The following is a 112,066-nucleotide window of genomic DNA, read 5'->3' as shown; positions in this document are numbered from 1 at the left end:
CCCGATACCGATCTCGAGGGCGCCCTGGAGGTGGCCGAGAATATTCACCGGGAGATCCGTGCCCTGGATATCCCGCATGCCCGTTCAACCCGCAGCGGCCGCGTGACGGCCAGCCTTGGCGTTGCCAGTGCCGTTCCCGTCCAGGATAAGGCCAGCTGCGAGGAGCTGCTGGCCCAGGCCGACAGGCAGCTCTATCGCGCCAAGGATCAGGGCCGGGACCAGGTGGCCTCGCAAGCTTGAAACGCCGTATCGGGAACCGGACAGCGATCGGAGAATCGATAGATAGGGTAGGCCCAGCCAGAGGCGGAGAAGCCGCATGAACAGACGTGACGAATTCATCCAACGGATGAAGGCCCAGCTCGACGAATGGAATGCCGAAATCGACGCCTTGGCCGCCCGCGCGCGCCAGGCAAGCACCGAGGCACAGGCCCGGTATCAGGACGACATCGAACGGCTCAGAAGGCGACGGGACGAGACACGACGGCGGCTGGAAGAGTTGCAGTACGCCAGCGAGGCCGCCTGGGACGCCTTGCAGCAGGGCCTCGACGACGCCTGGGAGCTGATGCGCAAGGCCCTGCGCGACGCCCAGCGGCGAGAACCGCCGCCCAGGGATGTCGACGAGCCGGAAGACGATACTCCCCGATCGTCGGGCGGCTCGCCTTAACGCAGGGACGCGGCTAGGAAGGACGCTCTCTGCGCGCCTGCTCGGACGATGACGCTTCATCAGCCGGGGCGGGCGGCTGGACCTCGCTACCACGCTGAAGCCTGTCGATCGCCTCGCCGCCATGACGTGCCAGTTGGGCCAGGCGGTCGATCTGGGCGTCGAGCTTGGGCAGGGCCTCCTGGCGGTAGTGCGACAGGTCGTCGATGGCACCCAGCACATCGTCGAAGGCCTGCTCCAGCGCCTGCATGTCGAGCTGGGCCGAGGCGGCCCGAGTCTGTATCTCCACCCCCTGCTGGCGCAGCGCCCTGGCCGTGCCGGCGATCATCTCCGAGGTCGTGGTGTTGAGCGACTCGACCCGGTCGAGCACCAGCCGCTGGTTGGCCAGCGCCAGCGCCACGGCGACGGCCACGGTCAGTGCCGACACCGTCACGTGGATCGCCCGGTCGACGCCGCGGATGAGCTCGCGGTTGTTGCGGATGATGACTTCCAGCGCCAGCACCCCCTGCTGGCTGACCGCCTGCTGCTGCTGCAGATCGACGATGCGCTGGCGCAGCGGAAACAGCAGTTCCTCCTCGATGAAGGCGCGCTGCGGGTGTTCGTCACCGAGCGTGTCCAGTGCCTGCACCAGGCGGCGATCGATCAACCGGCCCAGGTCGACCTGACGCTGGAGTCGGTCCAGCAACTGGCGCAGGCTCTCCTGATCGTCGCTAAGGGTGATGTTGTCGCGCCGCAGCATGTCACGGCCGGCCTCCAGGTCGGCAATGATGGCATCCAGCGCCTGCTGGGCATTCTCGAACTTGCGAAAGTAGCGCTGCACGCGGCCGCCTGCGCCGGGAAGCCGGGAGAGCAGGCGGTCGAGCGGCCCCGAGGCCAGGCGATGCTGGTGCGGGTCGAGCTCCTGCATATGGCCGCGCAGGTCGATCAGCGCCTTGGCCACCGGGCCGCCTTCGTCGCCCTGATGCGCCAGCTTGCGCAGCGGCGCCTGCAGCATCTCGCTGTGATGCGCCGCCTGCTGCTGCAGCTCTAGCCCCATCTCGTCCACGGCGCGACGCTGGCGGTCAAGGGCGGCACCATCGCTGGTCAATACCTCGTCGACGAACGATTCCGCCAGCTGCTCGAGCTCGGGGTCGTCGATATCGATCGCTTCGCTGGCCCTCGGCTCCGGAGTCACCTCTTCGAGCTCGCTGGCGATCTGTTCCACCGGCGGCAGCGATAGCGGCGAGCCGCGTTCGGACGACTGGTTCATAAGCTTCTTCCCCTTCAGGCTCTTGCCCCTACCTTAGCAGCGCTGACCGGCGCTGGACTCAACGTCGCTCGCTGCGACTGTAACGATCCGCCCCCTCGATGAAGCGCCGCAGCTCCTCCAGAGCCCGATCGGTGGCAAGCGTGGCCTGCGGGCGACCCGTTTCCACACGCGCCAGCGCCACCGCCGTGTCATCGAGCAGGGTCAACGCCGACTCGTTGCGTGCCACCAGGCGCCGAATGCGCCGGTCGGTCTCTTCGATCAGCTCCAGGCGGCGCTTGAGCGCGATGCGCTCTTCGACGGAGAGCCGCTGGTTCTCCTGCTCCAGGCGCCGGCGCACGTAGCTATCGTCCAGACCGATGACGCCGCGCGCCTGGGCGGCCATGGAAGTGAAGGTGTCCACCGCACCGAGACAGACCTCGGTGATCAGGCTACGAGAGCGTTCGAAAGCCAGCTCGCTGCGATCGAAGCGCGCCGTCAGGAGCGCCATCACGTGGGCGTAGCGGGTGTAGAAGCGGTCGACCTGGCCCGCCAGGTCGTCACGCTTGACGTCGAGCAACTGCTGCTTGGCCCGGCACAGCGACAGGACGAGATCGTCGGCACCCACCGGCGGCCGGGCCGGGTCGAGCTCGGCCACGCCTGACTCCCGCGCGGTACGCTCCTGTTCGGCACGACGTCGCTTGGCCTCGGCTTCGAGGCGCTCCTGCAGCCGGCGCTGATGGCGCCGGCTGCGCCAGCGACGCCAGCCCCGCTCCAGCGGCAGCGACACCCCGATGGCCACCAGGCCGGCGAGCCAGCCGCCCAGGCTGGGTCCGAAGCCGCCCCACAGCGACGTCAGCCACAGCACCGTGCTGATGAAGGGCACCAACAGGCAGTAGCGAAACAGAACCTGCAGGCGGCCCGGGGTCTCGGTCGGTACCGCCAGGCGCGGGTTGACCAACCCGACCAGGCACCATGGCAAGCAGGTTACGAACAACCCGTATGAGAATCCCTGCAGAAATTCCAGCATAAGCCTCGTGCGCCCGCGGGTAATTGCCTCTGAGTGTACGGATGCCGGCGATGCGGCGCGAGCCTGTCGGCTCAGCGACACAGCCGGAAGCCACGCATCCCGAAGTGGAAATGATCAGCGTGCGCCTGGTTGTACTCCGGGCCCAGCACGTTGCCGAACAGATCGCAGGCGCCATCGCGCGCATCGTGCAGGAAGGCCCCCCGCTTCCCCGGGTCATGCCAGTGCTCCCGCAGCGAGATGCGACTGCCGTCCTGCAACCGGAAGGCCGCTATGTCGAGCGCCTCGGCCGTGGCATGTTCGCTGCGCCGTCCGCTCTCGCGACCGTAAACGTTTCGACAGGCGAAGCTGCCAAAGTGTTCGATATGTGCCACCCGTTGACCGTAATGCGCCTCGGCCACGGGCTGCAGTCGATGGCGCTCGTACATGATCCAGGCCAGCGCCAGGGGGCAGCTCGCGACGAAGCTGGCATTGAACGCGACGTCGCTGCCGTGCACACGCACCACGTTGGTCAGCGGACAGCCGGGCGCCGGCTCGTGATCGGGCAGCGGCGTCATGCGCAGCGCCCCCTCCGGGGCGGAATCAAGCGCCGACAGACAGCCATCCCGATCCTCCGCCAGACGATGCAGCTTCCAGCGGGTGACCGGCGTGAGCGGGTCATCGACCTTCAGGGGCTGCCATGGGTGCCAATGGCGTGGCAGGCGCTGCTCCAGCTGCCACCCCGCCATGGCGGCGCCGGCCAGCAGGATCAGGACCCACAGCAGGCGCATCTCGTTCCGCGGCTATAGCAGCAGCTGCAGGGCCAGGGCGATACCTCCCACCACCAGCGCCGTGACCACGGCGATATCCACCGCACGGTCGAGCCAACGGTCGAAGCCGCCCGGACGGCGGCGACTCGGCTGCCGCCGACGGGTGGCACCGCGCTGCAACGCGCGGTGGCGTGAGCCGATGAGAGACATGGCAAGATCCGGTTCCCCATTTTTCCTGAGCTTACGGCCTGCGCGGCGAACTGGCTACGACAATCGGCGCACTCCGATGCCGAACGAAAGACCGGTGGCACGCCCCCTAACCTCCCTCGCGTCGGTTGATGCGCCGGTTGATCACGTTGGGAGCCCGCCGCAACCGTTCCTGCTCCCCCAGCGCTTCGGCCTCGAAGGCGTCGGCGCCTACCGGCGTCTCGCCATGACGCCGGTAGAGCTGGGTGAGCATGGCCTGGCGGTCGGCGCGCAATTCGCGAATCAGCACCAGAATCATGCCGTAGAGAATGAAGGTGAAGGGCAGCGCCGAAAGCACCGCAGCCGACTGCAGCCCGGTCAATCCGCCAGCGGCGATCAGCGTGAGGCAGATGGCAGCGATCAGCACGCCCCAGATCACCCGCTTGAACAGCGGCGGATTGATCGAGCCGTTGTCGGTCATCTGCGCCACGATGTAGGACGCCGAGTCGGCGGAGGTCACCAGAAAGATGAAGATCAGCAGCATGGCGATCACCGACAGCACACCGGTGAAAGGCATGCGGTCGAACATTTCGAACAGTGCCACGGTGATGTTGGCCTCGGTGACTGCCGCCAACCCGGCATCGGCATTCAGCTCCATGTGCAGTGCAGCACCGCCGAACACGCCGATCCACAGGCAGGCCAGCAGCGGCGGCACGACCAGCACGCCGAACACGTACTCCTTGATCGTGCGACCGCGCGATACCCGCGCCACGAAGGTACCGACGAAAGGCGACCAGGCGATCACCCAGGCCCAGTAGAAAATCGTCCAGCTGGCCGCCCAGGTATTGTCGGTGAAGGGCGAAATACGCAGGCTCATGCCGACGAAGTTCTGCAGGTAGTCGCCAATCCCCAGGGTGATGGTTTCCAGGATCATCACGGTGGGACCGGTCACCAGCACATAGAGCATGAGGCCGATGCACAGGATCATGTTGAGGTTGGAGAGTCGGCGAATGCCCTTGTCCAGCCCCGACCAGGTCGAGGCCATGTAGGCCAGGAACATCACGAACAGGATGACGAACTGCCACAGCACCCCCTCCGGCAGGCCGAACACGGCATTCAAGCCCCCGTTGAGTTGCAGCACGCCGAGCCCCAGCGAGGTGGCGACACCCATCACCGTGGCCACCACGGCGAATACGTCCAGGGTCGGTGCGTAGGGGCGCACGCGGGGATACTTGGCCGCAATCGACGACAACACCGAGGAGACCAGGCCGGCCTGTCCCTTGCGGAACTGGAAATAGGCAATGATCAGACCGACCACGGAGAAGGCCGCCCACTGGTGGATGCCCCAGTTGAAGTAGCTGTACTGGATGGCGTAGCGCGCCGCCTCCGTGGATTCAGCCGCTACGTCGCCATAGGGTGGCTCGACATAGTGCAGCATCGGCTCGGCCATGCCGTAGAACACCAGCCCCACGCCGAAGCCCGCCGCCAGCAGCATGCTGATCCAGGAAAAGAAGCTGAAGCTGGGCGTACTGTCCTGCGGGCCCAGGCGTATCTTGCCGTACTTGCTGAAGGCCAGGACCAGCAGAAAGACGACGAAGCCGAATACCGAGAAAAGATAGAACCAGCCGAACAGGCGGGTAACGCCGGCGAGCGCGGCATCGGCGGCATCGCCGAACGCCTCGGGAAACCCTGCACCGACCGCCACCAGCGCCAGGATGATCAGGGCCGACACGGCGAAGACCCGCTGCCCTCCATGATTGGCCATAATGGATATTCCTTGTTCCTTCCTTGGGCGCCTTACATGCTAGCAGCCCAGGCCCGGTGGCACACGATCGCCTGCCAGACGCACCGTGAATGGCAACAAGCCATTGCAACCAGAGGCGGACGAGAGGATTCTAGGAAAACCAAGCAGGCTAATCTTCTTTTACGAGTGTGCACATGTCCCGACTCTCCCGGACACCTCTCTCCGTGCTCGACCTGGCACCGATTCGTCAGGACGGCACCATCGCCGACAGCTTCGCCGAGAGCGTGGCACTGGCCCAGTTGACCGAACGCCTGGGCTTCACCCGCTATTGGCTGGCCGAGCACCACAGCCTCGACGGCATCGCCAGTGCCGCCACTGCCGTGCTGATCGGCCATATCGCCGGCGCCACCTCGCGCCTCCGCATAGGCAGCGGCGGCATCATGCTGCCCAACCATGCACCGCTGGTCATCGCCGAGCAGTTCGGCACCCTGGAGACCCTCTACCCCGGTCGCATCGACCTGGGGCTGGGCCGAGCGCCAGGCTCGGATGCCGCCACCATGGCCGCGCTGCGCCGCGACCCCTATGCTGGCGCAGAGAACTTCTCAGAACTGTTGGCCGAGCTGCAAGGCTTCCTCGATGACGAGCGTTCCGGCCAGCGCGTGCGCGCCGTGCCCGGCCAGGGCACCCGGGTCCCCATCTGGTTGCTAGGCTCCAGCGGCTACAGCGCTCAGCTTGCTGCCCGCGAGGGGTTGCCGTTTGCCTTCGCCGCCCAGTTCGCCCCGGCTACCTGCACGAGGCGCTCCGGCTCTACCGCGACAACTTTCGCCCCTCCGCCGTACTCGACAGATCCCACGCCATGGTGGGGCTGCCGGTGATCGCCGCCGAGAACGACGAGCGGGCCCAGTTCCTCGCCTCCACCACCCGCCAGAAATTCCTCGGCATGGTCCGTGGACGCCGCACGCGCTCGCTGCCGCCGGTCGAAACCCTCGACTGGACGCCGATGGAGCGGGTACAGGTGGAACAGTTCCTCGGCGCCGCGGTGATCGGCGGCCCCGAGACCGTGCGCGATGGACTGGAACGCTTCCTCGAGCAGACCGGTGCCGACGAGCTGATGCTCAACACCGATACCTATGCCAGCGAGGACAGGCAGAGGAGCTACGAGATCGTCGCCGAGGTGTGGCGATCGTGAGTTCCGCCACACCCGGCGCCCGGCTGGACCTGGCCGGCACGCTTTCTGGCATGCGCCGCATGGCGCCGCTGTCGCTGTTCGTGGTGGTATTCGGCCTGGCCTTCGGCGTGGCCGCACTGTCGCGCGGGCTGTCGGGCCTCGAGGCGCTGTTGATGAGTGCCCTGGTGTTTGCCGGCGCCTCGCAGTTTGCCGCCCTGGAGCTGTGGGGTCCGGAAATTCCACTACTGCCCTTGATCGCCACCACTTTCGCCATCAATGCCCGCCATCTGCTGATGGGCGCCGCCATCCAGCCGTGGCTGGCCCACCTGCCCCCCGGTCAGCGCTACGCCAGCCTGGTGCTGATGAGCGACTCCAACTGGGCCATGGCCGCCGCCGACCGCCAACGCGGCGAGACCAATGTGGGCATGCTGGTGGGTGGCGGCATCGCCCTCTGGTTCACCTGGCTCATGGGCACGCTGCTGGGCGTGATCTTCGGCAGCGGTATCGAAGAGCCCCAGCGCTTCGGGCTCGACGTGATCATGGGCTGTTTCCTGCTGGCGATGCTGGTGGGCGGGCGTCGCGACCTCGCGATGCTGCTGCCGTGGAGTGCCGCTGCACTTGCCGCCCTGGCGGCGATGGCCTGGCTGCCGCCGCACTCCCACGTGATCGTCGGTGCCCTGGCCGGGGGGCTGGCCGGCATGCTGATGCCGTCGCGGCAAACGGAGACCGGGCCGTGACGCTGCCCACGGGCGCCTGGGGGGCGCTGGCGGCGATCGTCGTCATGGCGCTGGTCACCTACCTGACCCGAGCCGGCGGCGTCTTCGTGATGTCCCGCGTGCCCATCGGCCCCGGGGTGGAGCGCTTCATCAACGCCATGGCCGGCTCGGTGCTGGTGGCGGTAATCACGCCCATGGTCGTAGAGGGGGATTGGGGCGCGCGCATGGCGCTCGTGGCCACGCTGGCGGTGATGCTGGCCACGCAAAAGGCCCTCGCCGCGATCAGCGCCGGTATCCTTGCCGCCGCCCTGTGGCGTCTGGTCGTCTAGCCGCCTGTTCGACGGCCGGACCCACCAGGCTCGAGGGAACGAACGCCGCACGGCGACCTCAAAGGAACAGTCATTCCGTACGCCGCTCGTCGGCGTCACCATCGGAGATGCCCATGTTCGATCGCAACGACCCGCGCCGTAACGCCGCCTGGCAGGCGGCCCAGCAGTGGCGCGCCCGCACCCGCCAGGCCCCGGGCGGACCGCTCGGCGGGCTGAAGCTGATCTTCACCTGGCTGCTCTTCGGCCTGCTGCTGATCGTCGGCACCGTCCTCGGCCTGTTCTTCCTGCTGCTCGGCTGGGCCCTGCTGCCACTCGTGCGCTACCGCATGAAGAAACGCCTCGAACAGATCCGCGCCGAGCAGGCCAAGGATGCCGGCGGCGGCTACTACTATCGCGAAACCTACTATCGGGAGCGCGGTGACTCGGGCGAACGCGAACTGCTGGAAGGCGATTACGAGGTCCGCGCCGACGAGCAGAAACGCTAGAAGGGAGCTATGCCAGGAGAGAAAAGGACCCGCCGAGGCGGGTCAAAGCGTGTCATGCAGGGGATGCAGACAGTTGGGCTGTGCCAACCGCGACACGTTACCGTCACGTTTCAGCCTGGGCCAATAGGCTTTGGCCATCGGGGCGATAAAGCCGCCTGTGCGGTGGCGTTATCCCTCGTTCTGCCATAACTTTAAGCCATACGCCCCTGACGTTTCCGGAGACAACAACAATGCCTCGACTTCGGACGAAAGCCGCCGGCGCATGGCACCAGATGGCACTCGCCTGCCTGCTGTTCCCTCTCGCCGCACCGAGCCTGGCCAACGATTACCCCACCGAAGCGCGTGTCGATTACGTGCTGGGTTGCATGGCTTCCAATGGCGAAAGCTACCTGACCATGCAGAAGTGCGCCTGCAGCATCGACGTGATCGCCGAGCATCTGCCCTACGAGACCTACGAGCAGGTCGAGACGGTATTGGGCATGCAGGACCAACGCGGCGAGCTGGGCGTGCTTTTCCGTACGGAGCGCAGCATGGAGGACCAGGTCCAGGCGCTGCGTCAGGCGCAGGCCGACGCCAACCTGCGCTGTTTCTGAGCCGTGTCTCGTCATGGCGGGCTTGCCCTCCCCCGGCTGGCATTTGCCGTGCTGCTGGCGGCCTCACTCGTGCCGCTCGCGTCAGCCGCTGCCGAACATGCCCGGGGCGAGCGCCTGTTTCGTTCGCAGTGCATCGGCTGCCACAGTCTCGAACCCGGCAGGCACCTGGCCGGCCCCAGCCTGCACGCACTGATCGGCCGCCAGGCCGGCAGCCTTGACGACTACGATTATTCGCCGGCGCTGCGCGAGGCCGAGCTGACCTGGAACCGCGAGAACCTCGACGCCTTCCTTGCCGGCCCCGACAGCTTCCTGCCCGGCACCCGCATGCTGCTGTGGGGCCTCGACGAGCGCACGCGGGGAGGCATCATCGACTATCTGGAGCGTATTGCCGAGCCGTGAAGAATCAGTCCCCACCACCGCCCTTGCGCGCCATCATGCCGCGCGACGGGTTGTAGCCGAGGATCGCCAGCGCCAACAGTAGCGCCGTCACGACCACGCTGATCGTTACCGCCTCGAGGTTGAAACGCTCGTACATGGCAAAGCGGATCATTTCCACGGCATGGGTGAAGGGGTTGAACGCGGCGATCTGGTAGACCACCAGGCTGCCTTCGCGGAGACGCCACAGGGGATACAGCGCCGAGGAGAGGAAGAACATGGGGAAGATGACGAAATTCATCACCCCGGCAAAGTTCTCCAGTTGACGGATGAAAGAAGAGAGCAAAAGCCCCAGGGCGCCGACCATGAACCCGGTTACCAGCAGCGTCGGCAGCACGAAGAGATAGCCCAGCGGCGGCGCCTGGATGCCGTAGACCCAGGCGATGGCCAGGAACACGTAGACCTGCACCACCGAGACCAGGGTACTGGCGAGCAGCTTGCACACCAGCAGGTACCAGCGCGGGAAGGGACTCACCAGCAGCACACGCATGCTGCCCATCTCCCGGTCGTAGACCATCGACAGCGAGCTCTGCATGCCATTGAACAGCTGGATCATGCCCACCAGCCCCGGCACGATATACACCTCATAAAGGATATAGGTCTGGTAGGGCTCGGTCATGGCCACGCCCAGCGCCATGCGAAAGCCGGTGGCGAAGACGAACAGCCATACCAGCGGGCGCACCAGGGCGGCGAGAAAGCGGCTGCGCTGGTGAAGAAAGCGCAGCAGCTCGCGTCCCACCACGCCGCGCAGGCAGTGTAACCAGGGCATCAGCGACATGCCCCCTCCTCGTTCACCAGGCAGTCATAGGCCTCGCCCAGCGTATCGACCCCGAGCCGCGTCGCCAGCTCCCCGGCCCGCGCATCGGCCAACAGCCGACCGCGATGCAGCACGAGCACCCGGTCACCGGGGCGTACCTCGTCGATCAGGTGGGTGGCCCACAACACCGCCACGCCCTCCTCGGCGCACAGCCGGTGGGCGTGTTCGACCAGCTCGCGGCGCGAGGCGATATCCAGCCCCACGGTCGGCTCGTCGAGCAGCAGCAGGCGCGGTGTATGCATCAGGCCACGGGCGATCTCCACCCGCCGCCGCTGGCCGCCGGAGAGCCGTCTCACCCGTGTGTGGCGCTGGCCCGCGAGCCCCACTCGCTCGAGCTGGGCCTCGGCGCGCCGGCGGGCTTCGCCGAGCCCCATGCCGTGCAAGGCGCCGTGATAGGCGAGGTTCTGGGCCACGCTGAGGTCGAGGTCCAGGGTCGGCTGCTGGAATACCACCCCGATGCGGGCATGCGCCTGGACCGCCTGGCGGCGCACGTCGAAGCCACCGATGCGGATCTCGCCGCGGCGGCGATCGTAGAGTCGGGTGACCAGCGCGAACAGGGTGCTCTTGCCGGCCCCATTGGGGCCCAGCAGCACCACGAACTCCCCTGCCGCCACGCTCAGCGAGACGTCATCGAGTGCCGCCCTGCCGCCATAGGCAAAGCTCAGCCGGCTGACCGCCAGGGCAGGTGCGGCATCCCCGCGAGAGAGGTTCGCTTCGCTCACGGTTCGACGATCACGCCCCAGGGGAAGCGCCCTACCGGTATCGACTTGACCGCCCGCAGGTCGTCGACCTCGATCACGGTGACGTCGCCGCTGACCCCGTTGGTGGTGTAGAGCCGGCTCTCGTCGCCGTTGAGCGCCAGGTGCCAGACCCGCTGGCCCACCAGGATGTAGTCGAGCACCTCGTAGCTCTGCTGGTCGATGACCGCCACACGATTGGAAGGACCCAGGGCGACGAAGGCGTGACGACCGTCGGAGGTCAGCGCGACGCCCACCGCCTGCACGGTCTCCCGCGGCACGCCGGGCACGTCGAAGCGGATGACGTGCTTGACGTCGAAGGTGTCCTCCATGTCGAGGATCGACACGGTACCGGCGATCTCGGACGAAACCCAGGCCTCGCGGCCGTCGTGGGTGAACTCGGCATGCCGCGGCCGGGCACCGATCAGGCGGTGATGGACCGCTTCCATGGCCTCGAGGTCGATGATGTGCGCCATGTTCGAGGTCTCGGTGGTCGAGATCAGCCAGCGCCCGTCGGGGCTGATACCGAGCCCTTCCGGCTCGACCCCCACCGGGATCTCGGTCACCAGGGTGCGTCGTTCGTAATCGAGCACCGAGACGATGTTGTCGTCCTCGTTGGAGACGTAGAGGTAGGGCCGGTTGGGATCGACGCGAATCACCTCCGGGTCGTCGCCCGAGGATTGGCTGCGTATCACCTGCAGCGTTTCCAGGTCGATCATGTCGACGGCCTCGTCGTCACCCACCGCCACGAACAGCTCACTGCCGTCGCTGCTGAAAGCCATCGCACGGGGCCGGCGGCCGACGCGGATCGTCTCCATCACTTCAAGACTCTCGCCATCGATCACGGACACGGTATTGTCTTTCTCGTTGGAGACAAAGATGCGCTCTGCCTGGGCGCTGTACGGGAACAGTACCAGCGCCGCTCCGAGGGCCAGCCCGAGCAGGCCTTGCCTGCGCCTGAGAGTCGTTCTCCCGCTGTTCAGAAACGGCATGTCGATTCCCCTTCGTCGGCACCCAGCGAATCGAGCGGTGTGCGTGGATGCAGGTACCCCTCCTGCGGCGATACCGAGGCCACCATGCGCGGCCCGGTGACCAGGATGGGTTGGCGCAGTTGGTGGTTCCAGGTGCGGTAACTGACCGGCAGGCCCAGGTAAGCGGCGAGTTCGAACTCATCGCCAAGCATGTAGTCGAGGACCGCCTCGCGCTCGACGGAGCCGGTCCGCGCCGTCGCCTCCCCCAACGAGCGCACCGCCAGCCAGGCAGCGAAGTCGCGCGGCGTCATCCTACGCTCGGCGAGTTCTTCGAAGCGCCGCTGCAGCTGTACCGCTCCCCACGATTCGTGGGCGCGGTGCCAAGGCGTGGCAACCAACCCCTGAGTGCCGACCACGGGGCGTGGCAGCCGGGTCTGGTAGGGAAAGTACTCGCCGAAGTAGTCGGTCTCGTCGGCGATCACCAGCACGTCGTGCTCGGGCAGGTCCTGCACGAAAACCGGAATCTCGCGCTGAATCGCATGGAAGCCACCCTCGGCGCGGCGCGACAGGGGATCGTGCGGCCACATCTCGTCGCCCACGATGCGATGACCGTAGCGCTCGGCCGCGTCGCGCAGCACATCGGCCAGAATCCGATCCTCCTCGGTATTGCCGTAGACCAGCGCCCAGCGATCCCACTGCTTGTAGCCGAGGAACTGCGCCAAGGCGTCGGCCAGCATGCGACGGCTCGGCGTCGTGTGGTAGAGCTCGGGATGGCACGCCTCGCCACGCAGCTCGTCGTCCGGCGCGCTGGCATTGAAGACCACGCGGCTGCCGCGGGCTGGGTGTGCCATCAGCTCGCCCAGCGCCTCGGCGGGCAGGCCGCTGACGATCCACTCCGCGCCCTGTTCGACCATATGCGCCAGCGCTTCGCCGACGTCGCCTCCCTGGGCCACCTCCATCTCGTGCAGAATGAACTCCTGCCCGAGAAACTGGGCCGTGGCGTTGTTGTCGGCGATGCCCAGGCGAGCGCCTTGCAGCCCTTCGTCGTCGAGCACGGGGTCGAGCACCGAGAGCGGCTCCCGGTCGTCGGGTCGCTCCATGCCCAGGTAACCCACGACGATGGGCTCGGGGGTATCTGCCGGAAGCAGGCTCGGCCACCCCAGGCCGACGGCGAACCCACCCATCGCCAGCCAGCGAAGGGAAAGGGGCAAGGGTCTCATGCGTACTCCTCAGGCAGCCTGCGCTGCCGCTATTGTCGTTATGCTACTTCAACCGCGACTCATGGCATGCCCGTCATGATCTCCCTGACCATACGCGCCAGCCGCTCCTCCAGCAGGTAGGGTTGGTCGCACATCGCCGGCAGCGCCTGCTGGCGATGCTGGAAGGTGCGCTGTTCCCAGAACAGCGCTTCGGAGAGCCGTTCGATCTCGGCTTCATCCGCTTCGTCGTCGGCGCGGCGCTCTTCCAGTTCGTCGACCATGTCGGCAATGGTTTCCAGGCGTGCCAGCTGGGCGCGGGAAGCCCGCCGAATGCCCTCGATGGTACGCCGCCGCTCGCGATCAGTTAGCTCGAACAGCCCCGCGAAGAGCAGGGTCAGGCGTCGTTCGGCTTCGCTCTCCTCCACCGAGGCGACGAATTCACGTACCCGCTCCAGTGCCTGCGCTTCGGGGGTGGAGCGCGAGGTGGCGAAGCGTGCCGTGCGGCCCACCTCCTCGTCCTCCCACCACGCCTGCTCCAGTTCGTCCGGCGAGGGCCCGGTCCACATCGTGCCCCAGGCCAACTCGGGGATCAGGCGCTGCACACAAGGCCAGTCGGGCGGCCCCGCCGCAGCGCGCTGGGCTTCGACCTGGGCCATGCCGGTCAGCGCCAGGCCCATGGCGAGACCCAGCGACAGCAGGCAACCAAAGGGTCGGCTCGTTCGGTTCATGCGTCGCCTCCCTCGCTCGTTTCCCGCAGCTGGCCGTGCCGGTCGAGCAGGGGAACGCCGTACTCGGTCAGGATGGCATCGATATCTTCCTGGCGTCGGTCGATGAAGTCGTTGATCCAGTCCTTCCAGTGGGACTCGCCGTGCCGCACCCCCATGGTGATGCGGTAATCGAGCTGGGCACCGGTGTCGTCATCGACCAGCGGCAACACCTTTAACGGCGGGTCCTGGCGCGCCGCGTAGTAGCCGGCCAGCGGCCCCCACAGCACGGCGCCCTCCGTATTGCCGGCGGCGACGTCTTCGATGGCGTCGCGCACCGGCGCACGCACCCGGGTATCGACCATCAGCGGATACCCCTGGATGCTCGCCCCCGTGCGCCGAAGCGGTGCGATCGGTGGCGTCTCCGCCACCGCGCCGATACGGCGACCGGAAAATGCCGGGTCGCTCAGGCGGGTAGCGTCGAGGTCGGAGTCGGCAGGAACCACCAGCGAGTAGACCGAACGGTAGTAGGCATTGGTGTTCTGCACGAACTCGTAGCCGGCCACGGCGCCGATCATCACGTCGCAGACACGCAGTTCCAGCGTATTGCGCACGAAGCCCATGACCTGGGGGGCCCAGACGTAGGTCAACGGCACTCCCAGGTCTTCGGCCATCAGCTCGGCGATGCGGTTCTCGAAGCCCTCACCGTCCCGGTTGCTGAAGGGAAGATTGTTGCCATCGGCACACACCCGCAGGGCGTCGCGCGCCTCGCGCTCCGGTGGGTTGGCGAAGGCGAGAGCGGCCGCGCCCAGCGCCATGGCCAGGGCGACTGCGTTCAAGGTCAGACGAAAGGCGGCTTTCATGACTCCTCCGCGCCGGAAATGGGCTTCGCAGACGCGCCGCTCAAGCATCGCCCCCGGCTTCGGCCGCTTCAGAAGCGGCCTCGTCCTGCTCTTCGATCGCTTCCGCGTCCGCTTGCATCGACTCGATGACCTTGGGCCGACCGCGACCCAGGCCACCCTCGCCGCGCGCGAGCAGGTAGCTGTAGAGATTGGGAATATTGCCCATCACATAGGGATCGTCGGCAAAGGAGGGCATCACCTGGCCGGGCTGGACCTCGCGGCCCGTGGCAATGGTACCGGCAAAGTCGGCCCAGCCGAGACGTTCGGCACCCTTGACGAGATTGGGAGCGAAGGAGGAACCCAGCCCATCGGGGCCATGGCAGGCCATGCAGACCCGGGTATAGACCAGATACCCCTGGTAGGTCGCCGGATCGACCTTCCCGTCTTCGACGATGTAAGCGCCGGGCTCATCGCTGGCAGCGCCATGTTCGTCAGCCGAAACGAGCGCTGACAGGAGCAGACCCAACAGGCCGGCCAACAGGATACGGCAAGGGAAACGCAGGTATACCGTCATGCAGTACTTCCTTCTCGCAACTCCGGCCACCGTCGCCAGCAGGGGTGTGAAACCGGAGACAGAATGGGGCGGGTGCGGCATGCCGCACCCGCCTGCAAGCACCCGACTCAATCCGGCAGGGCGAACACCGTCAGCACGCCGCCGAGCTTGGTGTAGTCCTCCAGTGCTGAAAAAGCACTCACCGCACCCAGCCCATCCTCGGGGTTCTCGAGGCCGGCCGCCAGGCCGATGCCGGCCCAGCCGCCGACGCCGGAGAGCACGCCCAGGTACTGCTTGCCCTCGTGCATGAAGGTATTGATGTTGCCGATGATCCCGGAGGGCGTCTTGAAGCGCCACAGCTCCTCGCCGGTCTCGATATCGACCGCCTTCACATGGCCTTCGAGGGTGCCGTAGAACGCCAGGTCACCGGCCGTGGCCAGCGCTCCGCTCCAGACCGCGAAGCGCTCGTCCACTTCCCAGACGGTTTCGCCGGCCACCGGGTCCCAGGCGATGAAGCTGCCCATGCGCCCTTCCATGCTGCCGTTCTGGGACGGCGCCGGCATCATGGTCAACGTTGCGCCGACGTAGGGCTGGCCGGCCACGTACTCGGCCTCGAAGGGTTCGTAGTTCATGCAGATCCGGTTGATACCGGCGTAGATCAACCCGGTGCGCGGCGAATAGGCGCTCGGCTGCATGTTCTTGGCCCCCATGGCGGTGGGGCAGATGTCGGTGGTGTTGACGTCGACTCCCTGGCGGTAGGTGCTGTACTGCTCGTTGACGTTGGGCCGGCCGGTCTCCATGTCGTAGTCATCGGCCCAGTTGGTTTCGGGAGCGAATTTCTCCGCCACCAGCAGCTCGCCGGTCTCGCGATCGAGCAGGAAACCGAAGCCGGTGCGGTCGATGATGGCCAGCCCCTTGCGCTGCTCGCCCTCGTACTCGATGTCGATCAACTGGTTCTCGTTGACCCCGTCGTAGTCCCACTCGTCGAAGGGCACCTTCTGGTAAACCCACTTGACCGCTCCGTCATCGGGGTCGCGGGCGAATACCGTGATGGCCCACTTGTTGTCAGCCGGCTCGCCATCCTTGGTGCGCTGCTCGGGGTTCCAGGTACCGGGGTTGCCGGTGCCGTAGTAGATCAGGTCGAGTTCGGGATCGTACGTGACCCAACCCCAGGGGGCGCCGCCGCCGCGCTCCCATTCGCCCTCGGGCCAGGTGGACACGCCGAGATCGGATTCACCGATCGGCTCTCCCAGCATGGTGGTGGTCTCGGGATCGATCAGCACTTCGTCGTCGGGACCGGTGGAGTAGCCGCGCCACACCTGTTCGCCGGTCTCGACATCGTAGGCGGTCATGTGGCCACGAATGCCGTACTCGCCGCCGCTGATGCCCATCAACACCTTGTCACCCACCACCAGCGGCGACATGGTGTTGGTCTCGCCCACGGTATGGTCACCGTTGCTGACGTCCCACAGCAGCTCGCCGGTCTCGGCATCCAGGGCAATCAGGGTGTTGTCGGCCTGACCGAGGAACAGGCGCCCATCGGCATAGGCCAGTCCGCGATTGACCGTGTCGCAGCACATCACCGGAATGACGCGGGAGTCCTGGTCGGGTTCGTAGCTCCAGACCACACGCCCTTCGTCCTCGAGGTCGAGGGCGAACACCTTGTTGGGGAAGGGAGTATGGATGTACAGCCGGCCGTCGCCGACATAGAGAGGGCCGCCCTCATGGCCGCGCAATACGCCGGTCGAGAACTGCCAGACCGAGCGAAGCTCGTCCACGTTGTCGCGATTGATCTGATCCAGTTCGCTGAAGCGGTTGCCCTGGTAATTGCCCAGCTGGGTCGCCCAGAATTCGGGGTTCTGCTGGAGTTCAAGCTGGTTCTGGTTGGCATGAGCCACGGATGCGGCCAGCAATCCTGTGGCCACTACCGTATAACCGATCTCCCTTAGCATGGCGCTGTCTCCGTCTCACTGAAGGTGTGCCTGGGGGAAAACGGCACATCTTGTGTAGTTGTGTTTCAGGTATTGACACTGAAGGTCTAGCACAACTTTCCGGAGCGACAGGGCGTAAGAAAGGAATTAAGCGCTCTTGGCGGGTCAAAAGACTATTGCCCCTTGGCAACAATCGAGGCGAATCATCAGCGAACCGCACCACAGCAGCATTTCAATCCCGTTACGTCTCGATTACCGGCACCGCATAAGACTTTTGTCGAAAGGTAGCGACGTCATTAACTGCTTTACTGAGAGTGCACGACACCCATCCACCCATCGTGGAGGACCACCTATGTGGACCAAGCCCACTTATACCGACCTTCGCCTCGGCTTCGAAGTGACGTTGTATATCTCCAACCGCTGAACCGTTTCCCTGTCATGGCAATAACGACCGGCTGACGTTCCTACGGGCGTCAGCCGTCGTCTATCTCGGTTCGGCACGGAGCCCTGCATGCACGTATTGGTTCTGGGAGCCGCCGCCGGCGGCGGCTATCCCCAATGGAACTGCAATTGTTCGCTTTGCCTCGGCCTGCGCGACGGCAACCTCGAGGCCACCCCACGCACCCAGTCGTCGATCGCCATCAGCAGCGATGCGGAACGCTGGTTCCTGTGCAACGCCTCGCCCGATATCCGTGCCCAGCTGGCCGCCAACCGCGAGCTTCATCCACGCCAGGTACCCCGCGACAGCGGCATCAGCGGGGTCGTGTTGATGGACGCGCAAATCGACCACACCACCGGCCTGCTGTCGCTGCGCGAAGGCTGCCCCTTCGACGTGTGGTGCACGCCCAATGTCCACCAGGATCTGACCCGCGGCTTTCCGCTGTTCACCATGCTGGAGCATTGGGGCGGCTTGAACTGGCACCCCATCGGCATCGACGAAAAGCATCTCGAGGCCAATCTCGAGGTCCCGGCCTGCCCTGGCCTGACCTTCACCGCCGTGGCCCTGAGCAGCAACGCGCCCCCCTATTCGCCTCGCCGCGGGGCGACCACCCCTGGCGACAACATCGGCCTGCTGATCGAGGATCGCGAGCGCGGCACCCGGCTGTTCTACGCCCCGGGGCTCGGCCGGCTCGACGACCGAGTGCGTGGTTTTCTTCGCCAGGCGGACTGCGTGCTCCTCGACGGTACCCTGTGGCACGACGACGAACTGATTCGCGCCGGCGTGGGTCAGGCCACCGGTGCCGACATGGGTCACCTGGCGCTGGCGGGAGCGGACGGGCTGCTGGAAGAGCTCGACGCCCTGCCTCGCACCACTCGCCGGGTACTGATCCACATCAACAACACCAACCCGATCCTCGACGAACGCTCGGCCGAACGGGCCACGCTGGTCGAGGCCGGCATCGAGGTCGCCTTCGACGGCATGCGCCTGGAGATATGAACCGGCGACCCCGAACGACGTCACAACAATAACGAGCACGCACGCCATGCAACGGGAAGGAATCGCCTTATGACCTCGATCGCATCCCCTTTCGCCGACCCGTCGGCCGAGCCCGGCACCGCGGCGCTCTCACCCGAGGCGTTCCGCGAAGCGCTGCTGGCCAAGGGCGCCTACTACCATATCCATCACCCTTACCAGGTCGATATGGCTGAGGGGCGCGCCACGCCGGAGCAGATTCGCGGTTGGGTCGCCAACCGCTTCTACTATCAGGTCAACATTCCGCAGAAGGACGCCGCGCTGCTGGCCAACTGCCCCGACGCCGCCACGCGCCGACGCTGGATCCAGCGCCTGCTCGACCACGACGGCCAAGCGGCGGACGGTGGGGGTATCGAGGCCTGGTTGACCCTGGGCGAGGCGGTGGGGCTGACTCGCGACGAACTATGGGCGCAGGAACACGTACTCCCGGGCGTGCGCTTCGCGGTGGACGCCTATGTCAACTTCGTGCGACGTGCCGACTGGCGCGAGGCGGCGATCTCGTCGCTCACCGAACTGTTCGCTCCTCAGGCGCACCGCAGCCGACTCGACACCTGGCCGATCCACTACCCCTGGATCGACGAGGCCGGCTACGGCTACTTCCGCAAGCGCTTGAAGGAAGCCCGCCGCGACGTCGACCATGGCCTGGAGGTGGCACTGGCGGTATGCACCACTGCCGTCGCCCAGCAGCGCGCCCTGGACATCCTGCAGTTCAAGCTCGACGTGCTGTGGTCGATGCTCGACGCCATGACGCTGGCCTACCAGCTCGGCCGGCCGCCCTACCACACGGTCACCGACCGGCGCGTCTACCACCGGGGGCTGTCATGAGCACAATCGCATCGGCCACCGTCTACCGCCTGCGCCCCGGTTGGCGACTGCAGTGGGAAGCGGCCCAGGGCCGTCACGTACTGCTCTATCCCGAGGGCATGGTACAGCTCAACGACAGCGCTGGCGCCATCCTCGCCGAGCTCGACGGCAGTCGCGACGTGGCTGACGTGGTGGCGAACCTGCAGGCCCGCTTCCCCGAGGCCCCCGCCGCGGAAATCGAACGTGACACCCACGAGTTCCTGCTCGACGCCATACGACAAGGGTGGATTCAACATGACTGACCGCTCCCATACCGCCGCCGTCAACGGCGCCACCGGCGCACCGCTTTGGCTGCTCGCCGAGCTCACCTACCGCTGCCCGCTGCAGTGCGCCTACTGCTCCAATCCGCTCGACTTTGCCTCGGTGAAGGAGGAGCTCACCACTGACGAATGGGTCGAGGTGCTGACCCAGGCGCGTGCCATGGGGGCGGTGCAGATGGGCTTCTCCGGCGGCGAGCCGCTGGTGCGGCGCGACCTCGAGACGCTGGTGGGCGAGGCACGCCGGCTGGGCTTCTACACCAACCTGATTACCTCGGGCCTGGGGCTCGACGAGGCGCGCATCGCGGCGCTACGCGAAGCCGGGCTCGACCATATCCAGATCAGTCTGCAGGCCTCCGATCCCGACGTGGCAGCGGCGGTGGCCGGCTCGCCCAAGGCCCACGCCAAGAAGCTCGCCATGGCACGCTCGGTCAAGGCGGCCGGCTACCCCATGGTGCTCAACGTGGTACTGCACCGGCACAACATTGATCGCATCGACGAGATCATCGCCCTATGCGACGAGCTGGGCGCCGATGCGGTGGAACTGGCCAACTGCCAGCTTTACGGCTGGGCGCATCTCAACCGCGAGGGTCTGCTGCCGAGCCGCGCCCAGCTCGAGGCCGCCGAGGCCACCACTGCACGCTGGCGCGAACGCCTGGCCGAACGCGGCCGCGACATGCGCCTGCTGTTCGTGGTGCCCGACTACTATGGCGAGCGCCCCAAGGCGTGCATGGGCGGATGGGGTGCGATCTTCATGACCGTGGCGCCCGACGGCGCGGTGCTGCCCTGCCACAGCGCCCGAATGCTGCCGATGAGCTTCCCCAACGTTCGCGAGCACCCGCTCAGGGAGATCTGGTACGACAGCGAGCCGTTCAACCGCTATCGCGGCGATGCCTGGATGCGCGAGCCGTGCCGTAGCTGCGACGAACGCCACAGGGACGTCGGTGGCTGCCGCTGCCAGGCCTACCTGCTCACCGGCGACGCCGCGGCCACCGATCCGGTCTGTTCGCTCTCGCCGGACCATCACCTGATCGAGGCCGCTCGCCGCGAGGCCAGTACCGCTGCCCCGCCGCTGGAAGCCCTGACCCTGCGTAACGTGCACGAATCGCGGGTGTTCTGTCGCGCATGACCGCCTCGCTCACCGCCCCCGGTGACGAGGCCGCTCGACGCGCAGGGTTGCCGCCGGGCAGCCGGCTGCACGAGACCCGGCTGGAAAGCGGCCTGACGATCGTAGCGGCGGAGGTATCAAGCGCTCAGCTGCAGCGCCTGGTCGGTGCGGTGGACGTGGGCTACCTGGACGAGCCCGACGACTGCCGCGGGCTGGCCCACCTGCTCGAGCATGCGCTGTTCCTGGGCTCGGCGGGCTTTCCCGGCGCCAGCGAGCTGGCCGGCTGGCTCGGCGAGCGTGGCGGACGCTATAACGCACGCACCGATGAGCACATGACCGACTTTCACCTGCACCTGCCACCGGCCGAGACCGACGAGGGCCTGGCCCGGCTGGTGGATTTGCTCGCCCGGCCCCGTTTCGAGGTCGAGAGTATCGACCGGGAAGTGGGCATACTCGATGCGGAATTCCAGGCCCGGCTGGCCGATCCCGCCCTGCACCGGCTGATGGCCTTGGGCAGGCTCTGCCGCGAGGGGCATCCCGCCCGACACTGCCATGCCGGCAACCGCACCACGCTCGGCGACGACCCGGCCCGACTGACGACCCGACTCGGCGATTTTCATGCCTGCCACTACCGCGCCGGGCGCATGGTGCTGGTCATGCTGGGGCCGCTGCCGCTGGAGCGGCAACTGGACCTGCTCGCCGGCCACGGCGCTGCACTGAAGCCGGGCGGAGCGGCATCACCGCAGCGGGCCTGGCGCTGGAGCGAGCCGGGCGGCATGGCCTGGCACCTGCCCGAGGCCAAGGCAGGCGCCACAGCGTTGGAACTCTTCTGGCCCCTGCCCGAGGCCATCGCCGCGGCGCATGGCGATTGGCTGGCTGGCGTGGCGGCCCGGCTGGTCGATGGCCGCCTGGCCGCCACCCTGCAGGCCGCCGTCGAGCTCGACCGGCTCGAGGCGACCCTGGCCCCGGAGGGGATGGGCCCTGCACTGGCCCTGCGCCTGACGCCGGCCCCCGACGAGGAGACGATTCAGGCGATGCTGGCTACCTGCTGCACGGCACTTGAGCAGGCCATGGCCTCACCGCTGCCCACTCTACCCGTCCCCTCCCTGGATCTCGACGCCTGGCCGCGGCAACGGGTCGCCAGGCCGAGCTTACTGAAAGAAGACGACAGGGCATCGATCGAATCGCCAATATCCTGGCTCACCCCCGAGCGCTGCCGGCTCCTGTGGCAAACCCCCGCTGCCGCCGGGCGATGGAAGACACTGGCCGAGACCGGTACCTGCTGGCGGCCCCAGCCGCTGCCCCGCATGGGCGAGCCGCTGCCTTCACGGGCCCCTCCCGCACTGCCCGCCCGAGCACCGTCGCCGCACACCGGCCAGTCGAAGCCGCACCCGCTGCGACACGACGAACGGCTCAGCCTGTGGTGCGGCACACCGATACACCTGGCGGACGCGCCGCCGGCCAGCCTCTGCCTGGGCTGGCCCGCCCCGGCGTCGCAGCAGCCGGCACGCCTGGCCCGCTGGCAGCAGAACACCTTGCCGCTGCGCCAGTCCGCTGCCGTGCATGGCATGCACCTGGCCTGCGCGGGCGATGCCCGCGGCGACTGGCTGGTTGCCACGGGTGCGGCCGAGCGTCTTGGCTCCCTGGCGGCGCTGGCCGTGGCCTGCTGGCCGCAGACGGCACCGTCGGCGTACGGCATACCAGCCAAGGGGCTGCTGGCCCAGCGCATGCTGGCACGGCTCGAAACCTTGCCGCCACCCACCGGCCAGGGGCCTGTCCCTGCCCGACTGTTGGGGTGGGCAAGCGACGCCGCCGGCGCCCAGGTGGCCGAGGCGAGTCTCATGCGCCTGGAAGAGCGGCTTGCGGCGAACCCGCCTGTCGATGAGCCTTGCCCACCGGTACATCTCGATACCCTCCGGCTCCCCCCCCAAGGCGCCGACCATGCCGTGATGCTGGAAATCTCCGCCCCTGACGACACGCCCCGTAGCCGCTGGCTGCTGAGGCTGCTGGCCCAGTGCCATGACGCCGCCTTTAACCGCGAGATGCGTCAGCGTCGCGCCCTGGGCTACGCCGCAGCGGTGCGCTACCGCGAATCGTCGGGCTTCCCGCGGCTGGGCTATGTGGTGCAATCGCCGGGCACTGCAACAGACGCGTTGCAACTGGCCATCCTCGACTTTCTGACTGACCAGGGAGAAGCCCTGGCGCATCTTGCCTCGGCGGAGATGGCACAGCGTAAGCATGGCCTGCTCGTCAATGCCGGCCATCCGGAAACCCATGCCGAGGCCCTCGTCCGCCTGTGGCAGGCGCTGCGCCGCCACCCCCCCGAGGAGGGCGCGCGCTCTCCCTGGCAACCCCTTCCCTGGGAAGCCGAGAAACAGGCGCTGCTGACCCTGCAGCCCGACCACCTCTCCGATCTGGCAGCTAACCTCGTCGCTGGCCGCCTGGTACGGCGCTGGTGGCTGCACACCCCGGGCGGAGCCGACGCGTAACGGGCTGATCGCAAATGTTGCCAGCCGACAACTCAGTTGTGTCGCCAGGTCACAATCGGCTCGCCACGACTCTCCTAGACTGAAGCCAGCGTCGTCCCACCGAGACGCGCATCGGTCCCGGGCGGGATCAAGGAGCAACCATGAGCCTGATGGATACCATCCAGCGCTGGTTCGGCGGCAAGCCCGCCACGAGCGCGACACGCACGACGGCGCCCCGTACGCCGCCCCCCCGTGAAAAGCCCACAACAACGACAACACAAGGGAAGCCATCCCCCATGAGCCACCACAACGTTCATATCCACCCCGCCGTCGATGATGGCGTCAAGCGCGGCAGCGACAGCTTCACTGGCGGCAAGCTCTACTGCCACTGCCGCAGCGACCAGGTCGAGGTGACAATCGACGCCCAGTGCGCTCATAACCACGTCTGCGGCTGCACCAAATGCTGGAAGCCCGAAGGGGCGCTGTTTTCGATGGTGGCCGTGGTGCCCCGCGACAAGCTCCGCGTCACCGCTCACGAGGAGAAGCTCGACGTCGTCGATCCCTCCGCGGCCATCCAGCGCCATGCCTGCCGGGAGTGCGGCGTCCACATGTACGGGCGCATCGAGAATACCGACCACCCCTTCCATGGGCTGGATTTCATTCACACCGAGCTGTCGCGCGACGACGGCTGGGCCGGCCCCGAGTTCGCCGCCTTCGTCTCGTCGATCATCGAGTCCGGCGCCGACCCGGAGAACATGGACGCGGTTCGCTCGCGGCTCCAGGAGCTGGGCCTGCCGCCCTACGACTGCCTCTCGCCGCCGTTGATGGATGCCATCGCCACGCATTCCGCCAAGGCCAAAGGGGTGGCCTAGCCCCCTTGGCGGACGCGACGGGCCAAACCCTTGGCCCGTCGATGCGATGGGCTGGAGTTCAGCGGCGCATGGCCGCCGCGGGCTGCCGCCGCCCCTCACTCCGCCATGGGTGATGCAGAATCACGTAGGCCACGCAGCCAATCGCCACCCCCCAGAAGGCCGATCCGAGCCCCAGCAAGCTCATGCCGGAGGCGGTGGCCAGGAAGGTGATGATCGACGCCTCGAGATGCGTCTTCTCCCCCGCCGCTGCGCTGAGATTGCTGGCAATGGCCCCGATCAGCGCCAGCCCCGCCAGCAACGCGATGAAGGTCACCGGCAGCGAGGTGAACAGCAGCACGATGCTGCCGGAGAACAGCGCCCCGAGCAGATAGAAGACCCCATTGGCCACGCCGGCCACGTAGCGCCTGGCGGGATCGGGGTGGGCCGCCTTGCCGGTGCACAGTGCCGCGGTGATGGCCGCCACCACCGTGGTGATGCCCCCGAACAGCGCCATCGGCATCGACACCAGGCTGGTGACAGTGAGGATCGGGCGGGCCTGGGTGGCGTAGTCGGCGCCACGCAGAATGGCCATGCCCGGCAGGAACTGGCCGGTCAGGCTGACGAGCGCCAGGGGCAGCGCCAGGCTCAGTGTGGCATGCAGCGTCCATTCGGGGCGGATCGGCTCGGGCGTGGCCAGCTGCCAGGAAACCCCGGCCAGGCTGGCCCCTTCCAGCAGCACCGCCAGCCCCACCCCCACCACCAGCAGCAGCACCAGGAAGTAGCGCGGGAAGAGTCGCTTGAATACCAGGTAGGCGGCCAGCATGCCCAGCGCCAACATCGGCGCTCCCTCCAGCGAGGTAAACACGCCGACGCCGAACTGGAACAGGATGCCGGCCATCATCGCCGCGGCGATACCAGGCGGGATCAGCGCAATGATGCGGTCGAATGAGCCGCTCACGCCGACAGCGAAGATGATGAGCGCTGCCGTGAGATAGGCGCCCACCGCCTCGTTCAGCGATAGCTCGGGAAAGAGCGTGACCAGCAGCGCCGTACCCGGCGCCGACCAGGCCGTCACTATCGGCGTCTTGAGCCACAGGCTCAGGCCGATGCCCGACACCGCGGCGCCGAGGGAGATCGCCCACACCCAGGAGCTCATCATCTGGGTGGAGATGTCCGCGCTCTGCGCAGCCTGGAAGAAGATCGCCAGCGGCCCGGCATAGGAGATCAACACCGCCACGAAGCCGGCGGTCACGGCCGATAGCGACACGTCCTGACGTAATGACATGGTTCACCTCGCGTGAGAGGGGGTGGAAAGTCGAAACGGGAAAAAAGGCCCGCGACGAAGCATCGACCGCGGACCAATGGAGGAAGGTAAGGTCGTCCCGCTAGCGCGCCGTGGCGGTCGCCTCGTGCGAACTGGCGGTCTCGCGGGAGAAATCGAAGTCCCTGAATTCCACCAGCATGGAAAGGCCCGCCCCCAGCACTAGCGCCCAGAAGGAAGAGCCGATGCCGAGAATCTGGATCCCCGAGACGGCAATCAGGAAGGAGAACATGGCGCCCACCTCATGCTTACCGGAGAAGGTCATGTGCATGGCCGAACTGATCACCCTCAGCAATGCCAGCCCCGCGATAATGGCGATGAAGTAGCTCGGCATCGCCTCGATCAGGCTGAACACGAAGCCGTAGAAAGGCGCCGCCGTGACGAAGATGATGCCGACGATCACCGCCGCCACCCAGCGCTTGTCATGGCTGCCGGCCTCCGGCCCCGAACAGATCCCGGTCATCGGCGCGGCGATGCAGGTGCTGTGCAGGTTGAAGAAGGCCGAGACCATGGTGCCGAAGCCCCCCAGCGCGGTGATGGCGTTGGCCGGCGCGGACTTGTACCCCATGCCCTTGACCAGCCCCACTCCAGCCGGGGTTTCCATGCCGACGAGAATCAGTGCCAGCGGCAGGCCGTAAGCCAGGAAGGCCTCCAGGGTGAAGACCGGCATGATGAACTCAGGCAACTTGAATGAGAATGTCACGTCGGAGAAGTCGGCGCCGGACAACGCCATGTAGCCGACGCCCACCAGCAGCGTGACCACCAGCGGTGGTATCCGACGCAAGAAACGCGCGGCGAAGAAGAAGGAAAGGATCATGATGGTCGCCGGCACCAGGGCGTTCTGCAGCGGCATCACCATATTGGTGCCGAACTTGAGCAATATACCCGCCACCATGCCCATGACGATTGGCATCGGAATTAGCCGCATGACCAGGCGCATCCAGCCTGCCAGGCCCACCAACAGCGCGATGGCCCCCGCCATCAACGTGGCGCCCAACGCCTCGTTGAGTCCCACCAAGGGAATGACGGCGGCGAACAGCAGCGCGCCGGGGATGGAGTTTGCCATCGGCAGCGGCAGCCGGTAGTAAGCCGGCAGGAAGAGCCCGAACAAGCCGTTGATCATCAGGTAGCTGATCACCCACAGCAGGGTGAACTCCTGGGGGAGCCCCGCCGCAGTGCCGGCGCTGATGTGAATGACCCCGGCGCTAAGGCCGAAGATGCCGGCCACCACGCCAGCGCTGAGGTTGTCGGCATTGAGGTCGCGAATGAAGTCGCGTGGCGCCGAGGCGAGGCCGGCACCTTTCTCGATATGTTTCACGGTATGCTCCAGGGGACTGTTGTTATCGTTGCGTGTGTAGGGCGTACAGGTGAACGTGGCGCGAGGTGACGCTCAGCCGCTATCACCTCCCGCCACCGGCACGACGGTACCGGTGATATAGCTGGCCTCTTCCGAGGCCAGGAACAGGATCGGTGCCGCCATTTCGTCCAGGGTGCCGTAGCGCCCCATCAGGCAGCTGCGCTTGGTCTGATCGATATGGGCCTGGAACCAGGCCTGTTCCTGCTCGTTGCGTGGCTCGGGAGTGCCGCGCGAGATACGTCGTGGTGGTGCCTCGGTACCACCGGGCGCGGTGGCCACCACGCGTATGCCATGCTCGGCGTATTCGAAGGCCAGGGAGGCAGTCATGGCATTGACGCCGCCCTTGGCCGCCGAGTAGGGAATCCGGTGGATGCCGCGAGTCGCTGCCGACGACACGTTGACGATAACGCCGCCACCCTGCTCCACCATGGTGGGCAAGGCCGCACGACAGCACCACAGGGTCGGCATCAGCGAACGGGTGATCTCCGCCGAGATCTGGGTTTCGGTGAACTCGGTGAAGGGTTTGAAGTTGATCGCTCCCCCCACGTTGTTGATCAGGATGTCGAGACGACCGTAGTGCGCGACGGTCCTGCGCATCACCTCCTCGGCCCCTTGCCAGGTCTCCAGGTCGGCCTGCAGCGCCATGGCCTCGACGCCCTGGTCGCATAGCCCGTCCACCACTTCATGGATGAGGTCGGCACGATCCACCAGCGCCAGGCGGGCGCCCTCGGCACCGGCGCGCTCGGCGACGCGCCGGCCAATGCCTTGGGCGGCGCCGGTGACAAGCATCACCTGCTCGGCAAAACGCGCGCTCATGCCACTTCCTCCTTGGCCGCTTCCGGCGCCAGGCTCGGGGCGAACTTCTCGTAGTGAAAGCTGGCCGGCGAAATGCCCTGTTCGCGGAAGTGGGTGAGCACTGCATCCACCATGGGCGGCGGTCCGCACAGGTAGACGTCGACGTCGCCGCCGTGCAGTAGCTCGGGCGCCATGTGGTGAGTCACGTAGCCCTTGCGCGGATGATCGCTGCCCGCGTCGGCCACCACCGTGGTGTAGGCAAAGTCGGGCAGTGCCTCGGCGAAGGCGTCGAGCTCGTCGAGCTTGACCAGGTGGTCGTCGACGTTCACGCCGTAGAGCAGGCGCACCGGCTGATCGCAGGCCCTCTCCTGCAGCTGACGCAGCATGGAGAGGAACGGCGCCAGGCCGGTCCCCCCGGCCAGCATCAACACGGGCCGCTTCACTTCGCGCAGGTAGAAGCTGCCCATCGGCCCGGTCAGGGTCAGCGCATCCTCAGGCCTGGCCGCATCGCTGAGATAGCCGCTCATCAATCCATTCGGCACATTGCGGATCAGGAAGGAGGAGCGCCGCTCGCCGGGCCGCGAGCTGAACGAGTAGGAGCGGGTCTCGTCGCTGCCCGGCACCTGGATGTTGACGTACTGCCCCGGCAGGAAGGCGAGACCTTCGCCTTCGTCGAGATCCACGACCAGTTCGAAGCTGTCCTCGGAGAGGCGCTCGACTTCGGCGACCCGGGCCGGGAATTCGCCCACCGCGGTCTTGCACAGGGTCGAGGCCACCGGCACCTGTACCACGCAGTCCGACGACGGCACCATCTGGCAAGTCAGCACCTTGCCTTCGGCGAGTTCCTCATCGGAGAGTGCTTCGTCGAGGTATTCGTCGCCCAGGTCGAACTCCCCCTGTTCGCAGCTCCCCTTGCAGGTGCCGCAGACGCCGTCGGAGCAGTCCATGGGCAGGTTGACCTTGTGGCGATAGGCGGCGTCGAGCACCGTCTCGCCGTCCTTGCAGGAAATGAAACGTGTCACGCCGTCTTCGAAGTTGAGGGCTATCGTGTAGCTCATGCTCGTCTCCTTCCCACCGGGTTCGCGATCGTTCAGATGTGGTACACGTCGATGACCTGGTGGATGTAGTCGTTGTTGAGTACCACCTTCTTGGCGGTGATCAGCGGCGCGTCGCCGCTCACGTCGAGGGTGTAGAAGGACGTGCCGAAGTAGCTGCTCGTCTGCTGGTAGCGATGGCTCAGGGTGTGCCAGTTGAAGCGCAGCTCGACCGTGTCGCCCTCCTGGGAGAGCACTTCCAGGTTGGAAACCTGGTGCGTGGTGCGCGGCTCGGGGATGCTGGTGGCCCCGGAGCGCTCGGTCTTGATGCGGTAGACGCGATCCTCGAGTCCCTCGCGATTGGGGTAGTAGATCAGCGAGATCTCGCTCTGCGGATCCTCGGTCAGCCGGTCGTCGTCATCCCAGGCCGGCATCCAGAACACCACGTCCTTGTGGTAGCAGGTCAGCCATTCGTCCCACTCACGGTCGTCGAGCAGACGGGCTTCACGATGAACGAAGGCCTGGATGGTCAGAAAATCGATGCTCATGGTGCCCTCCTCAGGATGCGCTCGCTGCTGCCGGTGCGGTGGCGATGAACTGGCTGCGCTCTTTCTCGATGGCGCGCAGCATCTCCTCGACCCAGTGCTTGTGGTGCAGCACGTAGAGCCCTTCGTCCTCGGGCGAGGCGCCGCTGAGCAGCGGCTTCATGTCGATGGCCTTGGCATTGTCGTCGGGCCCTTCGATCCACTGCCTGGCACCGCGGGAAAGGTCGTTCCATCCGGCGTCGAGCCCGGCGTAGCCGTTCTGGCAGGCGCGGAACTCCTCCAGGTCGTCGGGCGTGCCCATGCCGCTGACATTGAAGAAGTCCTCGTACTGGCGGATGCGCAGGGCGCGGCTCTCGGCGGATTCTCCCTTGGGCGCGAAGCAGTAGATGGTGACCTCGCTCTTGTCCACGGCGATCGGCCGGATCACGCGGATCTGGGTGGAGAACTGGTCCATCAGATAGACGTTGGGATAGAGGCAGAGATTGCGGGTCTGGTTGACGATGGAATCGGCGCGCGCCTCGCCGAGCTCCTGCTCGATGCGCTCGCGCTGGGAGTAGACCGGGCGCACCTCGGGATTGAGCAGGCGCGTCCACAGCATCATGTGGCCGTTGTCGTAGGAGTAGAAACCACCCATGCTCTTCGACCAGCCGTTGGCGTCCACCGCCTTGGTGCCGCCGGCGTCGTAGTTGCGCCGCTCCATGGTCGAGGCGTAGTTCCAGTGCACGGTGCTGACGTGGTAGCCGTCGGCGCCGTTCTCGGCCCCCAGCTTCCAGTTGCCGTTGAAGGTATAGGAGGAGGTGCCGCGCAGGATCTCGATACCCTCCGGCGCCTGGTCGACGATATTGTCGATGATCTTGGTGGTCTCGCCCAGGTACTCGGTGAGCGGGGCAACGTCCGCGCTCAGGCTGCCGAACAGGAAGCCGCGGTAGTTCTCGAAGCGCGCCATGCGCTTGAGGTCGTGGGAGCCCTCCTGCTTGAAGCTTTCCGGATAGGCGCCGGTCTTCTCGTTCTTGGCCTTGAGCAACTTGCCGTCGTTCTTGAACGACCAGCCGTGGAACGGGCAGGTGAAGGTTCCCTTGTTGCCGCGCTTCTTGCGGCACAGGGTCGCGCCGCGGTGGGCGCAGGCATTGATCAGCGCATGCAGCTCGCCCTGCTTGTCGCGGGTAATGATGACCGGCTGGCGCCCCATGGTGACGGTCATGTAGTCGCCCGGCTCGCTGATCTGACTCTCATGGGCGAGAAACAGCCAGTTGCCTTCGAAGATGTGCTTCATCTCCAGCTCGAAGAAGGCCGGGTCGGTGAACATGCTGCGGTGGCAGCGGAAGACGCCGTTCTCGGGGTCGTCAACGACGGCACCGCGTACGCGTTTCTCGAGACGATCAAGCTGTGCGGTCATGGCTCCAACTCCTCGTGGCTCTTGTCAGGTCGTGAGGCTCCCCTACCCGCCGGCCAGGCCGGCGGGGGAGCGTTTCGTGTCGTCTGTCAGGTGTCTGGCGAAAGCGCCTGGCGCTCAGGCCTCGGCGGGTTCCTGCCGGGCCGGCGCCGCCTCATCCTCGAGGGCCCGTGGGCGCTTGTGGCGGCTCTGCCGCTCGGGGTCGGCGGTGGGGGTGAGCTCGACGTCGAACACCACCTCGGTGAAGGGCGCCTCGAGCCCACGCTTGGCGGCCTCGTCGGCGGACTCGATGCGGGTGGCGTCGACCACCAGCTCCTCGCGGGTCGCGAAGGCGAAGTCGTCCCACGTGTACTCGTCGCCGGCCAGGTTGATCTGGGTGGTCAGGTGGCGATGTCCGTCGGCGGAGACAAAGAAGTGGATGTGCGCCGGGCGCTGGCCGTGGCGGCCGAGTAGCTTGAGCACCTGGTCGGTGGGGCTGCCGGCCGGCACGCCGTAGCCGGAGGGGATGATGCTGCGCGCACGGTAGCGCCCCTCGGCATCGGCGAGAATGGTCCGGCGCAGGTTGTACTGCGACTGCGAGGGGTCGAAGAAGGAGTAGTTACCCTTGGAGTCGGCGTGCCAGATCTCGACCTGGGCACCGGGGATCGGCTTGCCCTGGGTATCGCGCACCTGGCCGGTCAACCACATCACCTCGGCGCCCTCGTCGCTGCCATCATCCATGCGCGCCTCGCCTTTGCTGACCGGCGCGCCAGCCACGTAGAGCGGCCCCTCGATGGTGCGCGGCGTACCGCCGGCAAGACCGGCCTGTTCGTCGGCGGCGTCCATGCGCATGTCGAGGTAGTGGTCGAAGCCGAGCCCCGGGGCCAGCAGGCCGAACTGCGATTCCTTCCCTAGCTCGTTGAGCAGGCTGACAGCCGACCAGAACTCCTCGGGGCTGACATCGAAATCATCGATCAGGCGGTACACGTCGGCGAGCAGGCGATGCAGGATCTGCTTGGTGCGGTGGCTGCCGCCCTGCTCGTCGAAGCCGGCCACGGCCTTCAGGAAGTTCTGCACGTCGGGGGTATCGGAGATTTTCACGGTCATGGGTCATTCCTCGTTGTCGTTGGTGGCCCCGTGGGGCTGGCGTGATGCGTCGTCTATCAGCTGTCGTCGTCGCGAATGGACGAGGGATGGCGGCACAGCGGCTTGACGCCGATCTCCATCCACGGGAAGAGCGGCAGGCCCGCGACGATCTCCTGCAGCTCGGCGTTGTCGCGTACGTCGAAGATGCTGACGTTGGCGTAGCTGCCAGCGACCCGCCACAGGTGACGCCACTTGCCGGCGCGCTGAAGTTCCTGGGCGTACGCCTTCTCGCGTGCCTTGATCGCGGCGGCCTCTTCGGCCGGCATCGACGGCGGCAGCTTGACGGTCATTTCCACTTGGAAAAGCATGAGTTCCTCCTCAACGGCGGACGTAGTGCGCCAGTTTGTCTTCATCCAGGGCGATACCCAGCCCCGGTCCCTTGGGCAGCGCGACGCCGAAATCGCCATAGGCGAGCGGCTCGGCGACGATGTCCTCCTTGAGCAGCAGGGGGCCGAACATCTCGCTGCCCCAGGCGAGCTCGGGTAGCGTGGCCCAGGCGTGCAGCGAGGCGGCGGTGCCGATGGTGCCCTCGAGCAGAGTGCCGCCGTAGAGGCCGATGCCAGCCGCCTGGGCCACCTGCGCCAGCGCCAGGGCACCGCGCGGGCCACCGGCCTTGGCGATCTTGAGCGCATAGGCGCCGCTGAAGCCGGCCGCCGCCAGTTCGAAACCGTCACGGGCATCGGCTACCGCCTCGTCGGCCAGCATCGGTACCTCGAAACGGTTGGCCAGGCGCACCAAGCCCGCATGCTCGCGGGCGGGAATCGGCTGTTCGATCAGGTCGATGCCGGCCGCCTGCAGCGCGGCGATACCGCGCACGGCCGTGGACTCGCTCCAGGCCTGGTTGACGTCGACGCGCACGCTGGCGCGCTCGCCCAGCGCCTCCTTGATGGCGGCGACGTGACGCACGTCGTCGTTTACGGCGTTGGCACCGATCTTGAGCTTGAAGTCGCAGTGGCGGCGCTGTTCCAGTCGCTGGAAGGCCTCGTCGATGTCGCGGCCGGTGTCGCCGCTGGCCAGGGTCCACAGCACCGGCAGGTGGTCATGGCGTGCACCGCCGAGCAGCTCGGCCACGGACAGTCCCAGGCGCTTGCCCTGGGCATCGAGCAGTGCGGTTTCCAAGGCCGACTTGGCGATGGCGTTGCCACGGGCGTGTCGGTCGAGTCGAGCCCGTAGCGCCGCGACGGCGGCCGCCGGCTGACCGATCAGCAGGGGCGCCAGGTAGGTGTCGATGTTGCGCTTGATGCTCTCCGGGCTCTCGGGGCCGTAGGCGAGCCCGCCGATGGTGGTGCCCTCACCCAGCCCCTCGACGCCATCGGAGTCGCGCAGACGCACGATGACCAGCGTCTGGCACGCCATGGTGGTCATGGAGAGCTTGTGGGGGCGGATGGTCGGCAGGTCGACCAGCAGCGTTTCGATGGACTCGATGACAGATGACATGCGCGCTCCGGCGGTTCGGTGTTTCGATACCGTGGCAGTTTGATTGCCCCCGTGAGGCCGAACCAATATCGTTTAGGTCCCAAGCCATACCCTGGAGGTATCATGGAGCTGCGACATCTACGCTACTTCTGCGTCGTGGCGGAGGAGCTTAACCTGACCCGGGCGGCCGCCAAGCTGCATATGGCCCAGCCCCCTTTATCTCGTCAAATCAAGCAACTAGAAAGCGAAGTCGGTGCAGAGCTGTTCGAGAGAAGCGCACGCGGATTGCGCCTGACACCGGCGGGCCAATTCTTCCATGAGCATACCCTGCAGATACTGGAGAAGGTCGACACCACCGTTGCCGCCACCCAGCGCCTGGCCCGAAGCAAGCGCGTGATGTTCGGCATCGGCTTCGTGCCGTCGGTGTTCTACGGACAGTTGCCCCTGCTGGTACGGGAATTACGACAAAAGGATAACGTTGAGCTGATGCTGGCCGAGCTGACCACGGTGCAGCAGATGAAAGCCTTGAAGAGCGGACGCATCGACATGGGCTTCGGCCGCATGCGCATCGACGATCCCGACGTGGAACAGGAGAACCTGTTCGACGAGCCGCTGATGGCGGCGCTGCCCGAGGGCCACCCGCTGGCCGACACGACACCGACCCTGGCCCAGCTCGCCGAGTATCCGCTTGTGCTGTTCCCGGCCCAGCCCCGCCCCAGCCTGGCCGACATGACGCTGGGCCTGTTTCGCCGCCGCGGCCTCAAGGTCACCGTGGCGCAAGAGGCCAACGAACTGCAGACGGCACTCGCGCTGGTTGCCTCGGAGATCGGTATCACCCTGGTGCCGGAACAGGTCAAACGGGTCCGGCGCGATGGCATCGTCTATGTCTACCTGGCCGATCCGGGCCTGACCTCACCCGTGATCTGCAGCCGGCGCAAGGGCGAAGCGCCCTCGCCGATCATGCGCGAGGCCAACGCCATCCTCGAGGTGCTGGTGGAGAATCGACGCAGCGGTCGATACCCATGACCTGCCGTGGCGAAATTCAGCCGTGTGGCGAGGCCACGGCCAGGCACGATGACCGGCTGCCGTGGCGCGACAGCGCGATGAACTCCTCCAGCACCAGCCCGACGGCGTCGAGCTGCGCCCTGAAATCCTCCTCGTAGGTCACGCGGCCGAAGTCGATGCTGGTGAGCCGCTTCAGCATCGGCTTGAGGGCTTCCATCCCGCGGGAGGGCCGTCGTTGGATGGTCTGGGTAAAATAGAGCCGGCCGCCCTGCTTGAGCAGCGTGCGGCAGTGACGCAGCGCCCGTTCGGGCTCGGGCAGCAGCATGAAGCTGGCGGAGAAGTAGACGGCGTCGTAGGGCCCGCCGTGATGATCGTAGACGGACTCGAGGCGCACTTCGGCACGCTCGGCCAGGGAGGAATCGTGCAGCCTTTGGCGGGCCCGCTCGATATAGTCGCGGTCGATATCGATGCCGGTCACGTGCAGGCGCTTCTGCTCCACCCGCTCAGCGTTGGCCAGGAGCGCCCCGGCCGTGCCGATGCCCACATCGAGAAGCGCCGCCCCCTCGGGAAGGCGGGCAAGCACCTCGGCATACCAGCGTGAGGTAAGCCGCAGGATCAGGGTGTCGTAAAGCAGGCTTCGGATCATGTCGCGCATCACAACAGATGAAGAGTCGCCAGATCAAGACGCCTTCGATGCCGAACGCCGCCGGCGTCCGCCACGCCGGGCTGCCAGCCGAGCTTCGGCCTTCTCCCTCAGTTGTGGCAGTGCCAGGCACTCCAAGTGCAGCGCCCATTCGCGCCGCATCCCCTCGTCGAAGGATTCGAAGGCCGCGGCATGCAAGGCCGCGAACATTCTGAAGCAGGCCGGGCTGTCACGCTCCACGCGGGGTAATACCTGGCGCTGGCGCTCGAGCCAGCCCGCCACGTCGGCCACCGGCACCTTGATGCGCCGGTGCCGCGTGCGGCGCACGCCCTGCGTTGCCAGTTGCCACGCCTCGGCCTGTTGCTGCCCCTCGCCGTGCAGGCGCGGTGCAATGCGGTCGATCAGCCCGAGCCGCAGTGCTTCGCTGGCGCCGATCGTCGTGCCAGCGAGCAGCAGGCGCAGCGCCGCCGCCAGCCCCACCAACCGTGGCAAGCGTTGGGTACCGCCGGCACAGGGGATCAACCCCAGGGCGATCTGCGGCAAGCCCAGGCGCAGCTCGGGCGGCCCAATCCGGTAATGGCAGGCCATGGCAAGCTCCAGCCCGCCGCCGAGCACGGCCCCGTGCAGCCAGGCTACGCAAGGCTTGTCGCAGTTTTCGATGGCCCAGGTCAGCTCGGGTAGTGACGGCACCTCGTGCAGCCGATCGAGCTCGCTCATGTCGGCACCTGCCGAGAAGCAACGGCCACCGGCCCGCAGCAGGATCCATTCCACTTCGGCACTGCTCTCGGCCTCGGCCAAGGCTTGCTGCAGCTCAAAGCGCAGCCGCTGGGTCAACGCGTTGACCGGCGGGTTGAACAGGGTGATCCGTGCGCAGTTGCCCTCACGGATCAAGGTCACGGCTCGGCTCATGAATCGTCTCGCTGTGTAAGGGTTGTGCACACCAAGGCCGCGGCACATGACAAGAGCTTGACATAGTTTGGCGCCTGCCACACGCCCAGCCTCAAGCCGGGACTAGCCTGCCTCAAACAAAGGACAATGTATTGACATAAATTTTAGGCTCGCCTAGTTTAATTTCAAGACGCGCGGGCACCAAGCAATCAGACCCTACGCCAACCACAACAATGAACAACGCCATATCAGGAGCTTGTATGTCCATTGAGACAAACCTGACTGCCGGACGCAGGCACGCCATGGTCGCCAGCGGCGCCTGGAATGACATGCTGTTGACAGATTATCTAGATGACGCGCTGGCCAGTGCTGCCAACCGTACCGCCATCGTCACCTACCGCCTGGCCGGCGGTACTCGCGATTCACTGACCTACCAGGAGCTGAGCGAGAAGGTCACGCGCCTGGCCGTGGCACTGACCGGACTCGGCGTGGCGAAAGGCGACGTAGTCTCCTGCCAGCTCCCCAACTGGTGGGAAATGACCGCCCTGCACCTGGCTTGCATCCGCATCGGTGCGGTACTCAACCCGCTGATGCCGATTTTTCGCGAGCATGAGCTGCGCTACATGCTGGCCCAGGCCGAGAGCAAGATACTCGTCGTGCCCGGCCTATTTCGCGGCTTCGACCACGCCGCGATGGCGCGACGCCTGAAATCTGAGCTGGCCTCGCTCGATCATGTCCTGGTGATCGGCGGACAGGGCGAGGACAGCTTCGAAAGGGTACTGCTCGAACGCGCCTGGGAACTGGAAGTCGATACTGCCGCGCTGTTTCGCGAGCGCCGCCCCGGCGGCGACGACGTAGTGCAGCTGCTCTACACCTCGGGCACCACCGGCAAGCCCAAGGGCGTAATGCATACCTCCAATACCCTGATGAGCCATATCCGCCCCTTCGCCACCCGCCTGGGGCTAGGCAATGACGATACCGTCTTCATGCCATCGCCACTGGCCCATCAGCTCGGCTTCCTCTACGGCCTGATGCTGCCGATCTACCTCAAGGCCACCGTGGTGCTGCAGGACACCTGGCAGCCGGCCAGCGCCGTCGAGATCATGCGTGCCGAAAGACCCAGCCTGATGCTCGGCTCCACCCCCTTCCTTGCCGACATCGCCGAGCAGGCCGTGGCCCACGGACCCGACTTGCAGTCGCTCAAGCTATTCATGTGCGCCGGCGCGCCGATCCCCAGCCCGGTGGTGGAGAAGGCGGCACGCAACCTGCCAACGCGGATCATTTCCGCCTGGGGCATGACCGAGAACGGTGCGGTGACCACCACCCGCCCCGGCGACGACCCTTCCCGCGCCGTACACACCGACGGCCTGCCGCTCCCCTTCATGGAACTCAAGGTGACCGACATGGAGGGCAATACCCTGCCCCCCGGCGAGGAAGGGCCGCTCTACGTGCGCGGCGCCAGCCTGTTCGTCGGCTACTTCAAGCAGCCCGAGCTCTACGGCGTCGATGCGGAAGGCTGGTTCCCCACCGGCGATCTGGCCCGGCTCGATGAGCACGGCTACGTGCGTATCACCGGCCGTTCCAAGGATGTGGTGATCCGCGGCGGCGAGAACATTCCCATCGTCGACATCGAGAACGCGCTCTACCAGCACCCGGCGATCCAGGCCGTGGCGCTAGTGGGCAGGCCCGACGAACGCCTGGGCGAGCGGCTGTGCGCCTACGTCACCCTCAAGGAGGGCCATGAATCGCTGACACTCGAAGCCATCACCGCCTTCCTCACCGAACGCCAGGTGACGCGCCAGTACCAGCCGGAGTTCCTGGAAGTGCTCGACGAGCTGCCACGTACACCGTCGGGGAAGATCCAGAAGTTCAAGCTGCGTGACAAGGCCAGCCAGGCCACACCGCCCGAATCGGCCTGATGTCCGCTGCTGCTTTCCGTTTGTCGATCACAGAAGAGAGAACCGAATGAGAGGACTCAAGCACAAGACCGTCATCGTCACCGGCGGCGGTGGTGGCATCGGCCGTGCCGTATCTCGGCGCTTCGCTGCAGAAGGCAGCAAGGTGGCGGTACTCGACCGTGACCTCGACGCCGCCCGCACCACGGTGGAACTGATCGCCGAAGCCGATGGCCAGGCCCGCGCCTATGGCGCCGACATTACCGACTATGGCGCCATCGTCGCGACTGTCGAGCGCATCGAGGCCGAGCTCGGCGTGCCCCGTGTGCTGGTCAACAATGCCGGCTTCGACCGCTTCATGCCGTTTCTCAAGACCGAGCCGGCGCTGTGGGAATCGCTGATCGCGGTGAACCTCACCGGCGCGCTCAACATGCATCACGTGGTATTGCCGAAGATGATCGAGGCCGGCGGCGGCAAGGTGATCAATATCGCCTCCGATGCCGCCCGGGTCGGCTCCTCCGGCGAGGCGGTCTATGCCGCGTGCAAGGCCGGGCTGCTGGGACTGAGCAAGACCCTGGCCCGCGAGCTCGCCACCAAGGGCGTAACCCTCAACGTGGTCTGCCCCGGCCCCACCGACACCGCCCTGCTGCAGGGTTTCGCCGAGACTTCCCGCGACCCCGAGAAGCTGCTCGAGGCGTTCCGCAACGCCGTGCCCATGCGCCGCATCGGCCAGCCCGAGGACTATCCCGGGATCATTGCCCTGCTCGCCAGCGACGACGCCGACTTCATTACCGGGCAGGTCATCAGTGTTTCCGGCGGGCTCACCATGGCGGGCTAGCCAGCGCTGATTCATAGCTGCGTTCGCGCCCTTGGTGAAGAGATAGCCGACGGCGGTGCGCGAAATACCGTTTCAGGAGATCGAGATGAACTACGAAGACATTCTCTTTGACGTCGACGACGGTGTGGCGACCATCACGATCAACCGTCCGGAGCGCTACAACGCCTTCCGCGGCCAGACCTGCATGGAGCTGCTCGACGCCTTCAACCGCGCCGGCTGGGACAAGTCGATCGGTGTGATCGTGCTGACCGGTGCGGGCGACCGGGCATTCTGCACCGGGGGCGACCAGGGGGCACACGCGGGACAGTACGACGGCCGAGGCATCATCGGCCTGCCGGTGGAAGAGCTGCAGACATTGATCCGTCAGGTCCCCAAGCCGGTGATCGCCCGCGTCAACGGTTTCGCCATCGGTGGTGGGCATGTGCTGCATGTGGTATGCGATCTGTCCATCGCTGCCGACACGGCCATCTTCGGCCAGGTCGGCCCCAAGGTGGGCTCGGTGGACCCGGGTTTCGGCACCGCCTATCTGGCCCGAGTGATCGGCGAAAAGCGCGCCCGCGAGATCTGGTACCTGTGCCGCAAGTACAGCGCCGCCCAGGCGCTGGAGTGGGGGCTGGTCAACGCCGTGGTGCCGCCCGAGCAGCTCGACGAGGAGGTACGCCGTTGGTGCGACGAGATCCTCGAGAAGAGCCCCACCGCACTCTCCATCGCCAAGCGCTCGTTCAATGCCGACAGCGAGAACATCGCCGGGATCGGCGCCCTGGGCATGCAGGCGCTGAGCCTCTATTACGAGACCGACGAGTCGCGCGAAGGGGTGGCCGCGTTCAAGGAGAAGCGCACGCCAGAGTTCCGGAAATATTACAAGTGACGGCCCCTGCCACGAGGACGACAGCATGAACTTTGCCTTTACCGAACAGCAGCAGGCCATTCGCGAGAGCGTGGCGCGGCTGGCCGCCGATGTCCTGGCACCGCGCTACCGCCTCCGCGAGCAGGAGGCGCGCATCGAGCGTGAGCTCATCGCCCAGCTGGGCGAGATGGGTTGCCTCGGCGGAGAGCTGCCTGATGCTTATGGTGGCAGCGGCCTTGACTGCGTGACCAGCGGCATCATCGTCGAGGAAATCGCCCGCGGCGATTTCAACGTTGCCTATCTGCCGCTGCTGGCCTCGCTCAACGGTCAGATCATCGCTCGCTACGCTCGCCCCGAACTGGCCCGGGAGTGGCTGACCGCAATCACCGCCGGGCGCAAGGTATGCTGCATCGCTCTGACCGAGCCCCACGGCGGTTCTGACGCCGCCAACCTCAAGCTCAAGGCCACCCGCGATGGCGAGCGCTTCCTCCTCAACGGCGAGAAGACATCGATCTCCATGGCTGACCAGTCCGACGTGGCAGTGGTGTTCGCCCGCACCGGCGCCCCGGAGCAGCGCGCCGGCGGCATCAGCGCCTTCCTGGTGCCGATGGATCTGCCGGGCATTTCTACCAGCCGTTTCGAGGACTCGGGTCAGCGCGCCATTGGCCGGGGCTCGATTTTCTTCGACAATGTCGCGGTACCGGCCGATCACATGCTCGGCGACGAGAGCCAGGGCTTCAAGCAGGTGATGCAGGGCTTCGACTACAGCCGCGCGCTGATCGGTCTGCAGTGCCTGGCGGTGGCCCAGCAATCGCTGGACGAAACCTGGCAGTGGCTCACCGAGCGCGAGGCCTTCGGCCAGAAACTGGCAGCGTTCCAGGGGCTGACGCATCCGCTGGCGGAGTACCAGACCTACGTGCAGGCCGCCCGCCTGCAGTGCTACTACGCGCTATGGCTGAAGGACAGCGAACGGCCTCACACCAGCGAGGCGGCCATGAACAAATGGTGGGGGCCCAAGCTCGCCTTCGATGCGATAAAGCAGTGCATGCTGGCCCACGGCCATACCGGCTGGGGCGAAGACATGCCCTTCTCCCAGCGCATGCGCGACGTGCTGGGGCTGCTGATCGGCGACGGTACCGCGCAGATCATGAAAAACATCATCGCCCGCCAGGCGCTGCCCAGATGAGCAGCCTCATCGCGACCGGATGCCCTGACCTTCGCCTGGCGGCCCTGCTCGACAAAGGAGTGCCATCAATGGCGATTCAGGACGACAAGAGCGTGGCCAACCGGCTGTTCTTCCGTCTCTTCCAGGCCAGCAACATCCTGCAGAAGCAGACGGTCGGCCAGGTCGGCCTCACCACGGTGCAGTGGGCCGTGTTGGGCGCCCTGTCGCGCAAGGGGTACGAGAAGGGTGTTTCCTTCAACCAGCTAACCGAGTACCTGATCGTCAGCCGCCAGAGCCTCGACGGCGTACTCAAGCGGCTCGAGCGGGACGATCACGTGCAGCGCATACCGCATCCGGAAGACAAGCGGGCACGCCTGATTCTGCTCACCGACAAGGGCCGCGCCTTCTGGGAGAGCCTGCAGCCGAGAATCCATGAATTTTACGCCCAGGGGCTCGCCAACTTCACCTTCGACGAGACGGTAAGCCTGCTGCACTACCTCAACAAGTTCCAGAAGGACCTGGAGTCCATCGCCATGCAGGAAGTCCCGACCGTCGAGCACGAGGAGACCTGACCACCCACCACGCCAAACCCGACCCCGAGCGACACCCTTTCGAACCACAACAACAATGGCTTCGTCATGCGACGAGGCAGGAGAGTTCGTATGTCCGCAAAACGTCAATTCGCTCTGAAAACCGGCCTGCTGGGCCTGGCCGTTGCGCTTGCTGCCGGCAGTGCCCAGGCCGAGATCAGCGACAACGAGATTCGCATCGGCTACCTCGCCGACATGTCCGGCCCCTACCGAGACCTGGCCGGTCCCGGCGGGCTGGAGGCGCTGCGCATGGCCGTGGAGGACCACGGTGGCAGCATTCACGGCGCGCCCATCGACGTATTCAGCGCAGACGATCGCAACAGCGCCGACGTGGGCGCCAATACCGTGCGCGAGTGGATCGACCAGCGTAACGTCGACATGGTCGGCGGGTTGGTCGCCTCCTCCGTCACCATCGCCGCCACCCAACTGCTCGCCGAGCACGACAAGATCGGCATGGTGGCCGGTGCGGCAGCGCTCAGTGTGACCAACGAGCACTGCACACCCAACCACATTCAATGGGTCTACGATACCCATGCCATGTCCAACGGCACGGCCCGCGCCATCGTCGATGAGGGCGGCGATACCTGGTATATCATCGCCGCCGACTACGCCTTCGGCCACTCGCTGGAAGCCGACGTGGAAAAGGTGGTGGAAGCGAGGGGCGGCCAGGTGCTGGGCAAGGTGCGACACCCCCTCAATACCGCCGACTTTTCGTCCTACATGCTGCAAGCCCAGGGCTCCGGGGCGAAGATCGTCGGCCTGGCCAACGCCGGTGCCGACACCGTCAACGCGATCAGTACCGCCGGGCAGTTCGGTCTGGCGGAATCAGGCCAGGCCTTGGCGGGACTGATGGTGTTCCTCAACGACATCCATGCGCTGGGCCTGGAAACCACCCAGGGCATGCAGCTCACCACCGGCTGGTACTGGGACATGAACGACGCCTCACGCGCCTGGGCGCAGCGCTACTTCGCGCGTGTCGGCCGCATGCCGACCATGGTCCAGGCCGGGGTCTACTCCAGCGTGATGCACTACCTCAACGCCATCGAAGCTACCGGCACGGACGATGCCGCCACGCTACGTGCCTGGATGGGCGAGACGCCGATCAACGACATGTTCGCCTCCAACGGCGTGATTTGCGAGGACGGCCGCATGGTCCACGACATGTACCTGGTTGAGGTGAAGTCGCCGGAGGAGTCCGAAGGCGAATGGGACCTCTACCGCATCCTGCGTACCATCCCGGGCGACGAGGCCTTCCTGCCACTGGAGCGGAGCGGTTGCAGTCTGGTCAATTCCTGAGCGCCTGCCGGACCGCTCCGCCAGCGGTCCGGCAGCTTCATTGAGGAGTGATTCATGCATGTCGACGATGCCATCCAGAGCCGTAAGTCCGTTCGCCGCTTTCTGCCCGATCCGGTGAGCTGCGAAACAGTCGCGCACATCATCGAGGTAGCCAGCCGCGCACCCAGCGGCAACAACATCCAACCGTGGAAAGTGCACGTAGTGACGGGCGTCGCGCGGGAGCGCCTGAGCAATTCCATTCTCGCTGCCTACGATGCGGGCGAGGATCACCATCCGGAGTATGACTACTACCCTACCGCGTGGTTCGAGCCCTACCGTGAGCGACGCCAGCGCTGCGGCTACGGACTCTACGAAACACTCGGCATCAAGCGCGAAGACAAGGTACGCCGCCACGCGCAGATGCGTCGCAATTTCCATTTTTTTGACGCTCCGGTAGCCATGATCGTGACGCTGGACCGGCGGCTCGAGGCCGGCAGCTACATGGACGCCGGCATGTTGATCCAGAGCCTGATGCTGGCCGCCCGTGGCCAGGGGCTGCACACCTGCGCCCAGGCTGCACTGGCCTGGTACCACGCGATCATTCGGGAGCAGTTGGGGCTCGAAACCAACGAGCTTGTGCTGTGCGCCATCGCCCTGGGCCATGAAGCCCCCGAGGCACCGGAGAACCACTTCATCACCGAGCGCGAGCCGTTAGCGTCTATCGCCACCTTTCCACGGCTTCTGCACGACATGACGCCAAACCCTGTTCGCACCGAGGCTTGCGCGCCTAGCCCAGACCAAGGTCGTGTTGCGACGTGCCAGCGGGGGCGCAACCATGTGAGCGAACGTACGTACGCTATACGTACACCAGCATTTACTTAACAAGGCCCGAACATGTGTGAACCCTGCGCTATCGTCACCGGCGGTGCCCGCAATATCGGCCAGGCGATCGCTCTGCGCCTGCAGCAGGACGGCTATCGCACCATCGTGCTGGATATCGTCGCTCCCGAGGCCGAATCGCTGAGGGACGATGCGCGCCTGGTCGACCTCAGCGAAGTGGAGGCCACCCGGGCGACACTCGCCGAGATCGCCGAAAACCATGCGGTGGCTTGCCTGGTCAACAACGTCGGGATCGTCGCGCCGGCACTGCTCGACGAGACGCGGGTGGAAGACTTCGATCGTTTGATGCACCTCAACGTGCGCTCGGCGCTGGTCTGCATCCAGGCATTGCTGCCGGGCATGCGCCAGCGCCGCCATGGTCGTATCGTCATGAACGCCAGCCGTGTGGTGCTGGGCAAGGAGGCGCGCAGCCTCTACAGCGCGACCAAAGGCGCGCTGCAGTCCATGGCCCGCACCTGGGCACTGGAGTTGGCCGGCGACGGCATCACGGTCAACTGCGTTGCCCCCGGCCCCATCGCCACCACTGCCTTCTGGGAGAACAATCCACCGGACTCGGAGCGCGCACGGCGCATCATCGACAACATCCCCGCGCAGCGCATGGGTCAGGCCGAAGACGTGGCCCAGGCGGTGAGCTTCTTCTGCGACAAGCGCAGCGGCTTCGTGACTGGCCAGACCCTGTTTGTCTGCGGCGGCGTCAGTGTTGGCTGACCCTTCGCGCTAGACGACACGGCGCTGGCGCAGCGCGTCGATCTCCTCCGGTGTCTTGCCGAGCAGCTGCGCCAGTACGGCCTCGGTATCCTCACCCAGCGCCGGCGGCGCCTTGCGGTACTCGATCCGGGTGCGCGAGTACTTGATCGGGTTGGCCACGCCGGGAATCGGCCCATAGTCAGACTCGAGTTCGATCTTCATCTCTCGCGCCTGGACCTGGGGGTCTTCGAACACCTGGGCAATATTCTGGATCGGCCCGCAGGGCACCGCGATCTCACCCAGCAGCGTCATCCATTCAGCCGCGGTACGTGAGCGAGTGATCTCGACCATCAGCGGCACCAGCTCGAGGCGATGGCGCACCCGCTCGGGATTGGTGGCGAAGCGCGGGTCCTCGGCCAGGTCGCGGCGCCCCACCGCCCGGCAAAAACGCTGGAACTGACCGTCATTGCCAATGGCGATGATCACCTTCTCTCCGTCGGCGGTGGGGAACGGCTGGTAGGGCACCAGGTTGGGGTGGTATTCGCCGGTGCGGGTGGGCGGCGTGCCGCTGCAGAAGTAGTTTTGCGCCTGGTTGGCCAACCAGCTCACCTGAACGTCGAGCAGCGCCATGTCGATGTACTGCCCCTCACCGGTCATGTGCCGGTGGTGCAGCGCACCGAGAATGGCGATGGCGGCATTCATGCCGGTGGTCAGATCCGCCACCGCCATGCCCACCCGCTGGGGGCCGGCACCCGGCTCGCCGTCAGCCGCGCCAGTGATGCTCATCAGCCCGCCCTGGGCCTGGATCAGGTAGTCGTAGCCCGCCATGGCGGCCATCGGCCCGGTCTGGCCAAAGCCGGTGATCGAGCAGTAGATCAGCCCCGGGTTGATGGCTTCCAGAGTGGCATGATCGAGCCCCTTGCGCGCCAGGCCGCCGCTCTTGAAGTTCTCCACCAGGATGTCACTCTCGGCGGCGAGCTCGCGAATCAGCGCCTGGCCCTCGGGTTTGCTCATGTCCACGGTGATGGAATGCTTGCCGCGGTTGGCCGACAGATAATAAGCCGACTCGCGGGTCTCGTTGCCGTTGCGATCCTTGAGCCAGGGCGGCCCCCAGTGACGCGTGTCGTCGCCACTTACTGGGCGCTCGACCTTGATCACTTCTGCCCCCATGTCGGCGAGTATCTGGGTGCACCAGGGCCCGGCCATCACGCGGCTCAGGTCGAGCACCCTCAGGCCGGTCAGCGGTCCCGCCATGTCATTGCCTCCGAATCTATTTATTCCGCACGTGTCCTGACACCTACGGAGCCTCCCGGGTCGTATCGATCTGAGACGGCAGGCGCCGCGCGGTCATGTAGCGATAGAGCGCCAACAGGATGGAGCCCAGCGTCAGGGCAATGAAGAACCAGGTAATCGGACCGCGCACGAAGATCGACAGGTCATTACCGCCAATCAATAGCGAGCGGCGTAAGTTGTCTTCGAACATCGGCCCCAGGATGAAACCGATCAGGAACGGCGCTGCCGGTATGGCTGCCCGGTTGAAGATGTAGCCCAACACCCCGAACGCCAGCATCAGCCATACGTCGAAGGTATCGTTGTTCACGGCGTAGGCCCCGTAGACGCAGAACATCAACACGATGGGGAAAAGGATTTCCTTGGGGATGTCGGCAATCAGCGAGAAGTACTTGATGGCACCGTTACCCACTACCAGCAGCACCAGCGAGCTGAACATGATCCCCATGAATAACGCATAGATAAGGGTAAGGTTTTCCTGGAACATGACCGGTCCGGGAGTCAGTCCGTGGACCATGAAGGCGCCGAGAATGATCGCGGTGATCACGTCGCCAGGGATGCCCAGCGACAACAGCGGGATCATGGTCGCCCCCGCCACGCCATTGTTGCCGGCTTCCGAAGCGGCCACGCCTTCCACCTCGCCTTTCCCGAAATTTTCCTTGCGGGGGGAACGGCGGCGGGCATCGCTGTAGGAAATAAAGGCGGCCGCCGTCGCCCCGGTACCGGGAATGGCCCCGATGATGACACCGATCAGGCTGCCACGAATGATGGTTTTCAGGCTCCGCTTCATCTCGGAAAGGGTCACGCTGGCACCGCTGGCCTTGGCCTTGAGGTGCGGCAGTGCCTTCTTGCGGTAAAACTCGATGATCTCGGGGATGGCGAACAGCCCGATGAGTAACGGAATGAAGGAAATCGAGTCCATCAGATTGTAATTGCCGAAGGTAAGTCGTGGAGAGCCATAGACTTCGTCCAACCCCACCAGCGAGAGCAGGATGCCCATCAACGCCGCCAGCAGGCCCTTGATCATCGAGCCGCTGGCCAGCGAGATGATGATGGTCAACGAGAAGCAGATCAGCCAGAAGAACTCGGGGGCGCCGAAGTTCAGGGCAATCTTGGCCAGGTAGGCGGCAAAGAAGATCAAGGCAATATTGGAGATGAAATCGGCGATGACCGAAGAATACAGCGCCATCTTGAGGGCTTTCTTGGCGTGCCCCTGCTGGGCCATCGGATAACCGTCGAGCAGCGTGCATGCCGACGCGGGCGAACCGGGCGTACGGATCAGGATGGCGGTGATGGAACCGCCGTACATGCCGCCCTTGTAGATGCCGACCAGCAGCAGGATGGCGGCAACCGGTTCCATTGAGAAGGTGAAGGGCAAGGCCAGCGCTACCGCCATGGTAGCGGTGAGGCCGGGAATGGAGCCCACTACCACACCGATGACGACTCCCAGCGCAATGGCTAGGAAGTTCTCCGGCTGGAGGAAGAGTTGCAGAACTTCCGAAACGATATCCATGCGTCATCCAGTACCCGATTGAGCAGTCAGAAAGGCATCACCGGTAGCGGCACGTTCATGACCTTGACGAAGACGAAGGTGACGGCAGCCGGGAAAATGATGGCCAGGCCATAGACCCACCAGGTGCGTACCGGATGGGCAGCGAAGAGGATCAGCGTCGCCAGGATCCCGCTGATCACCGCGCCCAGCGCCTCGAAAAGCGCGACGTAGACCACCAAGCCCACCATCATCAGGGCGAAACGCCACCACGGCCCCTTATCGATACGGCGCCCATCCTCCTTGTCGGTGTTGTCAACCAGCAGCCCCTGCACGATCAGCAGGAGGGAAAAGCCGAGCAACAGCCAACCCACGATACGCGGCAGCCAACGCGGTGACATCATGGGACTTTCCAGTATCGGAGGCTCGCCGATGTAGTTGGGCACCAGGTAAAACAACAGAATGGCGGAAGCGATCAGTGACACGACACCGGCCAGGACGTCTCCCGGGTCCCGGATCGGCCCACCGCGCTTGTGAACGGGTGTCGACATAACCACCTCATCTCGAAAAACAGGTGAGGCGAGGACACTGCCCTCGCCTCATCGGTCGCTGGGTGGAACCGGACGTTACTGGCTGATGCCCGCCTGCTCGGCGACTTCTTGCCAGCGCTCCACCTCCTCGGCGATGAACTGCTTGAACTCCTCCCCCGCCACCTGGCCGGGCTCGGCGCCAAGCTGTTCGGCAAAGTCGAGGAACTCCTCGCGCTGCATCACCGCCTCGAGGGCCTCGCGCATGGCGTCCTGCGCCTCCTCGGGGAAGGACTCATGGGCGATCAGGCCGAACCAGGCGGTAGTGACGAACTGGTCAAGATTATAGTCGCCGACTTCGCTCAGGGTCGGCACGTCCGGCAGGTGCTCGGAGCGCTCGGCGGAGGTCACGGCCAAGGCCTTCAGATCACCGGATTTTATGTGCGAAAGCACGGTTGGCATATTCTCGAACGACACGTCGACGTCGCCGCCCAGCAGAGCCGGCAGCGCCGCCCCGCTACCGGCGAACGGTACCGCCGTCATGTTGGTTTCGGTCAGTGTCTTGAACAGCTCGCCCGACATGTGGATTGAGCTGCCCACACCGCTGTGGCTGAACGTCATGTTCTCCTGCTTGGCGGCCTCGACAAATTCCTCAACGCTGTCGTAGGGACTGTCGGCCGGCACCACCATGACATTGGGGATGTCGATCAGGTTCTGCAGGAAGACAAAGTCCTCGACCGGATCGTAGGCCAGATCGGGATAGATCGCCGCACCGATGGAGTGGCCCGGTGAGGCCATGAGGATGGTGTGGTCGACGTCGCGGCCACCGCGTGCCAGGCGCCCGGTCGCCACGGTAGAGCCCGCCCCGGGACGGTTCTCGACCACCACGTTGGTATCCAGCTCCTCCTGGAGCAGGTCGGCAACGCGGCGAGACAGCACGTCGGTGGTACCGCCCGGGGCATAGGGAACGACGAGGCGAACGTCGTCGCTCGGCCACTCATCAGCTTGAGCCGCCGAAAGGGACATTGCCATGGCCAGGCCGCCACCACACACCGCAAGGCAGACTTTCTTCAACACATTCTTTTTCACAGCAGTCATCACATTACCCTCTCGTCGCCGATTGGAATTGTTCGCAAAGCGCACATTTATTCGTTATGAATCGAGAGTACTGGGTTACTACCAAGGCCCAAACCCGACCTTAGTCTTAGCGAAGACGCCAACAAACACAAAAAACCCGGGCCAAACCACCACAGCCCGGGCAAGGAGGAAGCGGGGAAGCGCGCTACTCGAGCGACTCGTAGGGCAACCCGACGTAGTTCTCGGCAATGGTCTTGAGGCCAGCCTCGGATGAGGTGAGGTAGTCGAGTTCGGCCTGCTGCATTCGGGTCTCGAAGCCCTCTTCTTCGGAGAACTTGTGCAGCAACGAGGTCATCCACCAGGAGAAGCGCTCGGCCTTCCAGATCCGCTTGAGGCAGGTGCGCGAGTAGTTGGGGATCAGGTCGGTGCGGCCCTCATGATAGACCTTGACCATCAAGCGGTAGAGCGTATTGACGTCGCTGGCCGCCAGGTTGAGCCCCTTGGCGCCGGTGGGCGGCACGATGTGCGCGGCATCGCCCACCAGGAACAACCGGCCGTACTGCATCGGCTCGACGACGAAGCTGCGCAGCGGCGCGATGCTCTTCTCCAACGACGGGCCGGTCACCAGCTTGGCAGCCACCTCCTCGGGCAGGCGGCGCTTGAGTTCTTCCCAGAAGCGCTCATCGGACCACGCCTCGACCTTTTCGTCGAGCGGCACCTGGACGTAGTAGCGGCTGCGCGTCGGCGAGCGCATGCTGCACAGGGCAAAGCCGCGTTCGTGGCGGGCGTAGATCAGCTCGTCCGACACCGGTGGCGTGTCCGCCAGCAACCCCAGCCAGCCGAACGGGTAAACCTTCTCGAATTCCTTGATGCTTTCCTTGGGGATCGACCGGCGGGACACCCCGTGGAAGCCGTCGCAGCCGGCCACGTAGTCGCAGTCGAGGCGCAGCGTCTCGCCATCCTTCTCAAACGTCACGTAGGGAGCATTGCTATCGAGATCGTGAGGCTGAACGTTATCCGCCTCGTAGATCGTCATGCCGCCGGTCGCCTCGCGAGCGGCCATCAGGTCGCGGGTCACTTCGGTCTGGCCGTAGACCATCACCGTCTTGCCGCCGGTGAGCCCGGCCAGATCAACGCGCACGCGGCGGTTGTCGAAGGCCAGCTCGACGCCGTCGTGGGGCAAGCCCTCCGCATCCATGCGCTCGTCGACGCCCGCCTCGCGCAGCAGGTCGACCATGCCCTGCTCCAGCACGCCGGCACGGATGCGGCTGAGCACATACCCACCGCTCTTGCGTTCGAGGATGACATTGTCTATGCCCTGGCGGCTGAGTAGCTGGCCGAGCAGCAACCCGGAAGGTCCGGCACCGATGATGGCGACCTGTGTCTTCATGAGGAGAGCTCCGTTGTTATGACCTTGCGACGTGTGTTCGCCATGAATTGCATTTTTCAATGAAAGAGGCGCGTGGATAAGGCATGATTGACTTCATTCATTGGACATTTCGCTGACAGACCGTCGACTTTGGTCGTACCCTCGGAGGCAAGAACATGTCGGCAACTCCAGCCGCCTCGGTGCCCGTCTTCAAGCTCTATGGCGAGACCCGCCACTGGCCTACGCCGGACCTGCTGCACTGCGAATCGATACCCGAGCGCAGCCGGCTGCATGATTGGTACATCCGCCCCCATCGGCACGCAGATCTCGTCCATGTACTGCATGTCGCCGGGGGACGCGTGGAGCTCGAACTGGAAGGCAGCCGACGAGCCCTGCAGGGGCCGCTGGCGATCGTGGTGCCGGCCATGGCGATACACGGGTTTCGTTTCTCCGAGAACGTGAAAGGCCATATCGTCACCCTGGCCCAACCGCTGGCCGAGCGCCTGACACACGACTTGGCCGAGCAGGGCAAGGCACTCGCTCGTGCGGGCTACCATCCCCTCGACCGGACGCAGGCGGCGAGGCGAATCGCCACCCTGGTAGCGCAGATAGACGAAGAGTACCGCCAGCCGTCGCCGGGTCGCACCAACCTGCTCGAAGCCCTGGCCCAGGCTCTGGTCGTGGAGCTGTCGCGGCTTGCCGTGAGCCGCGATGAGCGCTCGCCACCTACCGGTCCACGCCAGCGCCACAAGGGTTATGAGCACCTGGCCAGCTACCAGGCGCTGATCGAGGCCCAATACCGGCAGCAACCCGGCATCGAGCGCTTCGCCGAGCAGCTCGGCATGAGCAGCGCACACCTCAACGCCCTGTGCCGCCGACTGGCCGATCGCAGCGCACTGCAGCTGCTTCATGAACGCCTGTTGCTGGAAGCCAAACGACAGCTCACCTACACCAACATGACCATCAGCCAGGTCGCCGACAGCCTCGGCTTTTCCGAGCCGGCCTATTTCACCCGTTTCTTCAAGCGCAATACCGGCCTCTCGCCCAAGGCGTTTCGCCTGCGCCAGGATGCCGGAGTGGGCTATAAAAACGACGCCCCCGGCCAGACGAACTGAGCGGGGGCGCAGCTTAGACCAAAGGCAGCTTAGATCGGATAGTGGCGCGGGCCAAGCTGCACCGTCATCCAGCGCAGCTCGGTGAACTCCTCGATGCCGGCACGACCGCCGAAGCGCCCGTAACCGCTCGACTTGACCCCGCCGAAGGGCATCTGGGGCTCGTCGTGCACCGTGGGGGCGTTGATGTGGCAAATGCCCGATTCGATGCGCGCCGCCACCTTCATGGCCCGAGCCGTGTCGCGGCTGAATACCGCGGCGGAAAGACCGTAGTCGCTGTCGTTGGCGATCCGAATGGCTTCTTCTTCGCCGTCGACGCGCATCATCGCGACCACCGGGCCGAAGGACTCCTCGCGATAAAGCCGCATCTCCTCCGTTACTCCATCGACCACGGTAGCCGGCATGACGACCCCCTCCGCCTTGCCGCCGCTGGCAAGTCGCGCCCCCTTGGCCACGGCGTCGTCGAGCAGCCCATTGAGCTTCTCGCCCGACTCGGCATTGATCAGGGTCCCCAGGGCATTACCTTCTTCACGCGGGTCGCCCGCCTTGAGCGCCTTGGCGCGTGCAGCAAGCTTTTCGACGAAGGCGTCGGCCACCGAACGATCGACGATCAGGCGCTCGGTGGACATGCAGATCTGGCCCTGGTTGAAGAAGGCACCGAAGATCGCCGCATCCACGGCGGCGTCCAGGTCCGCGTCGTCCAGCACCAGGAAGGGCGCCTTGCCGCCCAGTTCAAGCAGCACCGGCTTGAGGTGCTTGGCGGCCTTCTCGGCGATGATACGACCCACCGGGGTGGAGCCGGTGAAGTTGATGCGGCGCACGGCAGGGTGAGTGATCAGTGCCTCGACCACTTCCGGTGCTTCGTGAGGGGCGTTGGCAATCACATTGACCACGCCATCGCCAAGGCCCGCTGCTACCAGTACCTCTCCGATCAAATGATGGGTGGCCGGACACTGTTCCGAGGCCTTGAGGATCACCGTGTTGCCGCACGCCAACGGCGTAGCGACGGCTCGCGTGCCCAGGATGATCGGCGCGTTCCACGGGGCGATGCCCACCACCACGCCACAGGGCACCCGCACCCCCATGGCCAGGTTGTCGGGCACGTTGGAGGGAATCACGTCGCCCTGGATCTGCGTGGTCAGTACTGCCGCCTCGCGCAGCATGCCGGCGGCAATCATCACATTGAATCCCGCCCAACCCGGCGTGGCACCGGTCTCATCCACCATGCGCTCGATAAATTCAGCCTGGCGCGCTTCCATGAGCTCGGCTGCCTTGAGCAGCTTGCCGCGTCGCTCGCCGGGCCCGGCCTGCGACCAAGCCGCGAAGGCCTCGCCCGCCGCCTCGGCTGCGGCCCGGGCATCCTCGACCGATGCCGCCGCCGCTCGGGTCACTGTCTTGCCGCTCAACGGATTGGCGCGCTCGAAGCTGGCACCGTTCCTGGCGCTACGGGGAGCGCCACCAATCAAAAGCTCCAGTTCGTTCATGTTCCGTTCTCCTTGTTTCAGTCAGTTCAACCGAGCCATGCCGTCAGGTCATAGACGGGATTGGGCCACGCCAGCTTCAGCAAGTGTTCGAAAAGCACATAGGCCACGGCCCAGAACCCCAGAGTCACCGGCAGCGCAATCTTGAGCTTCTCGCCCATGGCCCGCATATAAATGAGCAAAAAGACCGGCAATGCCCACATCAGGCCGATGGCCCATGACACCACACCCAGCATGCCGAACAGCAGCAGGAAACGCGCACCGCGCCAGAGGATCTGGGCCGGCGTCAGTTCGCCGAAATCGGTCACCAAGTCGTAGTGCGCTTCTTCTTGTTGCACGGTGCCTTCCGCATAGGTCGGCCGGATCCAGAGCGAGAGCAACGCCACCAGGCTGCTGACCAAACACAGCAATGAGGCGGCAACCGGCATGGCTGCCGCCGACGGATGCCACTCCATGGCCAGCCAAGTGGCATAAGCCGCTACTACCAACACGACCAGAGTAAACACAACCTCTAGGTTAAAGTGCATCCGCCACGCGAAGCGGGAAATCGTCCGCCGTTTACGCCACAAACCGGCCATGCGCTTGAAGAACACCCCGAGCAGGAACAAGCCGGTAATTACCAGCAGCAGCGCGACGACCGGGCGCGTAGTCCAAGTCCAGCCGTGAATGTTCATCGAGATGAAGTAGTACTTCTCGACCAGCGGGGCGAGGATGAATGCGAGGAATAGCGGCGCCCTGGGCCACTGCACGCGCTTCATCAGCCAGCCGACCAGCCCGATCAGCACCAGAAAGAGCACATCCTCCCACTGCCGCGAGGATTGCAACGCACCGACGAACACTACCGAGGCAATTAGGGGCACCAGTATCGCCGAGCGTACGAATACAACTTGCGACAGCGGCTTGGCCAGACCGAAAGCAAAGATGCCGCCAATGACGTTAGCAATGACGATTGTCCACACCATCATGTAGGTGACGTCGAGATGGCGGCTGAGCATATCCGGCCCGGGCGCGATGCCGTGCAGCAGAAAAGCTCCAAGCAATAGCGCCATGGGCGCAGAACCGGGTACGCCCAGCACCACGGTGGGTAGCAGTGAGCCGCCTACGGTAGCGTTGTTCGACGATTCAGCAGCGATTACGCCACGCACGTCACCCTGACCGAACTTCTTCTCCCCGCGTGTTGTCATGCTGGTGAATGAATAGACCAGCCACGGAATGACGGCAGGCCCGATGGCAGGTATCACGCCCAGTGCCGAGCTGGCCGCAGAGTTGCGCGTCACCGGCAGGATGTTCTTTAGGGTGTCTTTCAGGCCCAGTCCGGCCCCGTCCAGGGTGGATTTTCGTCCATCGCGTGCGATTGCTTTGGACTGGATGGCAAGATCGGCCAGCTCAGGAATGGCATAAATGCCCAGAGCCACGACCAGGATGTGCAGGCCATCCCAAAGATAGATCGAATCGAAGGTCCAACGCAGCTCGGCGGTGTTGGGGTCTTGGCCGATGAAGGCCAGCATGATGCCGATGGCCGCCGCCGCCAGCCCCCGGGCCATCGAGCCACCGGAGAGTGCCGCCACCATGGCGAGCCCGAGAAGACAGAAGGCCAACAGCTCAGCCGAAGTGGCCCCCATCAGTACCGGCATGATGACCGGGATCACCAGCAGCAGGATCAGCGCGCCGATCACGCCGCCGATGACCGATGACGTGAATGCCGCTCCCAGGGCACGGCCGGCCTCGCCATTCTTTGCCATGGGATAACCGTCTAGCACCGTAACCATGGAAGTCGGCGTGCCCGGCACGCCGAACAGGATGGCCGGAATGGTATCGGCGGTCGACATCACCGCCATGGCGCCGAGAAGGAAGGCCATAGCTTCCATCGGGCTCATACTGAAGGTGAAGGGCAACAGCAGTGCAATTCCCATCAGGCCCCCGACACCCGGGATGACCGACATGAGCGTGCCGATCACGACGCCAATAAACATGTAAAACAGCATTTCGGGCTGGCTCAACATGGCGAAGGCACTCGCCATCTGGCCTATGAAATCGACTTCCATACAGACCTCGTGAGGTGTGTCGGTTCACACCTGGCCCCGGATAATTCCGGGGCATCGTGTGCTTTATTAGGACTGACAGGTCAGTTGGAAAGCTCGAAGAACCACTGCTCGACTTCCTCGGATACTTTTGATGATTCAGCAATCAAGTCGTCCAGCCATTCCCCCGAGGCATAGTTCACCGGAATGTCGCGCTCTTCTGCCTCGGCGATGAACTCGGGATCGTTGACGGTCTTTTCTAAAACATCACGCAGGTATTCGATGCGTTCTTCGGGTACGCCGGGCGGCGCAAGCAGTGAAAGACCCAGCGCCGCAGATTGAGCCACCGCCTCGGCCATGCCGTAGTAGGGGTTGTCTTCGTCGATCAAGTCGAGAATGTTTTCCGCATCCTCAAGGCCCTCAAGCGGCTCCAGCCCCAAGATACCCAGCACATTGATTTCGCCGCTCTCGACCAGATGCCACTTGTTCGACAGAAGGTTGGCCGGCTCGGCGGTGGTGCTGTCGACCTCGCCCTGCTCCATGGCCAGGAAGGTCGGGCCGCCGCCGGAGTAGCCCGGGATACGGCGGAAGTTAGTCCCTAATGCATCGTTAGCGACGGTCATGTACTGATCCAGCGAGGTGCCCACGGTCATGATCGCGTGCGTGATCGGTTCCTCGGCGTCGATGGCATCCTGGAAGCTGGCAATGCCGCTATCCGCCCGAGCCACGAACACTCGAGGCAGGTCCACCAAACGACCTATGGCGAGGAATTCATCGGCTTCGTAGCGTACCTGATTGGGGTTGGAGAACTTCGACGAGACCAGGGCTGGAACCGGCATGCCGATATAGGTGCCATCCTTAGGCGCGGCCTGGAACAGGTAGTTGGCGCCCACGGCACCGCCGCCGCCGGTACGATGCTCCAACACGATGTCGGTACTTTCGGGGAGATACTTCTCCATGTGCTTCATGGTCAGCAGCAGATAGAGATCCATCGTGCCGCCGGCTCCAGTGGTGCTGACCATCCGAATGGTCTTGTCCTCGTAGAAGTCTTCCGTAGCCTGAGAAACCAATGGCGTGATACAGGCAGCCGCCAGCAGTGAGACAGCGAAGCGCTTGTGAAAAGACATCAGGTTTCCTCCGTTGCGAACTGTCGTAACGGCAGTTTCGCCTCGTTATTTTTGGTGTGGCCCTATGGCCAACTGACAGACAAAATAAGTTCGCATTGCGAACGTTAATTTGTCATACGCACAGGGTTGCAATAAACGTGGGAAACGTCAATTGGTGCAGCGCACCATGAAAGGGCTATACAAATGCGCAGCAAACCCTATAAAAACCAATAAAATTCAGAGGCTTGGAAAAACGCCCAGCACAAGCATTCGGAATGGGCGTCAGCCGCATACGACCAAAGGGGGAGAAAATAGAACAGAAAGAAGGTGATACCGCTTCTTATGAGACAGCCTCGAAACCGGGACTTTAACGGTCCCGGTATGTGTAGACGCACAGATGCAACGAAACGCGCTGACTGAGGAGCGTCGATGACTACTGAAGCCTCTCCTCCCTTGTTTCGAATGCTGGCGCATTAGGGCAAAACGCTCGACAGCGCTCTTGGTCGGCTCCCGCGCGCAGCGCTCGCCAACAACGGCCCACCACAGGGCAACGGTCGCATTCCCGCTGCAACTCGGCCAGGGCCTGCCGATCATCAGGATCAAAATCCTTCGTGGTAAGGCCGAAGCGGGCCATCATGGGAGGCAACAAAGTTAGGCTGGGAATCAGGTCGACTTCACCACCACGGTTGAGGCTGCGAGCGACTTCCCGTTCGAAGGCCGGCGACATGGGAGTCGCGAAATCCCGCACCATCGCCTGGTACGTCGGGGCGGCCTCGCGGCGCATTTCATATACCAGACGCGGCATGGAGGCATCGAAGAGAAAGCCCCCCAGCCGCTGGAACCAGGTGCGGGGACGATGGGTGGAATTCAGGGCTTCATCATGCATGGTTCACCTCTAAGGTTCACGTCTCCTTTCCAGGCCAAGGGCCATGCAGCCAGCATGATGCAGCCCTACCCGCAAACCAATTGAGAGTTCCATGCACTGCCATAACCAATTCGATATGACGCAGCACCCTGATTGTCCGGGCGCTGCGTCCACTGATGCACTCAGAGCAGAAACAGCGTCGTCAGCACCGGGAACGCCAGCAGCAGGGCCAGGCGCAGGAAGTCCGAGACAATGAATGGCGCCACGCCGCGGAAGATCTCGCCCAACCCCACATGGGGCGCCATGGCCTTGATCACGAACACGTTCATGCCCACCGGCGGCGTGATCAGGCCCAGCTCCACGGTCAGCACGGTGATGATGCCGAACCACACCGGGTCGATACCCAGCATCTGGATGATCGGGAACACCACCGGCACGGTGATCACCAGCATGGCGATCGAGTCCATGAACATGCCGAGCACGAAGTAGAGCAGCAGGATGCACAGCACCACGACGAACGGCGCCAGGTCCATGGTGAGCAGCATGTCGCTGATCGAGAACGAGATGCGCGACACCGAGATGAAGTAACCCAGCATCTCGGCACCGACCAGCATGAAGAACACGACGGCGGAGAGCGCCAGCGTCTCCTGCACGCTGCGCCACAGGTCGGCGCCACGGATCCCCTTGGCCAGCGCATAGAGCAACGTGGCGAAGGCGCCGACGCTTGCCCCCTCGGTGGGCGTGAAGGCACCGAAGTAGATACCCAAGATCATCACCAGGAACACGCCGAAGAAAGGTACCAGCCCCCCCAGTGAGGCCAGCTTCTCCTTCAGGCCGGTGGGTTCGCCGGCCACGGCCAGCGAAGGACGCAGGCGCATCACCACGCTGACGGTCAGCGCATACATGACCAGGCCCATCAGGCCGGGCACCAGGCCGGCCATGAACATGTCGCCCACCGACTGCTCGGTGAGGATGGCGTAAATCAGCAGGGCGATACTCGGCGGGATCATGATGCCCAACGTGCCGCCGGCGGCCAGCGCACCGGTGGCCAGGCCGCGGTTGTAACCGTAGCGCTCCATCTCGGGCAGCGCCACGCGGGTCATGGTGCTGGCGGTGGCCAGCGACGAACCGGAGATCGCCGAGAACACCCCGCAAGAGCCCACCGCGGCGATCGCCAAGCCGCCCTTCCAGCCGCCGCAGATGACCCGGGTCGAATGGAAAAGCTTGCCGGCCATGCCCGAATGAGCCGCCAGCACACCCATGAGGATGAACATCGGCACGGCGCTGAAGCTGTAGTTCGACAGCACCTCCACCGGCACGGTCTTGAGCTGGGAGATGGCCGCGCCCCAGCTGATCACCTGGGCGAAACCCACTACGCCGACGACCAGCATGGTCAGCGCCACCGGGACGCGCAGCACCATCAAAAGCAGCAGCAGGCCAAGGCCCAGGGCGCCGATCGCTTCACTCCCCATGGCTCACCTCCCCTTCGGCACCGAAGACGGCACTGAGCAGGGCATGCAGCAGGCTGCGCAGGCCCAACAGCAGGCTCAAGCCGGCGGCAACCGTGTAGATCGGCCCCATCGGCAATCGCAGGTCCTGCGTTACCTCACCGTGGCGGGCGGCAGCCGCCGCCGAGTCGAGCAGGCCGAGGAAGAGCACCAGCCCCAGGGCGGCGAAGCCCAGCAGGTAAAAACCATGCAGGCGATTCTTGATGCCTTGTGAAAGGCCATGGGAAAAGGCTTCGACCACGACCTGGCTCTTCTCGACGTTGGCCGCCATGGCCGCCAACAATGCGAACAGCATCAGGTAGCTGACCAGTTCGACACTTCCACTCACACGCAGCGCCACGGCACCTTCGGTGATGCGTGCAAGGTAGCGCGTGCCGACATCGGCAATCGTCACCGCCAGCAGCGCCACCAGCGCTACGCCGGCCACGAGGCGGCAAACGAGGGCCAGCCAATGGCTGACCCGTTCCAGATGAACCTGCATGGCTTAGCCCTGATCCTGCGCGCAGCTGGAATTCCGTGCCTCGAGAGCGGCCTCATAGATGTCGCGCGCCTGGCTCAGGCCACGTTCTTCGAGCTCAGCCAGATAATTGTCGATACCATCCTGCAGCGGCTGCTGCCAGTCGGGATCCTCCAGCGGATTCTCGATCACGCGAATGGTGTGGCCAGCTTCCTCGGCCTCCTGCTTGCCTGCCACGTCGAGCGCTGCGAACACCTCACCGGCTTTCTCCGCCCACTTCATGCCGGAGTTCGCGTCGATCGCCTCCTGCTGCTCGGGCGAGAGGCTGTCGTAGGTGCGCTGGTTCATGGTGGCAACGAAGATCAAGGTATAGAATGGAACCTCGGTGTGGTACTCGACCAGCTCGTTGATGCGAAAGCCCTTCAGCCCCTCCCAGGGGAAGCTCAAGCCGTCGACCACGCCGCGCTGCATGGCGGTGTAGATGTCTGGCGCCGGCATGCCGACCGGGTTGGCGCCCATGTTTTCGAGGATGTCCCCCGCCACGGCAGTGGGACGGCGAATGCGCAGCCCCTCGAGATCGGACGGTTTCTGAACGTCCGTGTCGACGGTATGGATCCCACCGGGGCCGGTGGTGAAGAAGAACAGCGGGCGCGAGTCGTCATACTCCTCGTCTAGGTGTCCTTCCTCATACAGGCTCTGCAGGATGCAGGCACCCTGCGGCGCACTGTCGGCCACACCGGGCAACTCTACGATCTGCGACAGCGGGAAGCGCCCCGCCGTGTAGCCTTGGGCGGTAATGCCGATATCCGAGATGCCGTTGACGGCCGCCTCGTAGATGGCATCCGGCTTGGCGAGGGTGCCGGAGGGGAAGATCTCGACACTCAACTCACCGCCGGCGTCTTCTTCCACGGCATCGGCCCAGGCTTCGAAGATATCCTGGTTGATGCCAGAGGCGCCCGGCCAGAAATGCGCCACGCGAAGGGTGGTGGCGGCTTGCGCCGAGGCAACGGTAACACTGGCGATGGAAGCCGCCAGCAGGCAACGGGACAGGGTGCGCTTCATGGGGTGCCTCCGGAAGACTCGTTGTAATGGACATATCGTTTGTTCGCTATCCGAATTTACGTTCGGAATAAATGCTAAAGTACCCCACTCCCTGAGGTCCCGATAATCGACATTAGTCTATGGTGCCGGGAATTTCTCCCGTTTCGAACGGTTGTCGTAGCGAATCCGTCCTACCCAGCACTATCGACACGCTTTCTTGGACTTTTCGCATGTGCCTGTCGTCTCGGGCGTACTTGAACTACCCATCCAGACCCAACAGCTCTCCGTAGCGCAACCCGATGAAGGCATGCTCGCGCATCAGCATCTCGGCTCTCGCCCCCTCGCCGTGACGCAGCGCCTGAACCACCAGTTCGTGCTGTACCTGGGCCAGTTGCAGCTTGCGATATTCCCGATCCAGGGCCTCGCTATCGATAATGATGGAATCGGCGGCAGCGAAAGGCAGGTGGTTGTTGCGGGCAATGGCATCGCCGATGACCGGGCTGCCGGCCGAGCCGACGATGGCTTCATGGAAACGACGATTCAGCTCACTCCAGAGATCGACATCACGCTCCTCCAGATAGCCCTTGGCCAGCAGGTCCCGCCCCTTTTGGATCCAAACGTGCAGCTCGGCCTCCAGCTCTTCGGATAGACCGTGCTCAGCCAGGCGTCTGGCCGCCAGTCCTTCCAGCACGCCCCGCACCTCCACGGCACAGCGCACATCGGCCTCGGTGAATTCACGCACCATGAAGCCTCGCTTGCCCGCCCGCTGTAACAGCCCCTCCTGCTCCAGCGTCCGAAAGGCCAGGCGTACCGGGGTGCGCGACACACCCAACTGTTCCGCCACTGCCACCTCGCCGAGACGTGCGCCTGATGGATAAATCCCCTCGCCGATCATTTTCCGCAGCCGGCTCACCACGCTCTTGTCGCCGTTACTCACTTGTTTTTCCTGTCGTTGTGTCAACTCGAATCAATTGGATCCAACTAAAGCATAAGTTGACCATTTTTTGCTACTTGCTCTTTACTTTGGATCCAAACAATAACCATACCGTGCCTACCGAGGAGAGAACCATGTCCGTACAAGCCCCTTTCCCCAAGAATACCTGGTACGTGGCCTGCACCCCGGACGAACTCGAAGACAAGCCGCTGGGACGCACCATTTGCAACGAGCCGGTGGTGTTCTTCCGCAGCGACGAGGGCCGGGTGGCCGCTGTGGAGGATTTCTGCCCCCACCGCGGCGCCCCGCTCTCACTGGGCTTCGTGCGCGACGGCAAGCTGGTCTGTGGCTACCACGGGCTGGAGATGGGCTGCGATGGCAAGTGTGCCGGCATGCCGGGTCAACGCGTGCGCGGCTTCCCGAGCATTCGTGCCTACCCGGTGGAGGAACGTCACGGTTTCATATGGTTCTGGCCGGGCGACCCGGAGAAAGCCGACCCGAGCCTGATTCCCGAACTGCACTGGGCCAACAGCCCCGACTGGGCCTACGGAGGCGGGCTCTACCATATCCAGTGTGAGTATCGGTTGATGATAGACAACCTGATGGACCTGACCCATGAAACCTACGTGCATGCCTCCAGTATCGGACAGCCCGAGATCGAGGAGGCTGCACCCGAGACCACGGTCAACGGCGACGAAGTCATCACCAGCCGGCACATGGCCAATATCTCCGCGCCGCCCTTCTGGCAGGCGGCGCTGCGCGGCAACGGCCTGGCTGACGACGTGCCGGTGGACCGCTGGCAAATCTGTCGCTTCACGCCGCCGAGCCACGTGCTGATCGAAGTGGGCGTGGCCCATGCCGGCCACGGCGGCTACCAGGCTCCGGCCGAGGTAAAGGCGTCGAGCATCGTGGTCGATTTCATTACCCCCGAAACCGATACCTCGATCTGGTACTTCTGGGGCATGGCGCGCAACTTCAAGCCCGAGGACAGCGAGCTCACCGACAAGATCCGCGAGGGCCAGGGCCAGATTTTCGCCGAGGACCTGGAGATGCTCGAGGCCCAGCAGCGCAACCTGCTGCGCTACCCCGACCGGCAGTTGCTCAAGCTCAACATCGACGGCGGCGGCGTCCAGGCGCGGCGTGTCATCGACCGCCTCCTCAGCGAGGAGCGGGAGGCCAGCAACGCGGGGGCCACGATATGAGCAGCGCTCCCCTCTCCTTGTTCGTCGAGGTCAAGGCGCGTCAAGAGGAAGCCCAGGATATCGTCACGCTTGAGCTGGCCGACCCCCACGGTCGACCGCTGCCGGCCTTCAGCGCCGGTGCGCATATCGATGTGCGGGTGAAGGATGGCCTGATTCGGCAGTACTCCTTGTGCAACCACCCCGAGGAGCGCGACCGCTACCTGATCGGCGTGCTGCGCGACCCGGCCTCCCGGGGCGGTTCCAGCGCCATGCACGACGAGATCCACGAAGGCGACCTGCTCCAGATCAGCGCACCCAAGAATCATTTCCCGCTCAAGCCAGCCGGCCGCACCCTGCTACTGGCTGGCGGCATCGGCATCACGCCCCTGTTGTGCATGGCCGAACGCCTGGCCCACACCGACGCCGACTTCACGCTGCACTACTGCACTCGCTCCGCCGAGCGCACGGCGTTTCGCCAGCGCATCGCCGCCTCGGGCTTTGCCGAGCGGGTGCACTTCCACTTCGATGACGGCGACCCTGCGCAGAAGCTCGACCTGAAGGCGCTGCTGGCCACGCCGGAGCCCGAGACCCGCCTCTATGTGTGTGGCCCCACGGGCTTCATCGATGCCGTGCTGTCGACCGCCAAGGCGCAGGGCTGGCCCAGCGAGCGTCTGCACACCGAATATTTCACCGGTGCCGTGACCGACACTGCCGGCGATGACAGCTTCGAGGTCAAGATCGCCAGCAGCGGCGCCAGCTTTACCGTGCCCGCCGACAAGACGGTGCATCAGGTGCTGGCCGAGAACGGCATCGAAATCATGGTTTCCTGCGAGCAAGGGGTCTGCGGTACCTGCCTGACGCGAGTGCTGGAGGGCGAGCCCGACCACCGCGACCTCTACCTAGAGGACCACGAGCACGCCGCCAACGACCAGTTCACCCCCTGCTGCTCCAGAGCCAAGAGCAAGGTTCTGGTGCTGGACCTGTAAGCGTCATCCCCATAACGACAACATAACGACAAGAGGAATCCCCATGTCCCCCAGCAAGATCGTGACCGGCATCGCCCTGGCCAGTGCCCTGGCTGTCACCCCGGCCCTGGCCGAGGCCACCACCCTGCGCATCGCTCACGTCTGGCCCGGCGGCTCACTGATCGACCGCGACCTCTTTCAGGCTTGGGCTGAGAGCGTCGAAGAAGCTTCCGACGGTCGGCTCAAGGTGGAGGTCTACCCCAGCCAGACCCTGGCCAAGTCCGACAAGACGTACGAGAGCGCCGCCAGCGGCGTCGCCGATATCGGCGCCTCGGCCCAGGGCTACAATGCCGGGCGCTTTCCGCTCACCCAGGTGGTCGAGCTGCCCGGCGTTTCGGCCAGCAGCCGTCAGGGCTCCTGCATCCTGCAATCCCTCTACGAGCAAGGGCACTTCGAGGCGGAGTATGACGATACCCGGCCTCTGTTCATGTTCACTACCGGCCCCGGCTACCTGCATACCAAGGAGCGCCTGATCGAGACGCCCCAAGACCTCGGGGGGCTGCGCCTGCGCCGCCCCACGCCGCTGGTCGGCGACATGTTCGATCGACTCGGCGCCCAGGCCGTGGGCATGCCGGCGCCCGACGTCTTCACCGCCATGCAGCGTGGCGTGGTCGACGGGCTGAGCTTCAACTGGGAAGGCATGAAGACGTTCCGCCTCAATGAATTGGCCGGCTACCACACCGAAGTGCCGCTCTACGACCTGTCGCTGTTCGCCACCATGAACCAGCGTACCTACGACAGCCTGCCCGAAGACCTGCAGCGGGTCATCGACGAGCATAGCGGTCTGGAGTGGTCGCTGCGCGCCGCGGCAGTCTATGACGAGTTGATCCGCCAGGGACGCGAGGAAGCCGAGGCCGCCGGTCACGAGTTCCTGGTCGTCGAGGACGCCCTCGAACATGCCGACTGGGGCCCCGTACTGCAGGAAACCATCGATCGTTACCTGGAAGATACCGGCAGCGAGGCCGGGGAAATCTACGAGGCGGCAATGGCACTGCAGGACGAGTGTCGCGCTTGACCTTGCCGCTCATTTCTCCACTTGACGGCAGCCTTCGGGCTGCCGTTTGCGTTTTGCTGCACTCGACTCACGGCCATACGAGACCAAAGTCGCAGTCTTGCACTCATGACCTGGCGGCAGAACTGTTGTAGCCTCTATATTGTTTATATTTACAACAGTATTTTCGAGCAACAAGATTTCCCATGCGGCTGCGGCCACCTCTGTTTCTCGAACCTGTCCTTCTGCCATCGCGAGGCCACTGATGACCGAGCCCCTCGTCAAGACGTCCCTGGACGACTGTATCTATACCATCACGCTGGCACGACCCGAGAAGCGCAATGCCGTCAGCGATCGCTTGCTCAGCGCTCTGGAAGAGGCCCTGGTGGCCATACCTGAAGCCACCCGGGCGATCATCCTCGCCGCCGAAGGCAAGCACTTCTGCGCCGGCCTCGACCTCGCCGAACACCAGCATCGGGAACCCTTCGGGGTGGTGCAGCATTCCCGCAGCTGGCATCGCATCTTCGATCGATTACAGAACGGCGGTATTCCGGTCGTCAGTGCCATGCAGGGTGCCGTGATAGGCGGCGGCCTGGAGCTGGCCACGGCTACCCATGTGCGTGTCGCAGAAGCCAGCACCGTGTATCAGTTGCCCGAGGGGCGCCACGGTATCTTTGTCGGCGGCGGCGCCTCGGTGCGGGTGGCCAACATCATCGGCCCCGGGCGCCTGTGCGAGATGATGCTCTCCGGCCGTGTCATGGAAGCCGACGAAGGGCAACGGCTGGGCCTCTCCCACTATGTGGTCAGCCAGGGTGAAAGCCTCGACAAGGCCCGTCAGCTTGCCGAGCGTATCGCCGAGAACGCCCCCCTGGCCAACTGGGCCATGGTCTCCGCCATTTCACGCATCGACAACATGGCTAGCGACGACGGTCTGTTCGTGGAATCGCTGACCGCCGCCCTGACCCAGACCAGCCCCGAGGTCGCCGAACGCATCGGCAGTTTCTTCAAGAAAAAGGGCCAGGGCCCACGCACCTGATGGCCGGGAGGAGAGCGTAATGAAATTCCAGGACAATACCTTCATTGTTAGCGGCGGAGCTTCGGGCCTCGGCGAAGCCACCGCGCGTGCCCTGCACGAGGCTGGCGCCAATGTCTTGATCGCCGATCTCAATGCCGATCGCGGCGAGGCGCTGGCAAGGGAGCTAAACGGAAGAAGCGCCACCGACCGCGCCCTGTTCCAGCGCACCGACGTCACCAGCGAAAGCGATGCACAGGCCGTGGTGAAGCTGGCCGTAAGCACCTTCGGTGGGCTGCATGGGTTAATCAATTGCGCCGGGGTCGGCGACCCCGCCAAGGTGGTCGACCGCAACGGCGAGCCCCTGCCGCTCGAAGCCTTCTCCCGCATCGTCAACATCAACCTGCTGGGTAGTTTCAACATGCTGCGCCTGGCCGCCGCGGCCATGGCCAAGGGCGAGCCCCAGGCCGACGGCGAGCGTGGTGTGATCATCAACACCGCCTCGGTGGCCGCATTTGACGGCCAGATCGGCCAGCCTGCCTATGCGGCTTCAAAAGGGGGCATCGTCGCCATGACCCTGCCCATCGCCCGGGAAATGGCCCGCCACGGCATCCGCGTCATGACCATCGCCCCGGGACTGTTCAAGACCCCGCTGATGGATGCCCTGCCGGAGGAGGCGCAGCAGTCGCTTGCGGCGTCCATCCCCTTTCCCAGCCGCCTCGGCGAGCCCGGCGAGTTCGCGCGCCTGGCCTGCCATATCGTCGACAACGCCATGCTCAACGGCGAGACCATTCGACTGGATGGCTCTATCCGTATGGCACCACGTTAAGCGCTTTTCCACAGCCCGGTGAAAGCGATGCGCTTTTCCGGCGCCAAGCCGACGCAAGCTGGTGGGCGCCGGGATAGCCCACCCTCTCCCAACGACGATTCGGCCTGCATCTCCGCGAGGACGCCAAAACCATGATTGACTACCAAGCGCCGCTGCGCGATATGCAGTTCATCCTCGACGGGCTGGCCGGGCTCGAGGTGATCGCCGGGCTGCCTGGTTGCGAGGAAGCCTCGGCCGACTTGGTTAGCGCCGTGCTGGAGGAGGCCGGCAAGTTCGCCACTGGCGTGCTCGCCCCCCTCAACCCGGTCGGCGATCGGCAGGGTTGCCGCCTGGATGGCGACCGGGTGATTACACCCGACGGCTGGAAAGCTGCCTATGATCAGTTCCGCAATGCCGGCTGGATAGGTCTCTCTTTGCCCCCCGATCATGGCGGCCAGGGGCTACCCAAGCTGGTCTCCACGCCGGTTTGGGAGATGTGGTTCTCCGCCAACATGGCCTTCGCCATGCTGCCCCAGCTCAACGTCGGTCAGACAGAGGCGCTGATGATCGCCGCCAGCGAGGCGCAGAAGGCCGCCTGGCTCGAGAAGATCGTCAGTGGCGAGTGGGCCGCCACCATGAATCTCACCGAGCCCCAGGCCGGCTCCGACCTGGCGGCTACGCGCATGCGTGCCGAGCCTGAGGGCGACGATGCCTACCGCCTGTTCGGCCAGAAGATATTCATCTCCTACGGCGAGCACGAACTCACCGCCAACATCGTGCATCTGGTGTTGGCCCGGCTGCCCGACGCCCCACCCGGGGTCAAGGGGCTGTCGCTGTTCCTGGTGCCCAAGTACCTGCTCGACGACCACGGCGAGCCGGGAAAGAGAAACGACATCCGCTGCATCGCCATCGAGCACAAGATGGGCATCCACGGAAGCCCCACCTGCACGCTCAGCTACGGCGACGACAGCGGCGCGCTGGGCTATTTGGTGGGCGAGCCGCACCAGGGCCTGGCCACCATGTTCGTGATGATGAACGAGGCCCGCTTCAATGTTGGCATCCAGGGCGTGGCCTTGGGCGAGCGCGCCTATCAGTCGGCCCTCGCCTACGCCCGGGAACGCGTTCAGGGCCGCGATATCGTCAGCGGCGAGGCCGGATTGCCGATCATCCACCACCCCGACGTCAAGCGCATGCTGGTATCGATGCGTGCCCGACTGATGGCCATGCGCGGCCTGCTATACAGCGCTGCCGGCTGGTTCGATATTGCCCGCCACCACCCGGATCCAGGCGTCGCCGACAAACACCGTCGTTACGTCGACCTGCTGATGCCCGTGGTCAAGGGGTGGTGCACCGAGGTGGGCAACGACCTCTGCGACGAAGCGATCCAGGTATTCGGCGGCATGGGCTTCGTCGAGGAGACCGGCGTTGCCCAGCTGTTCCGTGACGCCCGTGTCATCACCATTTACGAAGGCACCACCGGCATTCAGGCCAATGACTTGCTGGGGCGCAAGATCCTACGCGAAAACGGGACTACCTTGCGCGAACTGATCAGTGATATCCACGAGACCGCCACCTGTCTCGAAGGCAATAAGCGGCTCGGCGATCTAGCCACGCCCCTCCACGACCAGGCCAGCCTGCTCGACGGAACCCTCGATTGGCTGCTGGCTCACAAGGCCGAGACCGCCGAGCTCTATGCCGGTGCCGTGCCACTGCTGCACCTGCTGGGCACTGCCTGTGGTGCCTGGCAGATAGCCCGCCTGGCGCTGGCTGCGGATATCCGCGTTGAGGTCGATGAAGGCGACGTCGAGTACCTACAGGGACTCAGCGAACTGGCCCGTTTCTATATGGCCACTCATGCCCCCCAGGCCCGTGCTCACGCCCAGACACTGCGTCAGGCCGGGGCGGTGCTGGCCCGCCTTCCCCAAGCGTCGCTTTAAGCCATCCCACCCCCCATCTGCGTTATGCCGGCGGACTAGAGCTGTGTAGACCTGACAGTCTGCAGAGGTAGCGAGAGCACTAACCAAATCAAAATAGGCGAATCATCGAACCCATCGATGATTCGCCCCAACGATTACGATCGAAACGCAGGACTACTTATTCAATCCAGCTTTAGAACTTGTACATCGCCATCAATTCCACCTGCTGCCCGCCCGGGCGCAGCGGCATCGTCGTCGCATTGCGGTCACGCCATTCGATGCCGAAGTCCAGGTTGGGCAAGTAGGTATAGATCAGATTGACGTTCATCATCTTGAGCGTGTCGTCGGTAACGGTCGGTGCCACTTCATCCGCTTCCACCTGAGCGTATCGGATATTGCCGCGGAATTGATCACTGAAACGATGACTCACACCGGCCGTATAGCCTGTGGTACTCACCAGGTCGCCATCGGCATTGACCTCCCCGCTCGCCACCATGCTGGCAGGGTTCGTGGCACCGTTGTACCCCCAGCCGGAATAAACATTATTCCCCTTCCCCGTGTAGCCACTCAGGGCAAGGGCGGTATCGCCGAAGTTGAACTTGGCAGCGAGGGAAAATGCGGCGCCGAATTTCGAATCGTCAATGCCCGTCTCGACTTCACGTCCGGTGACGGCCGCATTGAAGGCATGTCCCGCCTCGGTGCGATGCGTATAGGACGCCACCATGTCCGGATAGTCGGCATCCTGGTAGACCGGGTCCTGCAGGCTGAAGCGGAAACCACCCGGCGTGTAGTGCAGTACCACGTCGGGCCGTACAACCGCGCCGCTACCGGATACGCTACCGACACCCGTACCGTAGAAGTCGAGAATCTCCACATCGAATGGTGCATTGGCAAAGAACTGACCGGACCAGGTTTGACCGAGCGTCAGGTTGTCGACCTGGAGGTAGGCGTGGCGCAACCGCATGGCGTAACTCGTATCCGATGCGTCCGTTGCGTTATCCCAGAAGTCGCCCTCTATAAAACCCGTCACACTATGGCCCTGAACTTCCCTGTCGACTCTGAAGTTGATTCGAGACTGACGTGCGCTGGCATCAAAGTTCCTGTCGCCCCCATCGGGATCGGTGAAGATACCCTCCGCCTTGACATAGCCACCGATACTGAAATTTGTACCGCCGAACTCACCCAGATCGAGGGCATAAGCCTGTGCAGTAACGGCAGAAAGCGCGACCGCCATAGCGATTCGTTTTTTATTCATCATCTTTTTTGAACTCCGTGTTGTTCTAGTTCGTTAACTACGCTGTGCTATCCGTATCCCTTGCTCTCTTGCTTACACACCCGCCCCATCCCTCGGCGGGCGCTCCCGGCTGGAATGACCGGAAAGAACTCAACCCACCTTGACGATCAGCGCCGCGGCGGAATCCCCGGCAGCGCAGCCGGTGACCAGGGCGTAGCCGCCGCCCTTCAGCGCGGTCTCCTCGATGGCTTCGATCAGCAGCCGCGCCAGGGTCGGCGCCTGGGGGTGGCCGTAGACCAGCGAGGTGCCGTAGTTGTTGAAGGCGTGAGGGTCGATTCCCAGCGCCTTGGCCAGGTGCAGGTCGTTGACGATGAATGGCGTGTGGTTCTTGATCGTCTTGATCTGATCCAGGCTCAGGCCGGCCTGGTTCAACGCCCGCTTGACCGACTCGGCCGGCGCCATGGGCATATGCGCCGGCTTGGTACGGGCATGGCCATAGGCCAGTACGCGTACGGCCAGGCGAGGATCGGTACTGAGCTCGGCGGCGCGCTCGCGGGTGGTGACGACAATCCCGGCATTGGCGTCGGCCGGATGGGTCTGGGAACCATACGTATGAATCCCCTCGGGCTGCACGGTGCGCAGCCGGGCCAGACCCTCGGCGGTGGTGTCGGCCACGCCCTCGTCGGCCTCGATTACCCGGGTCTCCTTGCGCGAGACCGCGACCTCGACGGGAAACATGTAGCGCTTCTGGAAGGCGCGGTCGTCGGCCAAGGCCTCGGCATACTGCTCATAGCGCCGCAACGTCAGCTCATCGGCCTGCTCGCGGGAGAAGCCATGCTCTCGGGCGACGTTTTCGGCAGTGGTCAGCATGTCCCTGCCGGTGGCCGGGTCGGCGGCAATGTTGTCCATGTTCCAGTTTTCAGCAATCACCTCGCCGCCGGGCCCATTGGGGTTTGGCCAGATGGTATGCGGCCCGTTGGAAGGGCGGTCGGCGAGCAGGCAATAGGTGGTCTCGAAGCTGCCGCTCTCCACCGCCAGGGCGGCATTGAACACCGAGGTGGTGGCGGTGGCGCAGGCCTGGGTGATGTTCTGCCCCGGTGCCTGTCCGGCGCCCATCATGGCCGCGGCCCAGGGGGCGCCGTAGAAGATCGACTTCTGACCCACCGAAACGCCCAGGTAGAGGTAGTCGATAATGGCGGGATCGATATCGCGGCTGGCGAACCAGCGCTTGCTGGTGGCCGCACCCAGCTCGATGGAATTGAGCGTCGCCAGGCTCCCCATCCACTTGCAGAAGGGGCTGGAGTAGTAACCGCCATAGGGGATATAGGCGTTCTTGAACATGACGTTTCTCCTGGATGCTCAGTCGCGGGTCAGCCGCTCGCGCAGACCGCCCCACTGGGGCTGGAAGAGTTCGGCCGGCATCTCGCGCAGCTCACCGGCGATGCGTGGCACGAAGTCCATGGCCGCCAGGATGTCCCGCTCGATGTCGAGGCCCGGGGCCACCTCGGTGAGGGTGACCTCGCCATTGATCAGCTCGAAGACGCAGCGCTCGGTGACGAACAGCACCGGCTTGCCGATCTCCTGGGCATAGCGGCCGCTGAAGGTGATCTGGTCGACGCGCTGGACGAACTTGCGGCGCTGCCCCTCCTGGCGGATCTGCAGGCGCCCCTCCTCCACCGCTACCTCGCCGCCGTTGGTGAAAGTGCCGCAGAACACCACCTTGCGGGCGTTCTGACTGATATTGATGAAGCCGCCCGGCCCCACTACCTTGTCGCCGAACTTGCTGACGTTGAGGTTGCCCTCGTGGTCGGTCTGGGCCAGGCCCAGGAAGCAGACGTCCAGCCCGCCGCCGTCGTAGAAGTCGAACTGGTAGCCATGGTCAATGATCGCCTCGGCGTTGTAGGAGGTGGCGAAATCGCCGCCGCTGGCGGGCACGCCGCCGTAGGTGCCGAGCTCGGTGGTCAGGGTCATCAGGTCGCTGACACCCTCTTCGGCGGCTACGCTCGAAACCCCCTCGGGCATGCCGATGCCGAGGTTGACCACCCCGCCCGGCACCAGCTCCATGGCGGCGCGCCGGGCGATCACCTTGCGCGGGTCGAGAGGCATCGGCTTTATGCCGCCCAGCGGGACCCGGAGATCACCCGAAAGCGCGGGGTTGTAGCCGGTGGTGATGGTCTGCATGTGGTGCTCGGGCTCGGCCACGACCACGTAGTCGACCAGATCACCCGGCACCTTGACCCGCTGGGGGTGCAGGCTGCCCTGTCGGGCCAGGTACTCCACCTGGGCGATGACGATGCCGCCGCTGTTGCGGGCCGCCTGGGCCATGGAGAGCTGCTCGAGAAACAGCGCCTCGCGCTCCATGCTCAGGTTGCCGCGCTCGTCGGCGGTGGTGGCGCGGATCACCGCCACGTTCACCGGGAAGGTGCGATAAAGCAGCCACTCCTCGCCTTCGAGCTCGACCAGCTGCACCAGGTCCTCCACGGCGACCGCGTTGACCTTGCCGCCCTCGAGGCGCGGATCAACGAAGGTACCCAGCCCCACCTTGGTGAGCACACCGGGCTTCTTGCCGGCGATATGTCGCCATAGGTGGGCGAGCACGCCCTGGGGCAGAAGGTAGCCCTCGATCCGGTTCTCGCGGATCAGCTCGCCCATGCGCGGCGCCTGGCCGGTGTGGCCGCTGATCAGTCGATTGACCAGGCCGGCGTGACCGAGGTGGTTCATGCCGCGGGTCTTGCCGTCGCCGCAGCCGCAGCTGTGCGCCAGGGTGAGATTGCGCGGCGTGCCGCTCTCCAGGAAGCGCCTCTCCAGTGCCGTGGCCACGGCTTCGGCAAAGCCACACAGGCCGGCGGTGGACCAGATGACGGTATCGTTATCCTGGATCAGGCTCGCCGCGGTAGTGCTGTCGATGATCTTGTTCACGTTCTCGGCCTCCGGGGAGGTATTTATGATGCAGTGATTAATATATTGTTTAATAAACAAACTATTATGCTGTTGGCTTGGCTGTCATCGAAAGATGTCAGACGCCTTCACCTGATAAATCAATCAGCTGCCGGTCAGCACCAGTACGATTTGGGGATAGAAGATCACCAGGGCGACCACGACGATATCGGCCACCAGGAAGGTCGACACGCCCCGGAAGATATCCATCAGCGAGGCGTACTGCCCCGCCACGCCCTTGATCACGAAGATGTTCATGCCCACCGGCGGGGTTATCATGCCGATCTCGAGCAGCTTCACCAGCAGCACCCCGAACCAGATCAGGCTGACGTCGTAGAGTTCGAATACCGGCAACAGCACCGGCAGGGTCACGAGCATGGCACCGAAGGGCTCCATGAACAGCCCCAGGAACAGGTAGATCAGCACCACCACCAGCATCAGCCCGAGATAGGAGAGTTCCCAGCCCGTCACCGCCCCGGTGATGTAGCCGGCCAGGCCGCTCAGGCTCAGGAACAGGGTGAACATGCTGGCCCCGACGCCGATGATCAGCAGCGCCGAGGTGGTGGAAAGGGTCTCGAGCAGCGCGGCCTTCATCGCCTGGCCGTTCAAGCGCCTCAGCAGCAGACCGATGAGGATCGCCCCGGCGGCGCCCACGGCACCCGCCTCGGTGGCGGTGAAGAAGCCCGAGAAGAGGCCACCGAACACCAGCACCCCCAGCACCAGCACCGGCCAGATATCGAGCAGCGCCTGGCGGGGAGAGATATCGCGGGCACCCACGGCTTCCCGCGGCACGATATCGGGACGCCGCCAGCTGACCAGCAGGATTACCAGGCTATAGCTCAGGGCGGTCAACAGGCCGATGGTAATGCCGCCCAGGAAAACTTGGGTGATGGAGACTTGGGCGAAGACGCCATACACGATCATCAGGATGCTGGGTGGTATCAACGCACCGATGGTGCCACCGGCGGCGATGGTGCCGCAGGCGAAGCTCGGCTGGTAGCCGCCGCGCACCATCTCGGGAATGGCGATGCGCCCCATGGCCGCCGAGCAGGCCACGCTGGAGCCGCTCACCGCGGCGAAGCCGGAGCTGGCCACGATGCTGGAGATCGCCACGCCGCCGGGTAGCCAGCGAAACACCACCTTGGCGGCGCTGAAGAGCCCGTTGGTTAGCCCGGTGTGGTAGCAGACGAAGCCCATCAGCAGGAACATCGGCACCGCGCTGAGCGTCCACTTGGCAATAAACTCGTAGGGCGTCGAGGAGAGCATGCCGATAGCGGTATGCCAGCCGAACATCATCGTCATGCCGCCCAGCGAGACGACGACCAGCGCGAGGGCCACCGGCACCCGAAGCGCCAGCAGCAGCATCAGGATGGCGAGGCCGTAGAAGCCGACGTCAACGGACATGGGGGGCCTCGTTTACTGGCGTGCCGGTGGGATGGGCCGCGCCGCTGATCAGAAACGGCAGCCGCACGACGCAGACCGTCGCCGCCAGGGCGAAGGCCACGGGCAGCGCAAAGTAGGTCGGCCAGACCGGCATGGGAAAGTTGAGCGACATGACGTAGGAACCGATGGCGTACTGCTCCATGGCCTTGTCCCACGTGGCGATGGCCAGCACGACATAGACCGCGGCCGAGAGCAGCGACACCAGCACATCGGAGAGACGCACCAGCCACGGCTTCATCAGCCCCTCCAGGGCCTCAACGGCAATCATGTTCCGGCGCCATTCCACCCAACCCAGCGGCAGCAGCGCCAGCGTGATCAGGTAATAGCGGGTCACCAGCTCCACGGTGGCCGGGATCGACACCGAAAGGGCCGAGCGCAGCAGGACGTCCAGGGTGATGTGAATCACCATCAGCAGGATGCCGAGCGTCCCCAGCAGCGCCAGGCCCACGGCGGCCCGGTTGGTGATACGGTAGAGAGCGTCCATGACGAGTCTCCGAGAGGGGCGATACCGAAGACCGGGGTGCCGGTCGGCGTGTCATCAGGTCCCGTAGGTGGAGAAATCCACCCCGTCCCAGACCTCGCGGTTCATGGCCTCGGCCACCGCCTCGGGATCCGCGCCGACCTCCTCGACGATAGCGGTCCACTTCTCCACAAGTGACTGGAAGCGCTCGATCTTGCCCGCCGCGTCTTCCACGCCGTGGCGGCTTTCCGCCTGCTCCGCGGCATACACCAGGTCTTGCTCGAGGAACGCCTCGATGGCCTCCAGCAACTCGGGCTCGGGTTCCAGCATCTCGATATCGTTTTCGAGTGCAACCTCGCGAGCCTCGTCCGCCATCTCGTATCCCCAGCGCTGGGTAATGGCGGCGGATGCCTCGACCGAGGCATGGACCAGTGCCTCACGCTGCTCGGCAGTTAGGGAACTCCATGCCTGCTGCCCGACCGCATGAGAAATGGTGCTATGAAAAGTGCCCAGCTCGACATCGGTGACATAATTCAGCACGTCATCCAGCCGAAAGGAGATGATGTCGGCAATGGAAGCGATGGTCCCTTCGATCACCCCTTGGGAGAGCGATTCGTAAGTCTCCCCTACCGGGATGGAAGCCGGCGACACGCCCACCGATTCGGCCCAGCGGGAATATTGGGGACCGCCCACTCGCATGCGCAGCCCCTGGAGATCATCAAGAGACCGTACCGGCTCGGTACTCAGTATCCGATAGAGATCCGAGGCATGAGAGCTGGTATAGACGATGCCCAATTGCTTGAGCTCTTGCTGACATTCGGCGCAGGTGACGATGTACTCGGTCACTGCCGCGCCCATGGCATGAGGATTGGTGCCCAGGAAAGCCAAGTCGCCGACCAGGTTGATCTCCGGCAGGTCTGCCGGGAAATAGGCGGGCAGAAAGAGACCGACCTCCACCAGGCCGCTCTTGATGGCGTTACGCATGTTGCCGATGTTGGCCACCTCGGTCCCCAGGAGGTTACCCGCCAAGTCACCATCGGTCTTCTCGGCCAGACGCTCTGCGAATTCGGTGAACATCGGATTGTAGGCAGGATGCGCCGGCGGCACCCCGGGCGCCATACGCAGGTCACGAGCCTGGGTTTGGCCGGCGAGCGCCAGGCCGCCGAGGGTTGCGGCAATGGCAAGGGTTGCAAGCAGGGGGCGTGTCGTCATGGTTCACCTCGATGGTTATATTTGTTTGTTGATAAAACAATGGTGTTTATCATCTATCTGTGAGCCGATTATAGTCCGGCTAGCAACCCTCCCCGATACCCGACTTTGGTATAAAACCTGCAGCCGCTTGCGATCCAGCGAATTTTCGCCTGACGTAGTGCCTCCGCCCCGGCTTCGGGGCAGAGGAAACATTCGGAGCACAGATCAAGGGAAGGGACGGAGAAAAGCGAGGGGCGCCAAGCACTTTCATTGGCGCAGCAGGGGGCGTCTGAGCGCTGATGGAAGGCCCGGCTCGAGCAGGTAACGCGGAACCAAGCGGTCGGGTGCAGTGAAGCTGCGTGGTTAGACGACCAAACACGAGATCAGGTAGCTTTCGCCATTTTCAGCCATGATGCGTATTGAAGACGAAGCAGCCATGGCAAGCATTTCTCACCCCCCCCCACCTCTGCCGCCTAACCAGTTCGTAATGCTTACTTAGCGCTTAGCGGCTCCATCCCAACCATGCGATGCCATCGTGCCGTGCATGGCTAATATTCCCCTCACCTCTCCGGCTTCAAGACCAGCTTGCCTAAATAGTGCTCGCCAAGAGCGCGGTGAGCATCAGCAGCCCGCTCCAAGGGAAACGACCGTGCTATATGGACCTCAAAGGAGCCTGATGAGATCAAGCGATTGAGCTTCAAGAAATCCTCCAGACCGGCATCGTCACCGACATATTGTTGGATAACCAAGCCAGGACGTACTTCGGGCTGCGGCTGCACGCCTCGTGGATAGGCGACTCGTCCACCATCGCGCAATGTCGCAAGGACGCGTTCGGCCACCTCGCCGCCAGCCGTGAGCAGCGCCGCATCGATGCCGTGGGGGGCGAAGGCGCGGGCAGCGGTTGCCACATCGTCCTTACGCCCATCCACCACCGCATCCGCTCCCAGGCGCTTTGCCAATGCCACCCCATCCTCGCCCGAGGCGACGGCAAACACGCGGGCCCCCATGCGTTTGGCCAGTTGTACCGCCAGGTGCCCGAGGCCGCCGCCAGCTCCGAAGATCAGCACCGTTTCACCGGGCGAAAGACCGAGAACGTTATCCAGCCCCAGCAGGGCGGTAATCGCATCGACTGGCATGGCACCGGCCTCCTCGACGCTGAGTCCGTCTGGAACGGGCATCACGTGGTCCACGTCGACAGCGACATACTCGGCATAGAAGCCGCCCTTGGGATTGATGTGGTGATCGGCATAGACGCGATCGCCCAGCTGGAAGCGGGTAACGTGGCTTCCCACCGCGGCTACCGTGCCCGCGCCCTCGAAGCCGATCACGTAGGGAAATGTCGGTTCGGCGCCATACCGCTCGCAGAAAAGCTGGCGGAAGGCCCCTTCGCGCTCCCACGGATCCCACACGCCGACCCCGATGGCCATGAGTCGAACCAGTACCTCATCGGGGCCGATGTCGGGAACGGGCAGGGTTTGCCAGGTGAGTACCTCAGGCCCGCCGAAGCGGTCGATAGCGACGGCTTGCATGGTGTCCGAAATCGATTGGGACATGTCACACCTCGTTGCTGGCAGGAGTTGAATCCTTACCGTATCCGACGCAAAATCGTTCCGATATATGCATGGGCGAATAGATAAGTTCCGAAAAATGGATAAATCCGATATCACGCTGGAGCGAATGCGCAGCTTCGTTCGGGTTGCCGAACGCGGGAGCTTGTCGGCGGTGGCGCGCGAGACGGAAGTCGGGCAATCGACGATCTCACGACACCTGCGGGAGCTGGAGGATGCCGTCGGCGTGCCTCTACTCAGCCGGACCACGCGGCGTATGACGCTCACGGAAGAAGGCAGCCGCTACTATGCCCGCAGCGTCCAGATACTGCGTCTTCTGGAGCAGGCCAACGACGAGGTGCGTGGCACGCGCGGCGCGACGGTCGGTACCATCCGAATTTCCTGCACCGCCGCCTTCGGTGTCCTCCACCTCAGCCGGCTAATCTTCAATTTCCAGGATCAATTTCCCGAGATCGGGATCGATTTGAGCTTCACCGACGAGCGGATCGATCTGGTGCGTGAGGGGGTGGATATCGCGCTTCGCCTGGGGCCGCTCACCGACAGCTCCATGAGGCTGAGAGCCGTCGGTGAATGCAGGCGACTGCTGGTCGCCGCCCCCGCCTACCTGGCAACGCGGCAGACACCGGCTGTGCCAGAGGATCTGGCTCGGCATGAAGGCGTCCGAATGTCGAACGTGGCGGGGAGCAACATGCTGGTGCTGCTAGGCCCGGACGGGGAACGCCATGGGGTGCCGTTCGGAGGGCGCCTCCGCGTCGACCACGGGCTCGCCGCACGTGAAGCCTTTGTTGCCGGGCGTGGCATTGGACCGGCCCATCAGTGGCTGGTCGACGACCTCCTGGCCGCCGGCGAACTCGAGACCCTCCTGCCGGAATACTCGCTTCCGCCCGTCCCCCTGAGCATGTTGATCGTCCCGGAACGGGCAAACATCGCCCGGGTCCGGCTGCTGATCGATTTCCTTGTCGAGCAAATTCGCGCTATCCCCGGGATCAATGTCCCCTAGCCCGTTGGTTGGCCCGAAACCGCCAGTTCGGAGAGCGCTCAGTCGAGCCGCAATACCTGCGCTGAAGGGGGCTCGCGGTACAGCTCGGTCACCACCGCGGCCCGATTCTCCAGCACGGCGCGCTGGTTGATCGAGCCCTTGTCGGTGATCTCGTGGGCGTCCAGGCGCGGCGGCTCGTCGAGCAGCACCAGCCGCCGCACCCGGGTGGAGCTACCCGTGCTGTGTACGTCCAGATCGCGCAGCAGCTGCAGGAACCGCTCGCGCACGGGGCCGCTGGCCAGCACCTCGGCGGCATCGGCATCGCTGGCAAGCCCGGCCAATGCGCGGCACTTCTCCAGGTCGGGAAACACCATGACCGTCACATAGGGCCTGTCGATCCCTGCGATTACCACATCCTTCACATGAGGGGCGCCAGCTTCGATGATACGGGCCCGCAGCGGCCCGACGCTGACCCAGGTGCCGGTGTCGAGCTTGAAGTCCTCGGAGATCCGCCCATCGAAGCGCATGCCACGCTGGGGGTCGTCCGGGTCGATGAACTTGACCGCATCGCCCAGGCAGTAGAAGCCCTCTTCATCGAAGCTCCTGGCGGTGACCTCGGGTTGACGCCAGTAGCCGGGCATCACGTTGGGCCCCTTCACCCGGCACTCGAGCTTGCCGCCATTGGGCACCAGCTTGATCGTCACCCCACGCGCCGGCAGGCCCACCACACCCGACCGGGACTCCTCCAGCGAAGCGAACATCGCCGAGGGGGCGGTCTCGGTGGCGCCCAGCCCGGTCAGCATGCCCACCTTGCAGCCCAGCGTCTGGACGGCCAGGCGGTCGAGTTGGTCCCAGATGTGCTGGGAGAGCCCCGCGGCGGCAAAGAACATCAGGTTGAGCCGGGAAAAGAAGGTCTCGCGCAGGGCATCCTCACGCTTGAGGTAGTCCACCAGGATCTCGAAGCCCTTTGGCACATTGAAGTAGACCGTGGGGGCGATCTCGCGCAAGTTGACGATGGTCTTCTCGAACTCGCCCGGCACCGGGCGGCCGTCGTCGATGTAGAGGCTGCCGCCGTTGTAGAGGGCGATGCCGACGTTGTGGTTGCCGCCGAAGGTGTGGTTCCACGGCAGCCAGTCGACCAGCACCGGGGGCTCGTCGCGCAGGAATGGCATCAGCGAGGCCAGCATCTCCTGGTTGGCGCAGAGCATGCGATGCGTATTGATGACGCCCTTGGGCATGCCGGTGGAGCCGGAGGTGAACAGGAACTTGACGATGGTATCCGGGCCGACGGTCGCCCGGGCCTCTTCCACCGCCGCGGTCACGGGCGTATCCAGTAGATTTTCGAAGCCGTCTACGCCCGGAAAGCCTGCTGGATCCACGGCAAGACAGCCGCAGTCGGCCGGCTGCACCGCCGCCAGTGCCGGCGCGAAATCCTTGGCCCTGTCGACCATCAACAGACCCGGCGTCAACAGCTCGACGACATGGCGCAGCTTGCCGTAGTCGCGGCTGACCAGCGAATAGGCCGGCGAGATGGGAGCGAAGGGAATGCCCACGTACATCGCCGCCAGCGCCAGCAGCAAATGCTCGATGGAGTTGCCGCTGAGGATGATCAGGGGCCGCTCGACGCTCAGGCCGTGATTCAGCAGCCCCTGCGCCAGGTGGCGCACGCGTGACAGGGTTTCGGCATAGCTCAGGCGCTGCCACACACCGCTGGCGTCGCGCCGCGCCACGAAGGTCCGCTCAGGCGCCTCTCGGGCCCAGCGTTCCAGACATTCAAGCAGGGTATCGGGATAGTCGCCGAGGGGTTCCTCGATACTGAGAAGTTGAGTTCCATCGTCGCGCAGGATCAGCTTAGCTGTGGCGGTGCCCAGACGGACATCGCGGAAGGAGTGAGACATGGGCGCTCCTGCTGTTTGTGATCGTTATCAGGATCGAAAGGGGCATCTCGCTACCCTCGGCATGGGAGCCTTGGTAACATGGACTCCAGTATTTTTTTAAACTGTTGTCATGTCAAACATTTTGCCAACATAACATTAAGCTTGGGGAACCACAGACGGCCTAGAAAAGCATTCAAAAACAGAAGGGTACGATTATATAACCGTGGCGCCACGACCATTTTCTCGACAGAGCCACGACTAAAGTTGGACGCCATAACAGGCCTTGCGTCCGGTATCCGATAGGCTGTTTGCTGCTTTGCCGCCTCATGGCTCACCCAACCTCAGGGCCGACCAACCTATGAGCAACGACGAACAGAACGGTATCGATTACTCCATGCTGCAATCGCGCCTCGGCTACAAGTTACGCCGGGCGCAGCTCGTCTACTTCGACGTCTTCTTCGAAGCCTGCGCCCAGGAGGGCATCACGCCGGGGCTGTTCAGCATCCTCGCCATCGTCTACCACAACCCGGGGCTGACGCAGACGGCCGTTGCCACCGCCCTGGACGTGGACCGTTCCGCCATGGTGGCGGCCATCGACAAGCTGGAGAGCATGGAAGTGGTGGAACGGCGCAAGTCGAAGAACGACCGTCGCTCCTATGCCCTCTACCTGACCGACAAGGGCAAGGCGTTCACTGAGCGGCTCAACCGCAAGGTTGCGGCGGGAGAAGAACGTTTCGATTCTTTCATGGAGGAGGGGGAGCGCGAATGGCTCCTTAGCCTGCTTGACCGCATCATCGAGGCCAGGAAGGGCAACTGAAGCCCGCTGGCATTCAGCAGGGGGGCGATATCACCGCCCCCGCGCAGCCAGTTTTCGGGCGAGCCCTGGGAAACGCTTCACCCATCGACGAGCGAGATGAAGCAGTGTTTGCCTAGATGGGATAGTGCCGCGGCCCCAGCTGCACCGTGATCCAGCGCAGCTCGGTGAACGCCTCGATGCCTGCCTTGCCGCCGAAGCGACCATAGCCGCTGGCCTTGGTCCCGCCGAAGGGCATCTGCGGCTCATCGTGCACCGTCGGTGCGTTGACATGGCAGATTCCCGACTGGATACGTCCGGCCACCTTCAGGCCACGTGCCGTGTCGCGACTGAACACTGCCGCCGAGAGGCCGTATTCGCTGTCGTTGGCGACCCGAATCGCCTCCTCCTCGCCATTGACGCGGATCACCGTAACCACCGGCCCGAAGGACTCCTCGCCGTAGAGGCGCATCGTCGACGTCACGCCATCCACCACCGTGGCCGGCATGATCACGCCCTCGGCCTGGCCACCCGCGGCCAGGCGCGCGCCCTGGCTCACGGCATCGTCGAGCAGCCCGTTGAGCTTCTTGCCCGATTCGACGTTGATCAGGGTGCCCAGCGCATTGCCCCCCTCACGCGGGTCGCCGACCTTGAGCGCCGCGGCGCGGGCGGCCAGCTTGTCGACGAAGTCGTCGGCCACCGAAGCATCGACGATCAGCCGCTCGGTGGACATGCAGATCTGCCCCTGATTGAAGAAGGCGCCGAAGATCGCCGCGTCCACCGCGGCATCCAGGTCGGCGTCGTCCAGCACCAGGAAAGGCGCCTTGCCGCCCAGCTCCAGCAGCACCGGCTTGAGGTGGCGCGCCGCCTGCTCGGCGATGATCCGCCCTACCCCGGTGGAGCCGGTGAAGTTGATGCGCCTCACCGCCGGATGGGCGATCAACGCCTCGACGACCTCGGGCGCATCCGCCGGGGCATTGGTGATCACGTTGACCACGCCCTCGCCGAGCCCCGCCTCGACCAGCACCTCGCCGATCAGGTGATGGGTCGCCGGGCACTGCTCCGAGGCCTTGAGGATCACCGTGTTGCCGCAGGCCAGCGGCGTGGCCACCGCGCGGGTACCGAGGATGATCGGTGCATTCCAGGGTGCGATGCCCAGCACCACGCCGCAGGGCACGCGCATTCCCATGGCCAGGTTATCGGGCACGTTGGAAGGAATCACGTCACCCTGGATCTGGGTGGTCAGCGACGCCGCCTCGCGCAGCATGCCGGCGGCCACCATCACGTTGAAGCCGGCCCAGGCGGGCGTGGCGCCGGTCTCGTCGACCATGCGCTCGATGAATTCGGCCTGGCGTGCCTCCATCAGCTCCGCCGCCTTGAGCAACTTTCCGCGACGCTCGCCGGGGCCAGTTTGCGACCAGGTGGTGAAGGCGCAGCCCGCAGCATCTGCCGCAGCCTTGGCGTCCTCCACCGAGGCCGCCGCCGCCGTGGTCGCTACCTGCCCCGTGAAGGGGTTACGGCGTTCGAACGTTCCTTCTCCCGAAGCGGCCTTGGCCTGGCCGCCAATCAGTAATCCGAGGGTCGTCATGGGTAACTCCGTTGCGTTGTTTTCAGCATCACCCGCTCTCTTTTTCCCGACTCTATTGCCACATAAGGCAAAATCAGTGGTTTTACTTGGACTTTTCCCATATCGAACTGGGAATTTTGGTGCGTAACGCTTAGCCAAGCGGCCGGCGATACGGATCGCCCCTCAGCGAGGATCCACAGGACATTCGTCGCGAAGCTCGAGCGCACGCTGGTAGACATCACGCGCGCTGTCGATGCCGCGCTTCTCCAGGCGTGCCAGATAGGCCTCCGTACCTTCGTTGAGCGGGCCCGACCAGGCCGGATCATTCAGCGGGTCCGCTACCGTGTTGATAGTGCCGCCCTGGGCCTTGGCCTCCTCGCGGCCCTCGCGATCCAGCCGCGCATAGACCTCTCCGGCCTGCCGGGTCCAGACCATACCGCTCACCTCGTCGATAGCAGCCTGCTGCTCCGGTGAGAGTCGCTCGTAGCTCTCCCGGTTCATGACCGCCACCGCCACGCCGGTGTAGTAGGGCACTTCCAGGTGATGATCGGCGAGCTCGTTGACTCTAAAGGTCTTCATCGCCTGCCAGGGGAAGCTGAGGCCGTCCATCACGCCGCGCTGCAGCGAGGTGTAGATATCGGGCGCCGGCATGCCCACGGGGTTGGCGCCCAGGCGCTCGAGGATTTCTCCGGCCACGTCGCTGGGGCGGCGAATGCGCAGCCCACGCAGGTCGTCAGGGGTTTCGATCGCGTGCCCCCGGGTGTGAAGATAGGCCGGGCCAGTGGTAAACAGGTAAAGCACCTTGACGTCGTCGTACTCGTCGGCGATGTGGCCCTCGTCGTAGAGCGTCTGCAGGATGCAGCCGCCCTGCGGGGCGCTGGTGGAAACGCCTGGCAGCTGGACGATCTCAGACAGCGGGAAGCGACCGGCGGTGTAGCCCTGCATGGTGATGGCGATATCGGAGATACCGTTCACCGTTCCCTGATAGGCCTGCTCGGAGGGGCTCAGGGTCTGGGAGGGGTAATTCTCGACGGTCAGCTCACCGCCGGTGGCCTCCTCAACGTGCTTGGCCCAGGCCTCGAAGATCTCCTTGTTGACGTCGGAATTGGCCGGCCAGAAGTGCGACATGCGCAGGGTGTCGGCGTGGGCGGAAAAGACGAGCCCCGCCGCACAGGCGGCGAGCAGGCTCTTTGAGATAGCGTGTTTCATGGTGTGTCCTCTCTTATCGTTGTAGTGGCGATGCGATGGGGCTCAGGTGGGAAGAGTCGGTACCTCGATCAGCAGTGGCCGGTCCATCGCGAAACCTTCCTGCAAGGCCGCTTCCAAGGTCTCGCGGGAGTCGGCCAGGCGCGCCTCGACCCCGTAGCCGCGAGCCAGGGCGCAGAAGTCGATGCCCGGCACGTCGAGGCCAGGGGCATCGTCCACCGCCATGTGCCGGGCGAAGCCGCGCAGGGCGCCGTAGGTATCGTTCCTGAGAATGATCAGCACCGCCGGAATGCGGTACTGCGCGGCACTCCACAGCGCGGTGATGGCGTAGCTGGCCGAGCCGTCGCCGATCACGCCGATGACCTGACGCCGGGGCTGGGCGAGCTGTACGCCGAGCGCCGCCGGCAGGCCGAAGCCGAGCCCACCCGCGGCGGGAAAGAAGTAGCTGCCGGGGTAGCGCATCCTGACGCGCTCCCAGAAGATCTCCACCGTCGAGGTCGACTCCTTGACGTAGATGGCATCCTCCGGCGCCAGCGCATCGAGGGTTTCGAACACGTTGGCCGGTGCCAGCCGCCCTTCGCCATCCTCGGCGGTTGCCGGCTTGGGCAGCGGCTCGGGCATGGCCCGCTCGCTCTGCGCGATGTGCGGCAACAGCGCCTCGAACGTGGCATGCACGTCGCCCACCAGGGCATCGCCCATCGGCGCCCGGGCCGCCTCGTTGGCATCGCCGGTGACATGCACCAAGCCCGCCCCTTCGGGGAGATAACGCCCCGGGGCGTACTTGTGATAGCGGAACACCGGGGCACCGACAACGACGATCAGATCGTGCCCTTCCAGCTCCGCGGCGATGCCGGCAATGGCCGCCGGCAGCACACCGCGAAAACAGGGGTGACGATTGGGGAAGGGGCAGCGCGAGGCGGAAGGCGCCACCCACACCGGCAGGCGCAGGCGTTCGGCCAGCGCGACGGCCAGCCCGTTGGCCTGGCGGGCGTCGACTTCGGGCCCGAGCACCAGCACCGGTTTGGCGGCGGCGTTGAGCCGCTGCGCCAGACGCTCGATCTGAGCGGCTGACGGCACCCCGGCGTGGTCGATTTCGCGCTCCACAACCAGGGCGGCGTCATCGCCCGCTTCGCGGTCCCAGTCGTCGTGAGGAATCGAAACGTAAACCGGCCCCCGCGGTGGCAGAGAGGCACTGTGGATCGCCTGGCTCAGCGCCCGCGGCACGTCCTCGGGGCAGGCCGGCTCGTAGCTCCACTTGACTAGCGGCTTGGGCAGCTGCGGCGCATCCACATTGGCCAGCATCGACTCCACGCCGATCATCGAGCGCGCCTGCTGCCCGGCGGTGATCACCAGCGGCGAGTGCGAATACCAGGCGTTGGTCAGCGCCCCCATGGCGTTGCCGGTGCCCGCCGCCGCGTGCAGGTTGACGAAGGCAGGACGACCGCTGGCCAGGGCGTAGCCATCAGCCATGCCCGCCACTACACCTTCGTGCAGCCCCAGCACGTAGCGAAAGTCTTCGGGGAAGCCCTTGAGGAATGGCAGCTCGTTGGAGCCGGGGTTGCCAAAAATGGTTGTGATGCCCTGGCGGCGCAGGAGCGAATAAGTGACGGCGTGAACGCTCGGCATGCTTGATCCTTGTCCTTGTTCGAGGCGTGCTTACACGCTAGAGACTGACAACAGCATCAAGCAAATCAATAGTTTCTTTATGAATAATAGATATTATTTATTCTACTTAATGGGGTTAAGGTAGGACGATAAAAACCCGATAACAAGACACCAACAAAGAGCATTGCATGTCATTACCAGACCTCAACCTGATCCGGGTATTTGTCATCCTCTACGAGACGAACAGTGTCACGCATACGGCAGAACGCCTGCACGTCACGCAGCCATCGGTCAGCTACTCCCTAGCCCGCCTGCGCGAACTCTTTGATGACCGCCTGTTCATTCGCACCCACCAGGCCATGGAGCCGACCATGACGGCCCGCCAGCTCTACCCCACGCTCAAGGCGTCGCTGCAACAGCTGGAAAATACCATCGAGAGCCGTCAACACTTCACTCCTGCACAGTGTCGCCTGCGCTTTCGCCTGGCACTGACCGATCTGGGCGAAGCCTCCTTTTTGCCCGTCATTCTGCAGCACCTGCACGCCCAGGCGCCCGACGTGGAACTGGAAGTCATTCCCCTGCAAATCGACCGGGCCGATGAGTGGCTCATCAATGGGCAGGTCAATGCCATCATCTGCAGCCGGCCGATCAAGGCAGCGAGCATCGAACGGCATGGCATCGCCAAGGATCGTTATGTCTGCCTGGGACGCCCCTCGGCTTTTCATGGCATTCCGCTCGATCTCAACGCCTTCACTGCTTCACGGCACGTGATAGTGGCCAGCACCTCGGGGCACAGCCTGGCAGAGGAGAAAATGCAGGAACTCGGCATCGAACGGAAGGTCGTTCTAGAAGTCCCCCATTTTCTGATACTTCCCAAGATACTTCGTCAGAACGATTTTCTCGGCATCATACCGATCCATATCGCCCGTCAATTTGCGGCCGACGGGAGCCTTTGCATTCACCCCTTGCCGTTCCAGGTACCGGATTTCGAGATATCGCTTTATTGGCGTTCCCAGGCCTTCCACTCACCAGCGCAGCGCTGGTTTTGCGACACACTCGCATCCGCCATAGCCTCACTTGACCTCTCGCTCTCCGACGATAACGAGCCGGATGATGTCGAAAGAAGGCGGTAAATGCTACTCTTGAATAGAAGAGGCTTATACACGTTATATGAACTTTCAATAGCCACTGTTTTTCGCCTTAACTTCTTTTCATTAAAGTACTTTTTCCGCCGAATATTCACTACCTTCCAGTGTTACGACTTTGGCATGGTTGCCTGCCATCTTCAGTGTCCACTAGCGTGAATTTCGTATTGCGTATAGATGTTCGCAATACGAACTCGGAGTGCGTTACGCCTCCGGGTAACAACGACTCGCACACCAGTGGGAACACATAATGACAACCCTTCAACGACTTACCCTAACGCCTCTTGCCTTAGCCCTGGCGGCATCCCTTTCCACCCAAGCCTTGGCCGACACCCAGCACAACGGTCCCACCTTCTCCGGTAACGTGACCGGCGGCGTGCTCGACGTCCGCGACCGGGATCTCGACCTCTGGGCCTTCCGCGCCGAAGCCGGTCTGGGTGGCGTCTACACTGTCAATCCCAGCTTGCGTATCCGCTACGATCTGGTGGCCGACTTCGCCAATGCCATCAACTCCGTGGATGACCAGACCTGGACACCGGGCGCCCACCGCCAGGACGACGGCGAGATCTATCTCCGCACGGCACGCGTGCTGCTCATGACCGATTACGGCACCATTGGCTTGCAGCCACGGGTGCCCTCAGGGTTCTGGGGACAGATTTATCGCAACGTCGATGTTTTCGAGTACAACCGTTTTCACGGCCAGACCGGGCAGAACGCCATCTTCGGTCAGGCCGAGCAAGCCAGCGACGTGCTCTCCTACGGTACGCCACGCTTCGGGGGCTTCCAGTTCATCGGCGCCGTGCTCACCACCAACGCCCAAAACGATCAGGACTTCGACGTGGTGACGGGCCGCTTGGTCTATGACCAAGGCCCGCTCAACTTCGGCATCGGCCATACCCAAGTGCGCCGCCCGGGCATCGATAACCTGCACCGTACCTCCTTCGGTATCGGCTACGACTTCGGCATGGTCCAACTGGGTGGGGTCTACGAGCACAACGACGACCGTGAGGACAGCAGCGCCGCCTCCGACTTCGACGCCTGGGGCGTGAACGTTTCGGCCCAGCTGAACGACGCCTGGTCGGTCTCAGTCGGCTACGCCGAGAACGACCGTAACCTCGACCTCGACAACGACGCCCTGGTCGCCACCGTCCGCCACCACTTCAACGAGAAGGTCTATGCCTTCCTCGAGGCGGGCCACTACGACCGCACCGACAACAACGTGGCGGCGGGGCTAAGCGTCAGCTTCTGAGAAAACCTTGCTGTGCTCGACTAGCTTACTTTCGGCCCGGTGGTGGGAACCCCGGGTCTTTTTTCGATACGCAGAGAAGTCCGGCAAGCCATGCTTGCCGGGCTTATGAAGGGGCTGCTATCAGGCAGCCTCAGTCAGGCGCTCCTGGCGAGCCCGAGATAGGCCTTCTGCACGGTATCGTCGGCAAGCAGCGCCTCGGCCGTTCCCTCACCGACCACCGCGCCGTTCTCGATCAAATAGCCGCGATCGGCAATGGCCAGGCTCTTGCGCGCGTTCTGCTCGACGAACAGCACGCTAACCTCGATCTCGCGTATCCGCTCCAGCGCCTTGAACAGCTCATGGGCCATCAGCGGCGACAGCCCCAGCGACGGCTCATCGAGCAGCAGCAGTCTGGGTGCCGACATCAGAGCACGTCCTATTGCCACCATCTGCTGCTCACCGCCGCTCATGGTGCCCGCCACCTGTCCCAGGCGTTCCTCGAGCTTGGGAAAGAGGGTCATGACACGTTCCAGGCTGCGTCGCTCCTCGGCCCTTGCTCGTTTCGGGTAGGCCCCCAGCAGCAGGTTTTCGCGTACCGTCATAGCGCCGAAGATCCCCCGACCTTCCGGCACCAGCGCAACGCCGGCCTCCACCACCTGGTGGGGTGCCAGCCCGAGCAGATCGATGCCGGCAAGGCTCACTTCGCTGCCCTGGCGGGCCGGCACCTGGCCGGCAATCACCGAAAGCAAGGTCGACTTGCCGGCCCCGTTGGTGCCGAGCATCACCACCATCTCCCCTTCCCGCACGCGCAGGTCGATGCCCTGAAGGGCGAGATGTTGGCCATAGGCGGCAGACACGTTGTGTAGTTCAAGCATGGGCATCGTCTCCCAGGTAGGCGCGGACCACTTCCGGCTCGGCCAGGGCCTGGGCCGGCGTTCCCTCAGCGATCTTGGCCCCGGCGTTCATGATCACGCAGCGGTCGCACAGCGAGCGAATCGCATCCATGACGTGCTCGACCATTACCATGGTCACGCCTTCACCACGCACCTTGCGCAGCAGCTCGATAGCTTCGACCAGTTCGGACGGGTTGAGCCCCGCCAGCCACTCGTCCAGCAGCAGCAGGCGTGGCTGCAGCGCCAGAGCGCGCGCCAGCTCCAGGCGCTTCTGGTCCATGTAGGTGAGGTCCTTGCCTGGCGTCCAGCACCGGTGCGCCATGCCGGCCTGCTGAAGCAGCGCCTCGGCACGCGAGTCGGCGGCAATGCCCCAGACCGGCTCGGCACCGAAGCCGAGCCCCGCCTTGACGTTGTCCAGGCAGTTCATCGAGGGCAGCACCCGCACCAGTTGGAACGTACGTGCAATGCCCTGGCGGGCGATACGGTTAGGCGCCAGGCCGGCGATATCCTTGCCCGCCAGGCGAATCGTTCCCGCGTTGGGCTTCAGGGCGCCCGACACCAGGTTCATCATGGTGGTCTTGCCCGAGCCGTTGGGCCCCAGCAACCCGACGATCTCGCCCTCGGCAATGTCGAAGCTCAGCGCATCCACCGCCCTCAGGCTCCCGAAGCGACGGGTGACGTCACGCACGGAAAGCAGCGCCGTCGATGTCGTCATAGCGCACTCTCCTTCTGTATGTCGTTCCCGGCTCGCCGGCCCGGGAAGCGCTCACGGTAGCGCTGCACATAGCCTTCGATGAGGCCTGCCACGCCGTGGGGGACCAGATAGACAATGGCCAAGAAAGTAACACCTAGCAGCACGCTGAAGAGATGAGGAAAGTTCGAGGAGAGGTACTCGAACAGCAGCACCATCGGAATCACCCCGAGCAGCGGGCCGTAGAGCCTCCGGGCTCCGCCCAACAAAGCCATGATCAGCACCTGGAACGAAATGGTGGGGTTGAAGGCGATGCTCGGGTCGAGATAGGTCCAGCGCGGCGCCACAATGGCCCCGACCAGGGCCATGAAGGCGGCGCTGAGCGAGAACACCAGTACCTTGATCAGGGTGATGTTGACGCCGCAGTGCAGCGCCACCGTCTCGTCATCGCCGATCATGCGCAGCGCGAAGCCGACCCGGGAGCGTTCGATCAGCCAACCGACGATGAACAGCAGGGCCAGTACCGCCGTGAGCTGCCAGACGATCTGCTCCTGGGTAATGTCGAGGAACACATAGCGTCCGACGCTGCCGGCCTGGGTTGATTCGTACCAGTTCACCACCTGGCGAATCAGCTCCGCCAACCCGAAGCTGAAGATGACGAAATAGACCCCGCGCAGGCGCAGCGTGGAGAGCCCCACCAGTAGCGCGACCACAAAGGCGATGGCCGCAGCGAGCAGCAGCACCGCGCCCCAGGGAAGCCGCTCGCCCAGTACCGCCACGGTGTAGGCACCGATGCCGAAGAAGGCCACGGTGGCCAGCGAGACGTAACCGCTTGGCCCCGAGAACATGGCCCAGGCGGTGGCCAGAATGGCGAACATCAGGAAGTTGATGGCCATGGAGAGCCCATAGCCGCCCACGAAGCCGGGCAGCAGCGCAAAGCCGATGACCCCAGCCAGCAGCAGAACGCCCCCGAACAGGATCGTGCGTGAAAGAGCCATCATGCGCCGGCCCTCCCCATCATACCGGTGGGCCGAATCAGCAATACGATCAGGAACAGCGCAAAGGTGGCCGCCAGCGTCAGCCCCGGCGCCACGTACACCGCCACGAAACTCTCCACCAGGCCCAGGATCAGCCCCGCCGCCAGCGCCCCCATCAGGTGACCGGCACCGCCCATGATCACCACGATGAGCGCCTTCATGGTGAAGACGACCCCCATCGAGGCATTGAAGGTGGTGAACATGCTGACCAGCACACCGCTGGCCGCCACCAGCCCGCCGCCCAGCGCAAACGCCATGGCCGAGGCCGCGCGCACGTCGATACCGGCCAGTTGAGCCGCCTTGGGGTCGACGGAGACCGCCCGCAGCGCGGTGCCCGGCCGGGTGCGCACCAGCAGTAGATAGAGTGCCGTGCCCAGCACCACCGCTACGCCAACGGCCAGCAGGCGATCCGCAGCAATGGGTGAGCCGGCGATGATGAACACACTGCTGATATAGGTGTAGCTGAAGTAATTGCTACCGAAGAGCAGCAGCACCAGTCCCTGGATCACGAACAGCAGGCCGAAGGTGGCCAGAATACTGTTCACCTCCAGCTCACCGCGATCCCGCGAGCGCTTCACCAGCGGATGCAACATGATCTGATAGATCAGCCAGTTGGCGCCGAACGCCAGCGGCACGACGAACACCAGCGCCAACAGCGGATTGATTGCCTGCACCTGAAACAGCCAGAAAGCGGCAAAGGCCGCGGCGATCAGGAACTCCCCGTAGGAGAGATTCATGATCCTGGCGACGCCGTACTGCAGCGTCAGCCCCATGGCCACCAGGGCGTACATGCCGCCCAAGGTCAGGCCATTGAGCAGGGCATCGAGAAAAGCCATAACTCACCCCTGTGTCAAACACGAATAGCGGCAGACGAAGCGCCTGCCGCTGGGTTACCTCAGCGCCAGTCCGGCTTGGGCAGCACGATCTCCGCCGCCCCTTCACGATCGCTGGGGCCGATGGCGCGGAACACGCCGTCCTGCCACTGGCCGACCTGCCAACCTTCCCAGTAGGCGCGACCGTTCAGGGTGATCTCGCCCAGCACCGTGTCGAAGGTGCCGTTCTCCATCTCGGCCACGACCTGCTCATGGTCGATGCTGCCGGCCCGCTCGATGGCCTGCTGCAACACCTGCAGGCTGGCGTAGGTGGGCGCGCTGGCCCAGAGGTCGGGCGCCTGACCGGTCATCTCGGTATGACGCTCGATGTAATCCGCCATCACCTCGCTATCGGTATCCACGCCGCCGATGCCCAGCACCCCTTCGACGTTGTCGTCGAAGCGGTTCTTGAAGAGCGGGAAGGCCGTGCCCACCGCGGTGTAGAACAGCGGCGGATTGAAGTCGAGGGTTTGCGCCTGATCGGTGATGGCGATGGTTTCGGGGGGATAGCTGAAGGCCAGGAACGCCTCCGGCTCTTGCTGGCGGGCGCTGTTGATGATGCCCTGCATATCCTGAGAGCCGGGCGGATACGACTGGCTGTAGACGACGTCAAAATTAGCCTCCTGCAGCAGCGCCTGGGCCGCGTTGGCCAACTCGATACCGAACTGATCGGCCACGTTGACCATGGCCACCCGGCCCTCGATCTCCCCGCTCTCGCGCAGCTCCTCGAGCATGGTGACGATGCCCTCGGCGTAGTGGGTCGAGGTGCTGAGGAAGAAGAAGAGTCGCGGCCAGCGGTCCATCAGATCCTGCTGGCGGTCGGACACCGCCGTCACCGCCAGGTGCGGATAGCCGGCGCGGTGCAGCACGGGCGCCACGGCAAGGTTGAGCGCCGTGCCCCAGGGCGGCAGCACGAAGTGCACCTCGTCCTGGTTGATCAGCCTTTCGACGGCGCGAACGGCCTCCTCCGAGCTGCTGCGGTCGTCGTAGGCCACCACTTCGATAGGCAGCTGACGCTCACCCACGCGAATACCGCCGGCCTTGTTCACCTCCTCCACCCACAGCTTGTAGTTGGGGGTAATGGTGGTACCGGCGCCCCCGGCGTAGGGCCCCGTATCGGAGACGGCATAGCCGATGCGGATGCTCTCCGGCAGATCGTCGGCCATGGTGGGAAAACTCAGGGCGAAACAGATTCCGATACCCAGGAACGTCCGGGCTAATGTGATCGATGGCATGATTGCGGCTCCGTTTTTCTTGTGGTCGATAGCTTTGCCGTCATTCGTTCGAATAACGAACATAAATACGCATTGCATATCGAGCCTAGAATCGCCGTGAGCCGACGTATAGTCATGCCAAAGTTGTAGCTTTTAAAATCTGTGAAAAAAGACAATAATTACAATTGGATAAGAGTATATTTCTTAGTATCTGGCCGGCCTATATCGTTTATAAATCAGGTCTATGTGAGCCTAACTCTCCATTGCCGCGAAGGCCTCGGCGATAGTGGGCGGTGCCGTGGGGCGGGCGTACATGGCTTTCAGATACTCCCTCAGCCTGGGTGCGTCGCCGAGCATGTTCTCTTCGTTCGCCCAGTCCAGCGTGTAGGCGGCATTGAAGTCGGCCACGCTGAGCCGGTCGCCGACCACGAACTCACGCTCTTTCATGTATCGTTCAAGCACGGCCAGCATCTCCAGGCACTCCTGCCGTGCCAGGTCGACGTCCTGGGGTATGCGCTTCTTATCGGGATAAACGAAGGTGTGACGAGCGATGCGCCACAGCGGCTGCTCGATCTCGGTTACCAGGAAGAACATCCAGCGGTACAGCTGAGCTCTCTCTTCCACAGTATCGGGAATGAAATCCGCCTGTGGATATTTTTCGGCCAGGTAGAGCTGGATCGCGGCCGATTCGGTTATCACTCGTTCTTCATCGACCAGCACAGGGACCTTGGCGGCGGGGTTGAGCGTGAGGAAGTCCTGTTGGAGGTGCTCCCCTTTCATGAGATCCACCGGGAGCAGCTCGTACTCCAGGCCCAGCTCGTTGAGTAACCAGACGGCGCGCAGCGCGCGGGTCGGGGGCGTTCCGTAGAGTTTGATCATTTCCGGCTCCTCGATTGGCAGGCACTCGCTATTCTCACTCATGACCCAGTCGAGCGAGCGCAGGTGGAATCGACAACGAAAGTGGAAGCATCGCTGCCGCCGCCGGAGGGATTGCCCCACCCATAACGAGAAGAGCCAGCGCAAGTGCGCTGGCTCTTCTTGAAGCTTCATCTTGCCGGCCCGACCCTGCCTCGGCCGCTAGAGGTAGTAGTTGCGCAAGATGGGCTTGTGATGCTGGTAGGCGTTCTCGGTCATCCGCTCGAGCAGGCGATAGGCGGCAAGACCGATGCGCTTGATCAGCGGAGCGCTGGTGCTGGCGGCGTTCGCACTGGACGATAGCGTCTGGGTGGTCATGGCTGGGTTCCCGGTCATTTCATGAGGATGCTAACAGAATACCCGAATACTAGACTTTAGTCTTATTTATTCGCCTTTAGTCGCATCCCTCGCCCCCTGCCGACAATCCCAAGAACGCCGAAAGCCGACGTGGTGCGCCGGCTCTCGGTGATTACGGCCCCATCATGGTGGGGCCGGGTTCGCTCGGTGATGCGATCAGAAATCGAAGAACACCGTCTCGCCTTCACCCTGCAGCTTGATGTCGAGGCGGTAGCGCACCTTGCCGTCGACCTCTTCGCGCTTGGCGATCAGCGTCTGGCGGCGTGTCGGCGATTCAATGCGCTTCATCACCGGGCAGGCGGCATTGGCTACTGCTTCGTCCTCGAAGTAGAGACGGGTCTGCAGGTGGACGTTCACGCCCCGGGCGAAGATCGTCAGGTTGATGTGCGGCGCCATGGTCTGGCCGTTGGCGGTCTTCACCGCGCCGGGCTTGATCGTCTTCAGCGACCATTCGCTGCCATGGTCGAAGGTGGTGGCGGTGCGCCCGAAACTGTTGAACGGCTTCTGCAGATCGAACTCGAGCTGGTAGCGGCCCTTGCTGTCGGCCTGCCAGGCTTCGATAAAGGCGTCACGCACCAGGTCGCCATTGCCGTCGATCACGGTGCCGACGACTTCGATGTGCTCGCCTTCGGCCTCGGGCTTGGCCATCTCGTTCCAGATCTCTTCGTCGCGGGTCGGGTTGCCCGCGGCGGCCAGGGCCAGGCCGATATGCACGTAGGGGCCGGCAGTCTGGGAGGCGGTTTCGCGCAGCACCAGTTCGCTCGCGGGCTGGGTATTCGGCTGTTTCATCAGGTTGTCCCCGTTGCTGATTAGAACCCGTTTACTGGTTTTCGAAGAAGGTCTGCAGTTCGCCACGCACCACCAGATCGAAGCGGTAGGCCAGGCAGTCCATCGAATTGCTGCGCGCCATGTCGAGGCGGCCGATCATGGTCTCGACGGCGTCGCGGTCCTTGATGGTGTTGACGATGGGGCAGACCGGAATCAGCGGGTCGCCCTCGAAGTACATCTGGGTGATCAGGCGGGTGGAGATCGAAGGGCCCATCACCGAGACGTGAATGTGCGCCGGGCGCCAGCTGTTGACGTCGTTGGGCCAGGGATAGGGCCCGGGCTTGATGGTGCGGAAGCGGTACCAGCCCTGCTCGTCGGTCAGGGTGCGGCCCACGCCGCCGAAGCCGGGGTCCAGCGGTGCCAGGTAACGGTCGTTCTTGTGGCGGTAGCGGCCGCCGGCGTTGGCCTGCCACATTTCGACCAGGGTGTGCGGCACCGGCTTGCCGAACTGATCGATAACGCGGCCGAACATGATGATTCGCTCGCCCACCGGCAGGCCGGCCGCACCCGACAGCGACGGGTTTTCACGGAAGTTGAGCAGCAGGTCGTTGTCGTGCGGGCCCATGCGCAGGGCGCGGAAATCCGGCCCGGTCAGCTCGGAGGCACTGGGCTTCATCAGGCTGACCAGCGCCTGGTTCGGCGAACGGGCCACCGTCGTCTTGTAGCCAGGGGCATAGGCCGGGGGATGCCAATCACGGTCGCGCTGTACGAAGCGCTTGTTATCATGTTGCATGGGCTCGTCTCTGGAGGTGGTTCACGGCCAAGTGTGGCGAGATGCCGCAGGCACGACAATTGACGACTCGGGCGACCCCCATAACCTGATGGTTATGTTGCGCTGTCTTCCTGGCGGAGCCTCGCGCTGACCTCGCGCAGCACTTCGCAGAAGGCCTCCACGGCGAGCGAAGGCTGCATGCTGGCATTGAAGCAGAGCCCCACGGAGCCGCCCTGGGCTTCCAGATCGATGGCGAGCGGGCTCAGCCGCCCCGCCGTTCTATCCTCGGCCAGGGCCTCCTCGGGCGCGACCCAGATCGCGTCGCTCTCCAGGGTGTAGCGGCGGCTGATGGGCAGCGAAAGCGTCTCGAGCCGCTGGCTCGGCAGTGTCAGCGAGTGGCGCACGCAGAAACTGTCGACCCGCTGGCGCAGGGTGGTCTGGGGCGGTGGCAGTACCCAGGGGAATTCGCCCAGCCGGGCGGGGTCGAGCGGCGCGATGCCGGCCAGCGGATGGCCGCTGCGCACGCCGAGCAGCAATGGCTCGTAATAGAGATGCTCGAAGGCCAGGTCGCGGATTTCACGCGCCTCGGTCATGCGCCCCACCACCAGGTCCAGCTCGCCGCGACGCAGGCGCGAGAGAAGAAAGGCGCTGGAGCCGGTCACCACATTCACACCCACGTCGTTGTGCCCATCCGATTCGCCGTGCCAACGCCGGATCGCCTCGGGCAGCAGCCGGCTCTCCACCGTGGAGAGCGCCCCCACGCGCAGCCAGCCGGCGCCGCGGTCGATATCTCCCACGGCGGCCACGCCCTCCTCCAGAGCGCGCATGGCAGGGCCGGCATGACGCAGCAGGGTCAGGCCCGCCTGGGTCAACGCCACGCCCTGGGGGGTGCGCTCGAAGAGCGTGGCACCGAGATGCTCTTCGAGCTCACGAATGGTCTTGGACATGCCCGGCTGGGTAATCGCCAGGCGCTCAGCGGCCCGGGCAAAGCTGCGCTGGCGGGCCACCTCGAGGAAGGCCTGCAGGTGGCGCAGCTTGATACGGGAGTTGAGCATGGCGAAGCGTCGGTGGCGGCTACAACCGCTACCTTGGCGCAAACGGCGCGGGAACGGAAGCCATGCGATTCAGCGCGACGCTTGCGCCGGTGAGAGGGCAGCCGACTCGCGGCTGGCCAGCAGCCGCGGAATGATGCCAATGGCCACCAGTCCGATCGCCGCCGTAGGAAGGAAGGCGAGGCTCGTCGTGCCGCTCAAGTCATTGAGCCAGCCGCCCAGAACGGTAATGGCGAAGACCAGCAGGTAGCCGAAGCAGAGCATGCCGCTCATCAGGCGCGGCAGCTGTTCGAGCGTTACCAGCCAGGCCGGCAGTGCCAGCACGAAGATGAACAGTGCGCTGGTGAAGAAGCCGAACACGCCCGCCGCCCAGACAACATGCGCCCCAGGCAATGCCAGCATGGCGGGAATCGACAGCAGGGCCAGCAGGGTGATGCCGATCAGCGGCCGGGCGTGCCCCATCAGGCGGTCGGCGAACAGGATCAGCAGCGCCGAGGAGAGCATCTGGGCGCCGTTGAGCGCGGTGAGGCTCGCCGCCAGCAGGTGCAGGCGCTCGCTCGCCTCGAGCAGCGGCGGCAGGAAGATGTTGCCGCAGAAGTAGAGCGCCGCCGCGGCGCCAAGCAGGGCCACCAGCCGCCACATTCGCCCATCGCCCAGGTCCGGCAGCATCAGGCGGCCCGCAGGGGGCTTGCCCGCCGACGACCCGGCCGTGGTCAATGGCAGCCGTCGGCCCACGAGAACCAATACCAGCATCAATAGCGGCACCGGCAGCACCCACAGGGCGAAGGCCCACTGCCACTGCGTGCCCAGCCATAGCGCTACCATCGGCCCGGTGGCACCGGCCGCCAGCAGTTCGCCGACCAGCAGGCCGTTGGTGTAGACCGCCGAGGCGCGACCAACGTGGCCCGGCGCCCACAGCTTGGCCAGCACCGGCATGGCGGCCTGCATGAAGGCGATACCCATGCCCATCAGTACCGTGGCCAGCATGAACGGCAGGAAGCCCTGCGGCAGGCTGCGCAAACTGCTGCCCAGCGCCATCACCGACAGGCCCAGCAGCAGGCAGCCGCGCACACCGAGGCGCGCCAGCAACCAGCCCGCCGCCAGCCCACCTGCGGCCAGCGTCACCAGCGGCAGGCTGGTGGCGATGGCCACCTCGCCGTTGGTGAAGCCCAGCACGGCCTTGAGCTGAGGAATCAGCGGCGGCACCACCAGCACCGTGAGGCGCAGGTAGAGCCCCAGGCACCACAGCAGGGCATAGGCCAGCAGGGCCTGGCGCAGCTCGCTCGGTGGCGGTGTGGCGGTCTCCCGGGTCATGCCCTTCTCTCCTGCTTTCAGAAACCCCTACTGATAAAACCGAAACCGGCCAAAAGGCCGGTTCGGAATCATGCCATGGGCATGCTCAATTAGCACCCTAACGAAAGTCGCGTCTTGCCCCTTCCGTCGAGCACCGCAGCGAATCAGCTTTTCTCCCCGCCCCAGCCCAGCTCTTTGGCCAACGCAAATGCGTGATTGGCCGCCGGTACGCCAGCGTAGATCGCCACGTGCATCAGCACCTGGCGCAGCTCGGCTTCGGAGAGGCCGATGCGCTTGGCGGTCTTGAGGTGCAGCGTGAGCTCCTCGCGCCCCAGCGCGGCGAGAATGCCGGTGGTGATCAGGCTGCGTTCGCGTCGGGTGAGGTCGTCGTTGCTCCACAGCTCGCCCCAGGCCAGCCGGGTGATCATCTGCTGGAAGGGGGCATCGAGGCTGTTGGCGTTCTCGGTGGAACGCACCACGTGCGCCTCGCCGAGGACCTGCTTGCGGGTCTCGAGACCCTCGGCATAGCTCACGCCGCGCTCGCCTACGTTGCTACGGTCGCTTGCCATCCACAGCAACAGCCGCTTGGCCATGGCGCCAGGGTCTTCCACCGAAGGCACATGAGCAAAGCCCTCGAGGATCTCCAGCGGTGCGCCGTTGCATTCATTAGCCAGTGCCTGCAGGGTCTCGGGCGGCGTGGCGACGTCCTCGCTGCCACCGAGCAGATGCACGCCCACGCCAGCGTGCTGGGTGAGTGACGCTTTCAACTTGCCGCGGAAGTCGGTGCGGCCGAGCATCTCGCACAGCCGGGCGTAGGATTCGCCATCGGTGCGCGCCATCTGGGTACGCCAGCCGGCCTCCAGGGCAGGCTCGGCCGCCAGCCGCTGGGCGGAAAACCAGCGCGGCACGATATCGCCGGAGATCGCCGCCAGCCCTTCGTCGCGCACGCGGCCGGCACGGGTGGTCCACAGATCGCTGTTGCCGATCACCGCGCCGGTGTTGGTCAAGGTGGCGGAATAGAGCCGCTCGGCATGCTCGGCAATGAGGTGCTGGCCGACCACGCCGCCGATGGAGGTCCCGACGAAGTGGAAGCGCGACACGCCGGCCTGCTCGACCAGCGCCAGCGCCTCGTGAGCCAGCGCCGCCGGAGTGATCTCGCCGCCATCCTCGGGCCAGGCCTGGCTGGCGCCGTGGCCGGGCAGGTCCCAGGTCAGTATGCGGTAGCGCGGCAGCAGCGCCGGCAGCAGGTCGTCCCACACCGCCTGGGTCATGCCCAGCGGATGCGCCAGCACCACCAGCGGCAGCGCCTCGGGGCCGAGCAGGCGATAGGCGACGCTACGGCCGTCAATCGTCAGAAATGCCATGGTTCCACTCCTGTGGTTATACCCTCTCGATTACCGTCGCGATCCCCTGCCCCACGCCGATGCACATGGTGCAGAGCGCATAGCGGCCGCCCGCCAGCTGCAGCTCGTGCATGGCACTGGTGACGATGCGCGCGCCGGACATGCCCAGCGGATGGCCCAGGGCGATAGCGCCGCCGTTGGGGTTGACCCGCGGGTCGTCGTCGGCGATGCCCAGCTCGCGCAGGCAGGCCAGCGCCTGGGCGGCAAACGCCTCGTTGAGCTCGATATGGTCGAGTTGGTCCACGCTCATGCCGAGCCGCTTCAGCAGCTTCTGCGAGGCCGGTACCGGGCCGATGCCCATGATGCGCGGCTCGACACCGGCGGTGGCCATGCCGTGAATGCGTGCCATGGGGGTCAGATTGTAGCGCTTCACCGCGGCTTCGCTGGCGACGATCACCGCCGCCGCACCGTCGTTGACGCCGGAGGCGTTACCCGCCGTGACCGAGCCCATCACGCTGGAGCCGGCGGCGCGGAACGGCGTGGGTAGGCTGGCAAGCTTCTCCAGGGTGGTTTCGCGAGGGTGCTCGTCGGTATCGAAGACCAGCGGCTCCTGCTTGCGACGCGGAATTTCCACCGGGACGATCTCGCGCGCCAGGCGGCCGCTCTCCTGGGCTCGCTTGGTCTTCAACTGCGAGTCGTAGGCGAACCGATCCTGGTCCTCGCGGGAGATATTGAACTGCTCGGCAACGTTCTCGGCGGTCTCGGGCATCGAGTCGACGCCGTACTGCTTCTTGAGCAGTGGATTGATGAAGCGCCAGCCGATGGTGGTGTCCTCCATCGTCTGGCTGCGCGAGTAGGCCGTATCGGCCTTGCTCAACACGTAGGGCGCACGCGACATCGACTCCACGCCGCCGGCGATCATCAGCTCGGCCTCGCCGGCCCGCACGGCGCGCGCCGCGGTGCCGATGGCGTCCATGCTAGAACCGCATAGGCGGTTGATGGTGGTGCCTGGCACACTGGTCGGCAGGCCCGCGAGCAGCAGCGACATGCGCGCCACGTTGCGGTTGTCCTCGCCGGCCTGGTTGGCGCAGCCCATGATCACGTCGTCGATGGCGGCCGGGTCGAGATCCGGCGCCCGGGCCAGCAGCGCCTCGAAGATGCGTGCGGCGAGATCGTCGGGGCGCATACTGGCCAGCGTGCCGCCGAACTTGCCGATGGCCGAACGCACCGGATGACACAGGTAAACGTCGTTCATTTCGTTCTCCTCACTCGCCGGCGTGCTTGCGCTCGGTCCTGGCTTTCAGTTCCCGCAGCACCTCGAGTTCACGGGCGCTGGGCTCGGGCGTGGTCTCGAGCGCATCGGCGAAGCGAACCTCCCAGCCGGTGGCCTCGATCACGTCCTCGCGGGTGACGTTCGGGTGCAGCGACACGACCACCAGCTCTTTCGTTACGGGATCGGGCTTCATCACGCACAGGTCGGTGATCACTCGGGTCGGCCCGCGGCCGATGTTGGGCACGCCGTCGCGGCCCTTGCCGTCGCGGCCGAAGCCCAGGGTGGTGACGAAATCCACGTCCTTGACGAAGGCGCGCTTGGAGTGCTTCAGGGTGATGAAGACCTCGCCGGCGTTGGTGGCGATCTCCGGCGCCCCGCCGCCACCCGGCAGGCGCACCTTGGGATCATGGTAGTCGCCGATCAGCGTGGTGTTGAGGTTGGCGAAGCGGTCGATCTGGGCGGTACCCAGGAAGCCCACGTCGACCTTGCCGCCTTGCAGCCAGTAGCGAAACATCTCGGGCACCGAGACGGTGGTCAACGCCGATTCGCAGAGTTCGCCGTCGCCGATGGAGAGCGGCAGCACCTCGGGCTTGGTCTGCAGGGTGCCGGATTCGTAGATCAGCACCACCTCGGGGGCGTGGGTCAGGCGCGCCAGGTTGGCCGCCTCGGAAGGCAGGCCGATACCGACGAAGCAGGTCATGCCGTTCTCGAGCGCGCGTGCCGCGGTGACGCTCATCATTTCCGCTGAGGTGTAGTCGAGGCTCATCAGGCGTTCCCCCCTGCATTCATGACGTTCTCTTCGATCCACCGAGTGAACGTGTCGCGGTCGCGGGCGATGGCATCCCACTCCTTGTAGAAGGCGTTGTTGCGTGGGTAGTAACCGTGGGCATAGGAGGGCAGCGAGCCCTTTTCGGCCACGGCGATGGCGCTGACCGCCCAGCCGGGAATGATGCAGGCGTTGGGGTGATAGTCGGCCTCGGCGGTCAAGTCGTCGACGATCTCCTCGACGGTGACGATGCTCTTCTTCGCCGCCAGCACGGCTTCCTTCTGTACACCCACGATGCCTTCCACCAGCACGTTGCCGGCGCGGTCGGCCTTCTGCGCGTGGACGATGGAGACGTCCGGGCGCACCGAGGGCACCGCGGCCAGGCGCTCGCCGGTGAACGGGCACTCGATGAACTTGATCTGGTCGTTGACGCTCGGCAGCTCGCTGCCGACATAGCCGCGCAGCACGGCCAGCGGCAGGCCGGCGGCCCCCGCTTCGAAGGCGCAGGCCATGGCGGCGTGGCTGTGCTCGAGGATCTCGACCTTGTGCGGCCAGCCCTTTTCTACCGCATCGCGGAGCCTGTGCAGCGAGCCCACGCCGGGGTTGCCGCCCCAGGAGAAGATCACCTTCTTCGCGCAACCGGCGCCGATCATCTGGTCGTAGACCAGGTCGGGGGTCATGCGGATGAGCGTCAGATCGCGCTTGCGCTGGCGAATCACTTCGTGACCGGCGGCGAAAGGAATCAAGTGGGTGAAGCCTTCCATGGCCACGGTAGCGCCGTCTTCGACATAGCGTGCCACCGCGTCATGCAGGCTCAGGAACTCGGCCATGATCGTCCTCCTGGCGGGTATTCTCAAATAAGTTCGAATAGCGAACTTTGATTTGTGATGCGAACAAGTTACTCCCATGCCCTAACATCGTCAAATTCCCCATAGCCGAAAATGCACGAGGGGAGGCCAGACCTCCCCTCGCTTGGGTTGTGCAACCGCATGATTTTTCAGCGACTCACCCCTGCTGAAGCCAGTCGATGGCTCGCCGCACCTGAGCTTTACTACTACCAAGGTATAAGGCGGGATCCGTTGCCTGACGCAGGGCATCCGGCTCCAGCTTGCCCTGCATAGTGGCACGCACCTCGGGATGCGCTGCGAGGGCCTCGGCATAGCTGTTCCCCTGGAGGCGTGCCGTCTCGGCGGCTTCAGCGCTGATGCGCTTGGCCGCGTCCTGACCCAGTACCGGCGCCAGCAGGCGCGACACCGGCTCGGCCATGATGCCACCGCCGGTGGCCGCCAGGTTACGGCGCATCGCCTCGGGGTTCACTTCCAACCCTTCGAGCAGCACGGCAGCCTGTTCCAGGGCGCCTTCAAGCAGCAGGACGCTGTCGAGCAGCGGCGTCCACTCGGCGTGCCACTCTCCCAGCCCGCGCTCCAGCGGCTGGGCGGCGGCATTGAGCAGCACCGTGGCATGGCCGTGTACCTGCCGTGCCGCGCTGCGGATCATGGCGCAGCGCACCGGGTTGCGCTTGTGCGGCATGGAGGAGGACTCCCCCATGCCCGGGGCTGCCGGTTCGGCTACCTCGCCGACCTCGGTCTGGCTCAGCAGAGCGATATCGAGTGCCAGCTTCTCGGCCGCCCCGGCTGCGGCATCCAGTGCCGTGCCCAGGGCATGGATCGGCTGGCGGTCGGTGTGCCAGGGAAGGACAGGGGCACTCAGGCCGAGGCGCTTCGCCAGGGCGTCCATGAGGTCGAGGCCCAGCGCATCCCAGCCGGAGTGCACGCCCACGGCGCCGCCGAACTGCACGGGCAACTCGGTAGCGGCCAGGCGGCGGCGGGCCTGCTCCAGGCCGATGGCCCAGTGCGCCACCTTGACGGCGAAGGTGATCGGCAGCGCCTGCTGCATCAGCGTGCGGCCCACCATCACCGTCTGTTCATGGGCGCGCATCAGCCCGATCGCAGCCAGGCGACAACGCGCCAGCAGGGCATCCAGCGCAGCCAGGCGCGGCTTGAGCAGTAGCATCAGTGCCGAGTCGATCACGTCCTGGCTGGTCGCGCCCATGTGCCAGTAGCGCTTGAGTTCGTCCGGCAGCGCCGCCCGCCCCTGCTTGACGAAGGGGATCGCCGCGTTGCCACCGCTGGCCACACCCGCCGCCATGGCATCGAGATCGAATGCATGCGTCTCGAGACGCTCACACATGGCTCGGTGGGTACCGGCCGGCAGCGCCCCTTGGCGTTCCTGTACCTCGGCCAGCGCCAGCTCGAAGGCGAGCATGGCCTGAACCAAGGCTCGGTCATGGCACTCTCCCCATGCCGTCTGGCTCATGAAGGGATGCCGAAGCAGGGCGTCAGGCATATCATGCTCTCCTCTGAATGGCTCGCTCATGCTCAAGCTCGGGCTCGACCCTGGCTTAGCCCATAGTCGTACATGTGTTCGCAAAACGAACATTATGCTAGATTGAAGGGCTCCGATGGAGCAATACATCAAAGGCAATGACGGAAGAGAAATGACACCCGAGGAAGAGGTTCTCAGCCCTGACGATCGCGATTTCGTCACCGCCCTGGCCAGCGGCCTGGAAGTCATCCTGGCCTTCGACGAGACGCACTCGCGCATGACATTGAGCGAGGTCGCCAGCCGTACCGGCATGAACCGTGCCCGCGCTCGGCGCTTCCTGCTCACGTTGCATGCGCTGGGCTACGTGCGCAAGCAAGGCCGCAACTTCGAGCTGGCCCCGCGGGTACTGCAGCTCGGCTACGCGTTTCTCTCCGCCAACAACTATCGTAGCGTGATCCAGCAGGTGCTGGAGGACATTACCGCCGAGAGCGGCGAATCCTCCTCCCTTGGCGTCCTCGATGGCGACGACGTCATCTATGTGGCGCGCTCCTCGTCGCGCCACCGCTTGATGGCCATCACGCTCTCCGTCGGCACCCGCCTGCCGGCCGGCCATACCTCGATGGGCCGCGCCCTGCTGGCCCAGCTCTCCGATGCCGAGCTGGACGCCTACCTCGACCGGGTGACGCTCGAGCGTTACACCGACAAGACCGTGACCGACAAGAAGGCACTCAAGCAGTGCATCCTCAAGGTTCGCCAGCAGGGCTACGCCATCGCCGACCAGGAGCTGGATTCGGGGCTGCGCTCGCTGGCCGTGCCGGCCTTCGATGCCAACGGCAAGCTGCTCGGTGCCATCAACATCAGCACCAATGCCGCGCGCGTGGATCTGGACACCTTGATGAAGGAACACCTGCCGCTGCTACAGCAGAAGGCTCGCGAGATTCGCGCCACCGTCAGCTGAGGCCGCATGCTGGAAATCCTCACCATTACTACGCCGATCTTCCTGTTGATCGGCGCCGGCTACCTGGCGCTGGCGGCTCGGCTGCTGAACAAGGAGCAGGTGCAGGGCGTGGCCTCCTTCGTGCTCTACTTCGCCTTGCCAGCGCTGGTGATTCGGGCCCTGACCCAGACACCCCTCGACGAAGTGCTTCAGACCTCCTACCTGCTGGCCTACGGCCTTGGCTCGGTGAGCATCTTCGGCTTGGCCCTGCTGTTGACCCTGGGGATCCAGCGCAAGGCACTCAGCGAAGGGGCCATGCATGCACTGGGGATGTCCGCTTCCAACAGCGGCTTCATCGGCTATCCCGTTGCGGCCATGGCAATCGGCAGCTCACCCGCCGCCGTCTATATGGCACTGAACATGATGATCGAGAACCTGCTCATCATACCCGCGGCGCTGATCCTGGCCGAAGTCGGGCGCCAGAGCGGAACCGGCATCGTCAGCGTGGCGCGCAAGACCTTCCTTCGCTTGGTCCGCAATCCGGTACTGGTCGGCCTGGCAGTTGGACTGGCGCTGGCCATCACGGAGACGACCCTGCCCCGCCCCTTGGCGAAGGTCATCGAGATGCTGGCCAACGCTGCCGGCCCGGCAGCGCTGTTCGTCATCGGCGGCACACTGTTCGGTCTTCGCGTGCGGGGCATGCTGGGAGACGTGGGCCAAATCGTCGTAGGCAAGCTGATCTTTCATCCGCTTGCCGTGCTCGGTCTGCTGCTGATCATGCCGCAGGTCGAACCGCATATGATGGCTGGCGCACTGCTGTTCGCCTGCGCGCCGATGATCAGCATCTACCCGTTGCTAGGCCAGCGCTATGGCATGGCCGGCGTCAGCGCTGCCGCGCTGATGGTCGCCACCCTGGCGGCTTTCGCCACCTTGAGCCTGGGTCTCTGGCTGATGGATCTCACCGGCTTGCTGCCGGCTCGCTAGCCTCCCTCCCGCTGAGGAGTTATCACTCCTGCCTCTCGACTTCCTGCTCCATCTGCCCCGGCCGTATCGGCTGGCGGGGTTCGTCGAGGCCGGGATCTTCATGCGCCCGAATGTCATCGACTGACGTCCCGGCGCGATCAGGGGAGTCTGCGGCTTGCCCTTCCGGCGGCATGGAGTCCTGTCCAGTGCCGTCTCCCGATACCGGCTCGCCAGCGGCTCCGGTGCCAAGCATATCCCGCTCCGGTTCGTCTCGCGCTGTGCCGAGATCGTCCTCGCGTTCGGGCACCGTGCCAATCGTCGCCTCGCCCCCCGACGAGCCCTGGCCGGCGGAGCTGCTGCTTGGCGGGGGAGACGCGTCCTGCCCGACGACCGTCGAGGAGGCCCCCAACAACAGCACGGCGATTACGCTCGTCACTTCCTTGCGATAGCGCATGTCCTTACCTCCTGCGGCTCATGCCGCTCATTCCCATCCTTCGACACCGGCCATGTCCGGCAGCTCGTGGGCAATGCCCTTGTGGCAGGTAATGCAGGTATCATCGCCATTGATCAGGCCCCGCCGGTGGGCTTCCGCCGCACGGGAACTCTGCCGGGTGAAGTCCATGGCAACCTCGTCGTGGCAGTTACGACACTCCAGCGAATCGTTGGCCTCGAAACGGCGCCACTCGCGGGAGGCCATCTCCAGGCGATGGTCGAGAAATTTTTCGCGAGTGTTGATGGTGCCGAAGATCTTGCCCCACACCTCCTTCGAGGCCTGCATCTTGCGCGCAATCTTGTCGGTCCAGTTGTGCGGCACGTGGCAGTCCGAGCAGACCGCGCGCACCCCCGAGCGATTGGTAAAGTGGATCGTCGGCTGGATTTCTTCGTACACGTTGGCCCGCATCTCGTGGCAACTGATGCAGAACTGCTCGGTATTGGTCGCTTCCATGGCGGTGTTGAAACCGCCCCAGAACAGCACCCCGCCAATGAAGCCCCCCACGGTGAGAAACCCCAGGCTGAAGTAGCCACTGGGCGAGTTGAAGACTCGCCAGAAGACGGCCAACACATGCTTGATACGTTTTATCATTCAGCGGCCCTCACTCTTGCGTTCCGCGCCGCTCGCGGAGAATTTCAGCGATATCGACGAAACGGTTCTCGACCGCCAGCGGCGCGTCCGTCTGCGGCACGTGGCACTGGTCGCAGAAGTAGCGACGCGGCGATAGCTCGGCGAGGAAGTTGCCGTCGCGGTCCATGTAGTGAGTCACGCTGATCATCGGCGCCTGCGTGGCCCCGACCCGCTGCCGGCTATGGCAGCTCATGCAGCGGTTGGCGTTGAGATCGACCTGGTAGTTGTCGATCTTGTGCGGGATGGTTGGCGGCTGCATGGGATAGGCGCGGGCCCGCCGCAGGTCGTTGTTCTCGACGTCGTAGAGCGGCTCGGGTGTGCGCTCCTCGAGCAGCGGCACGTGGCCGCGTAGTGCATCGAGTTCGCCTTCCTGGGCGAGCACTCCCAGGCTGATGCCCAGGATGGCGATAGCGGTGGCTATGGTTCGCATCGTCTTTCCCCCCTAGACCCGTTCGATCCGGCAGGCGCACTTCTTGAAGTCCGTCTGCTTGGAGATGGGATCGGTGGCATCCAGCGTCAGCTTGTTGATCAGCTGGCTCGCATCGAACCAGGGCACATACACCAGGCCCCGGGGCATGCGGTTACGTCCTCGCGTTTCGACCCGCGAGCGCATCTCCCCGCGGGGGCTGATGATGCGAATCTCGCTGCCGCGACGCACACCGAGGTCGCGAGCATCTTGGGGATGCACATAAACCACCGCTTGGGGGAAGGCACGATGCAGTTCGGGCACGCGCCGCGTCATCGAGCCGGAGTGCCAATGCTCGAGCACCCGGCCGGTGACCAGCCACAGCGGGTATTCCTCGTCAGGCGATTCCGCGGGTGCCTCGTAGGGCACGGCGTAGATCACTGCGCGGCCATCCTGATGGCCATAAAATTGGAAATCGCGACCCTTCTCCACGTAAGAGTCGTACTCGCCGTTGTAGCGCCAGCGCGTCTCCTGCCCATCGACTACCGGCCAGCGCAGGCCGCGCTCCTGATGGTAAACCTCGAACGGCGCCAGGTCGTGGGCCTTGCCCCGGGTGAACTGGGCATACTCTTCGAACAGCCCCTTCTGCACGTAGAAGCCGAAGTGATGGGCCTCGTCGTTGGCGTACTCCTCGTCGAGCTCGTCGAGGCCGAAGGCGTCTACCTGGCCGTTGCGGAACAGGACGTCATAGAGCGACTTGCCGCGGTAGTCCGGATTGGCCTCGAGCATTTCCTCCGGCCAAACCTCCTCGATCTGGAAGCGCTTGGAAAACTCCATCATCTGCCACAGGTCGGAGCGCGCCTCCCCCGGCGCCTGGACCAGCTGGTGCCAGAACTGGGTGCGCCGTTCGGCGTTGCCGTAGGCGCCCTCCTTCTCGACCCACATCGCCGCGGGCAGGATCAGGTCGGCCAGCTCGGCGGTCACGGTGGGGTAGGCGTCGGAAACGACGATGAAGTTGTCGGGGTTGCGGTAACCGGGGTAGGTCTCCTCGACCAGGTTGGCCGCCGCCTGGACGTTGTTGTTGCACTGAACCCAGTAGACGTTGATGTCGCCGTCCTTGAGCATGCGGTTCTGCAGCACGGCATGGGCACCGGGCTGCCCCTGGATAGTACCCTCGGGTACCTTCCATACCTCCTCGGCGAAGCGGCGATGGTATTCGTTGGTCACGACCATGTCGGCCGGCAGACGATGCGAGAAGGTGCCGACCTCACGTGCGGTACCGCACGCCGAAGGCTGCCCGGTCAGCGAGAAGGGGCTGTTGCCGGGCGTTGAGATCTTCCCGGTGAGAAGGTGGATGTTGTAGATCATGTTGTTCGCCCAGACCCCGCGGGTGTGCTGGTTGAAGCCCATGGTCCAGAACGACATCACCCGAGTATCGGGGTCGGCGTAGAGCTCGGCCAGTTGGTCGAGCTGCCGCTTGGGCACGCCGGAGAGTTCACTGACGGTATCAGCGTCGTACTGCTGCAGGAATTCCCGGTAGCGTTCGAAGTCGATGTCGCGGGCGCCCGCACTCTCCGCGGCATTCTCGGCGGCCAGCTCCAGGCGGTGCTCGGGGCGCAGCCCGTAGCCGATGTTGACGTTGCCCTCCATGAAGCGCACGTGTCTCTCGACGAAGTCCCAGTTCACCCGGTCGTTCTCGATGATGTAGCGCTGGATGTAGTTGAGGATCGCCAGGTCGGCCTGGGGGGTAAACACCATCGGCAAGTCCGCCAGCTCGAAGGAGCGGTGCTCGAAGGTCGACAGCACCGCCACCTGCACGTGCGGCGCCGAGAGCCGACGGTCGGTGACCCGGGTCCACAGGATGGGGTGCATTTCGGCCATGTTGGAGCCCCACAGCACGAAGGCATCAGCCGCCTCGATGTCGTCGTAGCAGCCCATCGGTTCGTCCATGCCGAAAGTGCGCATGAAGCCGAACACAGCGGAGGCCATGCAGTGGCGCGCGTTCGGATCGATGTGGTTGGAGCGGAAGCCGGCCTTCATCAGCTTGTTGGCCGCGTAGCCCTCCCACACCGTCCACTGGCCCGAGCCGAACATGCCGATGCCCTGCGGGCCCTTCTCGCGTAGCACCGCCTTGTACTTGTCGGCCATGACGTCGAAGGCCTCGTCCCAGCTTACCGGGGTGAACTCGCCCTCCTTGTCGTACTCGCCGTTGGTCTTGCGCAGCAGCGGCTGGGTAAGGCGGTCCTCGCCGTACATGATCTTGGACAGGAAGTAGCCCTTGATGCAGTTGACGCCACGGTTGACCGGCGAGTTGATGTCGGCATGCGTGGCCACCACCTGATTGTCTCGCGTTGCCACGTTGACCCCGCAGCCCACGCCACAGAACCGGCACGGCGCCTTCGACCACTTCAGCTGGGCTTGGCTGGCATCGGTGACCACGTTCTGCGCCTGTGCCGTGGTCGTCATGCCGGCCGCCGAGGCTGCGGTCGCCACCGCGGTACTCTTGATGAAATCACGCCGTGTCAGCGTCATGGCTTGTCTCCTCCATTTCCCTGTCCAATTCATCGGCGCTCTCCGCATGGTGGTAAACCAGCCCCACCGACAACACGCCGGGCGCTTGCTGCAGCCCCTCGATGAATTCCACGATCTCCCGATGCCCCCCTGTTTCCATGACCAGTACCATCTTGCCGCACGGATCCGTGGCGTGTACCTCGACACCCGGGTGGGCCTGACAGTGCTGCCTGACCTCGGCGATGCGCTCCGGCTGCAGCTGCACGACCAGGCTCGAGATGTGCACTTGAGCGTTCATGTCCCTTCCTGAAGGCTGGTTGAGTATCTCGATCTCGGCGGGGCTACCGCTACCGCCTGGGTGGGGCATACCGACACGCAGGCTCCGCAACCGCTGCATGCCTCGGTATCGATAGTCGGTTCCGGCACTCGCTGGGCATTGAACGCAAAGCGAATCGCACCGGCTTCACAGCTCTCGCCACAGCTGCGGCAATAGACGCCCTGAGGCCCCAGGCACGCCTGATCGATCGCAGCGACCTGCTGCCAGGGCGCTGCGTCGCGAGGAGCGTAAAAGACACTTTCTTCGCAGGCCTCGATACAGGCACGGCAGAACGTGCACTCGCCACGTTGGAAATCAATCTGTGGAAATCCGGCCGCATCGGGCACGATGATGCCGGTCTCGCAGGCCTGGAAACAGTCGCCGCATTGAGTGCAATTTTGCAGGAGGTCCGGCTCGTCACGAGCCCAGGGCGGCCGCAGCACAGGGGAATATTCCAGCCGCCCTTTCAGCAAGGCGCGCCGCGAGGGGTCCACTCCCATTTTGCTTCTCCACGGTCTTGTTATGGCATTTTTATTTCACGGTTTTTCTTTTTTCATCTCGCCTGGCCTGGGAATCATGCGCTAGCCGGGTGGGCCAGGCGGGCCGGTAAGTATCTGAAAAATCCACACGGCGAAGCCATATCCAGAAACCACCAGGACGGCAAGGATAGGGAACAGGATGCCGGCGAGAAACAGAAAGACCAGCAGCTCATGTTTCTTCTGCTGCTTCTCCTCGGGCGTTTGCGGCTTGCGTTTGCGGCTTGGCTTGTCGATCGTACTTTGCATAAATCGGCACCAGAGCGAGACGTCTTGTTCTACCTTAGGTAGCAAAGAGCCATCCTGCAAACTAGGAATCTGGTACGCCCCAATTCAGGAACATCGGAGCAAAGGAATGAAAATCTTTCTTGCGAAGCATACGATTATCTTCGCGTCCGTGCTGGTCAGCCTGGCGGCCGTTCCAGCGCTGGCGGATGAGAATCGCGAGGCGGTTCAGGCCAGTTTGCGTGCCCTGCATCAGCACCAGGTGGAGCTGGCCGAGCTGGCCGAGGAGCGCGCCGAACGCGACGAGATCGCCCAACTGGCCAACACGCTTCGACGCGATCACGCCATCCTCGATGAGTGGCTGGCCAAGGCTACCGAGCGGAGCGATACCTCGGTTGACGAACCGGCCGCCTACGACCATGAAGACTACGAGACACTGCAGAACGCGGAGGGCGAAGCGTTCGATGCCGCCTACCTGGAGTACCAGGAAAACCTGCTCGCTGCCGCCATCGACTATCTCGAGCGAGAACGCTCGGCCGAAGAGTCGGAGCTGACCGAGTTCGACAACCACCTGCGGGTAACCCACGAATCGCTGCTCAAGAACCGAGCGCGCGTCGAATCCCTGCGCTAGCACACTCGCTCGAGGTGGGCCCGCTGATGCGAGCCCGAGGAGCGGATTCAGCCCTTGGCAGCGCGAATGATCGCATCCATTGCTGCCAGGTAGCCCTGGCTGCCGAGCCCGGCAATCACACCGTCGGCACGCAGCGAGACGTAGGAGTGGTGGCGAAAGCTTTCGCGCTTGTGCACGTTGGAGAGGTGCACCTCGATCACCTTGCCCTCGAAGGCGTTGAGCGCATCGAGAATGGCCACCGAGGTGTGGGTGTAGGCAGCCGGGTTGATGATGATTGCCGCAGTGCCATCATTACGCGCGGCGTGGAGAGCGTCGATCAGCTCGCCTTCGTGATTGCTCTGCAGCGCCTTGATGTCCCAGCCGTTGACCGCAGCCTTCTCGTACAGCGCGTTGTTAATGTCGCTCAGGGTCTCGCGGCCATAGATCTCGGGCTGGCGGGTGCCCAGCAGGTTGAGGTTGGGGCCGTGCAGGATCAGAACCTTGTTCATCGGTTTCTCTCATGTGCTAACAGGTCGGGTGAGGTCACGATTGCGGCTCGAGCAACCGCTGCCAAGCGTCGATCACCGCCTGGCGATGGTCGTGAAAATCGGCGTCGCAAGCGCGGGCTGGCTGGCGGGTCAGCGAGGCGCGATGCGCGGCGCTGCGCAACGCCAGGTAGGCCTCGCGCAGGCGTTGGCACTCCTCGGCGGGCAGACGGCCGCTGCTCTCCAGGGTTTCGAGGATGCGCATGTTGTCGCTCCACTGCAGCAGCTCGGGCGTCTCGTGGCCCATGGAAAGCACCGCGAACTGGCACAGGAACTCGATGTCGACCATGCCGCCGGGGTCGTGCTTGAGATCGAACTCGCCTTTTCCGCTCTTGCCACCCAGGTGGTCGCGCATCTTGCGGCGCATCTTGACCACCTCGTCACGCAAAGCCTCGCGCTCGCGCGGCCGTCCCAGGATCTCGCGGCGCACCGCCTCGAACCCCTCGGCCAGATGGGCATGGCCCGCCACCACGCGGGCGCGTACCAACGCCTGGTGTTCCCAGGTCCAGGCCTCGCGGCGCTGGTAGTCGGCATAGGCGTCGAGCGTCGTGACCAGCAGGCCGGCGTTACCCGAGGGGCGTAGGCGCATGTCCACTTCATAGAGCGTGCCGGCCGGTGTCGTCGCGGTAAGCAAATGGATGATGCGCTGCCCCAGGCGGGTGAAGAAGACCGGGGAATCGAGCGGCCTCGCACCGTCCGTTTCACCGTGCAAGTCGGCGTCATGGAGAAAGACCAGGTCGAGGTCGGAGCCGTAGCCCAGTTCGATGCCGCCCAGCTTGCCGTAGCCGACGATGAGGAACTCCGGCTCGCTCCCGGCCCGCGAACCATCCCGCCGCTGCGGATAGCCGTGCTTGCGTACCAGATGGCGCCAGGCCATCGCCAGCACCGCTTCCAGCAGCACCTCGGCGATGTAGGTGAGATAGTCGCTAACCTTCATCAGGTGGCGGGTACCGGCGATGTCGGACGCCGCGACCCGCAGTACGTGGGCGTGCTTGAATACGCGAAGGGCCTCGAGCTGGGCCTCCTCATCGTCCTCGGGAATGCGTCCCAGGGCCTGGCGCAGCTCATCGGCCAGGCTCGCCTTGTCGGCGGGTGTGTAGAGCGTATCCGGCGTCAGCAGCTCATCGAGAAGCAGCGGGTAGCGGGCCAGCTGCTCGGCGATCCAGGGGCTGGCGCCGCACAGCCCCATCAGATGGCTCAACGCCTCGGGATTCTCGCGCAGCAGCGCCAGGTAGGCGGTGCGTCGCAGCACCGCCTCGATCAGGGGAAGCACCCGCTCAAGGGCAATGTCGGGGGCGTCGCTTGCCGCCGCGGCATCCAGCAGCAGCGGCATCAGGGCTTCCAGGCGGTCGTAGCCGATGCGCTGCATGGACTGGACCTGGCGTGACTGGCGCAGGGTCGCGAGGCGCCGCTGGGCAACGTCGGGCTCGTTGAAGCCCGCTTCTTCCAGCATCGCCTGCGCCTCCTGGGCATCGAGCTCGCCGCACCACAGCGAGCGCCAGTCGCCGAGCGAGAACGTCTCCTCGCCCTGCGCCTCGCTCGCCTCCTCGACCTCTTCCTCGGGATCGGCGATGACCGCATCGAAGTGGCGGCGCACCCGGCCCCGCACCTCCTCGAGCCGCGCCACGACCGCCGCCCAATCCTCCATGCCCAGCGCCTGGGCGACACGCTCGCGGTCGAGATGCTCCTCCGGCAGGCTCTGGGTCTGGCGGTCTTCCAGCGCCTGCAGCACGTGCTCAAGGTCGCGCAGGAAAACGTAGTCGGGCTCCAGCTCGTCGACGACGGCCTGGGGCAACAGGCCAAGCGCCGGCAGGCGTGACAATGCCGTGCGCAGCGAGGTGACCTGCAGCTCGGTATCGCGCCCGCCGCGGATGAGCTGGAAGGCCTGGACCACGAATTCCACTTCCCGAATGCCGCCAGGGCCGAGCTTGATGTTGGCCTGCATGCCGCGGCGCTTCACTTCGCGATTGATCAGTGCCTTCATCTCGCGCAGCGATTCGATGGCACCGAAGTCGAGATACTTGCGATAGACGAAGGGGCGCAGATTGCCAAGCAGCTCGCCGCCCG

General features: G+C 64.7%; 110 protein-coding genes and 1 pseudogene (2 of these 111 cut by a window edge). 38 read left to right on the top strand and 73 right to left on the bottom strand.

The features are described 5' to 3' along the window. Positions 1–240 carry the 3' portion of a diguanylate cyclase gene (locus tag ACOJCM_RS06155; protein ID WP_445211187.1) on the top strand. Its footprint begins 1,026 nt before the window's first position, so 240 of the gene's 1,266 nt are visible here — the last part of the coding sequence; the start codon falls outside the window, past its left edge; its stop codon occupies positions 238–240. 76 nt (positions 241–316) lie between these two features. After that, a complete protein-coding gene (locus ACOJCM_RS06150) occupies positions 317–664 on the top strand; it encodes a sll1863 family stress response protein (protein WP_445211186.1) in 348 nt (115 codons plus the stop codon). 13 nt (positions 665–677) lie between these two features. On the opposite strand, the gene ACOJCM_RS06145 is transcribed toward ACOJCM_RS06150, so the two are convergent. The 5 genes from ACOJCM_RS06145 to ACOJCM_RS06125 form a co-directional block, all read right to left on the bottom strand. Continuing rightward, a complete protein-coding gene (locus tag ACOJCM_RS06145; RefSeq protein ID WP_445211185.1) occupies positions 678–1,910 on the bottom strand; it encodes a toxic anion resistance protein in 1,233 nt (410 codons plus the stop codon). A gap of 58 nt (positions 1,911–1,968) precedes the next feature. Next, positions 1,969–2,883 carry a cobyrinic acid a,c-diamide synthase gene (locus tag ACOJCM_RS06140; protein ID WP_445211184.1) on the bottom strand — a complete coding sequence of 305 codons (915 nt, stop codon included), beginning with the start codon at positions 2,881–2,883 and terminating at the stop codon, positions 1,969–1,971. A gap of 104 nt (positions 2,884–2,987) precedes the next feature. After that, the gene (locus tag ACOJCM_RS06135) at positions 2,988–3,683 is read right to left on the bottom strand and encodes an extensin-like domain-containing protein (RefSeq protein WP_445211183.1); all 696 of its coding nucleotides are present in this window, start codon (positions 3,681–3,683) and stop codon (positions 2,988–2,990) included. A gap of 12 nt (positions 3,684–3,695) precedes the next feature. Beyond that, a complete protein-coding gene (locus ACOJCM_RS06130; protein ID WP_445211182.1) occupies positions 3,696–3,872 on the bottom strand; it encodes a hypothetical protein in 177 nt (58 codons plus the stop codon). Between the two features lie 106 nt (positions 3,873–3,978). After that, the gene (locus ACOJCM_RS06125) at positions 3,979–5,613 is read right to left on the bottom strand and encodes a BCCT family transporter (RefSeq protein ID WP_445211181.1); all 1,635 of its coding nucleotides are present in this window, start codon (positions 5,611–5,613) and stop codon (positions 3,979–3,981) included. Positions 5,614–5,786: 173 nt separating this feature from the next. Here ACOJCM_RS06125 and ACOJCM_RS06120 point away from each other — a divergent pair. From ACOJCM_RS06120 to ACOJCM_RS06095, 6 genes and pseudogenes are all read left to right on the top strand, one after another. After that, a pseudogene (locus ACOJCM_RS06120) lies at positions 5,787–6,781 on the top strand (LLM class flavin-dependent oxidoreductase). A gap of 50 nt (positions 6,782–6,831) precedes the next feature. Then, positions 6,832–7,497 carry an AzlC family ABC transporter permease gene (locus ACOJCM_RS06115; RefSeq protein ID WP_445211212.1) on the top strand — a complete coding sequence of 222 codons (666 nt, stop codon included), beginning with the start codon at positions 6,832–6,834 and terminating at the stop codon, positions 7,495–7,497. After that, positions 7,494–7,805, top strand: a complete 312-nt coding sequence (locus ACOJCM_RS06110) for an AzlD family protein (RefSeq protein WP_445211180.1) — start codon at positions 7,494–7,496, stop codon at positions 7,803–7,805. Before ACOJCM_RS06115 ends, ACOJCM_RS06110 begins: the two co-directional genes overlap by 4 nt. Before the next feature lie 107 nt (positions 7,806–7,912). After that, the gene (locus ACOJCM_RS06105) at positions 7,913–8,290 is read left to right on the top strand and encodes a hypothetical protein (protein ID WP_445211179.1); all 378 of its coding nucleotides are present in this window, start codon (positions 7,913–7,915) and stop codon (positions 8,288–8,290) included. A 230-nt stretch (positions 8,291–8,520) separates the two neighbouring features. Further along, positions 8,521–8,883 carry a hypothetical protein gene (locus ACOJCM_RS06100; protein ID WP_445211178.1) on the top strand — a complete coding sequence of 121 codons (363 nt, stop codon included), beginning with the start codon at positions 8,521–8,523 and terminating at the stop codon, positions 8,881–8,883. Positions 8,884–8,952: 69 nt separating this feature from the next. Then, entirely contained in the window at positions 8,953–9,282 is a 330-nt protein-coding gene (locus ACOJCM_RS06095) for a c-type cytochrome (RefSeq protein WP_445211177.1), read from the top strand. A 4-nt stretch (positions 9,283–9,286) separates the two neighbouring features. Here the strand turns inward: ACOJCM_RS06095 and ACOJCM_RS06090 are convergent, their stop codons facing one another. The 8 genes from ACOJCM_RS06090 to ACOJCM_RS06055 form a co-directional block, all read right to left on the bottom strand. Further along, complete coding sequence (locus tag ACOJCM_RS06090; protein WP_445211176.1) at positions 9,287–10,096, bottom strand: ABC transporter permease; 810 nt, start codon at positions 10,094–10,096, stop codon at positions 9,287–9,289. Beyond that, positions 10,087–10,857: an ABC transporter ATP-binding protein gene (locus ACOJCM_RS06085; RefSeq protein WP_445211175.1), complete on the bottom strand. Its 771-nt coding sequence runs from the start codon at positions 10,855–10,857 to the stop codon at positions 10,087–10,089. Before ACOJCM_RS06085 ends, ACOJCM_RS06090 begins: the two co-directional genes overlap by 10 nt. Further along, a complete protein-coding gene (locus tag ACOJCM_RS06080; RefSeq protein WP_445211174.1) occupies positions 10,854–11,864 on the bottom strand; it encodes a PQQ-dependent catabolism-associated beta-propeller protein in 1,011 nt (336 codons plus the stop codon). The genes ACOJCM_RS06085 and ACOJCM_RS06080 overlap by 4 nt, the downstream gene beginning before the upstream one ends. Next, complete coding sequence (locus tag ACOJCM_RS06075; protein WP_445211173.1) at positions 11,852–13,063, bottom strand: ABC transporter substrate-binding protein; 1,212 nt, start codon at positions 13,061–13,063, stop codon at positions 11,852–11,854. The genes ACOJCM_RS06080 and ACOJCM_RS06075 overlap by 13 nt, the downstream gene beginning before the upstream one ends. A gap of 59 nt (positions 13,064–13,122) precedes the next feature. Then, positions 13,123–13,770, bottom strand: a complete 648-nt coding sequence (locus ACOJCM_RS06070) for a hypothetical protein (protein ID WP_445211172.1) — start codon at positions 13,768–13,770, stop codon at positions 13,123–13,125. Then, positions 13,767–14,609: a quinoprotein dehydrogenase-associated putative ABC transporter substrate-binding protein gene (locus tag ACOJCM_RS06065; protein WP_445211171.1), complete on the bottom strand. Its 843-nt coding sequence runs from the start codon at positions 14,607–14,609 to the stop codon at positions 13,767–13,769. Before ACOJCM_RS06065 ends, ACOJCM_RS06070 begins: the two co-directional genes overlap by 4 nt. Before the next feature lie 40 nt (positions 14,610–14,649). Next, positions 14,650–15,162, bottom strand: a complete 513-nt coding sequence (locus tag ACOJCM_RS06060) for a c-type cytochrome (protein WP_445211170.1) — start codon at positions 15,160–15,162, stop codon at positions 14,650–14,652. 107 nt (positions 15,163–15,269) lie between these two features. Beyond that, the gene (locus ACOJCM_RS06055) at positions 15,270–17,093 is read right to left on the bottom strand and encodes a methanol/ethanol family PQQ-dependent dehydrogenase (protein ID WP_445211169.1); all 1,824 of its coding nucleotides are present in this window, start codon (positions 17,091–17,093) and stop codon (positions 15,270–15,272) included. 331 nt (positions 17,094–17,424) lie between these two features. Here ACOJCM_RS06055 and pqqA point away from each other — a divergent pair, with 331 nt between their 5' ends. The 7 genes from pqqA to gfa all read left to right on the top strand — a co-directional run bounded on the left by pqqA (position 17,425) and on the right by gfa (position 24,115). Beyond that, a complete protein-coding gene (pqqA, locus tag ACOJCM_RS06050) occupies positions 17,425–17,496 on the top strand; it encodes a pyrroloquinoline quinone precursor peptide PqqA (protein ID WP_140162547.1) in 72 nt (23 codons plus the stop codon). Positions 17,497–17,583: 87 nt separating this feature from the next. Then, positions 17,584–18,510: a pyrroloquinoline quinone biosynthesis protein PqqB gene (gene pqqB, locus ACOJCM_RS06045; protein ID WP_445211168.1), complete on the top strand. Its 927-nt coding sequence runs from the start codon at positions 17,584–17,586 to the stop codon at positions 18,508–18,510. 69 nt (positions 18,511–18,579) lie between these two features. Then, on the top strand, positions 18,580–19,371 hold the full coding sequence (gene pqqC / locus ACOJCM_RS06040; protein WP_445211167.1) for a pyrroloquinoline-quinone synthase PqqC: 792 nt from the start codon (positions 18,580–18,582) through the stop codon (positions 19,369–19,371). After that, complete coding sequence (gene pqqD / locus ACOJCM_RS06035; RefSeq protein WP_445211166.1) at positions 19,368–19,652, top strand: pyrroloquinoline quinone biosynthesis peptide chaperone PqqD; 285 nt, start codon at positions 19,368–19,370, stop codon at positions 19,650–19,652. Before pqqC ends, pqqD begins: the two co-directional genes overlap by 4 nt. After that, positions 19,645–20,796 carry a pyrroloquinoline quinone biosynthesis protein PqqE gene (gene pqqE / locus ACOJCM_RS06030; RefSeq protein ID WP_445211165.1) on the top strand — a complete coding sequence of 384 codons (1,152 nt, stop codon included), beginning with the start codon at positions 19,645–19,647 and terminating at the stop codon, positions 20,794–20,796. Before pqqD ends, pqqE begins: the two co-directional genes overlap by 8 nt. Further along, on the top strand, positions 20,793–23,264 hold the full coding sequence (locus tag ACOJCM_RS06025; protein ID WP_445211164.1) for an insulinase family protein: 2,472 nt from the start codon (positions 20,793–20,795) through the stop codon (positions 23,262–23,264). The genes pqqE and ACOJCM_RS06025 overlap by 4 nt, the downstream gene beginning before the upstream one ends. Positions 23,265–23,539: 275 nt before the next feature. Next, on the top strand, positions 23,540–24,115 hold the full coding sequence (gfa, locus tag ACOJCM_RS06020; RefSeq protein WP_445211163.1) for an S-(hydroxymethyl)glutathione synthase: 576 nt from the start codon (positions 23,540–23,542) through the stop codon (positions 24,113–24,115). Between the two features lie 58 nt (positions 24,116–24,173). On the opposite strand, the gene ACOJCM_RS06015 is transcribed toward gfa, so the two are convergent. The 9 genes from ACOJCM_RS06015 to ACOJCM_RS05975 form a co-directional block, all read right to left on the bottom strand. Then, positions 24,174–25,379 carry a benzoate/H(+) symporter BenE family transporter gene (locus ACOJCM_RS06015; protein WP_445211162.1) on the bottom strand — a complete coding sequence of 402 codons (1,206 nt, stop codon included), beginning with the start codon at positions 25,377–25,379 and terminating at the stop codon, positions 24,174–24,176. A 100-nt stretch (positions 25,380–25,479) separates the two neighbouring features. Next, positions 25,480–26,733, bottom strand: coding sequence for a benzoate/H(+) symporter BenE family transporter (locus ACOJCM_RS06010; RefSeq protein ID WP_445211161.1), 1,254 nt, complete (start codon positions 26,731–26,733; stop codon positions 25,480–25,482). Between the two features lie 72 nt (positions 26,734–26,805). Further along, positions 26,806–27,588 (bottom strand): benzoate diol dehydrogenase BenD, encoded by a 783-nt coding sequence (benD, locus tag ACOJCM_RS06005; RefSeq protein ID WP_445211160.1) that lies wholly within the window; start codon positions 27,586–27,588, stop codon positions 26,806–26,808. Continuing rightward, complete coding sequence (gene benC / locus ACOJCM_RS06000; protein ID WP_445211159.1) at positions 27,585–28,625, bottom strand: benzoate 1,2-dioxygenase electron transfer component BenC; 1,041 nt, start codon at positions 28,623–28,625, stop codon at positions 27,585–27,587. The genes benD and benC overlap by 4 nt, the downstream gene beginning before the upstream one ends. A gap of 32 nt (positions 28,626–28,657) precedes the next feature. Beyond that, on the bottom strand, positions 28,658–29,149 hold the full coding sequence (gene benB / locus ACOJCM_RS05995) for a benzoate 1,2-dioxygenase small subunit (protein WP_445211158.1): 492 nt from the start codon (positions 29,147–29,149) through the stop codon (positions 28,658–28,660). Positions 29,150–29,159: 10 nt separating this feature from the next. Beyond that, positions 29,160–30,542, bottom strand: coding sequence for a Rieske 2Fe-2S domain-containing protein (locus ACOJCM_RS05990; protein ID WP_445211157.1), 1,383 nt, complete (start codon positions 30,540–30,542; stop codon positions 29,160–29,162). Positions 30,543–30,656: 114 nt separating this feature from the next. Beyond that, a complete protein-coding gene (gene catA, locus ACOJCM_RS05985; RefSeq protein ID WP_445211156.1) occupies positions 30,657–31,625 on the bottom strand; it encodes a catechol 1,2-dioxygenase in 969 nt (322 codons plus the stop codon). 56 nt (positions 31,626–31,681) lie between these two features. Then, positions 31,682–31,972 (bottom strand): muconolactone Delta-isomerase, encoded by a 291-nt coding sequence (gene catC, locus ACOJCM_RS05980; RefSeq protein WP_445211155.1) that lies wholly within the window; start codon positions 31,970–31,972, stop codon positions 31,682–31,684. A gap of 10 nt (positions 31,973–31,982) precedes the next feature. Further along, positions 31,983–33,101, bottom strand: coding sequence for a muconate cycloisomerase family protein (locus ACOJCM_RS05975; RefSeq protein ID WP_445211154.1), 1,119 nt, complete (start codon positions 33,099–33,101; stop codon positions 31,983–31,985). 102 nt (positions 33,102–33,203) lie between these two features. Here ACOJCM_RS05975 and ACOJCM_RS05970 point away from each other — a divergent pair, with 102 nt between their 5' ends. Further along, positions 33,204–34,106, top strand: coding sequence for a LysR family transcriptional regulator (locus ACOJCM_RS05970; RefSeq protein ID WP_445211153.1), 903 nt, complete (start codon positions 33,204–33,206; stop codon positions 34,104–34,106). Between the two features lie 16 nt (positions 34,107–34,122). Here the strand turns inward: ACOJCM_RS05970 and ACOJCM_RS05965 are convergent, their stop codons facing one another. Together ACOJCM_RS05965 and ACOJCM_RS05960 are read right to left on the bottom strand one after the other, a co-directional pair. Further along, the gene (locus ACOJCM_RS05965; RefSeq protein WP_445211152.1) at positions 34,123–34,731 is read right to left on the bottom strand and encodes a class I SAM-dependent methyltransferase; all 609 of its coding nucleotides are present in this window, start codon (positions 34,729–34,731) and stop codon (positions 34,123–34,125) included. Between the two features lie 33 nt (positions 34,732–34,764). Then, entirely contained in the window at positions 34,765–35,637 is an 873-nt protein-coding gene (locus ACOJCM_RS05960; protein WP_445211151.1) for an enoyl-CoA hydratase/isomerase family protein, read from the bottom strand. 239 nt (positions 35,638–35,876) lie between these two features. Here ACOJCM_RS05960 and ACOJCM_RS05955 point away from each other — a divergent pair, with 239 nt between their 5' ends. The 8 genes from ACOJCM_RS05955 (at position 35,877) to ACOJCM_RS05920 (ending at position 43,834) form a co-directional block, all read left to right on the top strand. Next, positions 35,877–37,535, top strand: coding sequence for an AMP-binding protein (locus ACOJCM_RS05955; RefSeq protein ID WP_445211150.1), 1,659 nt, complete (start codon positions 35,877–35,879; stop codon positions 37,533–37,535). 46 nt (positions 37,536–37,581) lie between these two features. Next, positions 37,582–38,349: an SDR family NAD(P)-dependent oxidoreductase gene (locus ACOJCM_RS05950; RefSeq protein ID WP_445211149.1), complete on the top strand. Its 768-nt coding sequence runs from the start codon at positions 37,582–37,584 to the stop codon at positions 38,347–38,349. Between the two features lie 85 nt (positions 38,350–38,434). Next, positions 38,435–39,217, top strand: a complete 783-nt coding sequence (locus ACOJCM_RS05945) for an enoyl-CoA hydratase-related protein (protein WP_445211148.1) — start codon at positions 38,435–38,437, stop codon at positions 39,215–39,217. Between the two features lie 25 nt (positions 39,218–39,242). Next, positions 39,243–40,382, top strand: coding sequence for a cyclohexanecarboxyl-CoA dehydrogenase (aliB, locus tag ACOJCM_RS05940; protein WP_445211147.1), 1,140 nt, complete (start codon positions 39,243–39,245; stop codon positions 40,380–40,382). 68 nt (positions 40,383–40,450) lie between these two features. Next, positions 40,451–40,933 carry a MarR family winged helix-turn-helix transcriptional regulator gene (locus ACOJCM_RS05935; RefSeq protein WP_445211146.1) on the top strand — a complete coding sequence of 161 codons (483 nt, stop codon included), beginning with the start codon at positions 40,451–40,453 and terminating at the stop codon, positions 40,931–40,933. Between the two features lie 90 nt (positions 40,934–41,023). After that, positions 41,024–42,247: an ABC transporter substrate-binding protein gene (locus ACOJCM_RS05930; protein WP_445211145.1), complete on the top strand. Its 1,224-nt coding sequence runs from the start codon at positions 41,024–41,026 to the stop codon at positions 42,245–42,247. Between the two features lie 54 nt (positions 42,248–42,301). Beyond that, the gene (locus tag ACOJCM_RS05925) at positions 42,302–43,108 is read left to right on the top strand and encodes a nitroreductase (RefSeq protein WP_445211144.1); all 807 of its coding nucleotides are present in this window, start codon (positions 42,302–42,304) and stop codon (positions 43,106–43,108) included. Positions 43,109–43,120: 12 nt separating this feature from the next. After that, a complete protein-coding gene (locus ACOJCM_RS05920) occupies positions 43,121–43,834 on the top strand; it encodes an SDR family NAD(P)-dependent oxidoreductase (protein WP_445211143.1) in 714 nt (237 codons plus the stop codon). Positions 43,835–43,843: 9 nt separating this feature from the next. Here the strand turns inward: ACOJCM_RS05920 and ACOJCM_RS05915 are convergent, their stop codons facing one another. The 5 genes from ACOJCM_RS05915 to pobA all read right to left on the bottom strand — a co-directional run bounded on the left by ACOJCM_RS05915 (position 43,844) and on the right by pobA (position 49,586). Continuing rightward, complete coding sequence (locus tag ACOJCM_RS05915; protein WP_445211142.1) at positions 43,844–45,067, bottom strand: CaiB/BaiF CoA transferase family protein; 1,224 nt, start codon at positions 45,065–45,067, stop codon at positions 43,844–43,846. A 43-nt stretch (positions 45,068–45,110) separates the two neighbouring features. Next, positions 45,111–46,616 (bottom strand): tripartite tricarboxylate transporter permease, encoded by a 1,506-nt coding sequence (locus ACOJCM_RS05910; RefSeq protein WP_445211141.1) that lies wholly within the window; start codon positions 46,614–46,616, stop codon positions 45,111–45,113. A gap of 26 nt (positions 46,617–46,642) precedes the next feature. Further along, positions 46,643–47,143, bottom strand: a complete 501-nt coding sequence (locus ACOJCM_RS05905; RefSeq protein ID WP_445211140.1) for a tripartite tricarboxylate transporter TctB family protein — start codon at positions 47,141–47,143, stop codon at positions 46,643–46,645. A 75-nt stretch (positions 47,144–47,218) separates the two neighbouring features. Continuing rightward, positions 47,219–48,217 (bottom strand): Bug family tripartite tricarboxylate transporter substrate binding protein, encoded by a 999-nt coding sequence (locus ACOJCM_RS05900; RefSeq protein WP_445211139.1) that lies wholly within the window; start codon positions 48,215–48,217, stop codon positions 47,219–47,221. Positions 48,218–48,401: 184 nt separating this feature from the next. Next, positions 48,402–49,586: a 4-hydroxybenzoate 3-monooxygenase gene (pobA, locus tag ACOJCM_RS05895; protein ID WP_445211138.1), complete on the bottom strand. Its 1,185-nt coding sequence runs from the start codon at positions 49,584–49,586 to the stop codon at positions 48,402–48,404. Positions 49,587–49,741: 155 nt separating this feature from the next. Here pobA and ACOJCM_RS05890 point away from each other — a divergent pair, with 155 nt between their 5' ends. Beyond that, positions 49,742–50,680, top strand: coding sequence for a helix-turn-helix domain-containing protein (locus tag ACOJCM_RS05890; RefSeq protein WP_445211137.1), 939 nt, complete (start codon positions 49,742–49,744; stop codon positions 50,678–50,680). A gap of 29 nt (positions 50,681–50,709) precedes the next feature. Here the strand turns inward: ACOJCM_RS05890 and ACOJCM_RS05885 are convergent, their stop codons facing one another. From ACOJCM_RS05885 to ACOJCM_RS05850, 8 genes are all read right to left on the bottom strand, one after another. Further along, positions 50,710–52,161, bottom strand: a complete 1,452-nt coding sequence (locus ACOJCM_RS05885; protein ID WP_445211136.1) for an aldehyde dehydrogenase — start codon at positions 52,159–52,161, stop codon at positions 50,710–50,712. A 26-nt stretch (positions 52,162–52,187) separates the two neighbouring features. Beyond that, the gene (locus tag ACOJCM_RS05880; protein WP_445211135.1) at positions 52,188–54,203 is read right to left on the bottom strand and encodes a tripartite tricarboxylate transporter permease; all 2,016 of its coding nucleotides are present in this window, start codon (positions 54,201–54,203) and stop codon (positions 52,188–52,190) included. An 80-nt stretch (positions 54,204–54,283) separates the two neighbouring features. Further along, positions 54,284–55,306: a Bug family tripartite tricarboxylate transporter substrate binding protein gene (locus ACOJCM_RS05875; RefSeq protein ID WP_445211134.1), complete on the bottom strand. Its 1,023-nt coding sequence runs from the start codon at positions 55,304–55,306 to the stop codon at positions 54,284–54,286. Positions 55,307–55,718: 412 nt separating this feature from the next. Further along, positions 55,719–56,171: a hypothetical protein gene (locus ACOJCM_RS05870; RefSeq protein ID WP_445211133.1), complete on the bottom strand. Its 453-nt coding sequence runs from the start codon at positions 56,169–56,171 to the stop codon at positions 55,719–55,721. A 161-nt stretch (positions 56,172–56,332) separates the two neighbouring features. Then, positions 56,333–57,622, bottom strand: coding sequence for a TRAP transporter large permease (locus tag ACOJCM_RS05865; protein ID WP_445211132.1), 1,290 nt, complete (start codon positions 57,620–57,622; stop codon positions 56,333–56,335). Then, positions 57,612–58,139: a TRAP transporter small permease subunit gene (locus ACOJCM_RS05860; RefSeq protein ID WP_445211131.1), complete on the bottom strand. Its 528-nt coding sequence runs from the start codon at positions 58,137–58,139 to the stop codon at positions 57,612–57,614. Before ACOJCM_RS05860 ends, ACOJCM_RS05865 begins: the two co-directional genes overlap by 11 nt. Before the next feature lie 3 nt (positions 58,140–58,142). Then, positions 58,143–59,177 (bottom strand): TRAP transporter substrate-binding protein, encoded by a 1,035-nt coding sequence (locus ACOJCM_RS05855; RefSeq protein WP_445211130.1) that lies wholly within the window; start codon positions 59,175–59,177, stop codon positions 58,143–58,145. Positions 59,178–59,415: 238 nt separating this feature from the next. Further along, positions 59,416–60,093: a GntR family transcriptional regulator gene (locus ACOJCM_RS05850; protein ID WP_445211129.1), complete on the bottom strand. Its 678-nt coding sequence runs from the start codon at positions 60,091–60,093 to the stop codon at positions 59,416–59,418. Positions 60,094–60,224: 131 nt separating this feature from the next. Here ACOJCM_RS05850 and ACOJCM_RS05845 point away from each other — a divergent pair, with 131 nt between their 5' ends. The 6 genes from ACOJCM_RS05845 to ACOJCM_RS05820 all read left to right on the top strand — a co-directional run bounded on the left by ACOJCM_RS05845 (position 60,225) and on the right by ACOJCM_RS05820 (position 67,044). Continuing rightward, entirely contained in the window at positions 60,225–61,292 is a 1,068-nt protein-coding gene (locus ACOJCM_RS05845) for an aromatic ring-hydroxylating dioxygenase subunit alpha (protein WP_445211128.1), read from the top strand. Next, a complete protein-coding gene (locus tag ACOJCM_RS05840; RefSeq protein ID WP_445211127.1) occupies positions 61,289–62,257 on the top strand; it encodes a PDR/VanB family oxidoreductase in 969 nt (322 codons plus the stop codon). Before ACOJCM_RS05845 ends, ACOJCM_RS05840 begins: the two co-directional genes overlap by 4 nt. Positions 62,258–62,300: 43 nt before the next feature. Beyond that, positions 62,301–63,311, top strand: a complete 1,011-nt coding sequence (locus tag ACOJCM_RS05835; RefSeq protein ID WP_445211126.1) for a TRAP transporter substrate-binding protein — start codon at positions 62,301–62,303, stop codon at positions 63,309–63,311. 241 nt (positions 63,312–63,552) lie between these two features. Then, positions 63,553–64,323, top strand: coding sequence for a crotonase/enoyl-CoA hydratase family protein (locus tag ACOJCM_RS05830; protein ID WP_445211125.1), 771 nt, complete (start codon positions 63,553–63,555; stop codon positions 64,321–64,323). A gap of 19 nt (positions 64,324–64,342) precedes the next feature. After that, entirely contained in the window at positions 64,343–65,128 is a 786-nt protein-coding gene (locus tag ACOJCM_RS05825; protein ID WP_445211124.1) for a 3-hydroxyacyl-CoA dehydrogenase, read from the top strand. Positions 65,129–65,259: 131 nt separating this feature from the next. After that, the gene (locus ACOJCM_RS05820) at positions 65,260–67,044 is read left to right on the top strand and encodes an acyl-CoA dehydrogenase (RefSeq protein WP_445211123.1); all 1,785 of its coding nucleotides are present in this window, start codon (positions 65,260–65,262) and stop codon (positions 67,042–67,044) included. A 172-nt stretch (positions 67,045–67,216) separates the two neighbouring features. Here the strand turns inward: ACOJCM_RS05820 and ACOJCM_RS05815 are convergent, their stop codons facing one another. The 7 genes from ACOJCM_RS05815 to ACOJCM_RS05785 all read right to left on the bottom strand — a co-directional run bounded on the left by ACOJCM_RS05815 (position 67,217) and on the right by ACOJCM_RS05785 (position 75,841). Beyond that, positions 67,217–68,281 (bottom strand): hypothetical protein, encoded by a 1,065-nt coding sequence (locus tag ACOJCM_RS05815; RefSeq protein ID WP_445211122.1) that lies wholly within the window; start codon positions 68,279–68,281, stop codon positions 67,217–67,219. A 126-nt stretch (positions 68,282–68,407) separates the two neighbouring features. Further along, positions 68,408–69,598, bottom strand: coding sequence for a thiolase family protein (locus ACOJCM_RS05810; protein WP_445211121.1), 1,191 nt, complete (start codon positions 69,596–69,598; stop codon positions 68,408–68,410). 18 nt (positions 69,599–69,616) lie between these two features. Continuing rightward, on the bottom strand, positions 69,617–71,176 hold the full coding sequence (locus tag ACOJCM_RS05805) for an acyl CoA:acetate/3-ketoacid CoA transferase (protein ID WP_445211120.1): 1,560 nt from the start codon (positions 71,174–71,176) through the stop codon (positions 69,617–69,619). 123 nt (positions 71,177–71,299) lie between these two features. Further along, positions 71,300–72,598 carry a TRAP transporter large permease gene (locus ACOJCM_RS05800; RefSeq protein ID WP_445211119.1) on the bottom strand — a complete coding sequence of 433 codons (1,299 nt, stop codon included), beginning with the start codon at positions 72,596–72,598 and terminating at the stop codon, positions 71,300–71,302. Then, complete coding sequence (locus tag ACOJCM_RS05795) at positions 72,588–73,121, bottom strand: TRAP transporter small permease (RefSeq protein WP_445211118.1); 534 nt, start codon at positions 73,119–73,121, stop codon at positions 72,588–72,590. The genes ACOJCM_RS05800 and ACOJCM_RS05795 overlap by 11 nt, the downstream gene beginning before the upstream one ends. Before the next feature lie 54 nt (positions 73,122–73,175). Beyond that, positions 73,176–74,309, bottom strand: a complete 1,134-nt coding sequence (gene dctP / locus ACOJCM_RS05790; RefSeq protein ID WP_445211117.1) for a TRAP transporter substrate-binding protein DctP — start codon at positions 74,307–74,309, stop codon at positions 73,176–73,178. Positions 74,310–74,848: 539 nt separating this feature from the next. Next, positions 74,849–75,841: a quinone oxidoreductase family protein gene (locus ACOJCM_RS05785; RefSeq protein WP_445211116.1), complete on the bottom strand. Its 993-nt coding sequence runs from the start codon at positions 75,839–75,841 to the stop codon at positions 74,849–74,851. A gap of 94 nt (positions 75,842–75,935) precedes the next feature. Between ACOJCM_RS05785 and ACOJCM_RS05780 the strand changes: the two genes are divergently transcribed. After that, entirely contained in the window at positions 75,936–76,856 is a 921-nt protein-coding gene (locus tag ACOJCM_RS05780; protein ID WP_445211115.1) for a LysR family transcriptional regulator, read from the top strand. Positions 76,857–76,894: 38 nt separating this feature from the next. Here the strand turns inward: ACOJCM_RS05780 and ACOJCM_RS05775 are convergent, their stop codons facing one another. Next, entirely contained in the window at positions 76,895–78,733 is a 1,839-nt protein-coding gene (locus ACOJCM_RS05775) for a feruloyl-CoA synthase (RefSeq protein WP_445211114.1), read from the bottom strand. A 337-nt stretch (positions 78,734–79,070) separates the two neighbouring features. Here ACOJCM_RS05775 and ACOJCM_RS05770 point away from each other — a divergent pair, with 337 nt between their 5' ends. Next, positions 79,071–79,529 (top strand): MarR family winged helix-turn-helix transcriptional regulator, encoded by a 459-nt coding sequence (locus tag ACOJCM_RS05770; protein ID WP_445211113.1) that lies wholly within the window; start codon positions 79,071–79,073, stop codon positions 79,527–79,529. Positions 79,530–79,641: 112 nt separating this feature from the next. Here ACOJCM_RS05770 and ACOJCM_RS05765 read toward each other — a convergent pair whose 3' ends face one another. The 3 genes from ACOJCM_RS05765 to mdlC all read right to left on the bottom strand — a co-directional run bounded on the left by ACOJCM_RS05765 (position 79,642) and on the right by mdlC (position 83,904). Next, positions 79,642–81,093, bottom strand: a complete 1,452-nt coding sequence (locus tag ACOJCM_RS05765; RefSeq protein WP_445211112.1) for an aldehyde dehydrogenase — start codon at positions 81,091–81,093, stop codon at positions 79,642–79,644. Between the two features lie 162 nt (positions 81,094–81,255). Continuing rightward, positions 81,256–82,281: a TRAP transporter substrate-binding protein gene (locus ACOJCM_RS05760; RefSeq protein WP_445211111.1), complete on the bottom strand. Its 1,026-nt coding sequence runs from the start codon at positions 82,279–82,281 to the stop codon at positions 81,256–81,258. Between the two features lie 42 nt (positions 82,282–82,323). Next, a complete protein-coding gene (gene mdlC, locus ACOJCM_RS05755; protein ID WP_445211110.1) occupies positions 82,324–83,904 on the bottom strand; it encodes a benzoylformate decarboxylase in 1,581 nt (526 codons plus the stop codon). A 167-nt stretch (positions 83,905–84,071) separates the two neighbouring features. On the opposite strand from mdlC, the gene ACOJCM_RS05750 reads away from it, so the two are divergent. Both ACOJCM_RS05750 and ACOJCM_RS05745 read left to right on the top strand, forming a co-directional pair. Beyond that, complete coding sequence (locus ACOJCM_RS05750) at positions 84,072–85,016, top strand: LysR substrate-binding domain-containing protein (RefSeq protein WP_445211109.1); 945 nt, start codon at positions 84,072–84,074, stop codon at positions 85,014–85,016. A 262-nt stretch (positions 85,017–85,278) separates the two neighbouring features. Next, positions 85,279–86,277 carry a porin gene (locus ACOJCM_RS05745; RefSeq protein WP_445211108.1) on the top strand — a complete coding sequence of 333 codons (999 nt, stop codon included), beginning with the start codon at positions 85,279–85,281 and terminating at the stop codon, positions 86,275–86,277. Positions 86,278–86,411: 134 nt separating this feature from the next. On the opposite strand, the gene ACOJCM_RS05740 is transcribed toward ACOJCM_RS05745, so the two are convergent. The 16 genes from ACOJCM_RS05740 to ACOJCM_RS05665 form a co-directional block, all read right to left on the bottom strand. Beyond that, positions 86,412–87,131 carry an ABC transporter ATP-binding protein gene (locus tag ACOJCM_RS05740; protein ID WP_445211107.1) on the bottom strand — a complete coding sequence of 240 codons (720 nt, stop codon included), beginning with the start codon at positions 87,129–87,131 and terminating at the stop codon, positions 86,412–86,414. After that, positions 87,124–87,864: an ABC transporter ATP-binding protein gene (locus ACOJCM_RS05735; RefSeq protein WP_445211106.1), complete on the bottom strand. Its 741-nt coding sequence runs from the start codon at positions 87,862–87,864 to the stop codon at positions 87,124–87,126. Before ACOJCM_RS05735 ends, ACOJCM_RS05740 begins: the two co-directional genes overlap by 8 nt. Beyond that, positions 87,861–88,841: a branched-chain amino acid ABC transporter permease gene (locus ACOJCM_RS05730; protein ID WP_445211105.1), complete on the bottom strand. Its 981-nt coding sequence runs from the start codon at positions 88,839–88,841 to the stop codon at positions 87,861–87,863. Before ACOJCM_RS05730 ends, ACOJCM_RS05735 begins: the two co-directional genes overlap by 4 nt. Further along, positions 88,838–89,713 carry a branched-chain amino acid ABC transporter permease gene (locus tag ACOJCM_RS05725; protein WP_445211104.1) on the bottom strand — a complete coding sequence of 292 codons (876 nt, stop codon included), beginning with the start codon at positions 89,711–89,713 and terminating at the stop codon, positions 88,838–88,840. The genes ACOJCM_RS05730 and ACOJCM_RS05725 overlap by 4 nt, the downstream gene beginning before the upstream one ends. 59 nt (positions 89,714–89,772) lie before the next feature. Continuing rightward, positions 89,773–90,984 (bottom strand): amino acid ABC transporter substrate-binding protein, encoded by a 1,212-nt coding sequence (locus tag ACOJCM_RS05720; protein ID WP_445211103.1) that lies wholly within the window; start codon positions 90,982–90,984, stop codon positions 89,773–89,775. Between the two features lie 231 nt (positions 90,985–91,215). Next, positions 91,216–91,842 carry a glutathione S-transferase family protein gene (locus ACOJCM_RS05715; RefSeq protein WP_445211102.1) on the bottom strand — a complete coding sequence of 209 codons (627 nt, stop codon included), beginning with the start codon at positions 91,840–91,842 and terminating at the stop codon, positions 91,216–91,218. Between the two features lie 198 nt (positions 91,843–92,040). Next, complete coding sequence (locus ACOJCM_RS05710) at positions 92,041–92,196, bottom strand: hypothetical protein (RefSeq protein WP_445211101.1); 156 nt, start codon at positions 92,194–92,196, stop codon at positions 92,041–92,043. A gap of 195 nt (positions 92,197–92,391) precedes the next feature. Further along, positions 92,392–93,024, bottom strand: a complete 633-nt coding sequence (gene pcaG, locus ACOJCM_RS05705) for a protocatechuate 3,4-dioxygenase subunit alpha (RefSeq protein ID WP_445211100.1) — start codon at positions 93,022–93,024, stop codon at positions 92,392–92,394. 31 nt (positions 93,025–93,055) lie between these two features. Further along, on the bottom strand, positions 93,056–93,796 hold the full coding sequence (pcaH, locus tag ACOJCM_RS05700) for a protocatechuate 3,4-dioxygenase subunit beta (protein WP_445211099.1): 741 nt from the start codon (positions 93,794–93,796) through the stop codon (positions 93,056–93,058). Positions 93,797–93,888: 92 nt separating this feature from the next. Then, positions 93,889–94,830, bottom strand: a complete 942-nt coding sequence (gene pcaQ / locus ACOJCM_RS05695) for a pca operon transcription factor PcaQ (protein WP_445211098.1) — start codon at positions 94,828–94,830, stop codon at positions 93,889–93,891. A 69-nt stretch (positions 94,831–94,899) separates the two neighbouring features. Continuing rightward, positions 94,900–96,141, bottom strand: coding sequence for an MFS transporter (locus tag ACOJCM_RS05690; RefSeq protein WP_445211097.1), 1,242 nt, complete (start codon positions 96,139–96,141; stop codon positions 94,900–94,902). 143 nt (positions 96,142–96,284) lie between these two features. Further along, positions 96,285–97,484, bottom strand: coding sequence for an alpha/beta fold hydrolase (locus ACOJCM_RS05685; RefSeq protein ID WP_445211096.1), 1,200 nt, complete (start codon positions 97,482–97,484; stop codon positions 96,285–96,287). A 16-nt stretch (positions 97,485–97,500) separates the two neighbouring features. Beyond that, entirely contained in the window at positions 97,501–98,718 is a 1,218-nt protein-coding gene (gene pcaF, locus ACOJCM_RS05680) for a 3-oxoadipyl-CoA thiolase (protein WP_445211095.1), read from the bottom strand. Positions 98,719–98,728: 10 nt separating this feature from the next. Continuing rightward, the gene (locus ACOJCM_RS05675) at positions 98,729–99,502 is read right to left on the bottom strand and encodes a CoA-transferase subunit beta (RefSeq protein WP_445211094.1); all 774 of its coding nucleotides are present in this window, start codon (positions 99,500–99,502) and stop codon (positions 98,729–98,731) included. Further along, a complete protein-coding gene (locus tag ACOJCM_RS05670) occupies positions 99,502–100,332 on the bottom strand; it encodes a CoA transferase subunit A (RefSeq protein WP_445211093.1) in 831 nt (276 codons plus the stop codon). The genes ACOJCM_RS05675 and ACOJCM_RS05670 overlap by 1 nt, the downstream gene beginning before the upstream one ends. A gap of 175 nt (positions 100,333–100,507) precedes the next feature. After that, positions 100,508–101,848 carry a class-II fumarase/aspartase family protein gene (locus ACOJCM_RS05665; protein WP_445211092.1) on the bottom strand — a complete coding sequence of 447 codons (1,341 nt, stop codon included), beginning with the start codon at positions 101,846–101,848 and terminating at the stop codon, positions 100,508–100,510. Between the two features lie 151 nt (positions 101,849–101,999). On the opposite strand from ACOJCM_RS05665, the gene ACOJCM_RS05660 reads away from it, so the two are divergent. After that, positions 102,000–102,785, top strand: coding sequence for an IclR family transcriptional regulator domain-containing protein (locus ACOJCM_RS05660; RefSeq protein WP_445211091.1), 786 nt, complete (start codon positions 102,000–102,002; stop codon positions 102,783–102,785). Between the two features lie 6 nt (positions 102,786–102,791). After that, a complete protein-coding gene (locus tag ACOJCM_RS05655; RefSeq protein WP_445211090.1) occupies positions 102,792–103,748 on the top strand; it encodes an AEC family transporter in 957 nt (318 codons plus the stop codon). A 22-nt stretch (positions 103,749–103,770) separates the two neighbouring features. Here the strand turns inward: ACOJCM_RS05655 and ACOJCM_RS05650 are convergent, their stop codons facing one another. The 7 genes from ACOJCM_RS05650 to napE form a co-directional block, all read right to left on the bottom strand. Continuing rightward, positions 103,771–104,181 carry a hypothetical protein gene (locus ACOJCM_RS05650; RefSeq protein WP_445211089.1) on the bottom strand — a complete coding sequence of 137 codons (411 nt, stop codon included), beginning with the start codon at positions 104,179–104,181 and terminating at the stop codon, positions 103,771–103,773. 27 nt (positions 104,182–104,208) lie between these two features. Further along, positions 104,209–104,811, bottom strand: a complete 603-nt coding sequence (locus tag ACOJCM_RS05645) for a NapC/NirT family cytochrome c (protein WP_445211088.1) — start codon at positions 104,809–104,811, stop codon at positions 104,209–104,211. 10 nt (positions 104,812–104,821) lie between these two features. Next, positions 104,822–105,280: a nitrate reductase cytochrome c-type subunit gene (locus ACOJCM_RS05640; protein WP_445211087.1), complete on the bottom strand. Its 459-nt coding sequence runs from the start codon at positions 105,278–105,280 to the stop codon at positions 104,822–104,824. A gap of 12 nt (positions 105,281–105,292) precedes the next feature. Beyond that, a complete protein-coding gene (gene napA / locus ACOJCM_RS05635; protein WP_445211086.1) occupies positions 105,293–107,788 on the bottom strand; it encodes a nitrate reductase catalytic subunit NapA in 2,496 nt (831 codons plus the stop codon). After that, positions 107,769–108,065 (bottom strand): chaperone NapD, encoded by a 297-nt coding sequence (locus ACOJCM_RS05630; RefSeq protein WP_445211085.1) that lies wholly within the window; start codon positions 108,063–108,065, stop codon positions 107,769–107,771. The genes napA and ACOJCM_RS05630 overlap by 20 nt, the downstream gene beginning before the upstream one ends. Then, a complete protein-coding gene (napF, locus tag ACOJCM_RS05625) occupies positions 108,062–108,583 on the bottom strand; it encodes a ferredoxin-type protein NapF (protein WP_445211084.1) in 522 nt (173 codons plus the stop codon). The genes ACOJCM_RS05630 and napF overlap by 4 nt, the downstream gene beginning before the upstream one ends. 81 nt (positions 108,584–108,664) lie before the next feature. After that, positions 108,665–108,868, bottom strand: a complete 204-nt coding sequence (napE, locus tag ACOJCM_RS05620; RefSeq protein ID WP_445211083.1) for a periplasmic nitrate reductase, NapE protein — start codon at positions 108,866–108,868, stop codon at positions 108,665–108,667. 106 nt (positions 108,869–108,974) lie between these two features. On the opposite strand from napE, the gene ACOJCM_RS05615 reads away from it, so the two are divergent. After that, positions 108,975–109,475, top strand: coding sequence for a DUF4142 domain-containing protein (locus ACOJCM_RS05615; protein ID WP_445211082.1), 501 nt, complete (start codon positions 108,975–108,977; stop codon positions 109,473–109,475). A gap of 47 nt (positions 109,476–109,522) precedes the next feature. Here the strand turns inward: ACOJCM_RS05615 and aroQ are convergent, their stop codons facing one another. After that, a complete protein-coding gene (gene aroQ / locus ACOJCM_RS05610; RefSeq protein WP_445211081.1) occupies positions 109,523–109,963 on the bottom strand; it encodes a type II 3-dehydroquinate dehydratase in 441 nt (146 codons plus the stop codon). 34 nt (positions 109,964–109,997) lie between these two features. Beyond that, positions 109,998–112,066, bottom strand: partial view of a bifunctional [glutamate--ammonia ligase]-adenylyl-L-tyrosine phosphorylase/[glutamate--ammonia-ligase] adenylyltransferase gene (gene glnE, locus ACOJCM_RS05605; RefSeq protein WP_445211080.1) — the 3' portion only. Its footprint extends 913 nt past the window's final position; the window shows 2,069 of its 2,982 coding nt (coding positions 914–2,982); its start codon lies off the right edge, out of view; the stop codon is at positions 109,998–110,000.

The organism is Billgrantia hypersalina, from assembly GCF_052584175.1.
Note: the sequence above shows the minus strand (reverse complement) of the source record. Positions and strands in the feature narration are given on the sequence as shown.

Coding starts and splice junctions, on each gene's coding strand:
- ACOJCM_RS06150 (WP_445211186.1), top strand. CDS start 317: ATGAACAGACGTGACGAATTCATCCAACGGATGAAGGCCCAGCTCGAC.
- ACOJCM_RS06145 (WP_445211185.1), bottom strand. CDS start 1,910: ATGAACCAGTCGTCCGAACGCGGCTCGCCGCTATCGCTGCCGCCGGTG.
- ACOJCM_RS06135 (WP_445211183.1), bottom strand. CDS start 3,683: ATGCGCCTGCTGTGGGTCCTGATCCTGCTGGCCGGCGCCGCCATGGCG.
- ACOJCM_RS06130 (WP_445211182.1), bottom strand. CDS start 3,872: ATGTCTCTCATCGGCTCACGCCACCGCGCGTTGCAGCGCGGTGCCACC.
- ACOJCM_RS06125 (WP_445211181.1), bottom strand. CDS start 5,613: ATGGCCAATCATGGAGGGCAGCGGGTCTTCGCCGTGTCGGCCCTGATC.
- ACOJCM_RS06115 (WP_445211212.1), top strand. CDS start 6,832: ATGCGCCGCATGGCGCCGCTGTCGCTGTTCGTGGTGGTATTCGGCCTG.
- ACOJCM_RS06105 (WP_445211179.1), top strand. CDS start 7,913: ATGCCCATGTTCGATCGCAACGACCCGCGCCGTAACGCCGCCTGGCAG.
- ACOJCM_RS06100 (WP_445211178.1), top strand. CDS start 8,521: ATGCCTCGACTTCGGACGAAAGCCGCCGGCGCATGGCACCAGATGGCA.
- ACOJCM_RS06090 (WP_445211176.1), bottom strand. CDS start 10,096: ATGTCGCTGATGCCCTGGTTACACTGCCTGCGCGGCGTGGTGGGACGC.
- ACOJCM_RS06080 (WP_445211174.1), bottom strand. CDS start 11,864: ATGCCGTTTCTGAACAGCGGGAGAACGACTCTCAGGCGCAGGCAAGGC.
- ACOJCM_RS06075 (WP_445211173.1), bottom strand. CDS start 13,063: ATGAGACCCTTGCCCCTTTCCCTTCGCTGGCTGGCGATGGGTGGGTTC.
- ACOJCM_RS06070 (WP_445211172.1), bottom strand. CDS start 13,770: ATGAACCGAACGAGCCGACCCTTTGGTTGCCTGCTGTCGCTGGGTCTC.
- ACOJCM_RS06065 (WP_445211171.1), bottom strand. CDS start 14,609: ATGAAAGCCGCCTTTCGTCTGACCTTGAACGCAGTCGCCCTGGCCATG.
- ACOJCM_RS06060 (WP_445211170.1), bottom strand. CDS start 15,162: ATGACGGTATACCTGCGTTTCCCTTGCCGTATCCTGTTGGCCGGCCTG.
- ACOJCM_RS06055 (WP_445211169.1), bottom strand. CDS start 17,093: ATGCTAAGGGAGATCGGTTATACGGTAGTGGCCACAGGATTGCTGGCC.
- pqqB (WP_445211168.1), top strand. CDS start 17,584: ATGCACGTATTGGTTCTGGGAGCCGCCGCCGGCGGCGGCTATCCCCAA.
- pqqC (WP_445211167.1), top strand. CDS start 18,580: ATGACCTCGATCGCATCCCCTTTCGCCGACCCGTCGGCCGAGCCCGGC.
- pqqD (WP_445211166.1), top strand. CDS start 19,368: ATGAGCACAATCGCATCGGCCACCGTCTACCGCCTGCGCCCCGGTTGG.
- pqqE (WP_445211165.1), top strand. CDS start 19,645: ATGACTGACCGCTCCCATACCGCCGCCGTCAACGGCGCCACCGGCGCA.
- ACOJCM_RS06025 (WP_445211164.1), top strand. CDS start 20,793: ATGACCGCCTCGCTCACCGCCCCCGGTGACGAGGCCGCTCGACGCGCA.
- gfa (WP_445211163.1), top strand. CDS start 23,540: ATGAGCCACCACAACGTTCATATCCACCCCGCCGTCGATGATGGCGTC.
- ACOJCM_RS06015 (WP_445211162.1), bottom strand. CDS start 25,379: ATGTCATTACGTCAGGACGTGTCGCTATCGGCCGTGACCGCCGGCTTC.
- benD (WP_445211160.1), bottom strand. CDS start 27,588: ATGAGCGCGCGTTTTGCCGAGCAGGTGATGCTTGTCACCGGCGCCGCC.
- benC (WP_445211159.1), bottom strand. CDS start 28,625: ATGAGCTACACGATAGCCCTCAACTTCGAAGACGGCGTGACACGTTTC.
- benB (WP_445211158.1), bottom strand. CDS start 29,149: ATGAGCATCGATTTTCTGACCATCCAGGCCTTCGTTCATCGTGAAGCC.
- ACOJCM_RS05990 (WP_445211157.1), bottom strand. CDS start 30,542: ATGACCGCACAGCTTGATCGTCTCGAGAAACGCGTACGCGGTGCCGTC.
- catA (WP_445211156.1), bottom strand. CDS start 31,625: ATGACCGTGAAAATCTCCGATACCCCCGACGTGCAGAACTTCCTGAAG.
- catC (WP_445211155.1), bottom strand. CDS start 31,972: ATGCTTTTCCAAGTGGAAATGACCGTCAAGCTGCCGCCGTCGATGCCG.
- ACOJCM_RS05975 (WP_445211154.1), bottom strand. CDS start 33,101: ATGTCATCTGTCATCGAGTCCATCGAAACGCTGCTGGTCGACCTGCCG.
- ACOJCM_RS05970 (WP_445211153.1), top strand. CDS start 33,204: ATGGAGCTGCGACATCTACGCTACTTCTGCGTCGTGGCGGAGGAGCTT.
- ACOJCM_RS05965 (WP_445211152.1), bottom strand. CDS start 34,731: ATGATCCGAAGCCTGCTTTACGACACCCTGATCCTGCGGCTTACCTCA.
- ACOJCM_RS05960 (WP_445211151.1), bottom strand. CDS start 35,637: ATGAGCCGAGCCGTGACCTTGATCCGTGAGGGCAACTGCGCACGGATC.
- ACOJCM_RS05955 (WP_445211150.1), top strand. CDS start 35,877: ATGTCCATTGAGACAAACCTGACTGCCGGACGCAGGCACGCCATGGTC.
- ACOJCM_RS05950 (WP_445211149.1), top strand. CDS start 37,582: ATGAGAGGACTCAAGCACAAGACCGTCATCGTCACCGGCGGCGGTGGT.
- ACOJCM_RS05945 (WP_445211148.1), top strand. CDS start 38,435: ATGAACTACGAAGACATTCTCTTTGACGTCGACGACGGTGTGGCGACC.
- aliB (WP_445211147.1), top strand. CDS start 39,243: ATGAACTTTGCCTTTACCGAACAGCAGCAGGCCATTCGCGAGAGCGTG.
- ACOJCM_RS05935 (WP_445211146.1), top strand. CDS start 40,451: ATGGCGATTCAGGACGACAAGAGCGTGGCCAACCGGCTGTTCTTCCGT.
- ACOJCM_RS05930 (WP_445211145.1), top strand. CDS start 41,024: ATGTCCGCAAAACGTCAATTCGCTCTGAAAACCGGCCTGCTGGGCCTG.
- ACOJCM_RS05925 (WP_445211144.1), top strand. CDS start 42,302: ATGCATGTCGACGATGCCATCCAGAGCCGTAAGTCCGTTCGCCGCTTT.
- ACOJCM_RS05920 (WP_445211143.1), top strand. CDS start 43,121: ATGTGTGAACCCTGCGCTATCGTCACCGGCGGTGCCCGCAATATCGGC.
- ACOJCM_RS05915 (WP_445211142.1), bottom strand. CDS start 45,067: ATGGCGGGACCGCTGACCGGCCTGAGGGTGCTCGACCTGAGCCGCGTG.
- ACOJCM_RS05910 (WP_445211141.1), bottom strand. CDS start 46,616: ATGGATATCGTTTCGGAAGTTCTGCAACTCTTCCTCCAGCCGGAGAAC.
- ACOJCM_RS05905 (WP_445211140.1), bottom strand. CDS start 47,143: ATGTCGACACCCGTTCACAAGCGCGGTGGGCCGATCCGGGACCCGGGA.
- ACOJCM_RS05900 (WP_445211139.1), bottom strand. CDS start 48,217: ATGACTGCTGTGAAAAAGAATGTGTTGAAGAAAGTCTGCCTTGCGGTG.
- pobA (WP_445211138.1), bottom strand. CDS start 49,586: ATGAAGACACAGGTCGCCATCATCGGTGCCGGACCTTCCGGGTTGCTG.
- ACOJCM_RS05890 (WP_445211137.1), top strand. CDS start 49,742: ATGTCGGCAACTCCAGCCGCCTCGGTGCCCGTCTTCAAGCTCTATGGC.
- ACOJCM_RS05885 (WP_445211136.1), bottom strand. CDS start 52,161: ATGAACGAACTGGAGCTTTTGATTGGTGGCGCTCCCCGTAGCGCCAGG.
- ACOJCM_RS05880 (WP_445211135.1), bottom strand. CDS start 54,203: ATGGAAGTCGATTTCATAGGCCAGATGGCGAGTGCCTTCGCCATGTTG.
- ACOJCM_RS05875 (WP_445211134.1), bottom strand. CDS start 55,306: ATGTCTTTTCACAAGCGCTTCGCTGTCTCACTGCTGGCGGCTGCCTGT.
- ACOJCM_RS05870 (WP_445211133.1), bottom strand. CDS start 56,171: ATGCATGATGAAGCCCTGAATTCCACCCATCGTCCCCGCACCTGGTTC.
- ACOJCM_RS05865 (WP_445211132.1), bottom strand. CDS start 57,622: ATGGGGAGTGAAGCGATCGGCGCCCTGGGCCTTGGCCTGCTGCTGCTT.
- ACOJCM_RS05860 (WP_445211131.1), bottom strand. CDS start 58,139: ATGCAGGTTCATCTGGAACGGGTCAGCCATTGGCTGGCCCTCGTTTGC.
- ACOJCM_RS05855 (WP_445211130.1), bottom strand. CDS start 59,177: ATGAAGCGCACCCTGTCCCGTTGCCTGCTGGCGGCTTCCATCGCCAGT.
- ACOJCM_RS05845 (WP_445211128.1), top strand. CDS start 60,225: ATGTCCGTACAAGCCCCTTTCCCCAAGAATACCTGGTACGTGGCCTGC.
- ACOJCM_RS05840 (WP_445211127.1), top strand. CDS start 61,289: ATGAGCAGCGCTCCCCTCTCCTTGTTCGTCGAGGTCAAGGCGCGTCAA.
- ACOJCM_RS05835 (WP_445211126.1), top strand. CDS start 62,301: ATGTCCCCCAGCAAGATCGTGACCGGCATCGCCCTGGCCAGTGCCCTG.
- ACOJCM_RS05830 (WP_445211125.1), top strand. CDS start 63,553: ATGACCGAGCCCCTCGTCAAGACGTCCCTGGACGACTGTATCTATACC.
- ACOJCM_RS05825 (WP_445211124.1), top strand. CDS start 64,343: ATGAAATTCCAGGACAATACCTTCATTGTTAGCGGCGGAGCTTCGGGC.
- ACOJCM_RS05820 (WP_445211123.1), top strand. CDS start 65,260: ATGATTGACTACCAAGCGCCGCTGCGCGATATGCAGTTCATCCTCGAC.
- ACOJCM_RS05815 (WP_445211122.1), bottom strand. CDS start 68,281: ATGATGAATAAAAAACGAATCGCTATGGCGGTCGCGCTTTCTGCCGTT.
- ACOJCM_RS05810 (WP_445211121.1), bottom strand. CDS start 69,598: ATGTTCAAGAACGCCTATATCCCCTATGGCGGTTACTACTCCAGCCCC.
- ACOJCM_RS05800 (WP_445211119.1), bottom strand. CDS start 72,598: ATGTCCGTTGACGTCGGCTTCTACGGCCTCGCCATCCTGATGCTGCTG.
- ACOJCM_RS05795 (WP_445211118.1), bottom strand. CDS start 73,121: ATGGACGCTCTCTACCGTATCACCAACCGGGCCGCCGTGGGCCTGGCG.
- dctP (WP_445211117.1), bottom strand. CDS start 74,309: ATGACGACACGCCCCCTGCTTGCAACCCTTGCCATTGCCGCAACCCTC.
- ACOJCM_RS05785 (WP_445211116.1), bottom strand. CDS start 75,841: ATGTCCCAATCGATTTCGGACACCATGCAAGCCGTCGCTATCGACCGC.
- ACOJCM_RS05780 (WP_445211115.1), top strand. CDS start 75,936: ATGGATAAATCCGATATCACGCTGGAGCGAATGCGCAGCTTCGTTCGG.
- ACOJCM_RS05775 (WP_445211114.1), bottom strand. CDS start 78,733: ATGTCTCACTCCTTCCGCGATGTCCGTCTGGGCACCGCCACAGCTAAG.
- ACOJCM_RS05770 (WP_445211113.1), top strand. CDS start 79,071: ATGAGCAACGACGAACAGAACGGTATCGATTACTCCATGCTGCAATCG.
- ACOJCM_RS05765 (WP_445211112.1), bottom strand. CDS start 81,093: ATGACGACCCTCGGATTACTGATTGGCGGCCAGGCCAAGGCCGCTTCG.
- ACOJCM_RS05760 (WP_445211111.1), bottom strand. CDS start 82,281: ATGAAACACGCTATCTCAAAGAGCCTGCTCGCCGCCTGTGCGGCGGGG.
- mdlC (WP_445211110.1), bottom strand. CDS start 83,904: ATGCCGAGCGTTCACGCCGTCACTTATTCGCTCCTGCGCCGCCAGGGC.
- ACOJCM_RS05750 (WP_445211109.1), top strand. CDS start 84,072: ATGTCATTACCAGACCTCAACCTGATCCGGGTATTTGTCATCCTCTAC.
- ACOJCM_RS05745 (WP_445211108.1), top strand. CDS start 85,279: ATGACAACCCTTCAACGACTTACCCTAACGCCTCTTGCCTTAGCCCTG.
- ACOJCM_RS05740 (WP_445211107.1), bottom strand. CDS start 87,131: ATGCTTGAACTACACAACGTGTCTGCCGCCTATGGCCAACATCTCGCC.
- ACOJCM_RS05735 (WP_445211106.1), bottom strand. CDS start 87,864: ATGACGACATCGACGGCGCTGCTTTCCGTGCGTGACGTCACCCGTCGC.
- ACOJCM_RS05730 (WP_445211105.1), bottom strand. CDS start 88,841: ATGATGGCTCTTTCACGCACGATCCTGTTCGGGGGCGTTCTGCTGCTG.
- ACOJCM_RS05725 (WP_445211104.1), bottom strand. CDS start 89,713: ATGGCTTTTCTCGATGCCCTGCTCAATGGCCTGACCTTGGGCGGCATG.
- ACOJCM_RS05720 (WP_445211103.1), bottom strand. CDS start 90,984: ATGCCATCGATCACATTAGCCCGGACGTTCCTGGGTATCGGAATCTGT.
- ACOJCM_RS05715 (WP_445211102.1), bottom strand. CDS start 91,842: ATGATCAAACTCTACGGAACGCCCCCGACCCGCGCGCTGCGCGCCGTC.
- ACOJCM_RS05710 (WP_445211101.1), bottom strand. CDS start 92,196: ATGACCACCCAGACGCTATCGTCCAGTGCGAACGCCGCCAGCACCAGC.
- pcaG (WP_445211100.1), bottom strand. CDS start 93,024: ATGAAACAGCCGAATACCCAGCCCGCGAGCGAACTGGTGCTGCGCGAA.
- pcaH (WP_445211099.1), bottom strand. CDS start 93,796: ATGCAACATGATAACAAGCGCTTCGTACAGCGCGACCGTGATTGGCAT.
- pcaQ (WP_445211098.1), bottom strand. CDS start 94,830: ATGCTCAACTCCCGTATCAAGCTGCGCCACCTGCAGGCCTTCCTCGAG.
- ACOJCM_RS05690 (WP_445211097.1), bottom strand. CDS start 96,141: ATGACCCGGGAGACCGCCACACCGCCACCGAGCGAGCTGCGCCAGGCC.
- ACOJCM_RS05685 (WP_445211096.1), bottom strand. CDS start 97,484: ATGGCATTTCTGACGATTGACGGCCGTAGCGTCGCCTATCGCCTGCTC.
- pcaF (WP_445211095.1), bottom strand. CDS start 98,718: ATGAACGACGTTTACCTGTGTCATCCGGTGCGTTCGGCCATCGGCAAG.
- ACOJCM_RS05675 (WP_445211094.1), bottom strand. CDS start 99,502: ATGAGCCTCGACTACACCTCAGCGGAAATGATGAGCGTCACCGCGGCA.
- ACOJCM_RS05670 (WP_445211093.1), bottom strand. CDS start 100,332: ATGGCCGAGTTCCTGAGCCTGCATGACGCGGTGGCACGCTATGTCGAA.
- ACOJCM_RS05665 (WP_445211092.1), bottom strand. CDS start 101,848: ATGCCTGACGCCCTGCTTCGGCATCCCTTCATGAGCCAGACGGCATGG.
- ACOJCM_RS05660 (WP_445211091.1), top strand. CDS start 102,000: ATGACACCCGAGGAAGAGGTTCTCAGCCCTGACGATCGCGATTTCGTC.
- ACOJCM_RS05655 (WP_445211090.1), top strand. CDS start 102,792: ATGCTGGAAATCCTCACCATTACTACGCCGATCTTCCTGTTGATCGGC.
- ACOJCM_RS05650 (WP_445211089.1), bottom strand. CDS start 104,181: ATGCGCTATCGCAAGGAAGTGACGAGCGTAATCGCCGTGCTGTTGTTG.
- ACOJCM_RS05645 (WP_445211088.1), bottom strand. CDS start 104,811: ATGATAAAACGTATCAAGCATGTGTTGGCCGTCTTCTGGCGAGTCTTC.
- ACOJCM_RS05640 (WP_445211087.1), bottom strand. CDS start 105,280: ATGCGAACCATAGCCACCGCTATCGCCATCCTGGGCATCAGCCTGGGA.
- napA (WP_445211086.1), bottom strand. CDS start 107,788: ATGACGCTGACACGGCGTGATTTCATCAAGAGTACCGCGGTGGCGACC.
- ACOJCM_RS05630 (WP_445211085.1), bottom strand. CDS start 108,065: ATGAACGCTCAAGTGCACATCTCGAGCCTGGTCGTGCAGCTGCAGCCG.
- napF (WP_445211084.1), bottom strand. CDS start 108,583: ATGGGAGTGGACCCCTCGCGGCGCGCCTTGCTGAAAGGGCGGCTGGAA.
- napE (WP_445211083.1), bottom strand. CDS start 108,868: ATGCAAAGTACGATCGACAAGCCAAGCCGCAAACGCAAGCCGCAAACG.
- ACOJCM_RS05615 (WP_445211082.1), top strand. CDS start 108,975: ATGAAAATCTTTCTTGCGAAGCATACGATTATCTTCGCGTCCGTGCTG.
- aroQ (WP_445211081.1), bottom strand. CDS start 109,963: ATGAACAAGGTTCTGATCCTGCACGGCCCCAACCTCAACCTGCTGGGC.